Here is a 115,343-nt window from a genome sequence, read left to right as displayed (position 1 = left end):
GGTGGCCGGGGTCCGCGTACCAGGTGAGCACGCGGGTCACCAGGACGTACGCCAGGGCGGCGGCGATCAGCTCGGGCAGCGCGTACAGGTCCCAGGAGCCCGGCTCCCAGGGCTCCTCGACGGTCGGGTGCTCGCCGCAGGTCCACAGCACGAGGGCGGCCGTCGAGATGCCGAGGATCTCGACGGCCCCGTGCAGCGGCGCCTGGCGGCGGTGCGGCCGGCGGACGAGGGCGACGGCGAGGATGACCAGCAGGCTGACGGCGACGGCCGGGACCCAGCCGTAGAGCAGCAGCACGGCGAGGGTGAGCGCGGCGGCCGAGCCGTTGCCGCCGGACCAGCGGTCGCGGCCGGGTGCGACCAGATGGGCGATGAGGACGGCCGTCAGGACGGCCAGGCCCCAGCCCGCCGTGCCGCGCGGGAAGAGCGCGTGGCCCTGCCGCAGCCCGTACAGCACCCCGATGGCGAACACCAGGCCGCCCGCGGCCTGCGCCAGCCACGGCAGGGCGGGCAGCACCAACCGGCGCAGCACCGGCGCCGGTTCCGTGCTCTCCGTCGGTCGCATCCCGTCCCTCTCACCGCCTGGGCGCGCGTCGGCGCGCCCATCCACACTAGGCCGCGAAAGCCGGTCTGGGGCGGCGATCGGCTGCGGTCGCCCGATTGCCCCCGACTCGCCGGGTTTCGGTCAGCACTCGAACAGGCCGCGGCCCGGCGGTTACTCGGCCGGGGGCAGGGCGGCGTCGCGGGCGGCGTCGGGTCCCTGCTCCAAAAGGACGGCGAAGCCCGCGTCGTCGAGGATCGGGAGCTTCAACTGCACGGCCTTGTCGTACTTGGACCCGGGGTTGTCGCCGGAGACGACGAAGTCGGTCTTCTTCGAGACCGAACCCGTCACCTTGGCCCCGCGGGTCTGCAGCGCCTCCTTCGCGCCGTCCCGGGTGTGCGACTGGAGCGTGCCGGTGACGACGACCGTCAGACCCTCCAGCGGACGCGCACCCTCCGACTCCTTCGCCTCCTCCTCCATCCGCACGCCCGCCGCGCGCCAGCGCTCGACGATCTCGCGGTGCCAGTCCTCGGCGAACCACTGCGTCAGCGAGGCCGCGATGGTGGGCCCGACGCCCTCGGCCGCGGCCAGCTCCTCCTCGCTCGCCGCCATGATGCGGTCGAGAGAGCGGAACTCGCGGGCCAGCGCCTCCGCGGCGACGGGGCCGACGTGCCGGATGGACAGCCCGGCAATGACCCGGGCCAGCGGCCGGTCCTTGGCGGCCCGGATGTGACCGAGCATCAGCTCGGTGTTCTTCTTCGGGTTGCCCTCCTTGTTGGCGAAGAAGGTGACGACCTTCTCCGCGCCCGTCTCCGGGTCGCGCTTGGGCAGTCCGGTGTCCTGGTCCAGCACGTACGACTTGATGGGCAGCAGGTCCTCGACCTTCAGGTCGAACAGGCCGCCCTCGTCCCTGAGCGGTGGCTCCGCCGGCTCCAGCGGCTGGGTGAGCGCCGTCGCGGCGACGTACCCGAAGTTCTCGATGTCCAGGCAGCGGCGTCCGGCGAGATAGAACAGCCGCTCGCGGAGCTGGGCCGGGCAGGAGCGGGCGTTGGGGCAGCGCAGGTCGACGTCGCCCTCCTTCATCGGCTTGAGCGCCGTGCCGCACTCGGGGCACTCCGCGGGCATCACGAACTCCCGCTCGCTGCCGTCCCTGAGGTCGGTCAGCGGGCCCATGATCTCGGGGATCACGTCGCCCGCCTTGCGCAGCGTGACCGTGTCGCCGATGAGGACGCCCTTGGCCCTGACCACGTCCTGGTTGTGCAGCGTGGCGAACTCGACCTCGGATCCCGCCACCGTCACCGGCTCGACCACCGCGTACGGCGTGACCCGTCCGGTGCGCCCGACGCCGACCCGGATGTCGACCAGCTCGGTGTTGACCTCCTCCGGCGGGAACTTCCACGCGATGGCCCACCGCGGCGCGCGGGACGTGGAGCCCAGGCGGCCCTGGAGGGCGATCTCGTCGAGCTTGACGACGACGCCGTCGAACTCGTACGCCACGTCGTGCCGGCGGTCGGCGTAGCCCTCGATGTAGGCCCGTACGCCGTCGATGCCGTCGACCACCTTCGTGTACGGCGAGGTGGGCAGACCCCACTCCTTGAGCAGGTCGTACGCCCCGGAGAGGCGGTCGAAGCGGGCGCCTTCGAGCGCGCCGATGCCGTGGACCACCATGTGCAGCGGACGGGAGGCGCTGACCTGGGGATTCTTCTGGCGCAGCGAACCGGCCGCGGAGTTGCGCGGGTTGGCGAAGGGGGGCTTGCCCTCGGCCACCAGGTCCGCGTTGAGCTGCTGGAACTCCGAGAGCGAGAAGAACACCTCGCCGCGGATCTCCACGAGGTCGGGGATGTTCTCCCCCCGCAGGCGGTGGGGGATCTCGCCGATGGTGCGGATGTTCGGTGTGATGTCCTCACCGGAGCGGCCGTCGCCGCGGGTGGCGCCGCGGACCAGCCGGCCGTGCTCGTACGTCAGGTTGACCGCGAGGCCGTCGACCTTCAGCTCGCACAGCAGGTGGTACGGCTGGGGATCCAGCTCCCTGGCCATCCGGTCGGCCCAGGCGTCCAGTTCCTCGTCCGTGAACGCGTTGTCCAGGGAGAGCATCCGCTCGCGGTGCTGGACGGAGGTGAACTCCGTCTCGTACGCCCCGGCGACCTTCTGGGTCGGCGAGTCGGGCGTGCGCAGCTCCGGGTGCTCCTCCTCCAGCTCCTCCAGCTCCCGCAGCAGCTTGTCGAAGTCGGCGTCGCTGATGACGGGCGTCGTCACGTAGTACCTGAAGCGGTGCTCCTCGATCTGCTCGGCCAGCAGCCGATGCCGCTCACGCGCCACGCTGTCCGTACTCACACCGGCCTCCCGTTGTCACTCCGGGTCCCGGGCGAGGGACCCTGCGGCACGGACGCAGTGGGCGAGGGCCCGGCGGGCGTACTCCGGGTCTGCGCCCGCGAGGCCGCACGCCGGAGTGATCACCACGCTGCCGGCGAGCGCCTGCGGCGACAGCCCCAGCCTGCGCCACAACGTCCTGACACCCCCGACGCTACCTGCAGGGTCTGACATCGGACCCGCACCGCCGGGCGCGCCCGCGGACGCTTTCGCCGTCGCCGGCACGACGCCCGCGAAGAGCCCGAGCCCGCCCTCCACGGCCTCCCCGACGGCCTCGTCCTGGCGTTCGGTCAGCAGCGCCGCGTCGTACGACACGGCCGCGGCGCCCGCGCGGTGCAGCAGGGCGAAGGGCACGTCCGGGGCGCAGGAATGGACGACGACCGGGGTGCCGGCCGGGCCGGTGGCGCCGGCCGCGCCGATCACGTCGCGCAGGGTGCCCTCGACGACGGCGCGGTCCACGGCGCGGTAGGTGCGGTAGCCGCTGGCGGTGGCGACCCGGCCGGTGAGCACGGCGGTCACGGACGGCTCGTCGAGCTGCAGCACCACCTCGGCGCCTGGCATCCGGCGGCGTACCTCCGCCAGATGGGCGCGCAGCCCCTCGGCGAGCGAGGCGGCCAGGTCGCGGCAGGCGCCGGGGTCCCGCAGCGCGGCCTCGCCGCCCTTCAGCTCCAGCGCGGCGGCCAGCGTCCAGGGCCCGGTGGCCTGGACCTTCAGCGGTCCCGCGTAGCCCTGGGTGAACTCCTCCAGCGCGTCCAGGTCCTCGCCCAGCCAGGAGCGCGCCCTGCGGGTGTCCATCCCCGGCCGGTCGGCGATGCGCCAGCCGCTGGGCTGCAGGTGCGCGTAGACGTCGACGAGCATCCCCGCGCTGCGGCCGACCATGTCGGCCCCGGGCCCGCGCGCGGGCAGCTCGGGCAGGAAGGGGAAGTCGCCCACCTCGCCGGTCACGGTCCGCGCGGTCTCCCGCGCGTCCTCGCCGGGCATGGATCCCACACCGGTGGCGGCACCTGCACCCCAGGGGCGCGTCGCATTCTCATTGACGTCCTCCCCCTCGTGAGCGAGGGGGATTCTCTCCCTGCCTGCCGCCTGGGCGGCTGGGCTTGAGTCGGGTTCCTGTTTCACTGGGTGATGCCCTCCGTCGAGCGGAGGGTCTTACTTACCCTCCGCAGGCGTTTTGTTTGTCCGCCCGTCCGGCGGCCAAGACGATCCGGGCGGCGTTGATGTCCCGGTCGTGAGTGGTCTGACATCCGTCGCAGGTCCATACACGGACGTTGATGGGCTTCGGCCCGTCGACGGTGAAGCAGACTGAGCAGGTCTGCGAGGACGGCAGCCAGCGGTCGACACGGGCGAAGGTTCGCCCGTAGCGGGCAGCCTTGTACTCCAGCATCGCCACGAACTGGGCCCATCCAGCGTCGTGGACGGACTTCGCCAGCCTGGTGCGAGCGAGACCCTTCACGCACAGATCCTCGACGTAGACCGCTTGGCTCTCGCGAATCAACGTCGTGGACAGCTTGTGGTGGTGATCCCGCCGCGCGTCGGCGACGCGGGCGTGCAGCCGCGCCACGCGGGCGGCGGCCTTCCTGCGGTTGCTGGAGCCCTTGGCCTTCCGGCTGAGGGCCTGCTGCGCCTTGCCGAGCTTGCGTTCGGCAAGGCGCAGGAACGTGGGTGCGGTGATCTTCCGGCCATCCGAGAGGACCGCGAAGTGCGTCAGCCCCAGATCGACACCGACTTCGCCCGTGGTTTCGGGAAGCACCTCGGACGGGGCGGTCTGGACGACGAACGACGCGAAGTACCTTCCGGCCGCGTCCCTGACCACGGTGACCGAGGACGGGGCGGATGGGAGTCGACGGGACCAGCGAACTTTGACGTCGCCGACCTTGGCGAGGTTCAGCTTTCCGTCCGGTCGGATACAGAAGCCGTTGCGGGTGAGTCGGATCGCCTGCCGGTTGTCCTTCCGTGAACGGAACCGGGGCGGGGCGACCTTCGGGCCCTTGCGCTTGCCGGTGACGGAGTTGAAGAAGTTCCGGTAGGCGGTGTGCAGGTCGGCGAGCGCCTGCACCAGCACCACCGATGACACTTCGCCGAGCCATGCCCGCTCGGGCGTCTGCTTCGCCGCAGTGATGACCTGCTTTTGAAGGTCGGTGTCCTTGATGTACGGCAGCCCGGCCGCATGGGCTTCCTGCCGGACGCGGAGCCCGTCGTTGAACACCACCCGTGTGCACCCGAACGCGCGGGCGAGCGCGATGCGCTGACCAGGCGTCGGAGTGAGGCGGAAGTTGTACCGAAGCCGCACGTACACAATGTACATCCTGTGGGCTGAGTACCCTGTGTACATGAGTGACACACGCAGCATCGGATCCCGAGACGCCCGCGCCGAACTCGGCCGGCTGATCGACGAAGCGCACTACACGGGCAAGCACGTCATCCTGACCAAGAGCGACGAGCCCCGCGCCGTACTGGTCCCCTACTCGTGGTGGCAAGAGAGGCAGACTCAGGCCAGATCCGGGCCTACCCCGCCCTGAAGGACGGGGCCCGCGCCCTTTACGCGTGGTCACGAGGGTGAGGGTATGCCGAAAGTGCCGCTGCCCTACGGGCCGGGGCGTACGGAGACGTCGGTGAGCTGGGCGTCGCGCGGCAGGTCCAGGGCCGCCAGCAGGGTGGTCGCCACCGACTCGGGGTCGATCCAGCGCCCCGGCTCGTACTCCCGGCCCTCCTGCCGGTGCACCTTGGCCTGCATCGGCGTGGCGGTGCGGCCCGGGTAGACCGTGGTGACCCGCACGCCGCTGCCGGCCTCCTCCGCGCGCAGCGCGTCGGCCAGCGCCTTCAGCCCGTGCTTGCTCGCGCCGTACGCGCCCCACCCGGGCCCCGCGCTCAGCCCGGCGCCGGAGTTGACGAACACGACGTGCCCCCGCGCCGCCCGCAGCCGCGGCAGCAGCAGCCGGGTCAGCTCGGCGGGTCCCGTCAGGTTGACCGCCAGCGTCTCGTCCCAGACCTTCGGGGTGGTCTCCGCGACCGGACCCAGCTCCACCACGCCCGCGACGTGCACCAGCGAGTCGAGCTGGGCGGGCAGTTCCTGCCCGGCCAGCTCGTCGGCCAGGCCGCCCGGCGCACCGAGGTCGGCCACGACGGTGTGCGCGCCCGGGAAGCGCTCCGCCAGCTCCGCGGCGCGGGCCTCGCTGCGGACGAGGAACCAGAGCCCGGCGGACTCGCGCGCGGCCAGCCGCCGGGCCAGCGCCTCGCCGATGCCGGAGCCGGCGCCCGTGATCAGATGTGTGGTGGCAGGGGTGATCTCACTCATGCGGTCATCCTGTCACCGCGCCCGGAGGGGCCTCCAGGTACGTCATGGCGGACTCGGGGTCGTCGGCGAAGAACATCAGCTCCGTCAGCGGCAGCGGCAGGAACCCCTCCGCCTCCATCCGCCGGAACTGCTCCCGCAGCCCGTCGTAGTACCCCGCGGTGTTGAGCAGCACCACCGGCTTGGCGTGCAGTCCGTGCTTCTTCAACTCCAGGATCTCCGTGGCCTCGTCCAGCGTGCCGGTGCCGCCGACCATGATCACGACGGCGTCGGAGCGGCCGAGCAGTTCCGCCTTGCGCTCCGCGAGGTCGCCGGCGATCACCATCTCGTCGGCGCCCGCGCGCGCCTTGTCGGCCAGGAACGTCACCGACACCCCGACGAGCCGGCCGCCGTGCTCCTGCACCCCGTCGGCGACCACCTTCATCAGTCCCACGTCCGACCCGCCCCACACCAGCGTGTGCCCGCGCTTGCCCAGGAGTTCGGCGAAGTGGCGGGCGGGCGCCGTGTAGCGCTCGTCGAGGTCGGCCGCGGAGAGGAAGACGCAGATGTTCATGCGTCACACCGTACGCGCGGGCACCCGCGCCGCGGACCGGCGCGATTCGGCCGCGCTACGCGGCCCTGGCCGCACTACGCAGCCGGTGCGCCCGCACGGCGGGTGGTGGCGATGGTGGCGGAGCCGACCACGCGCGTGCCGTCGTACAGCACCACGGCCTGTCCCGGCGCCACCCCGCGTACCGGCGCGGCGAAGCTCACCCGCAGCTCGCCGCCGACGACCTCGGCGGTCACCGCCGTCTCGCCGCCGTGCGCGCGCAGTTGGGCGGTGTACGCACCGGGGCCGGCCGGCGGCGTACCGCACCAGCGCGGCGAGATCGCCGTCAGCGCCTCGACGTCCAGGGACGCGGCCGGGCCGACCGTGACGGTGTTGTCCACGGGCGAGATGTCGAGCACGTAGCGCGGCCGGCCGTCGGGGGCCGGGTGGCCCAGGGCCAGGCCCTTGCGCTGGCCCACGGTGAAGCCGTACGCGCCGGAATGGGTGCCGACGCGGGCGCCGGACTCGTCCAGGATGTCGCCCTCGGCGGCGCCGAGGCGGCGGGCGAGGAAGCCCTGGGTGTCGCCGTCCGCGATGAAGCAGATGTCGTGGCTGTCGGGCTTCTTCGCCACGAACAGCCCGCGCTCCGCGGCCTCCGCGCGGATCTCGGCCTTCGTGGTCTCGGTCTCGCCGAGCGGGAACATCGCGTGCGCGAGCTGCCGTTCGTCCAGCACGCCGAGGACGTACGACTGGTCCTTGGCGGCGTCCGCCGCGCGGTGCAGCTCGCGGCTGCCGTCCTCGCGGGTGACGACCTTCGCGTAGTGTCCGGTGCACACCGCGTCGAAGCCGAGGGCCAGCGCCTTGTCGAGCAGCGCCGCGAACTTGATCTTCTCGTTGCAGCGCAGGCAGGGGTTGGGCGTACGGCCCGCGGCGTACTCGCTGACGAAGTCCTCCACGACGTCCTCGCGGAACCGTTCGGCGAGGTCCCAGACGTAGAAGGGGATGCCGATGACGTCGGCGGCGCGGCGGGCGTCGTGCGAGTCCTCGATGGTGCAGCAGCCGCGGGCGCCGGTGCGGAAGGACTGCGGGTTGGCGGAGAGCGCGAGGTGCACCCCGGTGACGTCGTGCCCCGCCGCCGCGGCGCGGGCGGCGGCGACGGCGGAGTCCACGCCGCCGGACATGGCGGCGAGGACCTTCAGACGGGCGGGGCGGGCCGTGTGTGTCGCTCGTGGTGTCATAGCCACTCCAGGGTAACGAGGCCGCGGCGCGGAACCGTCCGGCGGCCGGAGGCGTTGGCCGATCGAGACCGAACGAGAAGGAACGACCGCATGCCGACGACGGACGGCGCAGAACCGGCGCGTGTGGCCGGGGAGCCCGGCGCGGATCCCGGGCCGCCCGCGAGCGGGGAGCCGCGCAAGCGCTCCAGCCGCCGCGCCGTGCTCGCCGCCCTCGGCGTGGGCGCGGTCGGCGCCGGCCTCGGCTGGGCCGGGTACGAGCAGCTCAAGCGCATGTGGTGGCAGATCCCCGGCATCGACAAGCCGCGCAGGCCGGGCGAGCTGGACTACGCCGCCGCCGGCTGGGCCGGCGCCTCGGAGGCCAACTGGCGCCGCGCCGACCGCCCCGCGGACTACGGCATCGACCGCGTCGTCATCCACGTCACCGAGGGCAGCTACGCGGTGGCGCTCAAGGTCTTCGGCGACCCGGGACACGGCGCCGCCACCCACTACGTCATCCGGGCCGAGGACGGGCACGTGGCGCAGACGGTGCGCGAGCTGGACGTGGCGTTCCACGCGGGCAACCGGGAGTGGAACGAGCGCAGCGTCGGCATCGAGCACGAGGGCTTCGTGGCCCGCCCGGAGACGCTGACCGACGTCATGTACCGCTCGTCTGCGGAGCTGACCGCGGATATCTGCCGGCGCTACGGCATACCCGTGGACCGGGAGCACATCGTCGGCCACAACGAGGTCCCGGAGGCCGACCACACCGACCCGGGCCCGCACTGGGACTGGGCGCGGTACATGCGCCTGGTGCGCAGGGCGCACGCCGCCGCGGACCGCAGGGCGAGCGCCCGCCCGGCACGCGATCCCTGACCCCGGCAGCGCGCGCTCTGGGCAGAGGATCCGCTACGGGCCACGCAGCCCCGCGCCGCTCAGGCCGGGTCCGGTCGGGCCGGGTCTGGTCGGGCCGGGTCCGGTCGGGCCGGGTCCGGTCGGGCCGGGTCCGGTCGGGCCGGGTCCGGTCGGGCCGGGTCCGGTCGGGCCGGGTCCGGTCGGGCCGGGTCCGGTCGGGCCGGGTCCGGTCCGCTCAGGCCGGGTCCGGTCGGGCCCGTCGGGTCAGGTCAGTCCCGCCGCCCGCGCCCGCGCCACCGCGGGCCCGATCGCCGCCGCCAGCGCCGCCACATCCGCCTCCGTCGACGTGTGCCCCAGCGAGAACCGCAGCGTGCCCCGCGCCAGGTCCGGGTCCGCCCCCGCGGCGAGCAGCACGTGGCTGGGCTGGGCCACGCCCGCCGTGCACGCGGAGCCGGTGGAGCAGGCGATGCCCTGGGCGTCCAGGAGCAGCAGCAGGGAGTCCCCTTCGCAGCCGGGGAAGGAGAAGTGCGCGTTGGCGGGCAGCCGCCCGGCCGGGTCCGGGTCGCCGTTGAGCACCGCGTCGGGCACCGCGGCCCGTACCGCCGCCACCAGGGCGTCGCGCAGCGCGCCCACCCCGGCGGCGAACTCCGCGCGCCGCTCCTCGGCCAGCTCCGCCGCCGCCGCGAACGCCGCGACCGCCGGCACGTCCAGCGTGCCGGAGCGCACCTCGCGCTCCTGCCCGCCGCCGTGCAGCAGCGGCTCCGGCGCGTACCCGCGGCCGAGGAGCAGCGCCCCGATGCCGTACGGGCCGCCGATCTTGTGCCCGGTGAGCGTCAGCGCGGCCAGCCCGCTGGCGCCGAAGTCGACCTCCGCCTGGCCCGCGGCCTGCACCGCGTCGGAGTGCATCGGCACGCCGTACTCCCGTGCCACGGCGGCGAGTTCGGCGACCGGCAGGACCGTGCCGATCTCGTTGTTGGCCCACATCGCCGTCACCAGCGCCACGTCGCCCGCGCCCCCGGCGGGGCCGCGCTCCAGCGCGGCGCGCAGGGCGTCGGGGTGCACCCGGCCGTAGGCGTCGACGGGCAGCCAGTCGACGGTGGCGCCCTCGTGCTTCTGCAGCCAGTGCACGGCGTCCAGCACGGCGTGGTGCTCGACCGGGCTGGCGAGCACCCGGGTGCGGGTGGGGTCCTCGGCCCGCCGCGACCAGTACAGGCCCTTGACCGCGAGGTTGTCCGCCTCGGTGCCGCCGGAGGTGAAGACCACCTCGCTGGGCCGGGCGCCGAAGGCGGCGGCCAGCCGCTCCCGGGACTCCTCGACGGTGCGCCGGGCCCGCCGGCCCGCGGCGTGCAGCGAGGAGGCGTTGCCGGTGGCGGTGAGGCATTCGGTCATGGCCCGCACCGCCTCGGGGAGCATCGGGGTGGTGGCGGCGTGGTCGAGGTAGACGGCCTGGTCCATGATGGTCCCGATTCTACGGCGCCCGCCCCGCCCGCCGAACGCCGCCTTCCGGCCGTACGGACCCCGGCTCCGGCAGCCGGCCCCGTACCGCACCCGCCGGACGGCAGCGTGCCCCCTGGCCGCCTCTCAGCGCGCCCTCAGCCCTCCCCCGCCGCCCTGCTGCGCCGCTGCCAGGCGCGCGGGGCCCGCCAGCGGAAGCGCAGCGCCAGCAGCCGCAGCACGAACGCCAGCGCCGCCGCGGCCGTCGCCGTGGCGGGCTCGACCTGGTCGAAGCGGATCAGCAGCGCGGTGGCCGCCGCGCCGACCAGCGCAGGCACCGCGTACATCTCCCGGTCCCAGCGCAGCAGCGACGGCACCTCCCCTGCGAGCAGGTCGCGCACCACGCCGCCGCCGGCCGCGCTGGTCAGCCCGAGGACGGCGGCGGAGGTGAGGCCGAGCCCGTACTCGTACGCCTTGAGCGTGCCGGTGACGCAGAACAGCCCAAGACCTGCGGCGTCGAAGACCATGACCGCGCTGGTGATCCGCTCCACCTCGGGGTGCAGGAAGACGACCAGCAGCGCGGCGACGAGCGGCGTGAACAGGTACCCCGGCTCGGTGAACGCGGCCGGCGGCACCGCGCCGATCACCAGGTCCCGCAGCAGCCCGCCGCCGAGCCCGGTGGCCAGCGCGAGCACCGCGATACCGAAGACGTCGAAGTTCTTCCGCACCGCGAGCAGCGCGCCGGAGATCCCGAAGACGAAGATCCCCGCGAGGTCCAGCCAGTGCTGCAGGGAAGGGGTGAACAACTCGTCGGACACCACGCCCCCGTTTTACCGCTGCACGTCCTACTTCTTGTCGTCGGGTGCCTGGTCGGGCGCGTTCTCCGGGTGCCAGCAGGCGGTGCGCCGGCCGGGCTTCAGCTCCAGCAGCGGCGGCTCCTTGGTCTTGCAGACCTGGGTGGCCTTCCAGCAGCGGGTGTGGAAGCGGCAGCCGAGCGGCGGCGAGATCGGCGAGGGCACGTCGCCGTTGAGCAGGATCCGCTCGCGCTGCTGCCGGCGCTTGGTGTCCGGCACCGGCACCGCGGACATCAGCGCCTTGGTGTACGGGTGCAGCGGCTCCTGGTACAGGCTGGTGCGGTCGGCCAGTTCGACGATCTTGCCCAGGTACATGACCGCGATCCGGTCCGAGACGTGCCGGACGACGGACAGGTCGTGGGCGATGATCACGTAGGTGAGGCCGAACTCCTGCTGGAGGTCGTCCAGGAGGTTGACCACCTGCGCCTGGATCGACACGTCCAGCGCCGAGACCGGCTCGTCCGCCACGATCAGCTTGGGCTGCAGGGCGAGCGCGCGGGCGATGCCGATGCGCTGCCGCTGGCCGCCGGAGAACTCGTGCGGGTAGCGGTTGTAGTGCTCGGGGTTGAGCCCGACGCGCTCCAGGATCCCCTGGACCTCCTTCTTCACGCCGCCCTCGGGCCGCACGTTCTGCAGCTTGAAGGGGGCGCCGACGATGGTGCCGACGGTGTGCCGCGGGTTCAGCGAGGAGTACGGGTCCTGGAAGATCATCTGCACGTCGCGGCGCAGCGGGCGCATCTGGCCCGTGCTCAGGTGCGTGATGTCCCGGCCCTGGAACTCGACGGTGCCGCCGGTGGGCTCCAGCAGCCGGGTGATCAGCCGGCCCATGGTGGACTTGCCGCAGCCGGACTCGCCGACGACGCCCAGCGTCTCGCCGGGCAGCACGTCGAAGTCGATGCCGTCCACGGCCTGCACCGCGCCGACCTGGCGCTGCATCAGGCCCTTGCGGATGGGGAAGTGCTTGGTCAGCCCGGAGACCTTCAGCAGCGGCTCGGTGCCGGCGGCGGGCTTCTTGCGCAGCCGCGCGCCCGGAATGGTCGCGGTCGCCTTCGCCCCGCCGGCGTCGGCCGGGCCCGCCGCCGCGGCGCCGGTCTCCTTCCCGTCCCCCGCTGTGGGGGCACCCCCGCCAGTGGGGGCGTAGCCGGCGGGGGAGCTCGCCTTGTCGGCCTTCTTCTCGGGCACAGCCTCGTCCTTCACAGCTTCGGCGCAATCTCTTCGGTGTAGATGCGCTCCCGGTCTTCCTGCCGCAGGTGGCAGGCGGCGAAGTGGCCTCCCCCGCCGGCTACGCCCTCACTGGCGGGGGTACCCCCGCTGCCGACCTCGCGCAGCTCGGGCCGTACGGTGCGGCTGGCGTTGTCCGCGGGCACGTCCGCGTACGGGCAGCGGGGGTGGAACGCGCACCCGCTCGGCACGTTGATGAGGCTCGGCGGGCTGCCCTTGACCGGGATGAGCCGGTCGGTGGCCTCGCGGTCGATGCGCGGCATCGAGCCGAGCAGACCCCAGGTGTACGGGTGCTGCGGCCGGTCGAAGATCTGCTCGGCGGAGCCCCGCTCCACGCACCGGCCGCCGTACATCACCACGATGTCGTCGGCCAGTTCCGCGACCACGCCGAGGTCGTGGGTGATGATGATGACCGCGGAGCCGAACTCCTTCTGCAGATCCCGGATCAGGTCGAGGATCTGCGCCTGCACGGTGACGTCGAGCGCGGTCGTCGGCTCGTCGGCGATGAGCAGTTCGGGGTTGTTCACCAGCGCCATCGCGATCATCGCGCGCTGGCGCATGCCGCCGGAGAACTGGTGCGGGTAGTCGTCGACGCGCTTGTCGGGCTGCGGGATGCCGACCCGGTCGAGCATCTCGATGGCCCGCTTGCGCGCGGTCTTCTTGTCGACGTCGTGGTGGACCCGGTACGCCTCCACGATCTGGTACCCGATCTTGTAGTACGGGTGCAGCGCGGAGAGCGGGTCCTGGAAGATCATCGACATCTCGCGGCCGCGCAGCCGGCGCACCGTGTCGGGCTCCGCGGACAGCAGCTCCTGCCCGTTGAGCCAGATCTCGCCGGAGAGCTGCGCCGTCCGGCGCTTGCCGTACTGCCCGGCGGTGTGCAGGCCCATGACGGCCAGCGAGGTGACGGACTTGCCGGAGCCCGACTCGCCCACGATGCCGAGGGTCTTGCCCTTCTCCAGTTGGAAGGAGAGCCCGTCGACGGACTTCACCACGCCGTCGTCGGTCGGGAAGTGGACCTTGAGGTCCCGGATGTCCAGGAACGCCGACGCCTCGGCGGCGGCCGGTACCGGCTCGCCGACGGCGCCCGTCTTCGTCAGACCGGTCACGAGACCCTCACCCTCGGGTCGATGGCGGCGTACACGAAGTCGACCACCAGATTGCAGATCACGATGAAGAAGGCGGCGAACAACGTGACACCGAGGATCGGTGGCAGGTCGTTCTCGTTGATGGACTGCACCGCCCAGGAGCCGACCCCGTTGAAGGAGAACACCGTCTCGGTGATCACCGCCCCGCCGAGCAGCAGCGCGAAGTCCATGCCGAAGATGGTCACGATGGGCGTCAGCGCGGAGCGCAGTCCGTGCCGGGCGATCACCACCGGCTCCTTCAGGCCCTTCGCGCGGGCGGTGCGGATGTAGTCCTCACCCATGGTCTCCAGCATCCCGGCGCGCGTGAGTCTCGCATAGAGAGCGGAATAGAGGAACGCCAGCGAGAACCAGGGCAGCATCAACCCCTGGAACCAGCGCACCGGATTGTCGGTGAGCGGTGTGTACTCGTTCGGGAAGATCTGCCAGTGGTAGACGAACAGCGCCATCGCGACGGTGCCGGTGAAGAACATCGGCAGCGAGACGCCGGCCAGGGCGATGCCCATCGCCGCGCGGTCGAAGACCGACCCCGGGCGCAGCGCCGAGATCACGCCCGTCGTCACCCCGGAGACCAGCCACAGCACGGCGGCGCCGATGGCCAGCGAGGCGGTGACCGGCAGCCGGTCCATCATCTCCGGCCAGACCTCCACGTGCTTGCGGAAGGAGTAGCCGAGGCAGGGCGCGTTGCACTGCGACGGGTCGGGGCCGAAGTTGAACTCCCGGCCGGCGAAGATGCCGCGGATGAAGTCCCAGTACTGGACGTAGACGGGATCGTCGAGGCCGAGGTTCTTCTTGACCGCTTCGATCGTCTTGGGGTCCGGGCTCTTGCCGATGTACTGCGCGGCGAGCTGGTCGGGGGTGCTGCCGGCGAGCCGCGGCAGGACGAAGAAGATGGCGTAGGTGATGGCGCTCACGACGAACAGCAGCACCACTGCGGCCATCAGCCGCCGGATGAGATACGCGAACACGAGGGCGTGCCTTCCACGGTCCGGGCGGCGCGGGCGGTGCCGGTGAGGGCACCGCCCGCGCAGCCGGTGGAGATGCTACTTCAGGCCGAGGTTCAGGTAGTCGTACTGACCGCTGAACGCCTGCGAGACCACCAGGTTGGTGAGCTGGTCCGAGCGCTGGTGCAGGACCTTGAAGTAGGAGAGGGGCACGATCGCCGCCGTCTCCAGCATCTTCTTGTCCACCTCGGCGTACGCCTTGGCGCGTGCCGCCTCGTCGGGGTCCGCGATCGAGTCGTCCAGGAGCTTGTTGATCTCCGGGTCGTCCAGGTACGAGATGTTCGTGTTACCGGACTCGCCGAGCGCGCCGCCGTTGGCGATCTGCTGGAGGAAGCCGTAGCCGCTGGGCCAGTCGGAGCCCCACTGCATCATGTACAGACCGGCGTTGTTGTCCTCGGTCCACTTGCGGGAGCCCGCGAAGTCGGTGAAGTACTTGCCGCCGGGGAACTTCTGGATCTCGGCGTTGATGCCGACCTTCTTCAGGGCCGCCTGGATCGCGGTGGCGTTGTCGATCTCGTCCTGCCGCTCGGTGCGCGCGGTCAGCACGGTGTCGAACCCGTCGGGCTTGCCGCACTCCTTCAGCGCGGCCTTGGCCTTGTCGACGTCGCCCTTGTTGCCCTCGGTGGCGTACGGGTCGTCGTACGCCTCGTGGCTCGGGACGTCCGGGGGCAGCGCGGTGGTGGCGATGTCACCCTTGGGCTCGCCGCCGAGCGCGCGCATCGAGGAGTCCTTGTCGACGGCGAACTCCACGGCCTTGCGGCAGTTGACGTCGTCGAAGGGCGCGAGCTGCGTGTTCATGGCCAGGTAGGTCAGCCGGCCACCGGTCGGGTTGTCGATCATGTTGGACTTGTCCCGCAGGAGCTGGGACTGGGTCTGACCGGTGACGCCGAGGGCGTCGAACATGACGTGGGTCTTGCCGGCCTCGATGTTCTTGTCGATGGTCTCGGCGTTGACCTTGAACCGGACCTCGATCTTGTCCGGGAGCTGCTTGCGGATCTTGTCCGTCTTGGGGTCCCACTGGTCGTTGCGGACCAGGGTGGCGGACTTGTCCTGCTCGAAGCTCTCGAACTTGTACGAGCCGGAGGAGACGATGTTCTTCTGGTAGTCCGAGCCGTTGTCCTTGTCCCGCGGCACCGGCGCCGTCTGGGTCATGGCCACCAGGTAGTCGAACTCCTGGAACGCCTGGTCGAGCTTGAAGACGATCGTGTGGTCGTCCGGGGTCTGGATGGACGAGATGCCCTCTTCGCTCTTGTCCTTGTACGGACCCTTGTAGTCGTCAGGGTTCTGCAGGTACTGGGCGAAGTAGTTCGGGCCGAGGGAGAGCACGTCGCGGGCGTAGTTGCTCCGCTCGACGGCGTACTTGACGTCACCGGCCGTGATCTCGGTGCCGTCCTCGTACTTGACGCCCTTCTTGATCTTGTACGTCCAGGTCTTGCCGCCGTCGGACGCCTCACCGGGGCCCTCGGCGAGGTCCGGCACCGGCTCCGCGGCCTGCGCGCCCGGGCCTGGGGCGTAGGTCATGAGGGAGCGCGCGTACAGGCGGCTGAAGTTCCACACGTAGCCGTAGTACGTGTTGCCCGGGTCCATCGAGTCCGGCACGTCGGCGGACTCGTAGACGAGGGTCCCGCCCTTCTTGTCGGAGGCGTTGAGGACCTTCTCGATCGCCGCGTTCGCGGCGGCGCCGCCGCCCTCGCCGTCGGAGTCGTCGTCGTTGCCGCCACCGCCGCAGGCGGAGACGGTCAGCGCGACCGAGACGGCAACCGCGAGCATGGCGGCTGATTTCGACCTGAGTTTCATGGTGAGGCGTTGCCCCCTGGTTCGGAGTGATGGGACGAGAGCGGGAACGGCGGATGCCGCGCCCAGTCGGCTTCTTGGCGTCATCGGCGGCCCTTGGGATCGAGTGCGTCCCTGAGCCCGTCGCCCAAGAGGTTGAAGGCCAGCACGGACAGGAAGATCGCCACGCCCGGTACGACCATGAACATCGGATCGACCTGGTAGTAGTCGATCGCGCTGCTCAGCATGCCGCCCCAGGAGGCCTGCGGCGGCTGGATGCCCACGCCGAGGAAGCTGAGCGCCGCCTCGAAGAGGATGTTGGTCGGGATCAGCAGGGTGGAGTAGACGAGGATCGGCCCCACCAGGTTCGGCAGCAGCTCCCGGAAGAGGATGAAGGGGCCGCGCGCGCCCAGGCTCTTCGCCGCCTCCACGAACTCGCGTTCGCGGAGACTGAGCGTCTGTCCGCGGACGATACGGCCGATATACGGCCAACTGAAGAAGCCGATGACGAAGATCAGCACACCGATGTGGAGCTGCAGCCCCTTCAGCCCGAACGCGCCGCCCTGCAGCGCGGCCGAGATGGAGATGGCGAAGAGCAGCACCGGGAAGGCCAGGAACGTGTCCATGGTCCGGCTGATGATCGTGTCCGCCCACTTGCCGTAGTAGCCGGCGATCACGCCGAGGACGGTGCCGATCACGACGGCGACCATGGTGGCGCCGAAGGCGACGAGCAGCGAGACCCAGGAGCCCTCCAGGATCCGGGTGGCGATGTCGCGGCCGAGCCGCGGCTCGATGCCCAGCGGGTGGTCCCAGCTCATGCCGCCGAAGGAGCCGTACGGGGTGGCCAGGGAGGGGTCGACGAGGTCCTGGTTGAGCCTGTTGGGGTCGAGCCCGAAGATCGACTGGATCGGCCGGGAGAGCGCGGCGATCAGGATGAGGAACACCACGACGACGCCGCCGGCCATGGCGACGCGGTCGCGCTTCAGCCGCATCCAGGCGATACGCCCGAGCGAACGGCCCTCGATCCGGCTCTTGTCCACGCCCTCGACGAGAGCTTCCGGCGTCGCCTCGGTGGCGCCGGTGGTCTCGATAGGTGCCGTCATGTTGTGGGGACCCCTCTCGAGCGGCGGCGTCCCGCCGTCGTCTGCCGCGGTAGCGGCTCAATCGCTTCGCTGGTGCAAGTCATGCCGTGGTGCCGTGATCCGTGGTGCCGTCGTGCCTGGTGCCCGTAGTGCCTGATCGTGAAGCCCTGCCGTCGCACAGGGGAACGACAGCTTCCTGCGGGGGGAGTCTTCAATGCGCCTGCGATCACTCGCCAGACCCCAAGGGGAATGGATGCGCAAACGTGATGCGATGCAGTGGATAACCGTTATCCGGACATCCGACCGCCGCTGAGCGGATCTTCACCGGCACGATATCGGGACACGTACGGACATAACGGGGTCAGGCGGGAGGTCGGGCGGGCCGGCGGCTCAATACTGCGGGGCGGGTCCCGGCTGCCAGCCGGACTGCGGGGCGCCGCCCGCGGAGTACGGCGGCGGGTAGCCGTAGCCGGCGGGCGGGGCGGCCGGGCCGCCGCCGTAGGCGCCGCGGTCGAAGAACGGCCGGGAGTTCGCCCGCATCCACATCGCCACCGGGTCGTGGTCGTCGGCCAGCGCCACCGTGGAGACCGCCAGGCCCGGGGGCACGGCGGCCACGGACTCCTGCATCATCGACTGCGCCGCGGCGACGGACTGCGCGCCCGTGTCGTACAGGTCTATGCCGATGGCGAGGTACGGCTCGCCGAGCGCCGGCTGCACCCAGGCGCGGCAGAGCGTGCGCACGGCGGGGGTGCGGTGGGCGGTCTGGCCCAGCAGGGCGTAGAACTGCGCGACGTCCACGACCGGTTCCGCGATCCGCAGCGGGCCCGCGGGCAGCCGGTCCAGGCCCGTGGCCACCCGGCGCAGGTCGAGCCAGGGGACGCCGACGCCGCCGCCCGCGGCGTGCGGGTCGAGCCAGAGGCCCCAGCGGTCGGGGTAGAGCGCGGCGGCGATCTCCGCCCCGGCGACGGGCTCGTGGGCGCCGGCCCAGCCGCTGGCGGCCAGCTCGCGGTCGGAGCTGAAGCAGGGCGCGTAGGCGTGGCCCTCGACCTGCATGCTGCCGTACTGCGCGTCCGGCGAGTCGGGGCGGCCCTGCCAGAGCAGCATCCACACCTGCCCGGCGGCCAGCTCGGCGAGCAGCGCCTCGTACGCGTCGTACCTGCCGGGAGCCACCTGGCGGACCAACTGGTCCACGCCCGCTCCCGGCGCCCGCCCGCTCGCGCCCCCGTTCACCCTGGGCCCCAACCCTTCGTCTCGGCCGCCGCCGCTCCCGGGCACGCGTGTACGCCCGGAAAGGTCATCAAACCAGCTTAGAGCCTGACCGCGTCAGCCGACCCGGATGTAGAACGGCTCGACCTTGGCCCGCATCCAGGTGATCACCGGGTCCACCGCGGCGTCGAGGAAGACCAGTTGGACCTTCCACGGCACCGGCTGCGCGCCGAGCGCGCGGCCCAGCGCCTCCACCGTCGCCTGCCTGCTCTCGTCGTACGTGTCCAGCAGCTCCACCCCGATGTAGAGCTGCTCCGCACCGCCCTCGACGCTCGCGAGCCCCCGGCGCGCGCTGCGTACCACCCCGATCCGCTCGAACTCCTCCCGCGCGACCGCCAGGAAGTCCACCGGGTCGTCCTGCCAGTCCGGCGTGAACAGCCGCACCCGGCCGCCGCGCGCCTCCCCCGGCAGCCGCGGCGCCCCGCGGTCCCTGCACAGCTCCGCGACCGCCGCCGGCGGCAGCGGCACGCCGACCGTGCCGCCGGGGTTGACCGCGATGCCGACCTGCGGCGGCAGCCCGCGGGCGAACTCGCGGGCCGGGGCGACGGTGAACGACATGTGGGAGCCGCTGACCCGCAGGAACTCCTCCTGCGAGGAGAACACCGGCACGTACGGCGCGCCGCCTATCTCGGTCGTCGGCACGGGGAGCGAGGGGCTGTCGGGCCCGCCGCCCCCGGGCAGCGGCACCCACAGGCTGCTGCGGCCCAGCACCTCCAGCAGCCGCGGGGCGGCCTGCGGGTTGCCGAGCGAGGCGGCGAGCACCTCCTCCAGCTCGTTGCCGGGGAAGCCGCCCGTGGCGGGGGGCTGCGGGGAGCGGTAGTCGAAGCTCATCGGGACCAGCCAACTTTCGGGGGATGAACGTCGGCACCCTAACGGCTGCGAGCACTCGCGGGCGAAGCCCGCACCTGCCCACGGTGGAGTCCTCTCACCCTCACGACCTCGCGACAGGGAGCCCGTTTTCCATGCGTACGCACCGAATGGCCGGCCTCGCCGCCACCGTCGTCTCCGCCGTCGCCGGCGGCGCCCTCGTGCTCGGCATGGCCGGGCCCGTCGCCGCCGCCGGGGACGCCGCAGGGGGCGGGCACCCCGACGTCCTGCCCGCGGCTTCCGCCCCGGCCGCCGCCGACGTCGACCCCTCGACGCTGCACCTGCTGGCGCAGCTCGGGCAGCTCACCGCCGCCACGGCCCGGACCGTCGAGCAGGTCCAGCAGGCGGTCGCCGACGGGGGCTTGCAGAACCCGCGCACGCTGCCCGACGTGCGGTCGCACCTGGACGCGGTGGACGCGGCGGCGAGGGCCGAGGGCAAGGTGAAGTCGATGAAGGCGCGGAAGACGACCGCCCTGGCGCAGGCCGTCGGCTCACTGCGGGAGGAACTGACAGGACTGGTACGGGCCGGGCAGGCGGGCGACAGGGCGGCGGTGGCGGCGCGGGCCCCGGTGACCGTGACGGCGCTGGTACGGGTCCTCGCGGCGACGGCGGTCAGCGGGCTGGTGCCCGCGGGGCAGGTGCCGCAGATGCCGCAGAACGCGGCGGTGCCGCCGAGGCTGCCGGCGCGGTCCGGCGCGTAACGGCCCGGCTGCCTGCCCGGTCCGGCGTGCAGCCGCGCCCGCGGGCTCAGCCGAAGCTGATCGAGCGCTGCGCCCCCGTCGCCTCCCCGTCCAGCACCAGCACCGAGTCGCAGCCCTCCGCCGGCTGCCCGGCGTGCGCCCAGTCCAGCAGCCTCCGGTGCGCCCACCGGTGCCGGGCGAAGGCGTACCGCGACACCGCGCGCCCGCGCCGCGCCTGCCGCTCCCGCGCCACGTCCGCCGGCACGTCGAGCACCACGACGTGCACCCCGCGCCCGTACCGCCTGGCCTGCCTGGTCAGCCACCAGCGCACCCACGGCAGCGTGCCGCAGTCGTGCACGACGAGGCTGCCGCCCGCGCGGACCGCGAGACGCAGCCGCGCGTAGTGGTCGACGCGGACCAGCGGCCGGTAGGCGGCATACGGGAGCCGCGTGCCCAGCTTGCGCGCCCAGCGCTCGCGCACGTACTGCGAGTCGATCAGCCGCACCGCGGCCGGCGGCTGCGTGCGGCGCATGAGCGTGCTCTTGCCGCTGCCCGGCAGGCCGGAGATCACGACGATGTCCCCCTCGGGATATCGAAGCCGTTCCCTGGAGGCCGCCTGCTCCACCGTCACGCTGCCTCCCACGCCCCGCACCGTCGCCTCTTGCCGTCCACAAGCCTCGCAACAGCGGCGGGGCTCGACAAGGACGCAACGGAAGGTGGCCTCCCACTTCTTCCCCTGTCCCGCGGTCGAGGGCGCGTGCAATGATGGGCCCCGCCAACTGCATACCGGCCGTTCGAACCCGCGCGGGAGAGTCCCGGTGCCTCGTCGCACCGGGCGCCGAAGGAGCAAGTCCTCCCTTGAATCTCTCAGGCACCGTCACCGCGCGGGCGAGGCAGATCTGAAAAGCGGGCGTGCCCGGCCGTGCGCCGGCGCCGCCCCACCCAAGGTGCAAGCCACGCTCCCGCGGGATCGTGGCGAACCTCTCAGGTTCCGATGACAGATGGGGAGGACACGACCACCCCCTGTCCGGGAGCCTGACGATGACCACTGAGAGCCCTGCACCGCGCCGTACCGCGCTCGACGCCACGCACCGCGCCCTCGGCGCCACCATGACCGACTTCGCCGGGTGGGACATGCCGCTGCGCTACGGCAGCGAGCGCGAGGAGCACGTCGCGGTGCGCACCCGCGCCGGCCTCTTCGACCTCTCCCACATGGGCGAGATCGCCGTCACCGGCCCGCGGGCCGCGGACCTGCTGGACTACGCCCTGGTGGGCCGGCTCTCCGCGGTGCGCCCGGGCCGCGCCCGGTACACGATGATCTGCCGCGAGGACGGCGGCATCCTCGACGACCTGATCGTCTACCGGCTCGCCGACGAGGAGTACATGATCGTCGCGAACGCCGCCAACGCCCAGGTCGTCCTGGACGCCCTCGCCGAGCGGGCGGCCGGCTTCCCGGGCGCCGAGGTGCGGGACGACCGGGACGCGTACGCCCTGATCGCCGTGCAGGGGCCCAAGTCCCAGGACATCCTCGGCCGGGTCACCGACGCGGACCTGGCCGGCCTGAAGTACTACGCGGGGCTGCCCGGCACCGTCGCCGGCGCGGACGCGCTCATCGCCCGTACCGGCTACACCGGCGAAGACGGCTTCGAGCTGTTCGTACGCCCCGCGGATGCGGCCGCCGTCTGGGCGGCGCTGACCGCGGCGGGCGCGGACGACGGCCTGGTGCCGTGCGGGCTCTCCTGCCGCGACACCCTGCGTCTGGAGGCCGGCATGCCGCTGTACGGGCACGAGCTGACCACCGCGCTCACGCCCTTCGACGCCGGGCTCGGCCGGGTCGTCAAGCTCGACAAACCCGGCGACTTCGTCGGGCGCAAGGCGCTCGAACAGGCCGCCGGGCGCGCCGCGGCCGAGCCGCCGCGGGTGCTGGTCGGCCTGGTCGCCGAGGGCCGGCGGGTGCCGCGCGCGGGGTACGCGGTGGTGGCCGGCGGCCGGCGCATCGGCGAGGTCACCTCCGGCGCCCCCTCCCCCACCCTGGGCAAGCCGATCGCCATGGCGTACGTGGACGCCGCGCACGCGGCACCGGGGCCCTCGGCGGCCACCGGCGTGGGCGTCGACATCCGCGGCAGCCACGAGCCGTACGAGGTCGTCGCCCTGCCGTTCTACAAGCGCCGCTGACCGGCTCCGCAAGAGCCCCTCACCCTTTCCGCGGCGGACCCTCGACCGCGCCACCAGCGCCCCTTTACGCCTCTGACGTCCCGATCCTGGAGAATCGCCTTATGAGCAACCCTGAGCACCTGCGCTACAGCAAGGAACACGAGTGGGTCGCGACCGCCGACGGGGTCGCCACCGTCGGCATCACCGCCCACGCCGCGAACGCGCTCGGCGACGTCGTCTTCGTCCAGTTGCCGGACGTGGGCGCCGCGGTCACCGCGGGCGAGCCCTGCGGCGAGCTGGAGTCGACGAAGTCCGTCTCCGACCTCTACGCGCCGGTGACCGGGGAGGTCACCGAGACCAACCAGGACGTCGTGGACGACCCGGCGCTGGTGAACTCCGGCCCGTTCGAGGACGGCTGGCTGTTCCGGGTGCGCGTCTCGGCCGAGGCCGCCGACCTGATGTCCGCCGCCGAGTACACCGCGTTCACCGCGGGCTGAGCTCCGCCGCCGCAGCCCCGCCCGCCCGCGTCCCTCTCTCCCCGGAAGGTCCCATGTCCCTTCTGAACGGCTCGCTCCACGAGGTCGACCCCGAGGTCGCCGCCGCCGTGGACGCCGAACTCAAGCGCCAGCAGTCCACCCTCGAAATGATCGCCTCGGAGAACTTCGCCCCGGTCGCCGTGCTGGAGGCGCAGGGCTCGGTCCTCACCAACAAGTACGCCGAGGGCTACCCCGGCCGCCGCTACTACGGCGGCTGCGAGCACGTCGACGTCGCCGAGGAGCTGGCCCGCGAGCGGGTCAAGGCGCTCTTCGGCGCCGAGGCGGCGAACGTCCAGCCGCACTCGGGCGCGTCGGCGAACGCGGCGGCGATGTTCGCGGTGCTCAAGCCCGGCGACACGATCCTGGGCCTGGACCTGGCCCACGGCGGGCACCTGACCCACGGCATGAAGATCAACTTCTCCGGCAAGCTGTACGACGTCGCCGCCTACCACGTCGACGCCGAGACCGGCCAGGTCGACATGGCCGAGGTCGAGCGGCTGGCCAAGGAGCGGCGGCCGAAGCTGATCATCGCGGGCTGGTCGGCGTACCCGCGGCAGCTCGACTTCGCCGGCTTCCGCCGGATCGCCGACGAGGTCGACGCGCTGCTGATGGTCGACATGGCGCACTTCGCCGGTCTGGTCGCGGCGGGCCTGCACCCCAACCCCGTGCCGTACGCGGACATCGTCACCACCACGACGCACAAGACCCTCGGCGGCCCGCGCGGCGGCGTCATCCTCTCCCGCCAGGCCCTCGCCAAGAAGATCAACTCGGCGGTCTTCCCCGGCCAGCAGGGCGGCCCGCTGGAGCACGTGATCGCGGCCAAGGCGGTGTCGTTCAAGATCGCCGCGTCCGGGGAGTTCCGCGAGCGGCAGCAGCGCACGCTGGACGGCGCCCGCATCCTGGCCGAGCGGCTGCTGCGGGACGACGCCCGCGCGGCAGGCGTCTCCGTGCTCTCCGGCGGTACGGACGTCCACCTGGTCCTGGTCGACCTGCGCGCGTCCGAGCTGGACGGCCAGCAGGCCGAGGACCGGCTCCACGACATCGGCATCACCGTCAACCGCAACGCGGTCCCGAACGACCCCCGCCCGCCCATGGTCACCTCCGGCCTGCGCATCGGCTCGCCCGCACTGGCCACCCGCGGCTTCACCGCCGCGGACTTCGAGGAGGTCGCCGACGTCATCGCCGAAGCCCTCAAGCCCGGCTTCGACGAGGGGAAGACGGCCGCACTCGCCGCCCGGGTCACCGCCCTGGCGCAGAAGCACCCGCTGTACCCCGGCCTGTAGCCCGTACGGCCCGGCGGCCCGGCGCTTGGAGGCGGCGGGCGTCCGGGCCCCGGGGCCGTGCGCAACCCGTCACCACCCGCACCACGCACGCGCACGCCCCACGCAAGGACAAGGGAGTCCCAAGTGGCCATCTCCGTCTTCGACCTCTTCTCGATCGGCATCGGCCCGTCGAGCTCGCACACGGTCGGCCCGATGCGGGCGGCCCGGATGTTCGCGCGCCGGCTGAAGAACGAGGGCCTGCTGGCCCACACCGCCGCCGTACGCGCCGAACTCTTCGGCTCCCTGGGCGCCACCGGCCACGGCCACGGCACCCCCAAGGCCGTACTCCTCGGTCTGGAGGGCCACTCGCCGCGCACCGTCGACATCGAGTGGGCCGGGGGCGAGGTGGAGCGCATCCGCGGCACCGGGCGGCTGCACCTGCTGGGCGCCGAGATAGGGCGCGACCACGAGATCCCCTTCGACGCCTCCGCCGACCTCGTCCTGCACCGCCGCCGCTCGCTGCCGTACCACGCGAACGGCATGACGCTGGCCGCGTACGACGCGGACGGCGGGACGCTGCTGGAGAAGACGTACTACTCGGTGGGCGGCGGCTTCGTCGTCGACGAGGAGGCGGTCGGCGAGGACCGGATCAAGCTCGACGACACCGTGCTGAAGCACCCGTTCCGTACCGCGGACGAGATGCTGCGCCGCACCCGCGAGACGGGCCTGTCGCTCTCCTCGCTGATGCTGGAGAACGAGCGCGCCTGGCGCACGGAGGCGGAGATCCGCGCCGGGCTGCTGGAGATCTGGCGGGTCATGCGCGAGTGCGTCGCCCGCGGCACCAGCCGCGAGGGCATCCTCCCCGGCGGGCTGAAGGTCCGCCGCCGCGCCGCAGGCGAGGCCCGCCAGCTCCGCGCGGCGGGCGACCCGGCGGCGCACGCGATGGAGTGGGTCACCCTCTACGCGATGGCGGTCAACGAGGAGAACGCCGCCGGCGGCCGCGTCGTCACCGCCCCCACCAACGGCGCGGCGGGCATCATCCCCGCGGTGCTCCACTACGCGGCGGACTTCGTCCCCGGCGCGGACGACGACACCGCGGTCCGCTTCCTCCTCGCGGCGGGCGCGATCGGCATGCTCTTCAAGGAGAACGCCTCCATCTCCGGCGCGGAGGTCGGCTGCCAGGGCGAGGTGGGCTCCGCCTGCTCCATGGCCGCCGGCGGCCTCGCCGAGATCCTCGGCGGCACCCCGGAGCAGGTGGAGAACGCCGCGGAGATCGGCATCGAACACAACCTGGGCCTGACCTGCGACCCGATCGGCGGCCTGGTCCAGATCCCGTGCATCGAACGCAACGGCATGGCGGCGGTCAAGGCCATCACGGCGGCCCGCATGGCACTGCGCGGCGACGGCCAGCACTTCGTCTCCCTCGACAAGGCCATCAAGACGATGAAGGAGACGGGCGCGGACATGAAGGTCAAGTACAAGGAGACGGCCCGCGGCGGTCTCGCGGTCAACGTGGTGGAGTGCTGAGGGAGTTGGCGAGGGCTTTCCGCCCGCACACTCCAACTGCTCACCCTCCGCCCGCAATTCAGCGGCGACTCCGAAAGGGTCATTTCCTTTGGCCAGTTGTCGCCCCGCTGCCCCCGCAGGCGAGCCGGGTTCCCGCTACGGATTCGTGAATTCCGGCCGCGCATACGCGGCATCGAACGACCAAGAACAAACGGACTTGTCGGATATTCCCTGACGGGCAATACGCCCTATTTGAAGCATTCGCCCCCGATTGCCCCGCGCTCCTGACCGATTGGCCCGCTCCGTCCGGTGACGCGAATCACGTTCGGCCGCGGGCGGCGTCGGTGGGAATTCACAGTTTCCTTGTTCCGAAAGCGAGTTGCCGCCCTCTCCGCTTTCCGCTGCGGCACTCACCCGGTCCCGGAGCCGCTCTCGTATTGGCCGAACGAGTTCCGCAGCTTGTCCGGACCGGAAAGACATGCTTAAGTCTCCGCCAGCCGGGTGGACGCCGAATCCTGCCGCCATCCGGAAACCGTTCCCTAATGACACACGGCAGGAGCGGGGGACCCATAGGTAAGTCGCCGGTCCGGATTCCGGAACGGCTTGGGGTGAAGTCGCACCGTCGTGCGGCCGGGCATCTCCAGCCCGAACCCGACAGCTCACCTCGTAGGCGCAGGAGGAGAAAGACCCATGCCCGCAAGAGGTAAGCATCGCCGTCCCAAGCTGCGTCTGATCAGCCGCGGCATCACTTTCGCCGGCGTCAGCGGCGTCGCGATCGCCGCCCCGCTGATCGGCGCGTCCTCGGCATCCGCGGCCGGCTCCGTCCCCGCGTCCGCCCCCCAGAGCGGCGTACGCGCCGAGGCCCCCGCCGCGGCGACCACCGGCGCGGCAGCGGCCACGTATGCCGTGGTCGCCGGAGATTCCCTGGCGAAGATTGCCGACAGGGAAGGCGTACGCGGCGGCTGGAAGAAGCTGTACGAAGACAACCGCGAGGCCGTCGGCGACAACCCGCACTTCATCCTCCCCGGCCTTGAACTCGCGCTCGGCGGCAAGGCCGACACGAGCGACTCGAAGGAATCCGAGTCGGGCCTGAAGACCGCCAGCGCGTCCGTCACGAGCTACCCGGACAACCTCGACGGCTGGATCCGGGAGTCGCTCGACATCATGGCCGAGCACGGCATCCCCGGGACCTACGACGGTATCTACCGCAACATCATGCGGGAGTCCGGGGGCGACCCGCAGGCCATCAACAACTGGGATATCAACGCCGTGAACGGCACGCCCTCCAAGGGCCTGCTCCAGGTCATCGCTCCCACCTTCGAGGCCTACCACGTACCCGGCACCTCGACCGACAGCTACGACCCGGTCGCCAACATCACCGCCGCGTGCAACTACGCGGCCGACCGGTACGGGTCGATCGACAACGTCTACGGGCCGTACTGACACAACCGGAGAGCGCCGGTGTCCTCACCGGCGCTCTCCGCGGCCTGCGGCCCGCCCCGCCGAACGAGGACCGGCAGCGGACCCGCCAGGCCGGGGAGCGCCTCGTGCGCCGACCTGGGTTCAGCGGGTCCTGGCCGGGGGGTGGGAGCGCCAGTCGCCCAGTTCGTCGAGCGTGATGACGTAGTCGTCCTCGTACACCTTCCTGAGGAACGGCAGCGGGTTGTGCTCGCCGTCGTCGATGAACTCGCCGCTCCAGGTGGTGAACCAGCTCCAGTCCGCCTCGTAGGTCCGCAGCAGGTCCGGGTCGGGGATGGAGCCCGTCTCGGTCATGGCGACGAGCTTCTTGTCGCCGACGAGGTCGACCAGCTTGTCGTACGTACCGCTGGCCGGTCCGTGGTCGCCGATCGGGGGGTAGGTGTCGGCGCTGATGACGTCGACGACGTCGTCGCCGGGATACCAGGCCGGGTCGACGGAGTTCCACACCCAGATGAGGTTGTGCAGCCCGTGGTGGCCGGTCATGCGCTCGTACATCAGCCGCCACAGCTCCTTGGCCGGCCCGGGGCCCTTGGCGCCCCACCAGAACCAGCCGCCCTCGGCCTCGTGCAGCGGGCGCCACAGCACCGGGACGCCCGCGTCCTGCAGCCGCTTCAGCTCTGCCGCGATGGCGTCGATGTCGCGCAGCAGCAGTGCGTACTCCTCGGACTGCGGGTCGGCGAGCGCCGCGGCCACGTCGAAGGTCGTCGCGTCGGTGTAGAAACCGCGCCACCACTCCTTGCCGGGTTCGTCGATGAGGCCGGCGGGGGCGTTCCAGTGCCAGACGAACGTGGTGATGCCGCCGCGTTCGTCCCAGGCGAGGGCGTTCTCGACCTCGGTGGAGGTGGTGCCGCGCTCGACGCGGCTGGGGGAGTAATCCATCATGTCGTGGCCGGCCACGGCCGGGGCGCGGCCGACGTTCTCCTCCAGCCAGCGGATGGAGGCCGCGTCCTGCTGGCCGCTGAGGATGTGTTCGCCGTAGCCCGCGGTGAGGTAGCTCATCAGCGCCCGGGCCTCCGGGGTGGCCTGCGGGTCGACGGGGACGCCGGAGACCTGGTGCGGCGGGCGGGGCTCGCTCGGGCTGAGGCTGATGGCATCGATCTCGTACCAGCCCCAGTTGTTCACGATCGTGATCGTGTCGGCGCCCTCCTGGAGCAGCACCTTGCCGGCGGCCACGGTGCTGAAGGTGTCGGTGGCGGCGAGGGTGACGTCGCCCGCGCCCTCGCCGTTGAGCTGCAGCGACGCGACCTTCTGGCCGTACGGGGCACGGTAGTGGATCGTGAGGTCGTGGAGCCCGGCCGGGCCGTCGGGGACGGTGACGGTGACGGAGTCCTCGGCCGCGTCGAAGCCGGCGACGTAGCCGGTGCCGGAGTAGCCGGGCGCGGAGGACTCGACGACGGTGCCGTTCAGTCGGCCGTCCTCGGCCTCGTAGACGACGGGTTGGGGGCGGGCACCGGTCTGGTCGGCCGCGGCCTCGGGGACCGTACCGGCCGAGAGCAGGGCCGCGAGAAGCGCGGTCAGGACGAGGAGCGCCAGTGCGGGCGTGCGGCGGAGTAGGCGGATCACCGGGGATCTCCTGCCGGGGTGTGGGGGATGCGGGCGTGGGGGCGCGTTCACGGAGCTTTGGGAGCGCTCCCATCATGCCTCCGTGTAATGGCCACGTCAATGCGCTGCGCCGGAGCGTCCGTCGCCGTCAGCCCGGGACAGGACCGGCGCGGCGCGGAAGCAGTTCCTCGGTGGGAGCCGGCGCGTGACCCTGGCCCCGCGGCCGGGACACGGGTCAGCCGGGGGCCTGGCCGGTGTCCCGGAAGGTGCCCCAGCCGTGCCAGCGCTCGACGTCGATCCAGGCGCTGAACCGCTCGCGTCCACGCTCGGGGTAGGGGCTGCCCGTGTAGTGACGGGCGAGACGGTCGATGTCCGTGAGACCGTCGTCGGGGAGCAGTTCGGCGACCCGCCCGATGAGGCTGACGTGCGAGTACCACCCCTCCTCGGCGAGGACGGTGAGGGTCACGCGCGGGTCGGCGCGCAGGTGTTGCAGGCGTCGGCGGCCCTCGTCCATGTTCACGAGGACGCGGCCGTCCTCCCACAGGTACCAGGTGGCCGTCGACACCGGCGCGCCGTCCGCGCGCAGCGTGGCGATCACACAGGGGTTGGGGCGGCGCAGCATCTCGACGGCGTCGGCGGGCAGCGGGGGCCTGGACACGCGGGGTCTCCTTCGGCAGATCCGGTACTCGGGTGCCGGCAAGGGCGGCGGCGCGCGGCGCGCCCACGCGTCGGGCCGGTACCGGCATGCTACGGGTAGGTCGCCGCGACCACGCCCAGGCAGACGACGGCCGGGACCGGGCGCCCGATCACGACCGCCAGCGCCGCCGCCAGCCGCAGCGTCACCAGGACGGGGACGTTCGGGTACCGCGGCAGCACATCGAAGGACCGGTCCGCGGTGCGGCGCAGCCGGTACGGCCGGCAGGACCGGCCGGCCGGCCAGCCGGCGATCGCGTGGTCGGCCAGCAGCCCGGGGCGGGTGAGGTACTCCCCCGAGGAGATCGCCACGCCCACACCGCCGATCGCCAGCGTGAGGCGCACCGCCAGGTCGGCGTTCACGAGGTCCGCTCCACCAGTCCGGACGGGCTCTCAGTCGACCGTGTGCAGGGAGGAGACGAACGCCACCGCGGGAGCGGCCCCCTCGAAGGCCGAGCTCTTCCGGATGACGAGGGCGAACTGGGTGGCATGCGGTTCCTCGGAACAGGGTTGCGCCGACACGTGGGCCAGGAGCGCCAGACAGGGCGCCGTCAGCTCCATCTCCTCCGGCCGGGGGCTCGCGGGCGCGGAACAGCTCCTTGATCTCCTGCGCGAGCCGCACGTCCGCACCGCCGCCGTCCAGGACGGCCTCCCGGATCCGGTCGAGGATGGGCGCGCACGCCCGGTCCAGGAAGACCATGATCGACCCGGGCGGGGTCAGCAGCCCCTGGGCGGGATCGCTCGGGACGTAGTCGATGATCTCGATGGGGCTGGTACGAAGCTCGCGCTCCTCCAGTTCATCGGCCGCCAGTTGCAACGCCGTTGACCTGTCCATACGCGCAGTCCGTTTCTCCGAGGCACGAGGGTGCCCCAGTGTCGGCTCCCGGGCGCGGCGGCCCCGTCAGGCGCACGACGTACCGGCGGGGAACTCACCCCACCGGCCGCTGCCCCTCCGGGGGGACGTCAGCGTCTCCGCGGCCCTGCCCGGGCCGCCGGGTTATTCGCTGGAGCCGTGCCGCCGGGCGCTTCTAGAGTGGCCGGACCCGACCGCGTCACGGAGCCGGAAAATGCGTGTGCACTATCCCCGTACGCCGCATCTGCCCTGGTCGCCGGGGGCGGCCTCGGACGACGTACGGGCCGGCGACCTGGCCGGGCTGCGGGGGCGCGAGGTCGTGGTCACCGAGAAGCTCGACGGGGAGAACACCACCCTCTACGCCGACGGGCTGCACGCCCGGTCCCTGGACTCGGCGCACCATCCGTCGCGGGCGTGGGTGAAGGGGCTGCAGGGGCGGATCGGCGGGGAGATACCGCCGGGTTGGCGGGTGTGCGGGGAGAACGTCTTCGCGCGGCACTCGATCGCCTACGAGGATCTGGAGAGCTGGTTCTACGGGTTCTCGGTCTGGGACGGCGACCGCTGCCTGGACTGGGACCGGACGGTCCGGTTCTTGCGGCGGCTGGGCGTGCCGGTGCCGCCGGTGCTGTGGCGCGGGGTGTTCGACGAGCGGGTGCTGCGGGCGCTGCGGCTGGACACCGCGCGCCGGGAGGGGTACGTCGTACGGGCCGTCGAGGGCTTCGGGCTCGCGGAGTTCGGGCAGCGGGTCGCCAAGTGGGTGCGCCGGGGGCACGTACAGACCGATACGCACTGGATGCACGCCGCCGTCGTGGAGAACGGGCTGGGGCCGAAGGCCGCGCTGTGGGCGGTGCGCTCGGGCGGGACAGCGAGCGTGGCGGCGCTGTCGGCGGCGGTGGGCGTCGCGCCCGGGGACCCGTCCGCCGCCGGGGCCACCGCCGGGACCGACGCCGAGGCAGCCGTCGCCGACGTGGCCGCGCGGCTGGACGGGCTCGGCCGCTACGGTGACGCGCGGCTGGCCGGGGTGCTGGCGGCGATGCTGCACGGGGTGCGCCGGGCGTCGCTCGCGCCGCTGCTCGCGGGGCCCCTGGGCCTGCCCGCCGCGCGGCGGGTCGCCGATCTGGTGGGGCTGTTCGCCGCTCCGCAGCGCCCCTACCCGGACGGCGACCGCCGGGCCGGTCTCGTACGCCTCGCGCTCGCCGCCGACCTCGGGGTGCTGCACGCGGTCGCGGGGGCGCTCGCGCCGGACGCGGAGGCGCGCGAGCAGGTGGAGTGGTCGGCGCTGCACGCCGAGGACGCCGGGTTGCTCGGCGCGGCGCCGCTGGCGCCGCTGCGGGCCGGGCTGCGGGAGGCGCTCGACGGCCTCGGCTCCGATGCCGCGGACAGGTGCTGGGCCGAGGCGCGGGAGGCGTACGCGGCCGGGCGGATCGCCACCGTCGCGGAGGCGGTGGCGGCGAGTTGGCGGTGGCGCTCCGGATCGTTCCCCCGGCTGGTCCACCTGGTCGGGCCTTCCGGCAGCGGCAAGAGCACGTTCGCGAAGGGCCTCGCCGGGACCGACGCGTACGTCAGCCTGGACGACCTGCGCGAGGCCCGCGGCTCGCGCGCCGACCAGCGGGCCAACGGTGACGTCCTGCGGGCGGGCCTGGAACGGCTCGACGCGGCGCTGGCCGGCGGCGGGACCGCGGTCTGGGACGCCACGTCCCTCAACCGGCACCAGCGGGCCGCCGTGCACCGGGTCGCGGAGCGCCGCGACGCCCTGGTCACCCACGTGGTCGCGCTGGTCGGCGAGGACGAGCTGGCACGGCGCAACGGGGAGCGGAAGCATCCGGTGCCGCCGGACGTACTCGCCGCCCAGATACGCCGGTTCACCCCGCCCTACCCGGGCGAGGCGCACCGCACCTGGTACGTCGGGGCGGACGGAACGGTCGCCGACGTCAGCGGCGCCCTGGCCGGGGCGGCGGACGGAGGCGAGGCGTGATGCGTACGAGCGACGAGATATACCACCGGGTCCGCTGGGACCCGCGGTTCGATCCGGCCAGGTTCGTGCTGGGGATCAACCAGCGCGGCGCGGCCCCCAAGCGGGTCCCGCTGCCCTCCTTCGTCCCCGGCGGCGACATCCCCTGGCACCGGATCGTGTTCGTCGAGGCGGACGGCGAACTGCTCTGGGACCGCGCCACCGGTGTGGACCGCATCGACGTCTCGGACGCCGGCAGGAGGCGCAGTCCGCGGCTGCTGCGCGCGCCCTTCTTCACCGCCAGGACGCCCTTCCGGTGGGAACCGGCGGCCGGTTGGCGCCCCGCCGGCGACCCACCGCCCGCGGCGGCGGGGAGCGCGGCGCGCGTCCGGATCCTCACCTGGAACACGCTGTGGGACCGGTACGACGGCGACCGCATCGAGACCGCCCGGCGCCGCCCGCTGCTGCTCGCGTCCCTGGCGGAGGCCGACGCGGACGTCATCGCGCTCCAGGAAGTCGAGGCGGACCTGCTCACGCTGCTCATGCGGGCCCCCTGGGTCCGCGCCGGCTACACCCTGGGGACCGACCCGGGCGGCGAGGACGTCGCCGACTGCGGGCTGCTGCTGCTCAGCCGGCTGCCCGTACGGGAGGCGGGGTGGCACGGGCTCGGCCCGCACAAGGCCGTCACCGCCCTGACCGTGGACACCGGCGGCGGACCGCTCGTCGTGGCTACGACCCATCTGACCAGCGACCACTCCGACGACGGCCCCGCCCGGCGGCGGGCCCAACTGGGCAGGATCGCCGAGGGACTCGGCGGCGTGTCCTGCGACCTCGTCCTGGCCGGTGACTTCAACGACGGCGGCGACGCGCCCGCAGCCGCGCTCGGGCTGCGGGACGTCTGGACGGAGGTCCACGGCCCCGGCGACCGGACGCCCACGTTCGACCCGGGCGTCAATCCGCTGGCCGCCGTGTCCTCGCTGTCCGGCCGGGCCTCCCGGCTGGATCGCGTCTTCCTGCGCCCGGGGCTGCTGCGCGCGGCGGGGGCCGTACTGCGGGGCGACTCGCCCGCGGCGGACGGGCTGTACGTCTCCGACCACTACGGCGTGCAGGCGGACTTGGAGCCGGCCACCACCGGACCCGCCGGCGAAATCGCTGCTGCCGAAGCCACCGCCGGACCTGCCGCCGTGCCGGACACGGCAAGCGAGGCGGAGGACGCCCGGGCGCGCGCGATCGTGCGGCGCCTCTCCGAGGCACTGGGCGAGGGCGTCGTCCACCTCGCCGGATCGCGGCGCATGGGCTGCGCCCTGGCCGGCGCGGATCTGGACCTGGTCGCGGCGCTGCCCGGTGCCGTCGATCCCGCCGCCGTACGGGCCGGGGTGACCGCCGCGCTGCCGGACGCCACCCGGGTACGGCAGGTGACCGGCGCCCGCGTGCCGGGCCTGCGGCTGCGCACCGATGGCCTGGACGTCGACCTGGTGGTCGTCGCCACCGGAGCCCTCGATCCCGCCGAAGCGGTCGCCCGCCGCACCGAGTCGGGCGAGGCGGCGGCCATCGCCCTGAGCGCGGTGAGCGACGCGGAGGCGGTACGGGCCGCGGTCGCCGGCCGGCACCCCGCCTTCGCCCGGCTTGCCACCGGGGTGAAGGCGTGGGCGAAGGCCCGCGGCCTCGACTCGGCGCCGTTCGGCGGACTGCCGGGCGTGGCCTGGTCGGTGCTGGCGGCCCGTACCGTACGCGAGGCCGCGGAACCGGCCGCGCCGGACGTGGCGGAACACTTCTTCGGCACCTGGGCCGCCTGGGACTGGCGGATGCCGGTCGCCCTCGACGCCGCGGCCACCGCACCGCCTGCGCCGGTGGCGATCCTCACCCCCACAGAGCCGGTCCGCACCTGCACCGGGCAGGTGACCGCCGGCTTCCGCGACCTGCTGGCCGACGAGCTGTACCGCGCCTGGACCCTCCTGGAGCAGGCGGCGGAGACCGGCGCGGACCCCTGGCCCGGACTGCTGGCGCCGCCGCCGCTGCACCGGCGGCACGCGGCGTGGGCGGTCCTGACCGTACGCCGCGGCGGCGCCGGGGAGTTCGAGGAGACCCTGGGGCGCGTACGGGGGCGGCTGCTGGCGCTGCTCGCGGCGCTGGCGGACGCCGGCGCTGCGGACGCGCACGCCTGGCCGCGGCCGTTCGAGACCGGGCCGGGTTTCGCCCGGTACGCGATCGGCCTCGGCCGCACCCCGCCGGACGCCGCCCGGCTCGCGGAGATCGCCGGCGGGTGGTGCAGCGGGCTGCGCGGGGTGGGCGTCGACTGGGCGGCGGGCGGCACCGTACCGGCCCTGCGCTGATCCTCCTGGCCCGAGGCCGGTCCGGGACCGCGGCCGGTCCGCGCCCGCGCCCGGACCGCGGCCCGTTCAGCCCCCGCGGCTACCGCTTGCGGCCGACGCCGCCCCACTGGTCCACGTCCCGCGGACCGGAGAACGGCGTCGGGTCGGGCCGCCAGGCGGGGATGGGGACCACGCCCGGGTCGATCAGCTCCAGCCCCTCGTAGTACGCCTTGATCTGGCCGGGGGTGCGGAGGCGGTACGGGACGCCACCCGCGGCCGCGTAGCGGCGGAGGGCCTCGACGTACTCCGGGCTCGTGTTCGTGCCGTCGTACTGCACCAGGAAGCTGCCCGGCGGCAGGCCCGCGAGGAGGCGGGAGACGAGGCCGCGGGCCGTGGTGTGGTCCTCGACGTGGCCGAGGATGCCCAGCAGCATCAGCGCCACCGGACGGCCGAGGTCGAGGGTGCCCGCGGCCCGGGCGAGGATCGCGCCGGGGTCGTGGACGTCCGCGTCGAGGTACGTCGTGACGCCCTCGGGGGTGCTGGTCAGCAGGGCGCGGGCGTGGGTGAGGACCATGGGGTCGTTGTCGACGTAGACGATGCGCGCCTCGGGGGCCACGCGCTGCGCCACCTCGTGGGTGTTGTTCTCCGTGGGCAGCCCGGTGCCGACGTCGAGGAACTGGCGGATGCCGGCCTCCGCCGCCAGCCAGCGCACCGTGCGGATGAGGAACGCGCGGCAGGCGCGGGCCTTCTCCGCCTGCTGCGGGTAGACCGACAGCACCTCGTCGCCGGCCGCGCGGTCGACCTCGTAGTTGTCCTTGCCGCCGACCCAGTAGTTCCAGACCCGCGCCGAGTGCGGGACGGAGGTGTCGATGGCGCCGGCGAGCCGCGGCGCGTCGTCGTCGCTCATGGCGGTCACGGCTTCCTCGCGATGAGGCCCAGGCACGAGGCCTCGGCGTCGGTGTACAGGGGCGCGGGCGGTTCTTCGGAGGTGTCCGGGGACCAGCGGTTGACGGGCAGGATGCCAGGCGGCAGCAGTTCCAGGCCGAGGGCGTCGACGAGTCCTGCCAGTTCGCGTTCGTCGCGGGCGTGCGCGGGCAGGCCCTGGTTGTGGTAAAGCCGGGCGGCGGCCGCGATCTCCGCGGGGGCGAACTCGGCGGTGATGTGGCTGAGGATGAGGTGGCTGCCGGCGGGCAGCGCGTCCATCAGGGCGCCGACGATGCGCCGCGGGTCATCCTCGGGGGTGATGAAGTGCATGATCGCCACGAGGTTGACGGCCACCGGACGGGAGAGGTCGAGGGCCGGATCCGCGCCGGCCATGCAGGGGTGGCCGAGGATGGTCTCGGGGCGGCGCAGGTCGCCCTGGATGTAGTCGATGCGGCCCGCGGCGGTGGTGTTCATCAGCGCGCGGGCGTGCGCGAGCACCACGGGGTCGTGGTCGGTGTAGAGGATGCGCGCCGCGGGGCGTACGGCCTGGGCTATCTCGTGGACGTTGGGCGAGGTGGGGATGCCGGTGCCGACGTCCAGGAACTGGTCGACGCCGAGGGCGGCAAGACGCTCGACGGCCAGATGCATGAAGTGCCGGTTGGCGCGGGCGAACTTGCCCACGCCGGGCCAGACCCCGACGACCCGCTCGGCGGTCTCCCGGTCCGGCGCGTAGTGGTCCTTGCCGCCCAGGTAGTAGTCGTACATCCGGGCGGTCTGCGGCTTGGTGAAATCGATCTCGGGCGGGGTCCAGGAGGTCCCGGCCACGGTGCTCAGCCAGGCCGTCTCGCCGTTCTCGGTGGTCACATGCACTCCGGAGTACGCCGTCGGATGATCCGCACTCTGTCACACACGGTGCGATTTGTCTCGTACTCCCGTTCCCATGCGGACAGTTGGGAACAACGCGGGACGCGTGGGGAGACGGTGGCCGACGTCCAGTTGACAAGATGTCCTGACAAACCCCTTGCCCTGGCTCCCGGTCTGGCTTAGAAAGGCGGTCGTGAGCCCCATCAAACGGGGCTCATCACGTACGTCAAGGGGAGGCCATCGGTGACGAACTCGACACAGGGGGACAGAACGGAGCCCGTACGGGCACCGGACGCGGAACGGTCGGGGCCGAGCCGGCGGCTCGTCTCGGCCGCGCTGGTGTCCGGCATCGTCGGTACGGCGCTGGGCGCGACCGCCCCGTCCGCGTGGGCGGACGACTGGAGCGTGCCGCGCCCGCGCAAGGCGCCGCCGGGACCTCGGGACCGCGCCCACAACGACGTGCTCTTCGTCGGCGCGCACCCGGACGACGAGTGCGGCAACCTCGCGACCTTCGGGCAGTGGCGGGAGCAGTACGGGCTGAGCACCGGCGTGCTCACCGTCACCCGCGGCGAGGGCGGCGGCAACGCGGTCGGCCCGGAGGAGGGCCCGCCACTCGGGCAGATGCGGGAGGACGAGGAGCGCGAGGCCGTCGGCCTCGCCGGCATCGACAACATCTACTACCTGGACAAGCCCGACTTCTGGTACACCCTGTCCGGCCCGCTGACGGCCGCGATCTGGGACGTGGACGACACGCTGGAGCGCGTCGTCCGGCTGATCCGCGCCACCACGCCCGACACGGTCGTGACGATGGACCCGCGCCCCTTCAACCAGCACGGCGGCCACCAGTTGTCCGCGCGGCTGGCGATCGAGGCGTTCTTCCTCGCCGGCGACCCGCGCGCGTTCCGCTCGCAGATCACCGAGGAGGGCTACCGCCCGCACAGCCCGCGGCTGCTGCTCGCGCAGAACTACGGCTTCGGCAGCCTGCTCGGCCCGGACGCCCCGAAGCAGCGGCGCACGGACCGCGCCAGCGGGCTGCCCGTCTTCGGCGTCTTCACCGGCACGCACAGCGAGGAGTACGGCACGAGCTGGGCGCAGGTGGAGCGGAACGCCGCCCGCAAGTACGTCACGCAGGGCTGGGCCGCGCGGCCGCCGCAGGTGCCGACCGACCCCGAGCAGCTGGGCTCCGACTGGTTCACGGTCCTGGCGGCGGACGGCAAGGCCGTGAAGTCGAAGGTGCGGCCCCAGGGCGAGCTGCGCCCGCTGTACGCGGAGTTCCGCGACTGGACGGAGCGCGTCGGCCTGCCGTGGCTGGCGAACGACACCCAGCCGGCGTACCCCGCCGCCCCGGCCACGACGATCCCCGAGGTCGCCACCGCCCCCGTGCTCGACGGGGTGGAGCGTCCCGGCGAGTACCCGGGCCCGGAGCTGCCGCTGGTGCACTGGGAGGGCGAGAAGGTCGGCGCGGAGGACGTCTCGGCCACGGCGAAGCTGTCGCGGCACGGTGACGACCTCTACGTGTTCGTCAAGGTCACCGACGACCGCAGGGGCACGGCGCTGGAGGAGAGCGACGCCAAGCGCCACTGGCGTACGGACGCGGTCGAGATCACCCTCGACCCGCGCGGCACGGCCGACGACACCTCGACCACCTTCAAGACGGGCATCTTCCCGTACACCGCGAACGGCGGCGGTGCGGCGGCCGAGCGCGACGGCGACAACCGGCAGGGCCCGGCGGCCACCACGGCGCCGGGGATGCGGGTGGTCTCGGCGGTCTCGGACCCGTACCGGGGCTACACGATCGAGGCGAAGATCGCGCTGGCCGACCTGCCGGCCGCGGCGGACCCGGAGAAGTTCGCGCTCAACGTCCTCGTGTACGACTCGGACACCGACGACAAGACGGGCCAGACCCGGCTGGCGTGGTCGCCGTTCGGCAGCGCCCAGGCCGACCCGTACGTCTGGGGCACCGCGACGCTGGAGGGGTACACCCCGCCGGCGGACCGGCCCACGGAGCCGGCCGAGCCGGAGATCCCGAAGGACGCGGCACGCAGCGAGGACTCGCCGGCGTCGGTGGCGCAGTCGCAGCGTACGGGCGTCCCGCTCGCGGTCGGCCCGCGTCCCCGCGGCTGACCCGGCAGGGCACGCCACGGCAGGCTGCGGCCGGCCGAAGCGCCCGGCGGGCGCGCGCCCTTGACGCGCGCCCGCCGGGGCGTACGCCCCGCGCCCCGCCCGCCCCGGCGGGGCGCGGACCGCACTCCCCGGGCGCCCCGTTCAGGGGGCACCCCGCCGGTATCGTGAGCCGCATGGTCACGGACACCAAGGACGCTCAGCGCGGCGAGGAGATACTCGCCGTCTTCGACTCCGCATTCGGCGAGCTGCTCGCCGCCGATCCCGCCGCCTTCCGGCTGAAGTTCCGCAAGATGGCGGCCTCGGCGTTCGCCTTCTACCGCGGGACCGCCGCCCTCTACTACCACGACCTGGAGGCCGGCGAGCGCGGCGACCCGTTCCTGACCGAGCAGACGAGCCGGGTCTGGATCCACGGCGATCTGCACGCCGAGAACTTCGGCACGTACATGGACGCCAACGGCCGGCTCGTCTTCAACGTCAACGACTTCGACGAGGCGTTCGTCGGCCCGTTCACCTGGGACGTCAAGCGGCTGGCCGGCTCGCTGGCGCTCATCGGCTACACCAAGGCGCTCAGCGACGGGCAGATCTCCGGCCTCGTCCGCGCGTACGCCGACGCCTACCGCGAGCGCATCCGCGCCCTCGCCGCCGGCGCCAAGGACGACGAGGTGCCGCCCTTCACCCTCGACACCGCGACCGGGCCGCTCCTCGGCGCGCTGCGCACCGCCCGCGCGCACACCCGCTTCGGGCTGCTGGAGTCGATGACGGAGGTGCGGGACTTCGAGCGCCGCTTCACCTCCGGCGGCGGGGCCATCGAGCTGGACGGGGCCACCCGCGCCCGGGTGCTCGACGCGTTCGAGGGCTATCTGGAGACGCTGCCCTCCGGCGGCCGGGAGCGGCGTCCGGACGCGTACCGGGTGAAGGACGTGGTGGGCCGCCGGGGCATCGGGATCGGCAGCGCGGGGCTGCCGTCGTACAACATCCTCCTCGAAGGGCACAGCGACGCCCTGGAGAACGACATCGTCATCTACATGAAGCGCGGCCAGACCCCGGCGGTCGCGCGGCACGTCACCGACCCGGCGATCCGCCGCTACTTCCACCACGAGGGGCACCGCACGGTCATCTCGCAGCGCGCGCTGCAGGCCGCCTCCGACCCGTGGCTGGGCTGGACCGAGCTGGACGGGGCGGGGCAGTTGGTCGCGGAGGTGTCGCCGTACGCGGTGGACCTGGACTGGTCGGACATCGACGACCCGGAGCAGGCCGCGGCCGTCGTGGGCGACCTGGGCCGGGCCACCGCCACCATGCACGCGGCGGCGGACGTGGCGGAGAGCGGGCACTCGCTGGTGCCCTTCTCGACGGAGCAGGCGATCGACGGGGCGATCTCGGCGGACGCCGACGGGTTCACGGAGATGCTGGTGGACTTCGCGCACGACTACGGGGTACGGGCGCGGGCGGACCACCAGATCTTCGTCGACCTCTTCCGCAACGGGCGGATCTCCGGCCTCTGAGGGAGCCCCCGTCCACAACGGTCTCCTGCGGACGGAACACGGCGGCGGCACAGGGCGCGTACGCGGACGGCGTACGCGCCCTGACGTGCACGCGTCCCCTTGACATCATTATTGGTCTGGACCAACCTGTCCCACGCGCATCCCCCGCCAGGCCCCAACACCCCAAGCCGTGGAGGCAGTTGTGGACCGATTCCCGCGCTTCTCCAGACACCGCTCCCGCCGCAGCGCCCCGCTCGCGGCCCTGCTCGCCGCGCTCGCTCTGCTGGCCGGCGCGCTCTCCGGCACCGCCGCCGGGGCCACCGCGCCCGAGGCCGCCGCCGAGCCCAACCTCGTCCGCAACGGCGGCATCGAGGCCGGACTCGACGGCTGGAGCTGCTCCGCCGGCAGCGGCTCGGCGGTCTCCAGCCCCGTGCGCAGCGGGACGTCCGCCCTCCGGGTGCAGCCGTCGGGCGGCGACCAGGGCCAGTGCACCCAGACCGTGCCCGTACGCCCCAACGCGCAGTACGCGCTGAGCGGCTGGGTGCAGGGCGCGTACGCCTACCTCGGCGCCCGCGGCACCGGCACCACCGACGTCGCGGACTGGACCCCCGCCGCGAGCACCTGGACCGAGCTGAACACGTCCTTCACCACCGGCCCGAACACCACCTCGGTGACGGTCTACACCCACGGCTGGTACGGCCAGCCCGCCTATCACGCCGACGACCTCACGCTCACCGGACCCGGCGGCGACCCGGGCACCGCCCCCGCCGCCCCCACGGGACTCGCGGCCGGCTCCAGCACCGCCACCTCCGTCACGCTGTCCTGGGGCGCGGTGAGCGGCGCGACCGGCTACACCGTCTACCGCGACGGCACCCGCGCCACCTCCGTGACCGGCACCTCCGCCACCGTCACGGGGCTGACGCCCAAGACCTCGTACCGCTTCGAGGTGACCGGCACCAACGCCGCCGGCGAGTCCCCGAGGTCGGCCGCCGTCAGCGCCACCACCGCCGACGGCGGCGGCAACCCCGGCGGCACCCTGCCGCCGCACGCCCTCGTCGGCTATCTGCACACCAGCTTCGCCAACGGCTCGGGCTATACCCGGCTGGCGGACGTCCCGGCGAGCTGGGACGTCATCAACCTCGCCTTCGGCGAGCCCACCTCGTCGGCCTCGGGCGACATCCGCTTCGCGCTCTGCCCGCAGACCGAGTGCCCGAACGTGGAGCCGGTGGCGGACTTCAAAGCGGCGATCAAGGCCAAGCAGGCCGCGGGCAAGAAGGTGCTGCTGTCCATCGGCGGCCAGAACGGGCAGGTCCAGTTGACCAGCACCGCCGCGCGCGACGCCTTCGTCCGGTCGGTCGGCGGCATCATCGACGAGTACGGGCTCGACGGCGTCGACATCGATTTCGAGGGCCACTCGCTCTCGCTCGACAACGGCGACACCGACTTCCGGAACCCCACCACCCCGTCGATCGTCAACCTGATCTCGGCGCTGAAGACGCTCAAGGCGAAGTACGGCGAGCGCTTCGTGCTCACCATGGCGCCGGAGACGTTCTTCGTGCAGATGGGCTACCAGTTCTACGGCACGGGACAGTGGGGCGGCCAGGACCCGCGCTGCGGCGCGTACCTGCCGGTGATCCACGCGCTGCGCGACTCGCTGACGCTGCTGCACGTCCAGGACTACAACTCCGGCCCGATCATGGGCCTGGACAACCAGTACCACACCATGGGCGGCGCCGACTTCCACATCGCGATGACGGACATGCTGCTCACCGGCTTCCCGGTCGCGGGCAACGCCGAACGGTTCTTCCCGGCGCTCCGCCCGGACCAGGTGGCCATCGGGATGCCGGCCAGCACCCAGGCGGGCAACGGGCACGTGTCGACCGGCGAGGTGAACAAGACGCTGGACTGCCTGACGAAGGGCAGCAACTGCGGCTCGTACAAGACCCACGGCACCTGGCCCGGCATGCGCGGGCTGATGACCTGGTCGATCAACTGGGACCGGTACAACGACTGGGAGTTCAGCAAGAACTTCGACGCCTACTGGCCGTAGGAGGGCCGTGGCCGGAGACGTGCGCCGGTCCCGGGCGGCCGGACGCGCGCCGCGCCCGCCCCGCGGGTTCGCGGGGCGGGCGCGGTCGGGCCGCCGGGCACGCGGCCCGCGGGCGGCGGCCCGCCGGTCCCGTGTGGGGCCGGGACCGGGCTCGGCCGGCGGCCGGTTCCGGGCGGGGCCCGGAACCGGGTCCGGCTCAGCCGAAGTTGCGGTCCACGCGGGCGGCTTCGTTCGCGTTCGGGTAGGCGTTCATGCAGGAGGTGCCGGGGCCGCCGCCGGACATCAGTTCGCTGCACGGGCCGCTGTAGTTGTCCGGCAGGCCGAGGATGTGGCCGGTCTCGTGGGCGACGACACGCAGCGAGTAGTACTGCTGGGTCTGGCGCAGGTCCAGGAAGACGTAGCCGTGGCCGCGGCCGTCGGTGACGGCGTGGCTGCCGCGCGGGTCGTTGCCCTGGCGGTAGCTGAAGTCACCGGAGCCGGAGGTCTCGGCGAGCGTGATGTTGGTGGTGGCGTTGTTCCAGATCTGGGTGCTCTGGGCTATGTCGCCCTGGTAGTTGGGCGCATTGGCGTCGTTGTACGTGATGGTGATGGCCTGGTAGCCGGGTTCGGCCGCCTGCTTCTCACGCGCCTTCTCCCGGATCATCTCGAAGAAGGCCCGGTTCTGCTTCTGCTGTTCCTTGTCCTGCCCGACATACGCCGCGGAGGCGGTGGCCTGCGTCGTCTGCCGGTCGTGGTGGTCGGCCGCGGGTGCCGGGGAGGCGGCCAGGCCGGTCAGCGCCAGGCCGAGGCCCAAGGCGGTGGAGACCAGTCTTCCGGAGAGCTTCATGGGGGTTTCTCCTCACGAACGATTGGTCGGTCGGTCGGTGAGGAGTCTGCGGGCGAAGAGGTGGCCGGGGGCAGATCTCATCCGGTGATAGCGGCGTGCGATCCCACCCCCGCCGGCGCCCGCCGCCGGGGCGGAACGGCGCATACGTGTAGTGCCCCTGACAAATAATTGCGGCTATGCTCCCTGCGTGGAGCTGGAGTTGAGGCATCTGCGCGCGCTGTGCGCGATCTCCGACGCCGGAAGTGTGCACGGGGCGGCCAGGTGGCTCGGAGTCTCCCAGCCCGCCCTGACGGCGCAGTTGAACCGCATCGAACGGGCCGTGGGCGGCCGGCTGTTCGTACGCGACCGCTCGGGCTGCCGCCCGACCCCGCTCGGCCGCTCCGTGACCGCTCGCGCCCGGCCGATCATCGCCGAGATGTCCACCCTGGTCAGCGAGGCGCGCGAGGAGGCCCGCGCGCTGGAGAGCGGGCCCCGGCTGCGGCTGGGCAGCACCGCGAACCGGGCGGTGGCCGGCTGGCTGTGCCGGCTGCGCGGGCGGTTCCCGGACACGGACGTCTCCATCCGCGTCGACCCGTCGCCGAACTCGCTGCTGCGGATGGTCGCCGAGGGCCACCTCGACGTCGCGTTCGTGCACGAGGTCACCGGCTGCCCGCTGCGCGTACCCGACGGCGTCGGCCAGCGCACGCTGCTCTGGCGCGAGCCGCAGTTCGTCGCGCTGCCCGCGGCGCACCCCGCGGCCGCGGGCGAGGAGGTGGCGCTCGCCGACCTCTGCGGGCACCCGTGGGTCGTCGACCCGCACGTGGACGGCGAGTGGCACGGCATCCGCCGGATGTTCGCCAGCGCCGGTCTTGAGCTGCGGGTCATCCAGGGCGACTACCTGACGGGCGCCGACCTGGTACGGGCCGGGGTCGCCGTCACCCCGTGCCAGCCCACCTCGACGCCGCGCCCCGGCATGGCGATCAGGCCGCTGCGCGGCGACCCGCTGACCGTACGGCTGCTGCTCGCCGCCCGGGCGGCGTCGACCACCGACGGCGAGTTCCACGCCGTCTACACCGCGCTGGAGGACGCCTACCGCGAGGCGGCCAGGTCCACCGAGACGTATCTGCGCTGGCTGCACCGCAACGACAACCCGCTGCTGCTCACCTGACGCCCGCCTGCCCGCGCCCCCGGGCGCCGCCCTCCGCGCCTGGCCGCGGGCGCGCAAGCCGGTTTACTATCCCTTTACCCTGGTGTCGGAGACACTCGATAAGAGACACTTCCGGCACCCCGCCGACGATTACGAAGGAGCAGCGGTCCCGCAATGGGCGAACCTCCCAGTACCAGCCGTGCCACAGCCCGCCGGAGAACGAGCGACGGGGCGGGGGTGGCACGGTGACCGAGATCCTTCTGCTGCTCGCCGCCCTGGCCCTCACCCTGGCCTGCGCGATCTTCGTGGCGGCCGAGTTCTCCCTGACCACCGTCGAGCGCGGCGACCTGGAGCGGGCCGCCGCCGCGGGTGAGCGGGGCGCCGAGAGCGCCCTGAAGGCCGTCCGCCGGCTCACCTTCCAGCTCTCCGGCGCCCAGCTCGGCATCACCGTGACCTCGCTGGTCATCGGCATGCTGGCCGAGCCCTCGCTGGCCACGCTGCTGCGCGGCCCGCTGGCGGCGACGGGCCTGGGCGGCACGGCCTCGCCGGTGGCGACGCTGCTGGGCGTGGCGCTGTCCACGGTGGTCCTGATGGTGATCGGCGAGCTGGTGCCGAAGAACTGGGCGATCGCCCGGCCGCTGGCCGTGGCGAAGACCGTGGCCGGGCCGCAGCGCGGCTTCACCACCGCCTTCGGCCCGTTCATCCGCCATCTGAACAGCACCGCGAACAGCGTCGTGCGCCGCATCGGGCTGGAGCCCGCCGAGGAGCTGGCCTCGGCCCGTACGCCCGACGAGCTGGTCTCGCTGGCCCGGTACTCCGCCGAGGGCGGCGCGCTGGAGGCGGACTCCGCCGAGCTGTTCGTCCGCACCCTGCACCTGCACGAGCTGACCGCGGAGAACGTCATGACGCCCCGCGTCGACGTCAAGGCGCTGGAGTCCGGCGCCACCGCCCTCGACGCCGCGAACCTCGCCCACGCCACCGGGCTGTCCCGCTTCCCCGTCTACGCCCACAGCCTGGACGAGGTCGTCGGCACGGTGCACATCCGCGACGTGCTCGCCCTGGAGCCCCGCACCCGGGCCACGACGCCGGTCACCGAGCTGGCCACCGAGCCGCTGCTGGTGCCCGAGACGCTGCCCGCCGACCGGCTGCTGGAGCAGTTGCGCGAGCGGCGCACGATGGCCGTGGTCATCGACGAGTACGGCGGCACCGCGGGCGTGGCCACGATGGAGGACATCGTGGAGGAGGTCGTCGGCGAGGTACGCGACGAGCACGACCCGGTCGAGCTGCCCGACCTGCAGCCGGCGGGCGTCGGCGCGGACGGCAGGCCCACCTGGGACGCGGACGGCAGCGTCCGCCTGGACCAGCTCGCGGAGCTGGGCCTGGAGGCCCCCGAGGGCCCGTACGAGACGGTCGCGGGGCTGATCGCCACGCTGCTGGCCCGCATCCCCGCCAAGGGCGACGCGGTGCACCTCGCCGGCTGGCGGCTGGACGTCCTGGCCGTCGAGCACCACCGCGCCGACCGGGTCCGGATCACCGCGCCCGCCGATAACGCGGCCGGTGCCGCGCCGCCGCTCCGGGCCGCCGCGCCCGACCAGCGCCGGCCCGCCGAGGAGGTGCGCCGGTGACCGCGCTGCAACTGTGGATCGGCGCCCTGACGCTGGTCACGAACGCCTTCTTCGTCGGCGCGGAGTTCGCGATGATCTCCGTACGGCGCAGCCAGATCGAGCCGCAGGCCCGCCGCGGGCACAAGCGCGCCCGCATCACGCTCTACGGCCTCGAACACCTCTCGGCGATGATGGCCACGGCCCAGCTCGGCATCACCGTCTCCTCGCTGGTGCTGGGCGCGGTCGCGGAACCGGCCATCGCGCACCTGCTGGAGCCCGGCTTCGAGGCGGCGAACGTGCCGTCGGCCGCGGTGCACCCGATCGCGTTCGTGATCGCGCTGACCGTGGCGACGTACCTGCACATGCTCATCGGCGAGATGATCCCGAAGAACATCGCGCTGGCCGCCCCCGTGCCCACCGTGCTGCTGCTGGGCCCTGCGCTGGTCGCGGTGACCCGGGCGCTGCGACCGGTGGTCTTCGGCATCAACGCCTTCGCGAACGCGCTGCTGAAGCTGCTGCGGGTGGAGCCGAAGGACGAGGTGGCGGCGGTCTTCACCGACGACCAGCTCGCCCGGATGGTCACCGACGCCAGCCAGGCCGGGCTGCTGGAGCCGGCCGACGGCGAGCGGCTGCGGGACGCACTGGAGCTGGGCACCCGGCCGGTCGGCGAGATCCTGGTGCCCGCGGGCACCATGACGACCGTCGAGGACACCGTCACCCCGGCGCGCCTGGAGCGGCTGGCCGCCGAGGCGGGCTTCTCCCGCTTCCCGGTCACCGACCGGGGCGGCGCGCTGCTGGGCTACCTGCACATCAAGGACACCCTCGGGGTGACGGAGCGGGACGCGCCGTTCCCGCGTACGGCGCTGCACCCGATGACGCGGGTGGCCATCGACACCCCGCTGGACGACACACTGACCGCGCTGCGCGCCGCCGGCAGCCATCTGGCGGCCGTCACCGGCGACCAGGGGCGGGTGCTGGGCTTCGTCACCATGGAGGACGTCCTGTCGGAGCTGGTGGGCCCCGCGCCGGCCGCGGCGTGAGCGCCCGCCCGCCGGTCCCGCCCACCGGCTCCCGCCGGGGGTACGGGCCGGCGGGCGGCGGCGCCGCGCGGGAAAACCCCTCGTGCGCGGGGACCGGCCGCGGTACGGTCGCGCTCTCGGCGACGGCGGGAGGCGGCTCATGCACGGTCCGCCCTCCGGCGCGCCCGCGGACGGTCCCGTACCCCCGGCACCCGGTGCCGAGCTGGTCTGCGACGAGTCCGGCTACGAGGGCGAGAACCTCGTCGGCGGCATCACCGACGTCTTCGCCCACGCCGGGGTGGCGATCCCGGTCGCGGACGCGGCCGACTGCATCCGCGAGCTGCGGGACCGCATCCGCTCCCCCGCGACCATGTACAAGGCGAACCACCTCCAGCGCGAGAAGCACCGCGGCACGCTGCTGTGGTTCCTCGGCCCGGACGGGCCCCTTCCGGGCCGCGCCCGCGTCCATCTGACGGAGAAGTCCTTCTTCGCCGTCGCCCGGGTCGTGGACCTGCTGGTGTCCGGGACGGACCCGGCGGACGCGGCGGCGATGCTGCGCGGCGTGCACGCGCGCGGCCCCGCGGGCGAGCTGTACCGCGCGGGCCCGCGCCTCTACGGCGGCGAGCGCTGGCGGGCGTTCCTCGCCGCGTTCAACGAGCTGATGTGGATCAACACCCGCCGGGGCGCGGAGACGTCGGCCGACGGCTTCTTCGGGCTGGCCGACGAGCTGCACCGGGCCGGGGCGCCGGGCGAGGCCGGGCGGATGCTGGGGCTCGTACGGCAGGCGCGGCCGCGGGCCGAGGCGCTGCGTGCGGCGCTCCTCGAAGACCCGCGGACCGTGCCCGCGCTCGACTCGCTGCTGCCGGCGCTGGCCGCGGCGGTCGCGTACTGGGGGCGGGACGGGACGCCGGTGACCATCGTGCACGACCGGCAGACGGCGCTGACCGGGGAGCGCGTCGCCCGGCTGTACGACGTGTGCCGGCCGCCGCGCGCGCACCTGCGCGAACTGCGGTTCATCGACGCGGACTCCGACCCGCGGGTGCAGCTCGCCGACTTCCTCGCGGGGATCGCCCGCAAGCGGGCCTCCGACGCACTGGCCGGCCTCGCCGACCCCGAACTCGACGAGCTGCTGCGCCCGTACGTCGCCCCCGACTCGGCGTGGGGCGACGCGCGGAGCTGGGCGCTGCTCGGCCCAGAACCCGCGCCCCGGGCGGGCCTCACCCCGGCCTGAGGGGCGCCCGGGTCCCGGGCGCCGCGGTGCCCGCTCAGCGCGGGGTGGCCGCTCAGCGCGGGGTGGCCGCCAGCCGTACGGCCAGGCCCGCGAAGACCGTGCCGCTGAAGATGTTGAGCCCGCGCGCCAGCCGGCGGCTGCGGCGCAGCGCCCGCGACAGCCGGCCGGAGAGCAGGCCGACCGAGCCGTCGACGCAGAAGCCGACGACGACGCCGGTGATGCCGAGGAGGAGCAACTGCAGCGGCAGATGGCCGCGGCCGGGGTCCACGAACTGCGGCAGGAACGCGATGTTGAACATGATGACCTTGGGGTTCAGCAGGTTGGTGATCATTCCCTGCCAGAACGCGCGGCGCCGGCGCGGCCCGCTGCGCCTGCCGTCGGCGCCGGCCGCCGCGTCGTCCTCGTCGCCGGGCACGGAGCGGTCCCGGAAGGCGCGGATCGCGAGGTAGAGGAGGTAGGCGGCGCCGAGCCAGCGGAGCACGTGGTAGAGCACCGGCAGCGCGCCGAAGAGCGCGGAGAGCCCGAGGGCGGCGGCGCAGGCGTGCACGAGCATGCCGCAGGCCACGCCGGCCGCGGCCATCACGCCCATGCCGGAGCCGCCGCGACCGCCCATGGCCACGATGAACATCATGTCGGGGCCCGGGGTGATGGAGAGCACGAAGATCGCCACGACGAAGGCGGCGAGGAGGGACAGGTCGACCATGGCGGCGATACTGGCACCGCGCCGCCGCCCCGGGCGACCGAATTCCGGATGCCGGTACGCGGCCGCGGGTGACCTGTCGCCCGGCCCTCGTACGCGGGGGCCGCGTGGCGCCCGTAGCACCGCGGCATATGCCATCCGGGGGTCCGTACGACCGCGGAACGCTCGCTGAACGCCCGCGTCCGCGGGGTAGCTTCGCCCCTCGTGCCGCAGCCGTCTAATGTGGTCTGCCACGACCACCCCGGACCCCGGTGGGCCGTCGCCGGAGCACGAGCGAACCGCCCATCGCTGGGAGCAGATCCCGGTGCGCCCCCACCTTCGACCGGGAACCACTCCCGAGTTCAGCCCACGTACCCGGATGCGGGCAGCGGGTCGCGCGTGAACTCCGGCGGCACGTCCGGCCGCACATCCGGCCGGCACAGCAGCCGTGAAACGAGGTGACGACCCCATGCCCGAGGAGTCGCGAGAGGAAGGTCTGGCCGCCGCGTTCGTGGACCTGGCCGACACCCTCGACAGCGATTTCGACGTCGAGCAGCACGCGCGCAGGCTGGCGCTGCACTGCGCCGAGCTGCTCGACGTCAGCGCCGCGGGCGTCGTCCTCGCCGCCGACGGCGGTGCCGCGCTGACCGCGTCGGCCTCCGACGAGCGCGCGCACGCCCTGGAGAAGGCGGAGGTGGAGTGGGGCGAGGGCCCCGCCGTGGACTGCTACCGCACGGCGAGACCCGTGCCCGCCATCCCGCTCGCGCACGCGCGGGCCCGCGCGGACTGGCCCCGCTTCACAAGCCAGGCGCTGGAGCTGGGCTTCGCCCTCGTCGCCTCCGCGCCGATGCAGGCCCGGGGCACGACGGTCGGCGCACTCACCCTCTTCCGGGACCGGCCCGGCACCCTGCACACCGCACAACTGCGGCTGGGCCAGGCGCTCGCCGGCGTCGCCACCCTCGGCATCCTGCAGCAGCGCGCGCTCGCCGAGCAGACGGCGGTCGCGGCGCAGTTGCAGAACGCGCTCAACTCCCGCATCGTCATCGAGCAGGCCAAGGGCGCGCTCGCCCAGCGCCGGAGGATCGCCGTCGACGAGGCGTTCCGCCTGCTGCGCGGGCACGCCCGCAACAACCGCAGGCCGCTGGCCGACGTGGCCCGCGAGGTGGTCGAGGAAGGATTCGACCTGGCGCCGCAGGACGGCTGAATCCGGCCCGTGGACGGCCGGTTCCGGTCGGTCGGCACGCGCGCCGGGGGCGCGTGGCCGGCGGGCGGAAGGCGGGCGGCCGGTCAGGACAGGGCGAACGTCGGCGGCACGCTGGGCAGTTCCATCGCGGCGTCCAGGAACCGGTCCTCGCGCGGCGGCAGGAACTGCAGCGTGCTCGCGTGCGCCGGTCCTTCCGCCGTCATCGCCCACATGCACAGCATCGCCGCGGGACGCCCCGCGGGACCGGGCGAAGCCTCCAGCGTGGCATAGCGCACCGGCGCCCCCAGCGGCGCCGTCACCAGCACGAAGTGCGCCTCCGGCGGCGCCACCGCGGGCGGCAGCGTGACGAGGACGGAGTCGTGCCGGACGAGCCGGCCCACGGGCCGTTCTTCCGACTGCTCCCGGGCGGGCAGCCCCGCCCCCGCCTGCCGCCACAGCGCCCGCAGCTCGGCGTCGAGCGAGCCGTCGAGCGCGGCGGCGAGCAGGCGCTCCGGCGCGGTCAGGGCGAGGTCGCGGAGCACGGCGTGGGCGAAGGCGCAGTGCTGGCGTCGGGCATCCGTAGCATTCATACATCAGTTCTATCCGAGCCCACTGACAACGCCCCTCCGGCGGGCGGCCGTTCACCCGGGCCCGGGTGAACGGCCGCCCGCCGGCTCAGGGCAGGGTGAGCCCGTACGCCTTGAGTGCGGGGACCACCGGCTGGTAGAACGTCGCGCCGCCGGAGCTGCACGAGCCGCCGGACACGATCAGGCCGAGCGCCGTGCCGCCGGAGTAGGCGGGCCCGGCGCCGTCGCCCGGTTCGACGCAGACGTGTGAGCGGAACAGGCCGAAGACCGTGCCCTCGGGATAGCTGATGGTGTCGTTGACAGAGACGACCGTGCCGCAGTGCACCCCGGTGGTCCGGCCGGCGTGGCACACCTGCTGCCCGACCGAGGGCTGGGCGGCGCCGGTGATCTGGATCGTCCCCGGTCCCGCCGCCAGCTCGCCGGGGTAGGTGAAGGCGGGGTTCGTGTAGCGGATCAGGGCGTAGTCGCCGCCCGGGAAGCTCACGCTCTCGGTCCTGCCGATCTCCACCGTCCTGGCGGCGTCCGCGTACCAGACCGGCCCCGCGGCGTCGACGCAGCGGCCCTGCATCAGGGCGTAACGCTCCCCGCCGCGGCCCGCGTTGAAGCCGACCGGGCAGGATGGTCCGGTGCTGCTGTAGAGCACGTCGCCGCCGCGGACGGCCTGGCCCTGCGCCCCGGCGGCGGGCGGGGCGAGGGCGGTGAGCACGGCGAGGAGCACGGCGGCCAGGACGGCCGCCGCCGGGGTGAGCCTCAGGGGGGCGGGGTGCGGGGTGAGCGGAGCGCGACGTAAGTTCACGGATCCTCCCGTCGTGGGGTCGGCGACCGCATTGTCGCGCAGGGCCGAGTGCCCCGTACAGCAGAGCCGTTCGGCCCTATTCGGGTGCGTATCACCCGCGGCATGCTGGTTCCGCCTCGGCGAGCCGTGGCGTGGGGGGTGAGAGCCGATGCGGCGCGGAAGCCCGCGCCGCATCGGCTCGCCTTCGCCTTCGCCTTCGCCGTCCCTCCCGTACGGCCGCCGCGCGGGCCGGCCGGCTACCGCTCGGAGGGTCCCGCGCTCCCCTGCCGCCAGTGCGGCTCCACCCGCGCCCAGTCGCGCTCCCACTCCTCCGCGCGCCTGCGGTCGAGACGTACGCGCACCACGGTCCTGGTCCCGAACACCAGGCATCCCACCACTCCGGCCGCTCCGCCGGCGGCCACGGCGCTCTGCACGCCGGTGTCGCCCGCGGGCGGCGGCGGGTCCACGGCGTGCCGGCCGGCCGCGTCCGTCCAGATCTCCGCCTCGGCGCCCTTGAGCAGCCCGGCGGACACCCGCGTACGTCCGGTGTGCGCCCGCCCGTCAGTGTCCCGCCAGCGCACCTTGGTGGCCACCTCGCCGCCCGACCACCCGTCGCCCCGCAGCATCGTCAGCGGCGGCGCGTCCTCCAGCAGCACGGCCGTCGTCCGCTGCCGCTCCGCGCTGCGGCTGCTCAACTCCTCGTGGACGGCGGCCGCGGACGCCCAGGCGGCCGCGGTGCCGCCGAGGGCGAACACCGCGACGGCGCCGAACGTCACCCAGCCCTCCAGCACGTCCGTACGCCGTCTGAAGGGGTTGCGCCGGCTCCACACTCTGCGTACCGGGCGGTCCCCCTCGCGCCCCATGCCCGCTCCCGCGGCCATCGGCACCCCCCATCCGCTTCCCTTGCGCCCGGGTAAAGGCTCTCGCACCGACTGTCGCACTTCGGCCCCCGTTCGGCGAGAACCGGGCGGACGCCGACGCGCGGGTCGTAGCATCCGGGTGCCCGCAACGTGCCGGTCATGGGCCCGTTCGGCCCTACCCCCGGGGCCCGGCGGCCAAGGACGATCGAGCCAGCCGAGCAGGAGCTGAAAGGTGTCCGACGTGACAGTGGAAAGGAAATTCTCGGCGGCCCGCCCCATCAGGGTCTTCCTCGTCGACGACCACGAGGTGGTCCGGCGCGGCCTGCGCGACCTGCTGGAGGCCGAGCCCGGCATCGAAGTGACCGGCGAGGCGGGCACGTTCGCGCAGGCGCTCGCCCGCGGACCCGCGCTGCGGCCCGACGTCGCCGTGCTGGACGTCCGGCTGCCGGACGGCGACGGGATCGGGGTCTGCCGCGAGCTGCGCTCGCGGATGCCCGAGCTGGCGTGCCTGATGCTGACGTCCTTCGACGACGACGACGCGCTGCTGGACGCGATCATGGCGGGCGCCTCGGGGTACGTGCTCAAGCAGATCAAGGGCGGCGACCTGGTCTCCGCGGTACGGACCGTGGCCTCCGGGCAGTCCATGCTCGACCCCGCCACCACCGCCCGGCTGATGACGAACCTGCGCCGCGACGACGTCCCCTCCGCGCCGGAGAACGAGGTGCTCGCCGGTCTTTCGCCGCGCGAGCTGGACGTGCTGGAGCTGATCGGCGAGGGCCTGACGAACCGGCAGATCGGCCAGCGGCTCTACCTGTCCGAGAAGACGGTGAAGAACCACATCTCCCGGCTGCTCGCCAAGCTGGGCGTGGAGCGCCGCATACAGGCGGCGGTACTCGCCAGCAAGGCCCACCGCCCGCCGGGCGCGTGACGCCCGCCGTACGCGCCTGCCGCGGCCCGCGCGCCGCGCCGCTCACCCCCGGCCGGGGTCCTGCCCGCTCCCGTCCGTGCCGCCCCCGCCGCCCTCCCGCCCGTCCGCCTGCTCCCCCGGGCCGCCCCGCTCCTGCACCGCCCGGCGGTCCAGCGGCACCCGCCACACCAGGCGCGTACCACCGCCGGCCGGCGGGTCGAGCGTCAGCTCGCCGCCGAGCTGCCTGGCCCGCTCCGCGATGTTCGCGAGCCCGCTGCGCCGCCCGCCGTCCGGCAGGCCGCGCCCGTTGTCCGTCACCGTGAGCGCGACCAGGCCCTGCCCGGCGATCACCGTGATCTCGACCGACGACGCGCCCGCGTGCCGGGCGGCGTTGGACAGCGCCTCCCCGAGCACGGCCACGAGGTGGTCGGCCACCGGCGCCGGCACGTCGGTGTCGAGCAGCCCCTCGGTGCGCAGCACCGGCGTGAACCCGAGCGTGGCGACCGAGTCCTTGGCCTGGCTGAGCACGCGCAGCCGCAGGCCCTGCGCGGTCGGCCCGTGCTCGTGTCTGCGCAGGCCGAAAATCGTGGTTCGGATGATCTTGATGGTCTCGTCCAGGTCGTCCACGGCGCGCAGCAGCCGCTCGGTGCCCTCCTCGTGGGTTACGAAGCGCACCGCGCTCTGCAGCGTCATGCCGGTGGCGAACAGCCGCTGGATGGCCAGGTCGTGCAGGTCCCGGGCGATGCGGTCGCGGTCCTCGAAGAGCGCGAGCTGCTCGGCGTCCCGGCGCCGCTGGGCCAGCTCCATGGCCACCGCCGCCTGCCCGGCGAAGCCCACCAGGGCATCGGTCTCCTCCGGGCCGAAGCGCTCGCCGCCCGCCTCCCGGCCGACGAGCAGCACGCCGCGCAGCCCGTCGCTGGTGCCCAGCGGTACGGCGACCGCCGGGCCGATGCCGTTTTCCGGCAGCCCGCCGTCCCGTACCCGGGGGTCCTTCGTCACGTCGTCGCTGATCGCCAGCTCCACCCGGGTGAAGGCGGCGCCGGACAGCGTCCCCTTCATGGGCAGCGTGCGCCCTTCGAGCACGTCGGCAGCGGTGCCCTGGGCGAGCACGATACGCAGCTCGTCGGCGCCCTCGGCGGGCAGCGCGACGGTGCCGAGGTCGGCCTTGAGGATGCTGCGGGCCCGGTCGAGCATCAGGCCCAGCACCTCTTCCTCCTGGGCGCCGGAGAGCAGGGTGTTGGTCACCTCGCCGCTGGCCTCGATCCAGCGCTGCCGGCGGCGGGCCTCCTCGTACAGCCGGGCGTTCTCGATCGCCACGCCCGCGGCCACGGCGAGCGTCGACAGGACCGCCTCGTCCTCGCCGTCGAACTCCTTGGCGCCGCGCTTCTCGGTGAGGTAGAGGTTGCCGAAGACCTCGTCGCGGACCCGGATGGGCACGCCGAGGAAGGAGTGCATCGGCGGGTGGTTGGGCGGGAGCCCGTACGAGGACGGGTGGTCCTGGAGCTCCTGGATGCGCAGCGCCTCGGGGTGCCGGATCAGCTCGCCGAGCACGCCGTGCCCCTGCGGCAGCGGGCCGATCTCCTCGTACTCCTCGACGGAGATCCCCACGGGGATGAACTGCGCCAGCCGCTCGCCGTGTTCGATGACGCCGAGCGCACCGTACTCGGCGTCCACGAGCACCACCGCGGCCTCCACGATCCGCCGCAGGACCTGGCGCAGGTCCAGCTCCCTGCCGACCGTGAGCACCGCCTCCAGCAGGCTGTGCACCCGGTCGCGGGTGCCGCGCACCTCGTCGATGCGCAGTTGCAGCTCGTCCAGGAGCTGGTCGAGCTGGAGGCGGGGCAGGTGCCCGCCGTGTCCGCTTGTCGCCATCGCATCCCCCCACAGGACCCCGGGTGGTCAGACAGCACCTCCCCGCACCACGGTAGCCACGTCGTCACGCTCCGGGAGCCGTTCCCGGTCACCCGAATGCACGATGCGGCACGGGCCTGCGGAAAGCCTCACTCAGTGTGGACACCGGCGGGGCTTCAGGCCGCGGGGGCGGGTGGCGGGGGGCCCGCTCGGCGGGCGGGCCGCCGGTGTGCGGCCTTACCGTGGGCATATGGCAGAGAACGAGGCCCTGGCCCTGCACGCCGCCGCGCTCGATCAGTTCACCCGGCACGTCCACCAGGTGGGTCCCGACCAGTGGGGTGCGGCCACGCCGTGTACGGAGTGGAGTGTGCGGGATCTCGTCAACCACATGGTCGTCGAGCAGTTGTGGGTGCCGCCCCTGCTCGCCAGGGAAAGGGTCGCGGATGTGGGCGGCGAGTTCGAGGGCGACCAGCTCGGCGACGATCCGGTGGAGGTCTGGGACGGCGCCTCCGCCGAGGCCCGCGCCGCCTTCGCGGAGCCGCTCGCCCTGGCCCGTACGGTGCACCTGAGCTACGGGGACAGCTCCGCTGAGTCGTACTGCCTGGAGATGGCCGTGGACGCGATCGTGCACTCCTGGGACCTGGCCCGGGGCATCGGCGCGGACGACGTACTGCCCGCGGAGCTGGCGGAGTTCGCGCTCGGCCAGGTGGAGCCGCAGGCCCGGGTGCTGGCGGCCAGCGGGCTCTTCGCCGACCCCGTGCCGGTGCCGCCGGACGCGGACGCGCAGACGCGGCTGCTGGGGCTGACCGGGCGCCACGCCTGAGCCTTGGGGCTTCCGGGGGTTACGCGTCCGTGCGCTGCGGGGCCGTGAGGATCGTGCCCTGCGCCACCGCGCACAGCTCGGGACCGCGCTCGCCGTCCGCGGCGGCGCCGCTGTCTGGGGCGTTCGGGGTGTCCGGCCCGACCGCGTAGATGTCGCAGCGGCAGACGGCCTGGCGCCGGCCCGCGTGCACCACGTACGCCTCGGCCCGCAGGGTGCCGTCCCGCGCCGGGCGCAGGTACTGGACGGAGAAGCCGCCGGTGAGGACCGCGGGACCGAGGACCGTGCCGGCGGCGAACGTCAGCGCGTTGTCGGCGGCGTAGGCGAGCAGGCCGCCGTGCGCGTAGCCGAACTGCTGGCGCAGGTCGTCGCGGATGTCCACCTCCAGCGTCGCGGCGCCGTCCGCGAACGCGGTGATCCGGGCGCCGAGCAGCCGGCTGAACGGCTGCTCGTCGAGCACCTTCTGCGCGAAGTCGATCCCGAGGTCCGTCATGTGACCCCACGGTAACGGCTGTTGAGCCGTACCCCTAGCTCCGCTCGGGTTCGCACAGTTCGACCCAGGTGCACTTGCCGCGGGGCAGCAGGTCCACGCCCCAGCGGTCGGCCACCTGGTCGATGAGGAACAGCCCGCGCCCGCTGGTGTCCATGTCGCGTACGGGCATCAGGCACGGCAGCGCGCGCGAGGGGTCGCGCACCTCGATGCGGATCCGGCCGCGCCCCCGCGACATGCGCAGCCCGAACGTGCGCGCCCCGGTGTGCCGTACGGCGTTGCCGACGAGTTCGGAGACCAGCAGCACGGCGTGCTCGGCGAACCCCGGCGACATGCCCCAGTGCCGGACGACGACCGCCTCGGCCAGCCGGCGGGCGGTCCCGGCGGACTCGGGCCGCGACGGCAGCCGCACCTCGCCGACGGCGGGGTTGCCCCAGTGGTCCATCGGGGCGGGGGCTTCGGTGCCCGCGGCACCGTCGGCGGGGGCCGCGGTGGGGAAGCGCCGGTAGGCGGGCGAGGGCAGCGGCCGCAGCAGCTTCCTGCGCGACCGCCGTACGGCGAGGGCCTCCGGATGTGCCGGCTCGTCCCGGTGGAGTTGCTGGATGTCCTCAAGGCCCGCCATGGCCTCATGATGGCGCGGGCGGACGTCTTTGGGAGCATTTCCGCGCCAACAAGTCCTGCGGAAACCTACATTCCGTGAACGTTCCCAGGCATATGCCGGAGCCACCTTGCCTCGGTCCCATCCCGCTGAACTGCGTAAACCCCCCGGTGACCGGCGGCCGCAGGACCCCAAAACGCCCGAATCACCGAAGTCTTGCTTCCGGCGCTCACTACCCCCGGCCGGGGGTAGTGGTCACGGAGCGTCGCCGGGCGCCCGGGGCGGCGGAACCCGCCCGGAGGGCGCCCGCGGACCGGCTCAGCGGAACTCCGCCTTCCCCGGCCCCTTCTCCACGAAGCTGCGCATCCCGGTCTCCCGGTCCTCCGTCGCGAACAGCCCCGCGAACCAGCTCCGCTCCAGCGCGAGCCCCGTCTCCAGGTCCGTCTCCAGACCGTGGTCCACCGACTCCTTCGCCGCCCGCAGCGCCATCGCGGGCCCCTTGGCGAGCCGCGCCGCCCAGGCGTGCGCCTGCTCGTGCACCTCCGCGTCCGGCACCACCCGGTCCACCAGACCGATCGTCAGCGCCTCGGCGGCCTTGACCATCCGGCCCGTGAAGATCAGGTCCTTGGCCCGCGAGGGCCCGACCAGCCGGGCGAGCCGCTGCGTGCCGCCCGCGCCCGGGATCAGTCCGAGCAGGATCTCCGGCTGCCCCAGCTTCGCGCCCTCGCCGGCGATCCGGATGTCGGCGCAGAGCGCCAGCTCGCAGCCGCCGCCCAGGGCATACCCGTTGACCGCGGCGACGACCGGCTTCGGCACCCGCGCCAGCGCCGTGAACGACTCCTGCAGACCGCGGCTCCGCGCGACCATGGCCGCGTGGTCCATCGCCTGCATCTCCTTGATGTCGGCGCCGGCGGCGAAGACCTTCTCGCCGCCCCACACCACCAGGGCGCGCACGTCGTCACGGCCGGCCGCCTCGGCGGCGAGTTCGCGGATACGGTCCTGGACGGCGATGTCCAGGGCGTTCATGGGCGGGCGGTCCAGGCGCAGCGTACCGACGCCCTCGGCGACCTCCAGGTATGCAGTCATGCCACCACACGTTAGCGCTCATTAACGCCGCGGGGCCCGGTGCGCTTGCTCACACACCGGGCCCCGCGTGCCGTCCATCCGGATCATCCGGCGGGGCGGCGACAGTTCTCTTCCGTCACTTCTCTTCGATCACTGCGGTGCGGTCCACTCCTCCCAGGACATGTTCCAGCCGTTCAGGCCGTTGTCCGGGGCGATGACCTCGTCCTTGGCGTTCTTGACCTCGACCACGTCGCCGATGAGGGAGTTGCGGAAGAACCAGGAGCCGGGCGTCGACTTGTCGCCGCCGCCGCGGGCGTCGTACAGGCCGATGCAGCCGTGGCTGGCGTTGGCCGAGCCGAACGTGGCCTGGCCCGACCAGTAGTTGCCGTGGATGAAGGTGCCGGAGGTGGAGAGGCGCTGCGCGTGCGGTACGTCCTTGATGTCGTACTCGCCGCCGAAGCCGACCGTGTCGCCGTCCATCCTGGTGACCTCGAGCTGCTCGGTGATCACCATCTTGCCGTTCCAGGTCGGCGTGGACGGCGCGCCCGTGGTCACCGGGATGGTCTTGATGTTCTTGCCGTTCCGCTCGACCTTCATCTTCTTGCTGTCGGCGTCGACCGTGCTCACCTGGCGGCGGCCGATCTCGAAGCCGACGTCCTTGTGCTGCTCGCCGTAGACGCCGTCCGCGCCCTCGACGCCGTCGAGGCGCAGGCTGAGCGTCACGTTCGTGCCGGGCTCCCAGTACTCCTCGGGGCGGAAGTCCAGCCGCTGGTTGCCGAACCAGTGGCCCTCGATCTCCACGTCGGAGTCGGCGGTGACCTCGATGGCCTCCTCGACCTCCTTCATGTTCGCGATCGGCTGGTTGAAGTTGATCGACACCGGCATGCCGACGCCGACGGTGCTGCCGTCCTCGGGCGTGAAGTGGCCGATGAAGGTGTTCTCCGGCACGACGGTGGTGAAGGTGGTGTCCTTGGCGGACTCCAGTCCCTCGGAGTCCTTCGCGACGGCGTGCACCTTGTACTCGGTCTGGGTACGCAGGTGGCCGGTCGGCTTCCACTCGGCGCCGTTCTCCGAGAACTCACCCTTGACCTCGGTGCCCTTCTCGTCCGCCACCTTCACGGAGACGAGCTTGCCCTTGTCCGCGGTCACCTTCAGCTCGCCCTGGGTGCCGACCGCGTCGGCGCCGTCCTTCGGCGTGATCGCGACGACCGCCTGCGAGACCTTCTGCTCCTCGCCGCCCGAGCCGGAACCCCCGGAACCGCCCTTGCCCCCGTCGCCGTCCCCGCCGTCGGAGCCGCCGCACGCCGTCACCACGACGAGCACGGTGCCGGTCAGCAGCGCCGCCAGGCTGTGCCGGGTACGTCCCCTTCGTATCCGCTCCACCTTCAACGCCGTATTCTCCCCTCGGCCACACCGAGCCAGAAGTCCCCCGCGCGTGGTCCATGCGCGCCCTTGCGTTCAAGGTATCCCCAGCTACGGAGATGTGACGCCGCGCGATTGTCACCGTTCGGTCCCAACTGGTACGCGCTGCGCAGGCACTTGCGGCGCGGTGATCCGGTGGCGCCCCGGGAACCGCCGGGTGACACTGCAACCCGATGACCTCCTCTTCCGCCTCGTCCACGCCCTCGTCCCCCTGCCCGCAGGACCCGGCGCGGCGCGCCCGCCCGCCGGAGATCCCCGCCCCGCCGCACGCCGGCCCGCCGGCGCTGCCGGAGCCGCCGCTGCGGCCCCTGCGCAGCCGCGAGTTCGGCCTCTTCTTCGTCGCCCGCGGCATCGCGAGGCTCGGCGACATGATGGCGCCCGTCGCGCCCGCTGCGCGCCGGGGCGATCGCGGCGCTCGGCTTCGGCGCCCAGCCGGCGGCGGTGGGGCTCGGGCTGCCGGTGCCGGCGATCGCCGGGGCGATGGCGGTGGCCGGGGCGGCGCTCGCCTTCTGGGGCGTGATGTGGGCGACGAGTGTCCAGACACAGGTGCCGCCCGCGGCGCTGAGCCGCGTGAACGCGTACGAGATCGCCGGCTCCGTCGCCATGCTGCCGGTCGGCAACGCGCTCGCCGGGCCGGCCGCGGGGGCGTTCGGCGCCCACGCGGTGCTGGTGTTCAACGGTGCGCTGGCGGTGCTGACGGCGTGCGCGCTGCTCGCCGTACCGGCGATACGCAACCTGCGCAGGGTGGACGGCGTACGCAAAGATCCCGTCAAAGGGGACACCCGGCGGACGGATGCGCGCATGACCGACAGGTCAGGAGAAGGGAAAAGAGGGTGAGCGCTTAGCCTGCCCTTACGTAGGCTCGGGGGCGATGCCTGCAGCCGCCATACACACCGAAGAGCCCGAGCCCGCCGACTCCCCGACCGCCGCCGGTACCGGCCCCGACCTCGGGGGACCACCCGCGGGCGGCGAGGAGGACCGCTCCGCGGTGCGCTCGCTGCTGCGCCTGTGGCCGTACGTCCGCCCGGTGCGGGTGCGGCTGTTCTCGGCGGCGGGGGTGGCGATCGTCGCGTCCTGTATCGGGCTCGTGATCCCGCTGGTGCTCAAGTGGCTCGTGGACGGCCCGGTGGCCGACCGCGACTCGGCGGGCGTGTGGCTGGGCGGCCTGCTGATCCTGGTGCTCGGCATCGCGGAGGCGGCGCTGTTCGGCTTCCGCCGCTGGCTGGTCGCGCGCCCGCTGGCAGGCGTGGAGGCGGCGATGCGGGCGAGCCTGTACCGGCACCTGCAACGGCTGCCGGTGTCCTTCCACGACCGCTGGGCCTCCGGCCAACTCCTCTCCCGCGGCACGACCGACCTCCAGCTCATCCGGATGTTCCTGGCCTTCCCGCTGACGTTCCTGGTCGTCAACGGCACGACGATCGCGGTCGGCTGCGCGGTCCTGCTGGCGCAGGAGTGGACCCTCGGGCTGGTGCTGCTGGCGCCGGTGATCCCGCTGGTGGCGCTCTGCTCGGCGTTCGAGCGGCGCTTCTTCGGCGCCGCCCGCCGGGCGCAGGACCAGGTCGGCGACCTGACGACGGTGGTCGAGGAGGCGGTGCTCGGCATCCGCATCGTCAAGGGCTTCGGCCGGCACCGCAGCCAGGCGCAGACGTTCCGCCGGCTGACCCACGAGCTGCGCGGCACCGAGCTGCACAAGGCGCGGCTGCTGGCCGGGATCTGGGCGCTGATCATGACGCTGCCGGAGCTGGCGATCGGCGCGGCGCTGGTGCTGGGCACGGTGCAGGTCGCGGACGGCGACCTGTCGGCGGGGACGCTGGTGGCGTTCCTGTCGACGGCGATGGCGCTGCGCTGGCCGGTGGAGTCGATCGGGTTCCTGCTGGCGATGTGCAACGAGGCGGCGACCGCGGCGGACCGCTACTTCGAGGTGCTGGACGAGCCGGAGGCCGACGCGGCGGACCGCAAGACCGCCGCGGCACCGGCCGGCCCCTCGGTCCCCGCAGCCCCCGCCGTGCCCGCGCAGCGCACGGGGCCCCCGGCCGAAGCCGCGGACGGCATCCGCTTCACCGGCGTCGTCTTCCGCCACCCCGACGCCGGTCCTGACACCGCGCCCGTACTCGACGGCGTCGACCTGCACCTGCGCTCCGGCGAGACCCTCGCCCTCGTCGGCGCCACCGGCAGCGGCAAGACGACGCTCACGGCGCTCGTCCCGCGGCTGTACGAACCGACCGCCGGCCGCATCAGCCTCGACGGCCGCGACATCACCGCCCTCCCCCGCGACGAGCTGCGCGCACTGGTCGCCGTCGCGTTCGAGGAGCCGACGCTCTTCTCCGCGACCGCCGGCGAGAACGTGCTCATGGGCTCGTACGAGGCAGAAGAGCACGACCTGCTGCGGGCGTTGGACATCGCGCAGGCCGACTTCGTGCACCGGCTGCCGGACGGCCACCGCACGGAGGTCGGCGAGCAGGGGCTCAGCCTCTCCGGCGGCCAGCGGCAGCGCCTCGCGCTGGCGCGGGCGATCGTGGGCCGGCCGCGCTTCCTGGTGCTCGACGACCCGCTGTCGGCGCTCGACGTGCACACCGAGGCGCTGGTCGAGGCCGCGCTGCGGCGGGTGCTGGCGACGACCACGGCGCTGGTGGTCGCGCACCGGCCGTCGACGGTGCTGCTCGCCGACCGGGTGGCGCTGCTGTCCGGCGGCCGGATCGCGGCGGTGGGCACGCACGACGAACTGCTGCACGGCAGCGCGGAGTACCGCGCGCTGATGGCGGGCGTGGCGGAGGAGCGGACGGACGGCGCGGCCGGGCCCGCGCACGGCGACGAGGGGGAGCAGCGATGACGGCGACGGTCACCGAGAGACCCGGCGGCGAGGACCCGGACGACGACCGCCCGCGCTCGCGGACCGACCCGTTCGACCAGGACCTGCTGCCCGCGCCCGACGGCGCGTCCCGCACCCTGCTGGGCTCGCTGCTCGCGCCGCACCGCCGCCGGGTCGCCGCGGCGACCGTGCTGATCCTGCTGCAGCAGGCCGCGGTGCAGGCAGGTCCGCTGCTGGTCGCCTACGCCATCGACCACGCCGTGCCCGCGCTGCGCCGCGACGACCACGGCCCGCTGATCGCCGTCGGCATCGCGTACGCGGTCTGCGCGCTGGCGTCCGGGCTGCTCCAGCACACCTTCGTACGGGCCGCCGCGCGCATCAACCAGGACGTGCTGCTCGACCTGCGCGGCCGCATCTTCCGCCACGCGCAGGCCCTCGACGTCGACTTCCACGACCGCTACACCTCGGGCCGGCTCATCTCCCGCTCCACCAGCGACGTGGAGTCGCTGCGCGAGCTGCTGAGCGAGGGGCTGCAGGAGCTGATCGTCGTGGTGCTCCAGGTCGTGTACATCTCCGCGCTGCTGCTCTGGCTGGACCTGGGTCTCGGCGGGGCGGCGCTGCTGTCGTTCGTGCCGCTGTACTTGCTGATCCGCAACTTCCAGCGGCGTTCGATCAAGATCTACACCAAGCGGTCGACGGCGATCGCTCAGGTGATCGTGAAGTTCGTCGAAACGATGAACGGCATCCGGCCCGTCCAGGCGTTCCGCCGGGAGCGCGCGAACGACGAGGACTTCGACCGGCTCAACGGGCACCACGAGCGGGTCAACGGCGACTCCATCCTGGAGATGGCCCGTTACGTCGTCTCCTCCCGGCTGACCGCGAACTTCTTCGTGGCGGCGATCGTGCTGTGGGGCGCGTACCGGGTGGCGGAGGAGGACCTCGCGCTGGGGGTGCTGGCCGCGGCGGTGCTGTATCTGCGGCGGCTGTACGACCCGATCGACCGGCTCGGGATGTTCCTCAACTCCTACCAGTCGGCGGCGGCGTCGCTGCAGAAGATCGCCGGGCTGCTGGCACAGCGTCCCGGCGTGGCGGAGCCGGCGGAGCCGCGGCCGCTGCCGGCGCGGCAGGAGGGACTGCCGGGCCGGGAGGTGCGCTTCGAGGGGGTCGGCTTCTCGTACCGTACGGGCGGCGAGGTGCTGCCCCGCTTCGACCTGACGGTGCCGGCCGGGCAGACGGTCGCGGTCGTCGGCTCGACGGGGGCGGGGAAGTCGACGCTGGCCAAGCTGCTGGCGCGGTTCTACGACCCGAGCGCGGGCCGGGTGCTGCTGGACGGCGTGGACCTGCGGGAGATCGCGAACGCGGAGCTGCGGCGCGGGGTGGTGATGGTCACGCAGGAGGCGTTCCTCTTCTCGGGCACGGTGGCGGAGAACATCGCGATCGGCCGCCCGGACGCGACCCGCGAGGAGATCGAGGCGGCGGCGAAGGCACTGGGCGCGCACGCGTTCATCACGGCCCTCCCGGACGGCTACGACACGGACGTGCGCAAACGCGGCGGCCGCATCTCGGCGGGCCAGCGCCAGTTGGTCGCCTTCGCCCGCGCGCTGCTGGCGGACCCGGCGGTGGTGATCCTGGACGAGGCCACGTCGTCGCTGGACATCCCGGGCGAACAGGCGGTGCAGGAGGCGATGCAGACGGTCCTGCGCGGCCGCACGGCGGTGGTCATCGCCCACCGCCTGTCGACGGTGGAGATCGCGGACCGGGTCCTGGTGATGTCCCAGGGCCGCATCGTGGAAGACGGCCCCCCGGCCACCCTGATAGCCGACCGCGGCCGCTTCGCGGCCCTGCACCAGGCCTGGCAGGACAGCACGCTCTGACCCCCGGCGGGCCCGGCGGGGGCGTGACTCCTGCGCCCCCGGCCCGGCGGCAGGCCGGCGCGTCGGGCCGATGAGTTTGCCGGTCGGCTGAAGTCTTCCTCGTGACAAGCACGCCCCGAGGAGGCCGCATGAAGACCCTCTTCGTCTCCTACCGCGTCACCGACCCGGACCGCTCGCTCGGTTTCTACACCGCCTTGGGCTACGCCGAACTGGTGGAGTGGCCGCCCGGCCATCCCGACGGCATCACCGCGGCAGACTGCGCCTGAGGCGGCCACGGTCTGCGCCGCAGCCTGCCGAACCGACGTGCGACGGCCTCTAAAGCCCGCGCAGCCAGGCGTCGAGAGCGGCGAAGTCCGCATCGGTGAGCCCCCGCCCGGGATCGACCCGGTGCAGCAGGGCCCGCTCCGGATGGTGAACGCCCACCCAGCGGCGGTCGGCTTCGGAGATCTCGTCGTCGACCCAGGCGAACGGGCGGCCGGCCGCCCAGTCGACGAGGAGCGGGGTCTTCCAGTGCAGGCCGCCGGGTTCTTCCCGGTCGTCGTGCTCGGGGATGTCGACCACGGGCAGGTCCGGCAGGCCGAGAAGGGGCGCGATGCTCTCGTTGGCGTCGGCCTGCCAGGTCGTGGCCCAGACGAGTTCGCACGGCAGCGCCGCCAGCCGCGGCCCGTCCGCCGGTTCGACCCGGGCCAGCAGCGGGTTTCCCGTGTCGGGCGAGCGGCGCGCGGCACCGCCGGGACGGCCGTGCCATCTGGGTCCGAAGGGGATGAGCGGTCCGTCGACGTCGAGGAAGACCAGGGGGCGTACGGAATCGGTCACAGCCGCACGGTAACGGCCGTGGCCGGGGCGGGGATCCGGGGGCCGGGACGGTGGTCGGCGGGGGTGGTGGGGCGGTCGGGGGGCAACGGGTGGGGTGGGGTGTGCGGTTCGTTCGGCGACACTCGGGGGATGACCGTATGGGTGCACAGCGTGTCTAGTCTGGCACGCTCCGTGACCGGAATGCTATTCTTCGTTTCGGCTTTCACACCATGAAAGTTGACGATTTCCGCTCCGGTAACCGCAGCTCAGCGCATGCGTCACTGGACTGGACCATAAAGGGTGGCGGTCCCCCCTTCTCAGGCAGGCGTTCCTATGCGTCACTCTTGTCGTGTACGCATCAGGACACCGGTCTGTTCGTACAAGCAGCACCCAGCACCGCCTCTCCCCACCCCCACAGAGCACACGAGTGCCAGGAGGCCGCGATGCACCTGCACAAATCACTCACCCACCGCCTCTTCTCCGGCCGCGCCGGCCGCACCCGCGCCGGCGCCGCCGTCGTCCTGGGCGCATCCCTCGCCCTGGTCGCGGGGCTCACCGCCCCGTCGGCCGCTTCCTCACCGGCCGCCGACAGCGACGCCACGAAGAAGAACCCCGTCCCGCTGGGCCACGCCTACATGGGTATGGGCGTGACCGCGGAGCAGTCGTCCCCCGACGTCAGCCCGATGGACCACACCACCGGTGTGCAGGGAATCGACGTCTCGCACTGGCAGGGCAGCATCAACTGGTCGTCGGTACGCAGCGCCGGCATCCAGTTCGCCTGGATGAAGGCGACGGAAGGCACGAGCTACAAGGACCCGTCGTTCAACACGAACTACCCGGCGGCCTACCGCGCCGGGGTCATCCGCGGCGCGTACCACTTCGCCCGGCCGAACTCCTCCAGCGGCGCGACCCAGGCCAACTTCTTCGCCTCCAACGGCGGTGCCTGGTCCCGTGACAACCTGACGCTTCCCGGCGTGCTGGACATCGAGTCCAACCCGTCGGGCGCGATGTGCTACGGGCTCTCCCAGACCGCGATGCGCAACTGGATCCTCGACTTCTACAACACGTACAAGTCCAGGACCTCGCGCGACGTCGTCATCTACACCAGCCCGAGCTGGTGGAACACCTGCACCGGCAACTGGAGCGGGATGTCGACGCGCAGCCCGCTGTGGGTCGCCCACTGGACGTCCGCCCACAGCCCGAGCATCCCGAACGGGTTCCCGTTCTGGACGGTGTGGCAGTACACGAGCACCGGCCGGGTGAGCGGCATCTCCGGCAACGTCGACCGCGACAAGTTCAACGGCAGCCGGGAGCGGCTGCTGGCGCTGGCGAACAACACCGCGTAACCCGGGAACATCATGCGACGAAGGGGCCGGCCGGGCTACGGCCGGCCCCTTCCGCATGGGCCCCTGTGCCCAGGGGTCACAAAAGATGAGAGTTGCTCTACTCTTCCGCCATGTCGTGGACGCGTAAGGTCCGAACGGCACTTCTCCCGCTCGTCGCGCTGGGCGCGCTGCTCCTCACCACCGCCCCCGCCGCCGCGCACGAGGAGCGCCCCGTCGAGTTCCCCGACGGCACCGGCAGCGTGCCGACGTACCGCGACGAGGAGCCCGACCTGCTGGTCTGCAAACCCGACCGGGCGGACTTCGAGGCCCGCACCGCCGACTTCCCCGCCGCGCTGCGCGAGCGCAACCTCCGGCTGTACGAGCGCTGCCGCGACCGCGGTTACGAGCATCTGCAGGAGGCCGTCGACGCCGTCGACGCACCCGGTATGACCATCGCCATACTCCCGGGCGTCTATCTGGAGGAGCCCAGCCGGCCGAAGCCCACCGGGTCGTGCGCCCGGCTGAAGGCACCGCGGTCCGACTTCGGGTACCAGATCCTGTCGTACGCGCAGCAGGAGCGCTGCCCGCACAACCAGAACCTCGTCGCCATCATGGGCAAGCGGGACCTGCAGATCGAGGGCACCGGCGCGGACCGCGGCGACGTCGTCATCGACGGCCGGTACCGCAAGCTCAACGTCATCCGCGCGGACTCCGCCGACGGCGTCTACTTCCGCAACTTCACCGCCCAGCGCTCCACCTTCAACTCGCTGTACGTGCTGGCCGCCGACGGCTTCGTCATCGACGACGTGCTCACCCGGTGGAACGACGAGTACGGCTTCCTGACCTTCGCCTCCGACCACGGCCTGTACCGCGACTGCGAGTCGTACGGCAACGGCGACTCCGGCATCTACCCGGGCAGCGCCTCCGACATCAACGACGGCCGCGGCTACGACGTCCCCCGCTACGCCATCGAGATCACCGGCTGCCGCAGCCACCACAACATGGTCGGCTACTCCGGCACCGCGGGCGACTCAGTCTGGGTGCACGACAACGAGTTCGACCACAACATGGGCGGCGCCTCCATGGACAGCGCCTTCCCCGGCCACCCCGGACTGCCGCAGAACCACGCGAAGTTCGAGCGGAACCTCATCCACGACAACAACCAGAACTACTACCCGTACGTCGCCGACGGCACCTGCGCCAAACCGCCCGCGGAGCGCGGCTACGAGCAGGGCGTCGTCTGCCCGCAGATATCCATGCCGCCCGGGACCGGCATCATCACCGCGGGCGGCAACTGGAACATCTATCAGGACAACTGGATCTACGGGCACCAGCGGGCGGCGTTCTACCCGCCGCCACAGCCGCCCTGTCGGCCTTCCTCGCCGCCCACGCCGCCGTCCAGCTCACCGGCGCGGCGGTCTACGGCGACCGGTGGTTCGCGCAGTGCGACCCCTTCGAGGCGTACAGCGCGCTGCTCGCCCGGCTCGCCCCCGTCGGCCGCCGCCCCGCCGACGGCGTGCTCGTCCTGCGCTCCCCCCTCGCCGGACTCGACGCCACCCCCGCGCTCCCGGGGCTGACCGCCGTCCTGTGCGTGCTCCTCGGCTCCACCGCCTACGACGGGTTCTCCGCCGCCCCTTCCTGGATCGACACCCTGCAGACCTCCTCCCTCGGCCGCACCGCCACCGCGACGCTGGGCCTGCTCGCCGCCGTCGCCCTCGTCGCCGTCCTGTACGCCGGCTGCGCGGCGGCCGTCCGCCTGGTCTCCGGCCGTCTCGCCCACCCGCTGTCCGCCTTCGCCCACTCCCTCCTGCCGATCGCGCTCGGCTACCTCGTCGCCCACTACTTCACGCTCTTCGTCACCGAAGGACCACGTACCGTCACGATCGCATCCGGCACTGACAATCCGGCCCCGACGGACCCCCCGCTCTCCCCCGGCGGCCTCGCCGCGCTCCAGGTCACCGCCGTCGTCACCGGCCACGTCCTGGGCGTCGTCGCCGCCCACGACCGCGCCGTCCGCCTCTTCCCGCCCGCCCGCGCGGTCGCGGGCCAACTGCCGCTGCTCGCACTGATGGTCTGCTACACGGTCGGCGGCCTGACCCTGCTGCTGGCCGCGTGACCGTGCGGCCCGGCGGCGCGGCGGCGGAGCGGTCCGGCACCATGGACGGCGTGAGCACCCCCTCCCTCCGCCGCACCCCCGTCCAGCAGCGCAGCGCCGAGCGGCTGGCCCGGATCCTCGACGCCTGCGCGGAACTCCTCGACGAGACCGGCTACGAGGAGCTGACGACCAGCGCCGTCGCCGACCGCGCGGGCGTGCCCATCGGCTCGGTGTACCGCTTCTTCCCCAACAAGCGCGCCCTCGCCGACGCGCTCGCCGCCCGCAACCTCGACGACTTCACCGGCCGCGTCACCCGCCGGCTGGCCGCCGAGCCCGCGCAGGCCGGCTGGCGGCGCATCCTGGACTCGATGCTCGCCGAGTACGTCGCGATGATGCGGACGGTCCCGGGCTTCGCGCAGGTGGACTTCGAGGCCAACGACCCGGTCGCGGCCCGGCTCTGCGACATCCTCGCGGAGCGGCTGTCCCTGCCGGTGACGCCGTCGCTCCAGCGGTCGTGCCTGGTGGCGGTCGAGGCGGCCGACGCGCTGCTCCAACTCGCGTTCCGCGCCGACCCGGAGGGCGACGCGGCGCTGCTTGCGGAGACCCGGACACTGCTGCACGCGTACCTGTCGCGCACGCTGGACTGAGGGGGCGGGGTCAGCCTCCCAGGGCCGCCTCCGCCTCCTTCCGGCGGCGCGGTGCCCCGTGGCTCTCCACGTACCACTCGTACTCCCCGCTCACCAGCTCCCGCGCCAGCGCCAGGTCCGGGCCCGCCCCTTCGTCCCGCAGGTGGTACGGGGGCGGGTAGGAGCAGTCGCCGACGAACAGCACGCCCTCCGACGGCACCCCGACCACCGTCGAGTCCGCCGCGTGCCCCCCGCCGACGTGCCGCAGCTCGGCCGTCACGCCCCCGAGGCTGATCACGTGCCGGTCGGTGAACGTCCCGTCGGGCGGCACGATGCGCAACGAGTCCCAGCCGTCCTCCGCCATGGCGCGCAGGCGCGCCGCGTAGCTCGGCACCAGTCGCGGATCACGGGCCATCCCGGCCCGTACGTACGCCTCCGACCACGGCTTCTCCGCCTCCGCGCGCAGCGCTTCCGCCGTCAGCTCGTGCGCGGTCACCGGCACGGCCCATTCCTGCGCGCCCCAGACGTGGTCCCAGTGGTGGTGGGTGTAGACGAGGGAACGGGCCTTCGGCAGGCCCGCACCGCCGAGGGCGTTGCGGATCCGGCGGGCCAGCGCGGGGCTGTGGCCGGCGTCGACGAGCAGGCAGCCGTCGTCGCCGGCGATCACCCCGACGCCCGCCTGCACCCGGTCCGGGTCCGGGTGGTGCGGCCACCACCACACCCGGTCCGTGATCCGCACCAGTCCCGGCACCGCTTCCGCCACGTGCCCGCCTCCCTCTCGCCGCCCCGGCGCCAACAGGCCCGGGACCCGGACTATATGCCGGGCCGCCGCGCCCCCGGGGCCCGGCGCTACGGCGCCTCCGCCGCCGCCAGCAGCGCCCCCGTCACCGCCGCGAACGCCGCACCCACCGGAAGCGACGGCTCCGCGGCGGCGGGGTCCGCGGGCCCCGTAGCCCCGGCAGACCCCGCGGGGTCCCCGGCAGCCGGCTCCGGCACCAGCGTGTCCAGGTCCCCCACCACCCGGACCCCCGACTTCCTGATCCCCGCGACCATCTCCGCGCTGACCTCCGCCGCCGCCCGCCGCGCCCACGCGGGCGTGGCGATCCGCTCCGCGGGGTCCTGCGGCACATGCGCTCCGCGCAGGCAGCGCACCAGGGCCTCGCGCACCAGCTTGCGTTCCGGCGCCGGGCGTTCGGCCCTGGCCAGCTCCTTGTTCACCAGGCGCAGCACCTCCACCTCCCCGGCGGTCAGCGAGCGGTTGGTGAACCCGTCCTGCTCCGGCTCCAGCACCCCGTCCGGCAGGCCGAGCAGCCCCTCGAACGCGCGCAGGTGCGCCAGCGGTTCCGCCTGGTCGACGACGACCACCGTGAGCCGGTCCGCGCCGACGGCGTCCGCCCAGCGCGTCACCAGTTCGTCGTGCCGGTGCCGCCGCCAGAACGACGGCGTCGGCTTCCGGTACGGCGGTCTGCGCAGCATGCCGTCGAGCCACTTGTCGTACGTGTGCTGGTGGCCGGACTTGATGTACTCCTGCCACTGCGACGGCAGGATCTTCACCAGCGGCCGCAGCGTGACGACGACGTGCACCCGCTCCCCGCCGAGCCCGTCGACCACCGCGCGCGCCGCACCGGCGTCCGCGTTGGCGAAGCGCTCGCTGCTGACGACGACCCGGCGCCGCCGCCCCGCGCCGGCGACCTCCGCGCACAGCTTCTCCCAGTGCGCCATGCTCGGCGCCTCCAGGCTGTGCACGGGGGTCCCGCCGGCGATCGCGGCGGCGGCGTGCGCGGGCTGCCGGGAGGCGCCGGCGTACCGGACGCCGTGCGCGGCCAGCGCGCGCCGGCTGCGGTGGAACGCCCCCTGCAGCGTCGTGGTGCCGGTCTTGTGCGGCCCGATGTGCACCAGCCGGGTACCCGGCGGGAGCGCGCCCTGCCGCTGCGCCATCAGCCTCGCCCGCCCCGGCCCTTGAAGACCCCGCCGAGCCTCGCCATCGGCCGCTTGTCCATGGCGGCGACGCGCCGCTCGATACCGGCGAGCCGCTTCTCCAGCCGCTCGACCTCGCCGGCCAGCTCCTCGTTGCGCTCCTTCAGCTCCGTGGCGCGGCGCACCGCGCCGTCCAGCCGCTTGCGGGCGATGTCCGCCCGCTCGTGCAGCCACGCGAAGCGGTAGGCGTACGCGCCGTCGTCGGAGCCGTCCCACATCCGGATCGAGGGCGGCAGGTCGAGATCGGCCATGCGCTTCTCGAAGGCGGCGCCGCCGTCGCCGTGGGAGTAGGTGTTCTTCAGGTCGTTGCGGTCGAGGAAGCGGACGAAGCGGTCCCAGCGCTCCCGGTGGCCGGTGTGCAGACCGGAGAAGTCGGCCTTCTCGTACACCTTGGCCGGGTCCATGTCGGCGGGCTGGTCGGCCAGCATCTCGTGCGGGATGCCGAAGTAGCGGCAGAGTTCCAGGGTGCGCGAGTCGTGGACGAGCACGACGGCGGGGGTGCCGGCGAGCAGCGCGGCGATGTTGCCGTGGATGCGGGTGCCGAAGGCGAAGTCGCGCTCGCGCAGCTCGGCCATCCAGCCGTACGGGTCGGTGGGTACCCGCGTCTTGTCGTCGCGCAGCAGGCCGTGCGCGCCGGCGGTCGGCAGCTCGGGGGTCAGCCCCTTCTCCACCGACGTGTCGCCCCAGAGCAGCAGTTCGGCGTCGGTGAGGTTCTGCGCGTAGTACACGAGGTCGTCGAAGCGCTCGTACGCGCGCTGCGCGATCTCCGCGATGGGGCCGACGCGGGCGGCGTCCGGCGAGACGTTGATCGCGATCCGGGAGGCGTCGGTGATGCCGGCGTCGGTCGTGCGGATCTCGGGGAAGGTGTCGCCGTAGAGGAACATCGACGGGCAGCCGATGATGTCGACGTCCTTGAAGCCGAGTTCGTTCAGGTAGCCGGCGGTCAGCTCGCCGCGTACGCCCACCGACGCGGACCGCTTGAGGACCGCCTTCATGAACCTCTTCACCGACGGCTCGATGGCCTTGAGCCGCTCGGTGTCGTAGTCCGCGGCGACCTGGGCGCCGACGCCGATGACGACGACGGGGATGGTCAGTTGCTCGATGAGCCTGGTGAGCCGGTTGAGCGAGGCTTCGAACGACGGCCGGAAGGCGTTGGCGAGCGGGACGACGAAGGCGTCGTACTCCTCGTTGATCTGGGCGGCGCGCTCCTTGGAGTAGTCCGTCTTGATGCCGTTGGACGTGACGTCGGTGTCCGGGGTCAGGAGCAGTTTGTGGACGGCGTCGCTGAAGAGCAGGTTCCCGGAGTTGGTGCCGATGAGGTCCTGCTGGATGACCTCCGTCGTCGTCGGGACGTGGAAGGGGCTCTTACCTGAGCGGATGAGAAGGTGCTTCATGGCGGGGGCGGTTCCGTTCGTGTGGGGGTGCTGCGGAGTGGTACGGGAGTAGGTTCAGAGCGCGGGACGGCCGATGGCGCGGAAGGTCCAGCCCGCGGCGCGCCAGGGCGCCGGGTCCAGGGTGTTGCGGCCGTCGATGAGGTGCGCGGTGGCTGCGGCGCGGGCGAGCCGGCGCGGGTCGAGGTTGCGGAACTCGCTCCATTCGGTGAGGTGCAGCACGACATCGGCGCTGCTGACCGCGGACTCGGCGGAGTCCGCGTAGCGCAGCGTGGGGAACTCCCGGCGGGCGTTGTCCATGCCCTTCGGGTCGTAGACGGTGACCTGGCCGCCCTGGAGGTGGATCTGCCCGGCGACGTTGAGCGCGGGGGAATCGCGCACGTCGTCGGAGTCGGGCTTGAACGCGGCGCCCAGGACGGCGATCCGGCGGCCCAGGAAGGTGCCGCCGCAGGCTTCGCGGGCGAGTTCGACCATGTGGGCGCGGCGGCGCATGTTGATCGAGTCGACCTCGCGCAGGAACGTCAGCGCCTGGTCGACGCCGAGTTCGCCGGCGCGGGCCATGAACGCCCGGATGTCCTTGGGCAGGCAGCCGCCGCCGAAGCCGATCCCGGCGCGCAGGAACTTCTTGCCGATCCGGTCGTCGTAGCCGATCGCCTCGGCCAGCTTGACGACGTCGCCGCCCGCCGCCTCGCATATCTCCGCCATGGCGTTGATGAACGAGATCTTCGTGGCGAGGAAGGAGTTGGCGGCCGTCTTCACCAGCTCGGCGGTGGGGTAGTCGGCGACCACGAACGGCGTGCCGTCGCCGACCGGACCCGCGTACACCTCGCGCAGCAGCTCCTCGGCGCGCTCACTCGCCACCCCGACGACGACGCGGTCGGGGCGCAGGGTGTCCTCGACGGCGAAGCCCTCGCGCAGGAACTCCGGGTTCCACGCCAGCTCGGCCTGCTCGCCCGCCGGGGCCAGCTCGGCCAGCCGGCGCGCCAGCCGGGCCGCGGAGCCCACCGGCACCGTCGACTTCCCGACCACCAGACAGGGGCGGCCGAGCCGCGGCGCCAGGGTGTCGATCGCGGCGTCGACGTAGCTCATGTCGCAGCCGTACTCGCCCTGCTTCTGCGGCGTGTTGACACACACGAAGTGCACGTCGCCGAAGGCGGCCACCTCGTCCCAGTCCGTGGTGAAGCGCAGCCGCCCCGTCGCGCCCTCGACCCCCGCGACGTGCTTGCGCAGCAGCTCTTCGAGGCCCGGCTCGTACATCGGCACCCTGCCCGCCGACAGCAGCTCGACCTTCTCCTTGACGACGTCCAGGCCGAGCACCTCGAAGCCCAGCTCCGCCATCGCGGCGGCGTGCGTGGCACCGAGGTAGCCGGTGCCGATCACAGTGATTCTCAACGACATCCGTGCAGGTCCTTCTGGTTATCGGCGGATACGGCGAAGGCCGCGCCTGGCGGCGCTCCGCAGCGGGTTGGTGGCGCCGCCCCGGCCTCCGGCGGAGGCGTCGGCGGGCGCCGGCTCGGGCGTGGGGGTGGCAGCCGTCCCGGCGGCGGAGGACGCGCCGGACCCGGAGGAGTTCGGCCCGGTGGCGTCCTTCGCCGCCGCGGCGGCCTTGCTATCGTGCGCGGCCGCTTCGGCGGCGGCCCTGGTGTCGAGCGAGGACTGGGCGAGCAGCGCGCCGATGACGGCCTGCGCCGCCGCGGCCGCGGGGATCGTCGCCTGGGCCGGCGGCGCGGCCGGTGCGCTCGGCCGCTTCGCCAGCGACGCCAGGTCGCCGACGATGTTCACGCCGAGCGCGGCGATGGCGGCGGTCATCTCCTCGGCCAGCTCCGTGGCCTCGGCCACCGCCCACTCGGGGGTGGTGACGCGCGCCTCGTCGCGGCCGGGCTGGTACTTGTCGCGCATCCGGCGCAGCGCCCCGGCGCGTACGACCTTGCCGTGCCGCTCCACCGACCAGCCGCGGCGGTGCGACTCCTCGTTGAGCAGCCGGACCAGCTCGGCCTCGCCGTGGGTCATCGACCGGTTGTCGCGCTCGTCGTAGACGAGGAACCCGGCGGGCAGCCCGGCGAACTCCTCGAAGACGCGGAGCTGCATCTGCTGGTCGGACTCGTCCTGTACGAGGACGGTCAGGTTCTCCGGGCCCGCGGCCGCCGCCCAGCGGGCGATCAGCTCGTCGTGCCGGTGCCGGCGCCAGAAGCTGGGCGTCGGCTCGATACAGGGCTCCCGGTGGAACATGGCCTCCAGCCAGTCCTCGTACGACGAGCGCAGCCCGTTGCGCACGTACTGCTGCCACTGCGACGGCAGGATCTTCAGCAGCGGCCGCAGCGTGACGACCACGTGCACCCGCCCCCCGCCGCCGAGTTCCGCGACGACCTCGCGGGCGGCGTCGTCGCCGGCGTTGGAGAAGTACTCGGTGCTGATGACCGTGCGCCGGTCGCCGGCCTGCTCGCACTGCTGCACCAGCCGCCGCCAGCGCTCCATGCCGGGACGGTCGCGCTGCAGGAACACGTCGAGCTCTTCGCGTACGGGCGTGCCGGCGGGCCCCGGGAACTCCACCCCGATCTTGGCGAGCGCCGCCGCGACCGGCTGCCGCTTGCTGCCGGCGTAGACCACGTCGTACGCGGGCAGCCGGTCGCGGGCGCTGTGGAACGCGCCCTGCAGCGCGGTGGTGCCGGTCTTGTGCGGACCTATGTGGAGGAGGCGCCCGCCGCGCGGCACCGTGGGCACCAGCGACGGCGGCATTGGCTGCGTCGGCATCAGAAGTCCTTCTCTCATCCGACGCTCTCCGGCAACTGGTCGTCCAGCCAGCCCGTGAGCGTCTGCATGTACGTCTCGGTGATGTGCTCACCGGCCCGGTAGACGATCACGTTGCCGATGACGGCCGGGCAGGTACCGTCCGGGCAGAGCTCGGGCGCGAGGTCGATGACGTCGACCCCGGTCCGCTTCGCCGCCTCCGTGGTGACCTGCTCGTATCCCAGCCCTTCGCGCAGCGGGAACGCGCAGTCGGTGAGTTGGTCGGTGGCTCCCGACACGCACGAGGGTATGTCCTGCGGCGGGTACGGGATGTCGGCGAACGCTGTGACGTCCGCCCCGTTCTCCTTCAGCTCGCGCAGCGTGGCGGCCATCCCTTCGCGCAGGGCGGCGGTGTTGTCGTCGCCGTCGAGCTTGTCGCCGGCGCGCATGGCCGCCTGGTCGTCGCGGTTGCCGACCAGGACGAGGTCGGCCTTCTCCGCCGCGATGCGCTCGACGGCGGAGGCGCGCCAGTCGTCGCACTCGGTGTAGTCGCGCTCGTACTGCCGGTTGTAGATGGTGACCTTGGCGGGCGTGCAGGCGGACTTGGTGAGGATCACCAGCCGCCAGCCGCGCTCCTCGGCGATGGTGATCAGCGCCGGGGAGAACTGCGCGGCGTGCGAGTCGCCGAAGAGCGCGACCGTGGTGTCCGACTTCTTGTCGCCGTAGACGCAGCCCTCGGCCTCGGTGTCGCGCTGCCCGGCGTGGCAGCCGTTGCCGTACACCGCGCCCTCGTCGGCGTCGGCGTCCTCGGGCAGCGGGCTGAGCACGGAGGCGGACTCCTGGACCTTCGTGGAGTCCTGCAGCGCGGCGGCGCCGACGGCCTGCGAGGGGTCGGCGAGCTTCATGGTCGGCACGGTGGCCCAGGTCAGCCAGCCAAGCAGGGCGCCGGCGGCGGTGCAGGCGAGGCCGAGGACGAGTCCGCGGCCCACCGGCGCCAGGGCGCGCGAGACCCGTACCGGGTTCTCCACCAGCTTGTGGGTGAGCGCGGCGGGCACCCAGCTCGCCGCGACGACGACCGAGAGCTGGGCGGTGGTGATGCCGGGCCACTTGACGGTCGCGAAGGCGACGGCCGGCCAGTGCCACAGGTACCAGGAGTACGAGATGCGCCCCACGTACCGCATCGGCGCGGTGCCCAGCAGCTTCGCGCCCACCGTGTCCTGCGCCGCGGCGCCGGCCGCGATGATCGCGGCGGCGCCCAGCACGGGCAGCGCGGCGGCGGAGCCGGGGAAGGGGGTCTCGTCGGAGAAGCCGAGGGCGGCCACCGCGATGGCCGCGAGCCCGGCGAGGGCCAGCCCGCCGGCGAGCCGGCCCGGCAGCCGCCGCCAGGCGTCCGCGGGCACCAGCGCGACCAGCCCGCCGACGGCCAGCTCCCAGCCGCGGGTGAAGGTGGAGAAGTACGCGGCGCCGGCCTCCTCCTGCGTGAGGTAGACCGAGTACGCGAACGAGGCCACCGCGATGGCGCCGAGCGCGACGGCCAGCCGCGGGCGCACCGCCTTGCCGCCGCGGCGCGTGCACCACCAGCCGATGGCGATGATCAGCAGCGGCCAGACCAGGTAGAACTGCTCCTCGACCGCCAGCGACCAGAAGTGCTGTACGGGGCTGGCGTCGGCGCCGAGCGCGGAGTAGTCGACGGCGAGCGACGCCTGCTGCCAGTTGACGACGTACAGCGCGGCCGCGGCCAGGTCCTTGGCGACCGTCTTGCGTTCCACCGGCGACATCAGCAGCCACGCCAGCAGCGCGACCGCCGCCAGCACGACGGCGGTCGACGGCAGCAGCCGGCGGGCGCGGCGCGCGTAGAAACCGGTGAGGGAGATCCGTCCGCTGCGCTCCAGCTCGCGCACCAGCAGCCCGGTGATCAGGAAGCCGGAGATGACGAAGAAGACGTCCACGCCGACGTAGCCGCCGGAGATGAGCGGGACGCCGGCGTGGTAGAGCAGCACCACCCCGACGGCGACGGCCCGCAGGCCCTCGACATCGGGGCGGAACCCCCGGCCGGGGCCGGCCGCGCGCTGGGCGTCCGGCTGGGACCGGCGCTCGGTCGGATCGTGCGCTTCGAGCGCCGGGGCCTGCTGGCCGTGCATCAACCCTCCGGGTAACGGTGCTGGTGGTGTGGGGTACGCCTGCCGTGCCTCGACGTCACTTGCGCGCGGCGAGCCGGCGCAGCACCGTGACGACGTTCCGGCCGGCCGGCGGTCCGGCGTCGGCCGGGGCGGGCTCGGCGGGGCTGACGGGCACGGTCCAGGCGAGGCTCCCGGCGCGTACGGTGACCTGCGGCGTGAAGGCGTCGCGCCGCTTGCGGGCCTCGCGCGGCAGCCGCAGCCGGGCGCGGTACTTCCGGGTGGCGCCGGCGGCCTTGCCCGGCTGGGCGACGGCGGAGGCGACGACGCCTGTGGGGCCCTCGACGTCGAGCCGCACCGCGTCCGCGGGCAGCCCGGAGACGGTGGCGCGCACGTCGACGACGAGTTCGTCGCGGCGCGTCACGGCCTGGGCGGCGACGTCGAACCGCTTGGCCGCGTGGTGCTTGATCTCGCCCAGCTCCAGGGTGAGGTGGCCGGTGGAGCGGATCGCGTAGAGGGTGACGACCTGGCCGGAGCCGGCGTGCTTGGGGGCCGCGTGCATCGCCGGCTGCTTGGCGAGGCCCCGGTTGTTCTCGTCGCCGAACCGGGTGACGTTGGCGTCGCCGGAGGCCAGCGAGAGGTCCCAGAGCGCCTCGGCGAGCGGCTCGCCGCCGCCCGCGGTCGCCGGATCGATGTCCAGCCGGAAGTCCTGGTAGCCGGCGTCGTCCCGGGACTCGGCCACGGTCAGCGGCAGCCGGTGCTGGACGATGCCGCCGCGCTGCTTGAGCAGCATCTCCGGCGGGGCGCTCCAGCCGTCGGGCGCGGGCGCCTTGATCTTCCCGGCGAAGTGGACGACGCCGGTGGCGGGGTCCAGCTCCGCCGTGCCGACCCGGAACGGGATGGGCAGTTCGTCCGTGATGTCGTAGAACTCGTCCGGGATGTTCCTGGCAGGGTCGCGGAAGAACGGGTACCGGGCGTAGACCCGGCCGTTCTCCGTCAGATGCTCCGCCTCGCGGTCGCCCAGCTTCTTGTGGTACTTCGACGCCGTGAGCAGGTCGTCGAGGTCGCCGCGGCGCACCAGTTCCATCAGCAGCCGCTCCACCGCGGACAGCCGGGCCGCCATGCCCTCGCTGTAGTACTCGTCGAACAGCCGCCGCATGTCGTGGAACGCCTCGCGCTGGTCCGAGGCGTGCTTCTCGCGGCGCAACTGCCGGATGGTGTGCGGCAGGTCGATGGTGTAGTGCCGGGCCAGCAGGTGGTGGCGCCGCGGGCCCTCCGGCACGTACTCGCCGACCAGCTCGAACATCGCGCGCAGGAAGCGGATCCGCGGCGCGGTGCCCTTGGTGACGGAGGTGTTGTTGCCGCCGTCGTCGCGCTTGACCCAGTACACGCAGTCGTAGTCGGCGATCACGCTGATGCCGTCGGCGTTCAGGTACGCGGCACTGGTGAACGGCTGGTCCTGGCCGACCCGCAGCTCGGGCCGGAAGCGCAGCCGGTGCTTCTCGACCAGCTCGCGCCGGAAGAGCTTCATCGGGTTCAGCGTCCAGTACACGCGGGAGCTGAACACGTCGGTACGGGCCAGGTTCTGGTGGTACATGGACGTCGGGGCGTTGCGGCCGTTGACGCCGATCATCTTGCCGACGACCACGTCGGTCCCGTGGGTGTCGGCCAGGTGGACCATCCGCTCCAGCGTCTCGCGGCCGATGTAGTCGTCGGCGTCGAGGAAGAACACGTAGCGGCCGGTGGCCCGCTCCAGACCCACGTTCCGCGGACCGGCCGGGCCGCCGGAGTTCTCCTGGTGGATGACGGTCAGCCCCGGGTTCTCCGCGGCGAGCCGGTCCAGTTCTGCGCCGGTGCCGTCGGTGGACCCGTCGTTGATGACGAGGATCTGGAGCCGGTCGGTGCCGATGGTCTGCTCCAGCACCGAGGTGACGCTGCGGGTGATGTAGGGCATCGAGTTGTACGCGCCCGTGATCACCGTCACGTCGGGTATGGGTCCGGCCGCGGCCGTGTCCGCAGGGGTGGTCATCGTGCGGGTCTCCTTCAGACGGCGCGCTCTAGATTGCGGCGCTCGGACTTCTCCGCCAGCGCGCGCACCGCCTCGCCGAAGCGGACGACGGAGGCGGGCTCGTCGGGTCCGAGCAGATATTCCTTCAGCTCCTCGCGCGCACCGCGCAGCGGGTCGGCCGCGGGGTCGGGGACGGCGGCGAGCAGCTCGTCGATCCTGACGGCGTCGGGGGCGAGGATGACCGCCGCCCGTACCGCGGTGTTCTGGCGCTTGAACTCCTGCTCCCCCAGGCCCGCCGAGTCGGTCACCGCGTACGGCTTGCCGCTGGCGATGAAGTCGGACACGACGCTGGAGATGTCCGAGACCATGCCGTGCGAGGCGTTGAAGCAGTCGTACAGCCGCGGCCGGTCGCCGGTGACGACGCGGTGCTCCCACCAGCCGAAGGAGCGCCAGTAGGCGTCGTTCCACTCCTCCTTCAGCCGGGCCGCCTCCGCCTCGCGGGCGGGGTCGACCACGGCGTCGCGGGAGGTCTGCGCCTCGTCCGCGCCGTCGTCGGTGAGCCGGCCGAGGCGCTCCAACTGCGCCTCGATACGGGTCAGCTCGGCCCGCGCCGCCTCCCGCTCGCCCTGCTCGGCCGCGGCGGCGCGCACCCAGCGGGGGTCGGCGGCGCGCTGCGTACGGGCCTGCTCGACCATGGCGACGATGCGCTCGTGGGCGGCCTTGGCGAGCGGGCTGACCATGCCGGTGAACGGGTGCGGCTTGTACAGCACGCGCACCGGCGGGTCGGCGGCGAGCAGCCGGCGGACGATGTTCTCGCCGGCCAGCATGAGCGAGGTGTTGCCCGGGTCGTCGGTCCAGCCCTCCCACGTCGGCGCGTAGAGGATGGTGGGGATGCGGTCCGCGGCGGGCGCCCCGGCGGGGCGGATCGGCGCCAGTTGCGGGCGGCCGACCTCCACGATGGCGTCGTCGCGGACGCCGACGTCGGCCAGCGCGTAGCGGTCGCGCCCGGCCCGGCCCGCGGTCCACACCTCGTCGTAGACCTTGGCGTACGGGTTGATGCTGGCGACCTTGTCACTGTCGCCGTGGCCGATGAAGACGTGCTTCATCGTGGGCACCCGCAGCAGGTGGATGTTCTTGCCGACGTTCGCCGGGTACAGCGCGACCCGTACCGACGCCAGGTCCATGTTCATCAGGTGCACCGCGGACGGCACGCACGCCACCGGCACGGTGGTGGAGGCCAGCCCCGGCAGCGTGTGCTGCTCGCGCACGATGAGCAGCGGCCGCTCGTCCAGCTCCTCCAGCGTCTCCAGCCACATGTTGATCTGGTACGTGGACTCCTTGGTGCCGGAGAAGTAGAGCACCAGGGTCGGCCGGTAGGCGCGCAGCCACTCGTCGAACCACTCCAGCACTGCGTCCCTCTTCGGCGGCAGCGCGCCGGGCCGCAGGTGGTACGCCACCACGAGGATGTACAGCAGCGTCAGGCCCAGCGTCACGCCCATGCCGGCGTAGCCGTACGCGCCCCGCCCGGTCTCGGCGGCGACGAGCACGCCCGTGACGGCGAACAGGTCGAGGTGCTGGACCTTCTCGGCGGCCCGGTGGGTGAGCACCCGGGGCGCGGCGTCGGAGATGCCGAGCGGCGCCAGGTCGATGTTGCGGGTGACGACGGGCAGCTTGCGGCGGTTGCGCAGCAGCGTGAGCAGACCGCTGTGCGGCGCCTGCAGGGTGGCGATGAGGGCGAAGCAGGCGATGGCCTCGTATCCGAGGGTGTCGCCCGTGACGCCCATCCGGGCCAGCAGCAGCACGAGCAGCAGTTGCCGCAGCATGAAGCGGAGCGTCAGGCCCGCGCGCGCCCGGGAGAGCCGGGTGAGCAGGTAGACGTTGCGGCGGTGCAGGAAGTGGTCGGAGACGTAGCTCACGACCGCCACTCCGGCGAACATGCCGAGGCTCGGGATCAGCGCGGCCACGAGCATCAGCGGGTACGAGACCAGCATCAGGGCGGCGGCGGCGAACTCCGCGGGGCTGCCGACCCGGACCAGGCGAAGGAGTGCCCCCGTCACCGCACACCTGCCTCGGCGCCGCCCTCACTGCGGTCGAGCACGGCGGCCAGCGCGCGGTCCACGCGCGAGCCGCGGGTCGGATCCTGCTGTCGTACGTCGATGACGTGGCCGGTCATCTCCGAGAGCAGCACGTCGAGGGAGGTGCGGGCGACGGCCTCGGAGGCCAGCAGCGAGCCGGCGGGCTCCTCGCCGAACGCCTTGGTGCGCATCGGGGTGGCGGTGCGCTCGGGGTTGATGCAGTTGACGCGGACGCCGTCGCCGGCCCACTCGTCGGCGAGCGCCTGGGTGAGGTTGACGACGGCGGCCTTGGTGGAGGAGTAGAGGCTGTACTCGGCGCGGCCGCGGGTGTAGCTGCTGGAGGTGTAGAGCAGCAGTTGGCCGCGGGTCTCGGCCAGGTACTTGTGGGCGATCCTGGCTATCTGCACCGGGGCGAGGTAGTTGACGCGCAGGGCCTCTTCGAGGGCGGCGTCGTCGGTCTCGGCGAGCCGGCCGATGCGCAGCACGCCGGCGGTGTTGACGACGTAGTCGACGCGGCCGGTCTCGTCGTAGGCGCGGCGCAGGGCCGCCTCGATGTCGGCGGGGTTCTCCACGTGGGTGCCGGTGGTGGAGCGGCCGAGCGGGTAGACGTGGGCGCCGTAGCCGCGGGCCAGCTCGCAGATGTCGCCGCCGATGCCGTACGAGCCGCCGAAGACGACGAGCGTGCGGCCCTCCAGCAGGCGGCGGTGGGCCTCCTCGTCGCTGTGCTCGGGGGCGGAGGTGGAGGCGAGCTGGAAGAGCTTGTCGGCTATGAAGACGTCGACGGGGTGGGTGACCTTCATGTTGTACTCGTCGCCCGCGACCACGTGGATCGGCACGTCCGGCAGGTACTTGAGCACCACCGAGCAGTCGTCGGTGGCCTGGAAGTTCGGGTCGCCCGCGGCCACCTCGTACGCCCGCCGGATGGTGGAGAGCTTGAACGCCTGCGGGGTCTGCCCGCGGCGCAGCCGGGAACGGTCCGGGACGTCGGTGATGAACTCGCCGTCCTCGCCGTGCCGCCGGGTGACGATGATCGTGTCGGCGGAGGGGATGGCGACGTCCACGGCCTGGTAGCGCTCCAGGGCGGTGACGCAGTCGGCGATGACGCGGGCCGACAACAGGGGGCGTACGGCGTCGTGGAAGAGGACGTTCGCGTCCTCGCCCTCGGCGAGGTCCGCGCCGATCTCGGCGATGGCGCGCTCGGTGGTCTCGTTGCGGGTGCCGCCGCCCTCCAGCACGCGGCGCACCTTCGTCAGCCCGGCCTTGGCGACGATCCGCTCGACGTCCTCGACGTAGCCGGGGGCCATGAGGACCAGGATCTCGTCGACGCCGTCGGCCTGCTCGAAGACCGTGAGCGTGTGCTCGATCACGGTCTTCCCGGCGATCTTCAGGAGTTGCTTGGGTATGGAGAGCCCCACGCGTTGCCCCGTGCCGCCCGCCAGTACCACGGCGGTGGTTCGGATGGCCTGGCCGGACGTACTCTCTGTCGGCTCCGTGGGGGCGCCTGTCGACACTGCTGCTCCTGGTGGTGATCGTGAGCGTCAGCCGAATTCGGGGTGAATTCGGCTCGACTGAAAGACGTCCGAATGATGCGCAAAGTTGTACCCGGTTACGAGTTGAGCACGAGATCGTCACCTCCCCGTGATCAGGAAGCCGGGCGGACCGCCCCCCGGTTGCCCCGGCCGAGCCACGCGAGCAGCGCCCGCGCGGGGTTCGCGCTCTCCACCCGTACGGCCTGCAAAGGCAGCTCCGACCTGCCGTTTCCCGCGATCCGCAGGGCGAGGTGCCAGGTGCCGGGCTGGGGCAGCCGGATACGGGCCGAGAACGTCCGCTTGCCGCTCGCGCCGGGGTCGGATGTGGCGGTGTTCACATGCTCGTCGGCGGGTGCCGGGACGGCGACCGTGACCGTACGCCCGTCGCTCTCACGGGTCGCCGTCAGCTCCAGCGCCACCGCGGGCAGCCGGACGCGGCGCCGGCCGCGGACCGATAACACCCGGGAGTCCCGGCGGTCCTGGGCGACGGTGACGGACCCGGGCCGGATGAAGGAGCGGGCGCCGACCTGGCGGGTGACGTCGAACACGGCGTCGGGCAGGCCGAGACGGGAGTCGCGGAAGTACGGGTAGTGGGCGAAGACCCGGCCGCCCTCGACGGTGAAGTCGGCGGGCGCCAGCCAGCGCACCGGCTTGGCGCCGCCCGCGCGGTCCAGCGCGTCGCGGCGCTTGCCGATGTACCGGACGACCGCCACCGCCTCGTCGTACAGCCCGCGGCGCACCAGTTCGCCCTGGAGCCGGACGATCGCCGGGAGCTTCGCGATCGCCGTCTCGCTGTACCAGCGGGCGACGGGCTCGTGCAGCGCGGCGAACATCCGGCGGGAGCGGTCGGGGTCGCTCTCGCGCTGCACGCCGCGCAGGGCACGCTGGAGGTTGACCCCGAAGAGCCGGGTGAGAAGGTGGTCGCGGCGCGGGCCCGCGGGGGTGTTCTCGCCGACGAGGGCGAACATCGCGGCGAGCGTGCCGGAGCCGCCGGGGCTGGTGCGGGGGGCCTTGCGGACGGTGGTGGTGAGGTTGCCGCCGTCGTCGCGGAGCACGTAGTACACGCAGTCGTACGAGGCGAGGACGGAGATCTTCGCCGCGTGCAGGTACGCCTTCGTCACGAAGATCTGGTCCTCGCCGGTGCGCAGTTCCTCGGGGAAGCGCAGCCCGTGCCGCTCGATCAGCTCGCGGCGGAACAGCTTCATGGGGTTGAGCACCCAGAAGACCCTTGAGCTGTAGAGGTCGGCGTCGGGCTGGTCGCGCTTGAACATCGACGTCGGCGGCTTCCGCCCGCCGACGCCGACGAGCTTGCCGACGACGACGTCCGAGCCGTTCTCGTCGGCCATCGCGGACATCCGCTGGAGCGCCTCGGGGCCCAGGTAGTCGTCGGCGTCGAGGAAGAACACGTACCGCCCGCGGGCCAGCGGGATGCCGGCGTTGCGGGGGGCCGCGGGGCCGCCGGAGTTCGCCTGGTGCACGACGCGGACCCGCCCCGGGTGCAGCCGGGCGAAGCGGTCCAGCTCCTCGCCGGTGCCGTCGGTCGAGCCGTCGTCGACGGCGACGATCTCGACGGCCTCCGGCGGCAGGCTCTGCTCAAGCACCGATTCGACGCACCTCGTCAGGTACGGCATGGCGTTGTACGCGGCGATGACCACGCTGACGTGCGGCTGCTCCACTGGCCCCCCAGCCCGTTCTCGATGTTGTCCAAGGAGACCGGCCCGGGGGGCGAATGGTTGTCCTGTGTTTCCGTATTCGTAACGGGTTATTCAGACCTTGACGGGCTGCGACCCCGGCTCCAGCCGCGTGTCCGCCGGGGCCTCCGGCTGCTCCGCAGGCGAGGGCGCGTGGTCGTCCACCAGGGTCGCCTCGTCGAACGGCACCCGGCCGGCGAGGACCTGCTCGACGCGGTCCTTGTCGATCTCCTTGGTCCAGGTGCCGATGAGGACCGTGGCCACGGCGTTGCCCGCGAAGTTGGTCAGCGCCCGGGCCTCGCTCATGAACCGGTCGATGCCGACGATCAGGCCGACGCCGTCGACCAGTTCCGGCCGGTGCGACTGGAGCCCGCCGGCCAGGGTGGCCAGGCCGGCGCCGGTGACGCCGGCGGCGCCCTTGGAGGCGACGATCATGAAGACGAGCAGCGAGATCTGCTGGCCGATGGTGAGCGGGTCGCCCATCGCCTCGGCGATGAACAGCGAGGCCATGGTGAGGTAGATGGCGGTGCCGTCGAGGTTGAAGGAGTAGCCGGTCGGCACCGTGATGCCGACGACGGGCTTGGAGACCCCGAGGTGCTCCATCTTCGCGATCAGCCGCGGCAGCGCCGACTCCGAGGAGGAGGTGGAGACGATCAGCAGGAACTCCCGGGCCAGGTACTTCAGCAGCCGGAAGATGTTGATGCCGGTGAAGAACTTCAGCACCAGGCCGAGCACCACGAAGACGAACAGCGCGCAGGTGACGTAGAAGCCGATCATGATCATGGCCAGCGACTTCAGCGCGTCCACGCCGGTCTCGCCGACGACCGCGGCGATGGCGCCGAACGCGCCCACCGGGGCCACCCACATGATCATCGCGAGCACCCGGAAGACCAGCCGCTGGATGTGCCCGATGCCGATCAGCACCGGCTCGCCGACGCGGCCCATGGCCTGCAGCGCGAAGCCGACGAGCAGCGCCACGAAGAGCGTCTGCAGCACCTCGCCCTCGGTGAAGGCGGAGACCATGGTGTGCGGGATGATCCCGAGCAGGAACTCGGTGGTCGACTCCGCGTCGCCTGCGGCGGCCTGGTCGGCGCCCACGCTGCGGGTCTCGTCGGTGATGTGCAGGCCGTCGCCGGGCTGCACGATGTTGCCGACGACCAGGCCGATGGCCAGCGCGGCGGTGGACATCACCAGGAAGTAGCCCAGCGCCAGCCCGCCGACCGCGCCGACCTTGGCGGCTTTGCGGACCGAGCCGATGCCCAGCACGATCGTGCAGAAGATGATCGGCGAGATCATCATCTTGATCAGATTGACGAAGCCCTCGCCTATCGGCTTGAGCTCCACGGCCGCGTCCGGCGCGGCGAAGCCGACGAGGACGCCGGCCAGCACGGCGACGATGACGGCGAGGTAGAGATAATGGGTGCGGTCCCGCTTGGCGCGGGCCGCCACGGGGGTGGGTGCAGCCACGTCGCTGCCTCCTCACGGCTCGGTTTCCCTGTGGTTCCGGTGAATATGTCTGCCGCCGCGGACGGCGTCACCGTTGCGTTCATTTCGTTCACGTGACCGGTCCGGCGACACTGGAGCCATGCGCCTCCCCCGTCCCCGCAGCCTGGCCGGCCAGCTCTTCGCGATGCAGGTCGTGCTGGTCACGCTCATGGTGGCCGGGGCGGCGGTCTTCATGTACGTCACGGCGCACGACCGCGCGGAGGAGGCGGCGGCCCGGCAGGCGGAGTCCACGGCGCGGTCCGTGGCGGCGGCGCCGGGGGTCGCCGAGGCGATCACCGGCGGCGGGAACCCGTCCGACGTCCTGCAGCCGTACACCGAGCGCGCCCGGCGGGACACGTCGGTGACGTTCATCACGATCATGGCCCCGGACGGCACCCGCTACACCCACCCCAACCCGGACGTGATCGGCGAGGCGTTCCTCGGCCACACCGCCCGCGCACTGCGCGGCGAGACCTTCACCGAGACGTACACCGGCACGCTCGGCCCGTCGCTCCGCGTGGTCACGCCGGTACGGGCGGACGACGGGCGGATCGTCGGGCTGGTGAGCGCGGGGATCACCGTCAAGACGATCAGCGACGAGGTGCGGCGGCAGCTCATGCCCGTGCTGTACGTCGCGGCGGGCGCGCTGGCGCTGGCGGGGCTCGCCACATACCTGATCAACGCGCGGCTGCGGCGGCACACGCACGGCATGAACGCCGGTGAGCTGAGCCGGCTGCACGACTACCACCAGGCGACGCTGCACGCGGTCCGCGAGGGCCTGCTGATGCTCGACGGCGCGGGGCGGATCGCGCTGGTCAACGACGGCGCGCGGGAGCTGCTGGGCATGGGTTCCGGCGGCGAGGTCGTGGGCCGCCCGGTCGCGGACCTCGGGCTGCCGGCACCGCTGACGGAGGCGCTGCTGTCGCCGGGGCCGCGGGTGGACGAGGTGCACCTGACCCGGGACCGCACGGTGGTCGTCAACACCTCGCCGGTCACGGGCGGCGAGCACCGCGGCACGGTCGTCACGCTGCGGGACGTCACGGAGCTGCAGACGCTGACGGGCGAGCTGGACTCGGCCCGGGGCTTCGCGGAGGCGCTGCGCTCGCAGGCGCACGAGTCGGCGAACCGGCTGCACGCGGTGGTCTCGCTGATCGAGCTGGGGCGGACGGCGCAGGCGGTGGAGTTCGCCACGGCGGAGCTGGAGCTGGCGCAGACGCTGACGGACCGGGTGACGGGCACGGTGACGGAACCGGTGCTCGCGGCGCTGCTGCTGGGGAAGGCCGCGCAGGCGAACGAGCAGGGGGTGGAGCTGGTGCTGAGCCCGGACAGCCGCATCGACGACGGCGTGCTCCCGCCGACGCTGCCGCCGCGGGACCTGGTGACGGTGCTGGGCAACCTGATCGACAACGCGGTGGACGCGGCGGCGGAGGGCGCGAGGACCCGGACGGCGTCCGGGGTACGGGACACGGCGCAGCCGCAGGTACGGGTCACGGCACTGGCGGCGGACGGTGAGCTGCTGCTGCGGGTGGCGGACGACGGCCCGGGGGTGGACCCGAGCCGCGCAGAGGAGGTCTTCGCCCGCGGCTGGACCACGAAGCGCGCGGGCCCCGCCGGCCGCGGCCTGGGCCTGGCCCTGGTCCGCCAGGCCGCCCGCCGCCACGGCGGCGAGGCGACGCTGACCGGCGCGGAGGGCGGCGGCGCGGAGTTCACGGTCCGCCTGCCGCTGGGCCGCGGCCCAGAGCCGGCCCGGCCCGCCGAACCCGCGGACCGGTCAGGGCGTTCGGTGCCCCGCGCCCGCGCCGCCGAGCCGCCCACCGACCCCGCTCCGCCCCCGTACCGGCCCACCGGTCCCGCGGACTCGCCCACCGCACCCCTTGGTTCGGCCCCCCGTACGCCCGCCGCGCAGCCGGACACCGCCGACGCGCGCCCCCGCCGGGGGGACCGGTGACCGTGGCCGGGCGCTCCGCGCCCATCCGGGTGCTCGTCGTCGAGGACGATCCCGTCGCCGCCGATGCGCACCGGCTCTATGTCGAGCGTGTGCCCGGCTTCACCGTCGCCGGGGCCGCGCGGTCGCGTGCCGAGGCGGCGAGGGTCCTCGACCAGGTGCCCGTCGACCTGATCCTGCTCGACCTCTACCTCCCCGACGGCCACGGCCTCGCCCTGCTCCGCTCGTTGCGTACCGCAGGGCACGCCGCCGACGTCATCGCCGTCACCTCCGCCCGCGACCTCGCCGTGGTCCGGGAGGGTGTGTCCCTCGGCGTCGTGCAGTACGTGCTGAAGCCGTTCGCCTTCGCCACCCTGCGCGACCGCCTCGTCCGCTACGCCGAGTTCCACGCCGCCGTCGGCGAGGCCGGCGGCCAGGACGAGGTGGACCGCGCGCTCGCCGCTCTCCGCGCCCCGGCGCAGGCCGCGTTGCCGAAGGGACTGTCGGGCCCCACCCTCGCCGCCGTCACCGACGCCCTGCGCCGGGCGGGCGACGACGGCCTCACGGCCACCGCCGCCGGCGAGGCCACCGGCACGTCGCGCATCACCGCCCGCCGCTACCTGGAGCACCTGGCGGAGACCGGCCACGCCGTCCGCGCCCCGCAGTACGGCCAAGTGGGCCGCCCCGAGCTCCGCTACCGCTGGTCCGGCTCCCGCCCCTGACGGCCCGTCACGCGGCTCCGCGCGAAAGCTTCCGGCCCGCCGGCGGCTGAAATCAGTCGGCACAGCACTGGAAACCGTCGGTACAACAACGTTGTCACCGATACGGGACAGCCCTTGTCAGAAGGATTGACCGGACATCCGGACAGCCGTACTTTCTCCGCATCCTCGCCCGAGCCGCAGGGAGGTCCCGCCGTGCACCGCCCCGTTTCCCCCATGCTCGCCACCGCGCTCACCGCCGTCCTCGCCGCCACCGCGCTCTCCGCCTGCGGAGACTCCGGCAGCGATCCGGACACGGTCAAAATCCAGTTCAAGAAGTCCACCGACGCCAAGAACAAGATCTTCGACCGCGAGATCGAGGCGGTGAAGAAGGAGTTCGAGGAGAAGTTCCCCGGCAAGAAGGTCGAACTGATCCCCGTTCAAGTGCCGGACGAGCAGTACTACACCAAGGTCCAGCAGATGCTGCGGTCCCCCAAGACCGCCCCCGACCTGGTCTACGAGGACACCTTCCTGATCAACTCCGATATCGCCGCGGGGCTTCTGACCCCCCTCGACGACTACCTCAAGGACTGGAAGGACTGGGGCCAGTACATCGACACGGCGAAGACCGCCGCGCAGGGCCAGGACGGCAAGACGTACGGCGTCCCGGACGGCACCGACACCCGCGGGCTCTGGTACAACAAGGAGCTGTTCGCCGAGGCCGGGCTCCCCACCGACTGGCAGCCGAAGACCTGGGACGACGTCCTGGACGCCGCCCGCACCATCAAGCGCGAGCTGCCCGACGTCATCCCGCTGAACGTCTACACCGGCAAGCCCGCCGGCGAGGCCGCGTCCATGCAGGGCTTCGAGATGCTGCTGTACGGCACGGGCGCGGACCCGCTGTACGACCCGCAGTCGAAGAAGTGGGTCGCCGGCAGCCGGGGCTTCACCGACGCCCTCGACTTCGTGCACACCGTCTACAACGACGGCCTCGGCCCCGACCCGCAGGACGCCCTCGACCCCAACATCGGCACCAAGGTCGGCACCGAGTGGCTGCCCGAGGGCAAGCTCGCCATCGACCTCGACGGCTCCTGGATGTCGAACAACTGGCTGGAGACCGGCCCCAAGCCGTGGCCGGAGTGGACCGAGGTGCTCGGCCAGGCCGCCATGCCCACCCAGAACGGCGAGGCGCCGGGACGGGTCAGCATGTCCGGCGGCTGGGCCTGGTCCATCCCCGCCAAGGCCAACAACCCCGATCTGGCCTTCGAGTTCATGAAGGTCGCCCAGTCGCGGAAGAACAACACCCGGCTGACCATCGCCAACGGCCAGATCGCCGTCCGCGAGGATGTCGCCGCCGACCCGGAGTACCAGGCGTACGTCCCGGGCGTCGAGTTCTTCACCGGCCTGGTCGAGGACACCCACTACCGCCCGGCGCTCCCGGTCTACCCGCAGGTCTCCACCGCCATCCAGGAGGCCATGGAGCAGGTGACCACCGGCGACGCCTCCGCCGAGGAGGCCGCCAAGGGCTATGACGAACAGCTCGATTCGATCACCGACGGCGAGGTGGTCGAGAAGTAGCCGCCCGAGCAGCCCGAGAGGCCATGGTGAGCAAGCACACCCCCGCCCCCGCCGGGCCCCGGGACGCCGCCGCCGGAGCGGTGCGCGTCCCCGGCCAGGCGGGCGGCGGCCGCCGCCGCACCGGACCGCAGAAGCACCCGCAGCCGCCCCGCTCCGTGCTGCGCGCGCTGCTGCGGGCGCTGCCCGTGGGTCCTTCCGTCGTCCTGATGCTGCTGTTCCTGGCGGGCCCGATCGCGTACTGCGTGTGGATCGCCTTCACCGACCTGCAGTTGTCGGGCCAGGCCGAGTCGTCGTTCGTCGGCCTGGAGAACTTCCGTACCGCCTTCGACGACGAGGGCTTCGTCAACGCCGTCTGGCTGACGCTGGTGTTCACGATCCTGTCGTCGATCGTCGGCCAGAACACGCTCGGGCTCGCGCTCGCGTCGCTGATGCAGCGGGCCTCGAAGACGGTACGCACCGTCACCGGGGCCATCGTCATCACCGCCTGGGTGGTGCCCGAGGTCGTCGCGGGCTTCCTGCTCTACGCCTTCTTCCGCCGCGAGGGCACGCTCAACTCCGTGCTGGACTGGCTCCATCTGCCCAGCCAGAACTGGCTGTACACGCTGCCGATCCTGGCCGTGTCGTTCGCCAACATCTGGCGCGGCACGGCCTTCTCGATGCTCGTCTACTCCGCCGCGCTCTCCGAGATCCCGAAGGAGATCACGGAGGCGGCGGAGGTCGACGGCGCGGGCGGCTGGCGGAAGCTGTGGCACGTCACGCTGCCGATGATCCGGCGCTCGATCGCCACCAACCTGATGCTCAACACCCTGCAGACCCTCTCGGTCTTCGGGCTGATCTGGGCGATGACCCGCGGCGGTCCCGGCGACCGCAGCCAGACGCTGCCGCTGTTCATGTACGAGCAGGCGTTCAAGAACAACCTGCTCGGCTACGGCACGGCGGTGGCCCTGCTCCTGCTGCTGGTGGGCGCCCTGTTCTCGCTGGTGTACATGCGGATGCTGCGTACGGAGGTATGAGCGATGCCCACGTCCACGCTCACCCGCGACACCCAGCCCCCCGGCCCCTCCGCACCCCGCAGGCGCGGCCCGCGCCGAGGGCTCGGCGCGCGCCGGAACAGCCGGCGGCTGGCGGCCGACCTGTGCCTCCTGCTGGCGGCGCTGGCGTTCGTGCTGCCGCTGGCCTGGCTGCTCTTCTCGTCCGTCGACGCGGACTCGGGCCTGACCGCCCGGCCGCCCACGGACGTCACCTGGGACAACTTCGACGCGGTGATGACCACGGACATCACCTTCCGCCCGCTGCTCAACAGCCTGATCCTGTGCGGCTCGGCGACGGCCATCACGGTCGTCGCGGCGGCGCTGGCGGCGTACCCGCTGTCGCGCTACAGCTCGCGGCTGAACCGCCCGTTCATGCTGACGATCCTCTTCACCACCAGCCTGCCGATCACCGCCATCATGGTGCCGGTCTACGGCCTCTTCGTGCAGATCAACCTCATCGACACGATGTCCGGCACGGCGTTCTTCCTGGCCAGCTCGCAACTGCCGTTCGCGATCTGGCTGATGAAGAACTTCATGGACGGGGTGCCGAAGGTGCTGGAGGAGGCGGCCTGGACGGACGGCGCGTCGTCGATGCAGGCGCTGGTGCGGGTCATCCTGCCGCTGATGGGCCCGGGCGTCGTGGTGGTGACGGTCTTCTCGTTCATCATGATGTGGGGGAACTTCTTCGTCCCCTTCATGCTGCTGCTCAGCCCGGACCAGATGCCGGCTTCCGTCTCGATCTTCGAGCTCTTCGGCAACATGGGCTCTGTGGTCTACGGGGAGCTGGCCGCCTTCTCGATCGTCTACTCGGCGCCGGCGGTGCTGCTGTACGTGCTCATCGCCCGCCGCCTCGGCGGCGGCTTCGCGCTGGGCGGCGCGGTGAAGGGCTGACGGTGCGGCAGCGGGGTGCGGTGAAGGGCGGACCGGGGCCTGGCCCGCCCTCCACCGCCGCCCGCGGCGGCCGCGCGACGCGCCCGGCGGGAAGCCCCGCCGGGCGCGTCCCGTACGGCCACGGGGACGGACCTGCCCGGCGGGCGTCAGCCGCCGATGTTGACGTCGATGCAGGCGTAGAAGGCGTTCCCGGTGTCGGCGACGTTCCACACGGCGAGCACCTTCTGCTTGCCGGTGATCCCGCCGAAGTCGACGGAGTGGCTGAACTCGGCCGGCGGCTGGGCGCCGCCGTCGTCGAACTCCGCGACCTTCTGGCCGCCGACGAAGTACTGCCAGGTGCTGGTGCTGTGCCGGGCAGTGATCTTCCAGTTGAACGTCGTGGTGCTGCCGACGTCCGTGACCTTCCAGCCCTTGCCGTCGTCGTCCAGCTCGGCGAAGCCCTGGTTGCCGCCGCTGCAGCTCGTCAGGCCCTTCGGCCCCTCGACGCTCTGCGGCTCGTACTTGATGGCGCCGCACTCGACGACGCCCTGCGCGCACTGCTGCTGACGGCTCGGCGGGTTGGTGATCCAGCCGTGGGCGCTCGCCTGCTGGGTGGGCAGGGCGAGGAGCAGCAGCGGGGCTACGCCGGCGCCGACGACGGCGGCACGGGTGGCGCTGCTGCCGCGTTTGCGGGCAGGCTTGGTGCTGCGGTGCATACAACACTCCTTGCGTGGGGGGTAATTGGTCTAGACTTTAGTCATTGGCCGTCCACCGTCAACCCCCGCGGCCCCACGCGCGTCCCGGCGTCGCTTTCGGCGGAACGCACGGTTGATAACGGGGTGCACCACTACCTACGGTGACGGTGTGACGACACAGGTGCCCGGCCCCGGCGCCGGCCCGCCGGAACATCAGCCGCCCTTCGACCCCGCGGCGGCCCGTCGATTACGCCGCGCCCTGGGCCTGGGCCACGACCACGTCGCGTACGGCATGCGCGCCGCGTACGGCCTGGCCGTACCCGCCGCCGCGGTCGCCGACTGGGAGAAGGGCCACGCCCGCCCCACCCGCGTCGAACTCGACGCCCTGGCAGGCGCCCTGTGGTGCACACCGGCCGACCTGATGGGCTCCCCCACCTCGCTCCACGCCCACCGCCGCGCCCACGGACTGCCCCTGGACGACGTGGCCCGCCACATCGGCATGGACCCCGCCACGTACCTCAGCGCGGAGCGCACCGGCCGCTGGCCCGGCACCGAGTCCCAGGCCACCCGGCTCGCCTACCTCCTCCGCCTCCCGCTGCCCGACCTGCTGGACCTCACCGGCCGCAGCGAACCCCTGGCCCGCCACCTCCGCGACGCCGCCACCACCCGCTGGCAGCCCCAGGTCCGCCCGGTGGCCCGCCTCACCCGCCTCCCCCGCCGCCCCCTGGAACGCGCCCTGAGCACCCTCCACGAGGAGTACCAGACCCGCAGCGCCGCGGCCCGCAACTGGGGCGAAGAACCCCCGCCGGAATCCGCGGCGGGAGTGGCGACGTACCTGCAGCAGGTGCTCCCCCGCTTCTGGGAACTCCTCCGCAACTGACGCCCGGACGGCCTTCACCGACCGGTTCGATCGCCGCTGCTCCGGTGACGTGGAGTAGCCTCACCCCCGGGGACCCTGCCGGCTTTCGCCGCGGGGCCGGACCGGACGTCCTTTGTCCTCCTTCCGCATCCCACACCCCGGGAGTTCCGACGGACGCCGAACTGACCGCCGTCGCCGCCGAGACCATCAGGACCGCGCGGCTCGACCTGCTGCCGCTGCGCGTCGAGCACGCCGACGAGATGGCCGGCGTGCTCTCCGACCCCGCGCTGTACGCGTTCACCGGCGGCTCGCCGCCCGCGCTCGGCGAACTGCGGGCGCGCTACGCGCGGTTGGCCGCCGGGGCGCCCGGGGGCGGGACCGTGTGGGGGAACTGGGTGCTGTGGGTACGGGCGGACGGCGGGCTCTGCGGGTACGTACAGGTGACGATCCGGGAGGAGGTCGCCGAGGTCGCCTGGGTGGTGGGGACGCCGTGGCAGGGCTGCGGCTACGCCGGTGAGGCCGCCCGGGGGCTCGTCGCGCGGCTGCGGAGGCTGCCGCTGCGGGCCGTCGTCGCGCACGTCCACCCCGGCCACCGCGCCTCCGCCGCCGTCGCGGCGTCGGCGGGCCTGGTGCGTACGGACCTCGTCCAGGACGACGAGGCCGTCTGGCGGCTCGACCTCACCTCGCCGCCGCCCGCCGCTCGCTAGCGGCCGATCACGTCCAGCTCCGCCATGTCGGCCTCGGAGAGCGCGAGTCCCGCCCCCGCGGTGTTCTCGCGCAGGTGGGCCACCGACGACGTACCGGGAATGAGCAGGATGTTCGGCGACCGCCGCAGCAGCCACGCCAGCGCGACCGCCATCGGCGTCGCCTCCAGCCGCGCGGCCACGGCGGACAGCGCCGTGGACTGCAGCGGGGTGAAGCCGCCGAGCGGGAAGAAGGGCACGTAGGCGATGCCCTGGGCGGCGAGTTCGCCGATCAGGTCGTCGTCCTGGCGGTGGGCGAGGTTGTACATGTTCTGTACGCACACCACCGGCGCGATCGACCGGGCCTCGGCGACCTGCTCGGGCGTCGCGTTGCTCACCCCGAGGTGCCGGATCAGGCCCTGCCGGCGCAGTTCCGCCAGGGTCTCGAACGCCTCGGCGAGCGAGCCGGGGCTGGGGCCCTGCGCGTCGCCGAGGCGGAGGTTGACCACGTCGAGGGCGTCGAGGCCGAGGTCGTCCAGGTTCTCGCGGACGGAGGCGCGCAGCTCCTCGGGGCGCCGGGCCGGCGGCCAGCCGCCCTGCGCGTCACGGATCCCGCCGACCTTGGTCACGATGTGCAGGGACGCGGGGTAGGGGTGCAGGGCCTCGTGGATGAGCCGGTTGGTGACGCGCGGTCCGTACGCGCCGGCGGTGTCGATGTGGGTGATCCCGAGGGCCACCGCCTCCCGCAGGACGGCGAGCGCGCCGTCGCGGTCGGCGGGCGGGCCCATGACCCCGGGTCCCGCGAGCTGCATGGCGCCGTAGCCGACGCGGGTGACGGTCAGATCGCCGAGGGTCCAGGTGCCGCCGGGAGGCGGGGCGGAGGGGGTGTGCATGGCTGTGCCTTCGCTGTCGGGGCGGTGGCGGGCCGTCCGGCCCGTGCCGTCGATGCTCGCGCGCTTGCGAGCGGCGCGGCCAATACCGACACGGCCGCCCCTCATACCCGGCGGGTATCACCGACGTAGCCTGGAGGCGTGGACACCCTGGAGACCCGCGAGCTGCGCTACTTCGTCGCCGTAGCCGAGGAACTGCACTTCGGCCGCGCCGCCGAACGCCTCGGCATCGCCCAGCCGCCGCTGTCCCGGGCGATCCAGCGGCTCGAACGGCGCCTCGGCGTCCGCCTGCTGGAACGCGACCGCCGCGGCGTCGCCCTGACCGCCGCCGGGGAGACGCTCCTGTACGAGGGCCGCGCCGCCCTCGCCGCGACCACCGCCGCCGCCCGCCGCACCCGCCGCGCGGGCGGCGCCGACGGCCCGGGCGCCTCGCGTGACCGGCTGGTGCTCGCGGTGAAGGCCGCCGCCTCCCACGAACTGCTGCACAAGCTCCTCGACGCCTACGCCGCGGAACCCGGCGCCGCCGACGTCGAGGTGCTGCCCAGCGGCACCTGCGAACAGGGGGAGATGCTGCGCGACGGCCGCGCCGACGTGGCGCTCATGCACGCGCCGTTCAACTCCCTCGCCGGCTTCGACAGCGAGGAGCTGACGAGCGAGGGCCAGATCGCCATCCTGCCCGCCGCCCACCCGCTGGCCTCGCGTACGGCCCTGACCCTGGCCGACATCGCCGATGTCCCCGGCCTCCCGCTCGCCCGCTGGTCCGGCGACGCACCGGGACCGGGCCCCGTGATCCACGACCAGACGCAACTGGCCCAGTTGATCGCCCTCGGCCGCACCGCCGCCGTCTTCCCCGACTCCGCCCGCGCCTGGCTCTGGGCCGAACACACCGCCGTCCCGCTGACCGACGCACCGCCGGTCGTCACGCACATCGCGTGGCCCGCGCACAGCCGCTCGCTCGCCCTCGCGCGGCTGGTCCGTACCGCCACCCGGCTGTGACGCGCCGGCGCCGCGCTACTCCTCCACCTGCGCGCGCTGCCAGGCCAGATAGTCCGCCACCAGCTCCGGCGGGTTCGCCTTCGCCGTGAGCGGGATCTGCTCCTCCGGATCGTCCATGTCGAACAGCACCACCGGCACCGGCCGCCCCAGCACCTCCTCGACGCGCCCGGTCTCGTGCAGGTGCCGCGCCACGTCCACGCAGTCCTCGGCGAAGTCCGCGCACAGCAGGTCGTACGCCGCGGACCACCGGTCCGAGAACCGCTCCCCGTCCTCGAACCACAGCCCCTTCGCCGTCGCCTCCGCGCGGTGCAGCACGGTGCCCACGGGATCCTCCGGCACGTGCCCGATCCGCTCGAACGCGATGTCCCCGCACTGGCCGGGCTGATGGGACGGCGGTCTCCGACCGGCTTCCCGGCCCGCAGGCGCGGCACCCAGCACCCAGGTCACGTTCCGCAGCCCAGCCAGGCAAGAACTCCACACCGATCAAGGCACCTGCTGAGGACACCGCGTCAGAAGACGACCTCCGCCTCGTCCATCCGGTGCGCCGGCACCCGCTTCAGCTCCCGCGTCGCCTCCGCCAGCGGCGCCATCACGATGTCCGTCCCCCGCAGCGCCGTCATCTGCCCGAAGTCGCCGCGGTGCACCGCCTCCACCGCGTGCCACCCGAAGCGCGTCGCCAGCACGCGGTCGTACGCCGTCGGCGTGCCGCCGCGCTGGACGTGGCCGAGGATGACCGGCTTGGCCTCCTTGCCCAGGCGCCGCTCCAGTTCGCCGGCCAGGCGGTTGCCGATGCCGGTGAAGCGCTCGTGGCCGTACTGGTCGATCTCGCCCTTCTTGTACTCCATCGTGCCCTCCGCCGGGTGCGCGCCCTCGGCGACGCAGATGACGGCGAACTTCTTGTGCCGGTCGAAGCGCTCCTCGACCATCTTGCACAGGTTGGCGATCTCGAAGGGACGCTCCGGCAGGCAGATCCCGTGCGCGCCGCCCGCCATTCCCGACTCCAGCGCGATCCAGCCCGCGTGCCGGCCCATGACCTCGACGACCATGACCCGCTGGTGGGACTCGGCGGTGGTCTTCAGCCGGTCCATCGCCTCGGTGGCCACGCCGACGGCCGTGTCGAAGCCGAAGGTGCGGTCGGTGGCGGAGATGTCGTTGTCGATGGTCTTCGGTACGCCGACGACCGGCATCCCCGCGTCGGCAAGCATCGCCGACGCCGTGAGGGTGCCCTCGCCGCCGATCGGGATGAGCGCGTCGAGGGCCAGCTCGCGGCTCAGCTCCTCGGTGTTCTCGCAGGCTTCGCGGAGCCGGTCGCGCTCCAGCCGGGAGGAGCCGAGGACGGTGCCGCCGCGGGCGAGGATGCCGCTGACCGCGTTGAGGTCGAGCTTGCTGTACCGCCCTTCGAGCAGTCCCTTGAAGCCGTCCTCGAACCCGATCACCTCGTCGCCGTGACCGGCCACGGCCCGGTGGACCACCGACCTGATCACCGCGTTCAGGCCGGGGCAGTCTCCGCCCGCCGTGAGTACTCCGATGCGCATGTCTCTCCTGCTCGGTGCCGTCGCATGCATGCTCGATGCCGATTCTCCCATGCTCCGGGGGTCACTCGTCCGAACAGCCGGTTAACCCTCTGTCACACCCGGCGGTCACCTCGCCGTCACCCCACCTCGCCGTCACCCGCATCCGCAGCACCGCGCCCGCGCACCCGCCGCCCTTCGCGCGCCCCGCCCCCGCCCGACGGTATGGTCGAACAGGACCGCGACGGACGGGACGGATGGAGTGCAGGAGTGACCCGCAGCGTCTACGTCGCCGGCATCGGCCGCGGTGACGGCCGTCAGGTCGTCGAGCTGGGCATGATGGAGCTGCTCTCCCGCCAGGTCGACCGGGTGGGGATCTTCCGCCCGCTGGCGCATGCCGACGCCGATGCCCGCGACCCCGTCTTCGACCTGCTCCGCGCCCGCTACCGGCTGAGCCAGCCGCGCGCCGGGGTGCTCGGCATGACGTACGAGCAGGCGTCCGCGCTGCAGGCCGAGGAGGGGACGGACGCGCTGGTGGCCCGGCTCGTCGGGCGGTTCCACGAGGTCGCCGCCGACTACGAGGCCGTGCTCATCTTCGGCAGCGACTTCGCCGATACCAACATCCCGGCCGAGCTGGCGCTCAACGCCCGCCTCGCCAACGAGTGCGGCGCCGCCGTGCTGCCCGTCGTCGGCGGCGCGGAGCAGTCCGCGGAGTCGGTGGTCGCCGAGGTGCGCAACGCGCACGACGCGTACGCCTCCCTCGGCTGCGACGTCCTGGCGATGATCGCCAACCGGGTCGGCCCCGACGCCGCCCCCCGGGCCCGCGCCGCCGCCGCGGACATCGGCGCCCATCTGCCCGTGCCGGTGTACGTCATCCCCGAGGACGCCGGCCTCGCCGCCCCCACCGTCGCGCAGATACGTGACGCGCTCGGCGCCGGGCTGCTGGCCGGCGACGCCGGCGGGCTGGCCCGTGACGTACGCGACTTCGTCTTCGGCGGCGCGATGCTCCCGGCGTTCCTGCCGGCCCTCAGCGAGGGCTGCATGGTGATCACCCCGGGCGACCGCGCCGACCTCGTCGTCGGCGCGCTGGCCGCGCACTCCGCGGGCTCCCCCGCCATCGCCGGGGTGCTGCTGACGCTGGACGAGCGTCCCGGCCCGGACATCATGGCGCTGGCCGAGCGGCTGGCGCCGGGGACGCCGCTGCTCACGGTGGCCGAGGGCTCGTTCCCCACCGCCGCCGCGCTGGTCGGGCTGCGCGGCGAACTGAACGCCGCGACGCCGCGCAAGGCGGACATCGCCCTCGGCCTCTTCGAGTTGCACGTCGACTCCGCGCAGCTCACCGGGCGGCTGGCGGGGGCGGCGAGCGGGCGCGTGACGCCGATGATGTTCGAGCACATGCTGATCGAGCGGGCGCAGGCCGACCGCAGGCACGTGGTGCTGCCGGAGGGCACCGAGGAGCGGGTGCTGCTGGCGGCGGAGGTGCTGGTACGGCGCGGGGTGTGCGATCTCACCCTCCTCGGCGAGGAGCAGACGATCCGCAAGCGCGCCGCGGAGCTGGGGCTGAGCCTGTCGCTGCTGAGCGCCGACGCCCCGGCGGCGCGGCCGGAAGGACCGGCCACGGCCCGGATCACCGACCCCCGCGTCTCGCCGCTGCGGGAGAGCTTCGCCGAGCTGTACGCGCAGTACCGCTCGCACCGCGGCGTCATCGTGGAGCTGGCGTACGACGTCCTGGGCAACGTCAACTACTTCGGCACCCTGATGGTCCAGCAGGGCCTGGCCGACGCGATGGTCTCCGGCGCCGCGCACTCCACGGCCGCCACCGTGCGCCCGGCGTTCGAGGTCATCAAGACCGCGCCGGGCGCCGCGATCGTCTCGTCCGTCTTCTTCATGTGTCTCGCGGACCGGGTGCTGGTGTACGGGGACTGCGCGGTCAACCCCGATCCGAACGCCGAGCAGCTCGCGGACATCGCCATCCAGTCGGCGGCGACGGCCGCGCAGTTCGGCGTCGAGCCGCGGGTGGCGATGCTGTCGTACTCCACCGGCACCTCCGGCTCCGGCTCGGGCGTCGACAAGGTGCGGCGCGCGACCGAGCTGGTCCGGGCCCGCCGGCCGGACCTGGAGGTGGAGGGCCCGATCCAGTACGACGCGGCGGTGGACGCCACCGTCGCCGCCGCCAAGATGCCGGACTCGCGGGTCGCGGGACAGGCCACGGTGCTGGTCTTCCCCGACCTCAACACCGGCAACAACACGTACAAGGCGGTGCAGCGCACGGCCGGCGCGATCGCCGTGGGGCCCGTGCTCCAGGGGCTCAACAAGCCGGTGAACGACCTGTCCCGGGGCGCGCTCGTCCAGGACATCATCAACACGGTCGCCATCACCGCCGTACAGGCGCAGGGCACCGCCGCACCCGCGAAGGGCGGCCGCCCGTGACCGACCCCACCCGGATCCTGGTGCTCAACTCCGGCTCCTCGTCGCTGAAGTACCAGCTCATCGACATGGCGGGGCCGACGCCCGGCGCCGACCGCCCGGCCCGCGGCATCGTCGAGCGGATCGGCGAGCCGCAGGACCGCGGCGGCGTGCCGGACCACGCGGCGGCGCTGCGCGCCGTCGGCGACGAGCTGGCCGCCGCGGGGCACGGTCTCGACGCGCCCGGTCTGCTGGCCATCGGCCACCGCGCCGTCCACGGCGGCACCCGCTTCACCGAGCCGGTCCTCGTCGACGACGGCGTTCTGGACGAGATGGAAAAGCTCGTCCCGCTCGCGCCGCTGCACAACCCGGCGAACATCGCCGGCATCCGCGTCGCCCGCGAGCTGCGCCCCGACCTCCCGCAAGTCGCCGTCTTCGACACCGCCTTCCACGCCACCCTCCCCGAGCACGCCTGGCGCTACGCCCTGGACACGGCCACCGCCGACGCCCACGCCATCCGCCGCTACGGCTTCCACGGCACCTCGCACGCCTACGTCTCCCGCGCCACCGCGCTGTTGCTCGGCCGCGACCCGGCGGACCCCGGCGACTTCAACGTCATCGTGCTGCACCTCGGCAACGGCGCCAGCGTCTCCGCGGTGGCCGGCGGCCGGTGCGTGGAGACGTCGATGGGGATGACCCCGCTGGAGGGCCTGGTGATGGGCACCCGCAGCGGGGACCTCGACCCGGCGGTGATCTTCCATCTCGCCCGCGAGGCGGGCATGGACACGGACGCGATCGACACGCTGCTGAACAAGCGGAGCGGTCTCGTCGGCCTCTGCGGCGACAACGACATGCGGGAGATCGGCCGCCGGATCGCCGAGGGCGACGAGCGCGCGCGGCTGGCCTTCGACGTGTACGTCCACCGGATCCGCAAGTACGTCGGCGCGTACACGGCCGTGCTGGGCCGGGTGGACGCCGTCGCGTTCACCGCCGGCGTCGGCGAGAACTCCGCCGCCGTACGGGAGGCGTCGCTGCGGGGCCTCGAAGGTCTCGGCATCGAGGTGGACTCCGTACGCAACGCGGTACGCGGCTCCGCACCCCGCGTGATCTCCGCGCCCGGCTCCCGGGTGACCGTCGCCGTGGTGCCCACCGACGAGGAGCTGGAGATCGCCGCCCAGACCCGCGACCTGGTCCGCGGCGGCGGCCGGGCGCTCCCCCCACCGGAATAATTCCGGTCGAGAACAAACCGATAGGATGCCGCCATGCGCCGAGCGAAAATCGTCTGCACCCTGGGTCCCGCCGTCGACTCCTTCGAGCAGCTCAAAGCGCTGATCGAGGCCGGCATGTCCGTGGCCCGCTTCAACATGAGCCACGGCACCCAGGCCGAGCACCAGGAGCGCTACGACCGGCTGCGCAAGGCCGCCGAGGAGACCGGGCGGCCCATCGGCGTGCTGGCCGACCTCCAGGGCCCGAAGATCCGGCTGGAGACCTTCGCCCAGGGCCCGGTGGAGCTGGCGCGCGGCGACGAGTTCACCATCACCACCGACGACGTGCCCGGCGACCGGTCCATCTGCGGCACCACGTACAAGGGCCTGCCCGGCGACGTCTCCCCCGGCGAGCGCATCCTCGTCAACGACGGCGCGGTGGCCCTGGAGGTGCTGGAGGTGCGCGGCCCCGAGGTGCGCACCATGGTCATCGAGGGCGGCGTGGTCTCCGACCACAAGGGCATCAACCTGCCCGGCGTGGCGGTGAACGTCCCGGCGCTCTCCGAGAAGGACGTGGACGACCTGCGCTTCGCCCTGCGCATGGGCTGCGACATGGTCGCGCTCTCCTTCGTCCGCGACGCCGGCGACATCGGCGACGTGCACCGGGTGATGGACGAGGTCGGGCGGCGGGTGCCGGTCATCGCCAAGGTCGAGAAGCCGCAGGCGATCGACCACATGGAGGAGATCGTCCTCGCCTTCGACGGCGTGATGGTGGCCCGCGGCGACCTGGCGGTGGAGTATCCGCTGGAGAAGGTGCCGATGGTGCAGAAGCGGCTGATCGAGATGTGCCGCCGCAACGCCAAGCCGGTGATCGTGGCGACCCAGATGATGGAGTCGATGATCCACTCCTCGCGGCCGACGCGCGCCGAGGCGTCCGACGTCGCGAACGCGATCCTGGACGGTACGGACGCGGTGATGCTGTCCGCCGAGTCGTCGGTCGGCAAGTACCCGATCGAGACGGTCAAGACGATGGCGCGGATCGTCGTGGCGGCGGAGGACGAGCTGCTGTCGCGCGGGCTGCAGCCGCTGGTGCCGGGCAAGAAGCCGCGTACGCAGGGCGGTTCCGTGGCCCGGGCGGCGTGCGAGATCGCGGACTTCCTGGACGCCCAGACGCTGGCGGCGTTCACGCAGTCCGGGGACACCGCGCGGCGGCTCTCGCGCTACCGCGCGTGCCAGCCGATCCTGGCCTTCACCACCGACGAGCACACGCGCAACCAGCTCACGCTGAGCTGGGGCGTGGAGCCGGTGCTGGTGCCGCACGTGGACAACACCGACGCGATGGTGGACCTGGTGGACGCGGAGCTGCGGAAGCTCAGCCGCTTCCGCGAGGGCGACACGATGGTCATGACCGCCGGGTCGCCGCCCGGGGTGCCCGGCACCACGAACATGGTCCGCGTGCACCACCTGGGCGGCGAGCGCTGAGCTGAGCGGCGCGGCCCTGCGCTACTCGATGGTGTTCTTCAGGCCCGGCACGGTGAGCGTGCCGCCGAACTGACCGGCCTGGACGACCTGGACGTCGGTGAAGAACGCGAACGGGAGGTCCACCGGCGGCGGGCTCTCGGGGCTGAAGGTCATCGGGATCAGCCCGAAGAGATTGCCCTTCAGCTCCTCGGTGTACATGGTCACGGTGCCGTCGCGGATCGTGGACGTGCTGCCTTCCTCGGCGCGTACGTGCGTCGTGTTCCTGCCGGGTCCGATGACGGTCTGGTGCAGGTCGCGGATGTCGACCCCGTCGTCCGCGGTGTACTTCAGCACCTTCTTGACCTGGCCGCTGTAGGTCTTCACCTCGACGATGCCGTGGTACTTGAGCCCCTTGAGGGTGAGCTTGGTGCTCTCCAGCCGCCAGGGGTCGTCGGGCAGCAGCGGCAGCCCGGGTTCGAGCGCGGCGTCCGCCAGGGCCTCGGGGTCGGGGGTGGGGCAGGGGAACGGCTCCTTGCCGTCGGCGTCCGCGGCGGCGCCGTCCCCGGCGTCCGGCTTCTCGTCCGCGGGGTCCTCGGCGGTGTCCCGCACCTTGTCGTCCAGCTCTTCCACGCTGGCGCCCGCGTCCTCGGCGGCGTCGCGGACGGCCTTCTCCTTCTCGCGCCGCTCCTCGTCCGACGCGGCGCCGGAGCCGGACTCCTCACCGCTGTCCGAGCCCGAGCCAGAACCGGCGGAGCCGGCACCGGAGTCGGCGCCGCCCGAGCCGCCGGACGGCTCGGCTCCGGGCTCTGGCTCCGCGCCGGGATCGTCCGGGCCGAGCAGGCCGTCCAGCGTGTCGCCGACGCCCAGCGGGTCGTACCAGGGGCGGGACTCCGAGGGCGAAGGACTCGGCTCCGCCTTGTCCGACTCCCCGGCTCCGCCTCCGTCCGACCCGCCGCCGGAGGCACCGCCCGACCCCGAGCCCGAGCCCGAGTCGTCGTCGCCCGGCCGCTCCGCCGCGGATCCGTCGTCCGTCGCCGACGGACTCGGCGAAGGACCGCCGCCCGGCTCCGCCGACTCCCCGGCGCCCGGCGTCTCTTCGCCCTCCCGGGCCTCCGGCGCGTCCCCGGCGTCCGCCGGCTCCTCGTCCTTCGGCTCGTCCGACTGCTCCGCGCACGGCCCCGGCCGCCAGCGGTCCGCCGGGTCGTCCTCGGCGATCGCGGGCCGCGGCGTGAGCCCCAGTCCCAGGAAGACCGCGGTGGGCATGGCCGCCAGGGCTATCGCCTTGCCCGCCGGCACCCGGCCGAGCAGCGATCTGCGCGGCGCCGCGTGCCGCGGCCCCCTGCGCACCGCCCTCGCGTGGTCATCCGGCCGCACGGTGCCTCCCGCCGTCGATGTCCTCCAGCACGTCCACGCCCAGCTCGCCGACGTCGGCTCTCTTCTCCTCCGCCGCGCCGTCCCCGGTGCCGTCCGCCGGGTCGGCGGCACCGGACTCACCGGAATCACCGGCAGCCCCGTCAGCCTCCGGCACACCCGGCACCCACGACACGGCCAGCGCCCCGCCGATCATCGACAGCAGGAAACCCACCAGCAGCCCGCCGAAGTTGGACACCGGAATCGACACCAGCGCCAGCACGATGGAGGCGACGCCCGCGAACACCCGGACGACGGCGTGGAACCACATGGTCAGCCCGAGTGTCACCAGCAGCACGCCGATGATCAGGCCGCCGGCCCCCGCCTGCGTCGCCATCTGCAGGCTGAGGTTGCCGAGCTTGATGTTGTAGTACGGCAGCGCGCCGATCGGCACGCCGCCCGCGATGGTCAGCAGACCCGCCCAGAACGGACGGGAGCCGCGCCAGCCACGGAATCCCAGCCGCCAGGTGTTCAGACGGTGCAGCAGGTCCGGCAACTCGGCGCTCATGAATGCAGCTCCCCGGTACGGCGGTGCGGTTCGGTCAGTGGGGGGTCCGGCGGGGAGCGGTACGCGCCTCCCCGCCGGCCGGGTGCGTGGTCAGAAGCACTCCTTGACGCCCTTGTGCAGCTTCATGCTGAGCCCGCTCAGCTTGAAGGTGCCGGCGCTGGTGGCCCAGGCGGTCTGTTTCACGTCCGTGAGGACGGCCCTGTCGGCCTCCTGCGCGAACCCGTTCGGGTTCGCCTTGTCGCCCTTGCCGATGCCCGGTCCCTTGGTGCTGGACCCGGCGGCCACACCGATGTTGATGTTCTCGAACGTCGCGTCGGCGTCGAGCTGCGCGATGTCGATGTAGAGGTTCTTCGCCTCCACCGGCTTCTCGTCACCGGCCGTCAGCACCAGGCTGACCGAGCCGATGAGCGGGACGTCGGGCGTGACGACCGACTGGCACATGCCGTTGATCTCCGCTTCCTTGAACGCGGAGATCGCGACCGGCCGGGTCGCCTCGTTGCCCTCCAGGTCGTGACCGCTGTCGACGCCGCTGTACTGGACGAAGCCGACGCCCTCCAGCCGGTCCGCCGTGACCTTGAACTCCTGGCCCGACACGCTGAACGACGCCGCCAGCGCGCCCTGGCTCAGCGCCACGCCGATCGCGGCGGTCGCCGCCAGGCTCGGCACCATGACCACGGCGAACCGCTTCCACCTGGTCCCACCACGTGCCTGGGACTCCATGCCTCTCCTCCTTCTCGGACGTACGTCCTGGGCCCGTGGGCCGGTCCTCGGGAGCGAGGAGGATCCGCACGCGCTCGCGGGCGCGGCTCTGCGGGTCCGGGTACGGGCGCGGACGCGCTACGTCGAAGGGGGCGTTACCCCCGAGCGACTCGTTGTCCGGACAGGCTCCGGTCCGCGGGAACGGTCCGCGGAAACGGGGAACCCCCCTGTCCGGATGGCGATCGTGGTCCATCGGAAGGGGGACGCACAAGGGGTTCGTTACCAACGGGTAACGCGAGGGGTGAGGCAGATCCGGCCTCGGCGGCCGGATCCTGCACCCTGGGTCGCCGCCGACCGCGGACGTACCCGATGACAAGGCATGACAAAGGCGGTCATCTGACAGCGCGTCAGTTACTCCGAGTAACAGCCCTGCCCTCAGTCAATTTTTGGCAAAGCAGCACGGCTGTCACCCTACGTCAACCTCTGCTCAGAACAGCACGCGTGCCAGCGCCTGCCGCCCCGCCACCACCCGCGGATCGTCGCCGCCGACGACCTCGAACAGTTCCAGCAGCCGCACCCGCGCGGCCTGCCGGTCCTCGCCGGCGGTCCGCGCCACCGTGTCGACCAGCCGCCCGAACGCGTCCTCGACGTGCCCGCCGACCAGGTCCAGGTCCGCGACCCGGATCTGCGCCGCCACGTCGGCCGGGTTGTCCGCCGCCTCCTTGCGCACGGCCGCGGGGTCGAGCCCCTCCACCCGCCGCAGCAACTCCGCCTGCGCGAGCCCCAGCGTGGCCTCCACGTTGCCCGGGTCGTCGGACAGCACGTTCTGGTACGCCTGGATCGCACCGCCGAGGTCGCCCCGGTCCAGCGCGTCACCGGCCGCCGCCAGCGCGCTGTCGTACGGGCCCGCCGGCTCCTCCGGCGCCTCCCGCTCGCCGGTGTCCTCGCCGGTGTCCTCGCCGGCCGCGGTGTCCTCGCCGGCGACCGCCTGCCCGACGATGCCGAACTGCTGCTCGGCGACCTTGATCAGCTCGTCCAGCACCCCGCGGATCTGCGCCTCCGGGGCGGCGCCCTGGAACAGCGGGATGGCCTGCCCGCCGACGACCGCGAAGACGGCAGGGATGGACTGGACGCCGAACTGCTGGAACAGCATCTGGTTCGCGTCCACGTCGATCTTGGCCAGCACGAACCGCCCGGCGTACTCCTGTGCCAGCCGCTCCAGCAGCGGGCTGAGCTGCTTGCACGGCTGGCACCACTCGGCCCAGAAGTCGACGACGACCGGGACCTCGGTGGAGCGCTGCAGGACGTCCTGCTGGAAGCCGGCCTCGTCGACATCGATGACCAGCGCACCGGCGCCGGGCGCGGGCACCCCGTCCCGGGCGGCCTGGGCGCGGGCCGCCTCCGCCTTCTCCTTGGCCTCCGCGGCCGCCTTCACCGCGGCCAGGTCGACCGCTCCGCTCATAGACATGTTGCGTGGCTGCATACGCCCTATCCTCCCCCCTTCGCACGGTGCATTGAACGGACGGGCCGCGGATGACTCGGCGAACCCGCCCGGAAGGGTTCGTCCCGGGCGGGTTTCCAGGTGCAGCAGAAGACACCGGTCGCTCGGAGGTGACTTACGCTACGGCCCGTAGCGTAACCCACCTACGGCGCCGGGGAGAAGGGATAAGGTCCAGCTCATGAGCCACGAGACCCCCGCCGCACGGCGCGCGGGCCGGCCGCGCAGCGCGACGGCGGACCGGGCCATCCTGGACGCCGCCCGGGCCGCGATCGCCGAGACGGGCTGGGCAGGGGTGACGCTCGGCGGCGTCGCGGCCCGCGCGGGAGTGGCGAAGACCACGCTCTACCGGCGCTGGCCGGGCAAGAACGAACTCGTCCTGGACGCGCTCGCCGACCTCTTCGACTCGCTGCGGCTGCCGGACCACGGCAGTCTGGCGCGGGACGTGGAGGGCGTGGTGCTGCAGTTCGCCGAGTTGCTGCGGGAGCCGCGCACGCGCGGCGCGCTGATGGCGGTGCTGGCCGAGGCGACGCAGGACGCGGCGCTGCGCGAGCGGATCCGCGACGCGATCGTCGACCGGCAGCGGCATCTGGTGCTGCTGGGCCGCGCACGGGCGCAGGCGCGCGGGGAGTTGCCGGCGGAGCCGGACGCGGCGGCGGCGGACCGCACCGCCGACATGATCTTCGACGTGATCGCCGGCTCCGTGCTGCACCGGCTGCTGGTCAGCGCGGAGCCGGTGACGGCCGCGTGGGCGACGGCGTTCGCCACCCTGCTGACCGGGGGCCTGGCCGCCCTGACGGACCCGGCACCCGATCCGGCGCCGGACCCGGCCGCGGGCAGCCGGGACCCGTCCGCGCAATAGGTCCTTCGGGCCTGTCCCGGCCGCGCCGGGAGCGGGATGCTGGCAGCCCACCTCGAAGGAGGGGCCCATGAAGGCGATCGTCCAGGACCGCTACGGCCCGGCGGGGGTGCTGCGGCAGGCCGAGGTCGCACGGCCGGAACCGGGTGCGGGCGAGATCGTCGTACGGGTACGCGCCGCGGGACTCGACCCCAGCGTGTGGCACCTGATGACCGGACTGCCGTACATGATGCGGCTGATGGGCTTCGGCCTGCGCCGCCCGAAGGACCGGGTGCGCGGCTGGGACGCCGCGGGGACCGTCGCGGCGGTCGGCGCGGGCGTCACCCGCTTCGCGCCCGGCGACGACGTGTTCGGCGTCGGCAGCGGCGGGACCTTCGCGGAGTACTGCCGGGGCGCCGCGGAGATGTTCGCGACGAAGCCCGCGGGCGTGGACTTCGACGCCGCCGCGGCCGTGCCCACCTCGGCGATCACCGCGCTGCGCGCCCTGCGCGACGCGGGCGGGCTGCGGACGGGCGGGCGCGTCCTGGTGCTCGGCGCCGGCGGCGGCGTGGGCACGTTGGCCGTCCAGCTCGCCAAGGCGCGGCAGGCCGAGGTCACCGGCGTCTGCGGCACGGACAAGACGGAACTGGTCCGCTCGCTCGGCGCGGACCACGTCGTCGACTACACCGAGCGGGACGTCACCGCCGGGCCCGGCCGCTACGACCTCGTAATCGACACCGCGGGCAACCGCCCGCTCGCCGCGCTGCGCCGCATCCTCGCCCCGCGCGGCACGATCGTCCTCGTCGGCGGCGAGGGCGGCGGCAGGTGGGTCGGCGACCTGCGGCGCTCGCTCGGCGGCTCCGTACGCTCCCTGTTCTCCGCCCGGAAGGTGAAGGCGCCCTACGTGCGCCCCCGTCCTGAGGACGTCGAGGAGGTGCGCGGCCTGCTGGAGTCCGGCACGATCACACCCGTCGTCGGCCGGACGTACCCGCTCGCCGAGGCCGCCGCGGCGGTCCGGGACTGGGAGAAGGGCCACACGCGCGGCAAGTCCGTCCTCGTCGTGTGACCCTGCTCCCCCGCGCATACGGACCGGCCGCGCGCGGTGCGGATCAGCCCGCGCGCGTACGGGTCAGAAGGCGGCCGGCTCGGTGTAGACGCCCCACTCGTCGCGCAGCGCGTCGCAGATCTCGCCGAGCGTGGCCTCGGCCCGTACCGCCGCGAGCATCGGCTCGATCATGTTGCCGCCGTCCCGGGCGGCCGTGAGCATGTCCGCCAGCGCGGCGCGCACCCGCGCATCGTCGCGGGCGCCCTTGCGGACGGCCAGCGTGCGCACCTGCTCGCGCTCCACCTCGTGGCTGACCCGCAGGATCTCCAGGTCGCCGGTGACGGAGCCGGTGTGGCAGTTGACGCCGACGATCTTCTTGTCGCCCTTCTCCACCGACCGCTGGTAGCGGAAGGCCGACTCGGCGATCTCGCCGGTGAACCAGCCGTCCTCGATGCCGCGCAGGATCCCGGACGTGATCGGCCCGATGGGGTGCCGCCCGTCGGGGTGGGCGCGCCGGCCGCGCTCGCGGATCTGCTCGAAGATCTTCTCCGCGTCGGCCTCGATCCGGTCGGTGAGCTGCTCGACGTACCAGGACCCGCCGAGGGGGTCGGCGACGTTCGCGACGCCGGTCTCCTCCATCAGCACCTGCTGGGTGCGCAGCGCGATCTCCGCGGCCCGCTCGCTGGGCAGCGCCAGGGTCTCGTCCAGGGCGTTGGTGTGCAGCGAGTTGGTGCCGCCGAGGACCGCGGCCAGCGCCTCGACGGCGGTGCGCACCACGTTGTTGTACGGCTGCTGGGCGGTCAGCGAGACGCCCGCGGTCTGGGTGTGGAAGCGCAGCCACTGCGCCTTCTCGCTGCGCGCCCCGTACACGTCGCGCAGCCAGCGGGCCCAGATGCGGCGCGCGGCGCGGAACTTGGCGATCTCCTCGAAGAAGTCGACGTGGGCGTCGAAGAAGAAGGACAGCCCGGGGGCGAAGGCGTTGACGTCGAGCCCGCGGGACAGGCCCAGCTCCACGTAGCCGAAGCCGTCGGCGAGGGTGTACGCCAGCTCCTGCGCGGCCGTCGAGCCGGCCTCGCGGATGTGGTAGCCGGAGACGGACAGCGGCTTGTACGCGGGGATGCGCTCGGCGCAGTACTCCATCAGGTCGCCGATGAGGCGCAGGTGCGGCTCGGGCCGGAAGAGCCACTCCTTCTGCGCGATGTACTCCTTGAAGATGTCGGTCTGCAGTGTGCCGTTGAGCACGCCGGGGTCGACGCCCTGGCGCTCGGCGGCGACCAGGTACATACAGAAGACGGGGACCGCGGGGCCGCTGATCGTCATCGAGGTGGTGATGTCGCCCAGCGGGATGTCGCGGAAGAGCACCTCCATGTCGGCGGCGGAGTCGATGGCCACGCCGCAGTGCCCGACCTCGCCCAGGGCGTGCGGGTCGTCGGAGTCGCGGCCCATGAGGGTGGGCATGTCGAACGCGACGGACAGGCCGCCGCCGCCGGCGCCGAGGATGAGCTTGTAGCGCTCGTTGGTCTGTTCGGCGTTGCCGAAGCCGGCGAACTGGCGGATCGTCCACGTCCGGCCGCGGTAGCCGGTGGCGTACAGGCCGCGGGTATACGGGAACTCGCCGGGCCAGCCGATGCGCTCGAAGCCCTCGTAGACGTCCCCGGGGCGCGGGCCGTAGACCGGCTCGACCTCGTCGCCGGAGAGCGTGGTGAAGTCCGCCTCGCGCTTGCGGGCCGCGTCGTAACGCGCCTGCCAGCGGCGCCGGCCTTCTTCCATGGCCGCAGCATCCATGCCCGTACCGCCTCTCTCTGCGCGCGGATCGCGCGGCGCATTTAATAGGACGTCCTATTAAGTGTTGCATGCCCCGGGCCCGCGCGCGGCATACGCGGCCGGGGAGTGGGGGTGGTCACTGCGGGTTTCCGGCGGGGTTTAGGCTCGACGGCATGAAGAAGAGCGTCCTCACCCGCTACCGCACGATGGCGTACGTGACCGGCGTGCTCCTCGTCCTGCTGACCCTGGGCATGATCGGCAAGTACGCCCTGGACCTCTCCGGCGCGGACGGCTTCACGAAGGTCGTGAGCATCGCCCACGGCTGGCTGTACATCCTCTACCTGGTCTTCGCCTTCGACCTCGGCTCCAAGGCGAAGCTCCCGGTCGGCAGGCTGATCTGGGTGCTGCTCGCGGGGACGGTGCCGACGGCGGCGTTCTTCGTGGAGCGGAAGCTCACCCGGCAGGTCGAGCCGCTGGTCGTCCGCGAGGGCGAGCCGGCGGCGGCGAAGGCGTAGGCAGGCGCGGGAAGGCGCAGGCGCAGGAAGGCTGAGCAGGCGCCGGCGCGCGGCCTGGCGGACTACTGCTCGAAGTCGCCCGCGGCTATCCGCAGCGGGCGGAGCATGGCGAAGATCTCCGCGCACTGCTCCTCGTCGTACGCGCTGAGCCCGAAGTCCATCGCCATCAGATCGCGGGTCGCCTGCTCGACGACCTCGCGGCCCCGGTCGGTGATCGACGCAAGCGTGCCGCGGCCGTCGTTGGGGTTGGGCCGCTTGGCCACGTAGCCGGACCTGACCAGCCGGTCGACGGTGTTGGTCACCGACGTCGGGTGCACCATCAGACGCTCGCCGATCTTCGACATCGCCAGCTCGCCGGCCTTGGAGAAGGTGAGCAGCACCAAAGCCTCGTAGCGCGCGAAGGTCAGCCCGTACGGCTTGACGACGGCGTCGACCTGCGCCAGCAGGATCTGGTGGGCGCGCATCACCGAAGTGATGGCCCCCATCGCGGGCACGGCTCCCCAGCGCTGGCGCCAGAGTTCATCGGCGCGCGCGATGGGGTCGAACGACAGGCTCAGCGGCTTCGGCACGTCGCCGACCCTACCGCCCGGTCACGTCGCGGTCAGCCCGGTCTCACCCTTCGGTCTGGTCCTGCGCACTTCCAGACAGACCAGCAGCGAGCACACCGTGCCCGTCACGCCGACCGCGGCGACGGCCAGGTGCACCGGGGCGAACTCCGCGACCGCACCCGCGCCCGCCATGCCCACCCCCTGCAGCGTCATCAGCCCGGCGGTCTGGAGCGTCATCGCCCGGCCGCGCATCTCCTCGGGCACGGCGGCGACGAACCACTGGTCGAGGCCGAGCGAGTACGAGATGCCGAAGCCGGTGAGCACCAGCAGCGGCAGCGCCCAGCCGAAGGACGGGTGCGTCACGAAGCCGATCGCGGGCACCGTCGCGAGCACCGCCACCGGGAAGACGATGCGTTCCCGGCCGCGCGGCCCGAGCAGCGACCCGGCCAGGATCTCGCTGGTGACCGCGCCGATCGGCATGCCGGTCATGAGCAGGCCGAGCCCGAGGGCGCCGATGCCGAGGTCGTCCGCGTACGCGGCGGCCAGCGCCTCGGGGGCGACGACGAAGGTCGGCGGGATCCAGGTGAGCAGCAGCAGTGCCCGGATGCGGCGGTCGCGCAGGAAGGTGCCGGCGGCGGCGAGCGAGGCGCCGACGGTGCTCGTGCGGCCGGGTGCCCCCGCGGTGCCCCCGGCGGCGATACGGGCCGGGCGGGCGCGGGTGCCGAAGCGCAGCACCAGCGCCGAGCCGAGCAATCCCAGCGCCGTCAGCGTCAGCGTCGCGCGCGGGGAGAACGCCGCCAGCAGCCCGCCGAGGGCGAAGCCGACGAGCTGCGCCGCCTGCGCGGTGAGCCGGATGACGGAGCGGCCGAGGACGAACCGGTCGCCGGTGCCGAGGATGTCGGCCAGCGTGGCGATCCGGGTGCCGGTGAAGACCGGCGAGATGACACCAGCGACGCAGCGCAGCGCCAGCAGCACGGCGACGGGCATGCCGGGCAGCACCATCGCGGCGAAGCAGGCGGCGGCGAGCAGGTCGCAGGTCACCAGCACCCGGCGGGCCGGGAGGCGGTCGGCGATCGAGGACAGCAGGGTCCCGCCGACGAGGTACGGCAGCAGGCCGACGCCCAGGGTGAGCGCGCTCAGCAGCGGGGATCCGGTGCGGTCGTAGACGAGGACGGTCAGCGCGATGGCCGCGACGACCTCGCCGAGGATCGACATGACGTGCGCGACGAAGACGAAGCGGAACTCGCGGACGCGGAAGACGTCGGCGTAGCGGGCGCGCGGGGCGGCGGCGCCGGCGGAGGCGGGGGCGTCGCCCGGGCCGGACGGCAGGGCCGCGGGCACGGGCGCGGCCGTGCCGTCCGGGGCTGTGGTGTCGCTCATCACCGGAGCCTCGCCCGCTGCCGGGGCGGGGCCGTAGTCTTTCGGCGCCAGCCGAATCAGTCAGCCAGGAGGGCCACCGTGCCGGTGTACATGCGCTTCGGCCCCGACGACCTGCTGCGCTGCCGCTTCGCGATCTCCCCGGTCTTCGAGACCCACGAGGCGATACGGACGCTGCGCCGCACCGAACGCCACGCCTACCACCGGCCGTGGCTGAACCGGCTCGGCGAGGCCGCCGCCCGGCTCGACCTCGAACCACTGTGGATCTTCATGCCGCACGCCCGCCCCGGTTACACGCCGGACTTCCTCGGCGGACCGCCGCAGGCGGCGTACACCTCGGTCGCCGACGGTCTCGCCCAGTTGCGCGCCACCGACCCGGCGCTGGCGCACGCGGAGATGACCCTGTCGTTCAGCACCATCCCCGGCGCCGCCGAGTCCCCGCTCGGCCGCAAGCTGCTCGACGACCCGGCCGCCGCGATCGACCTGATGGCGGACGTCACGGAGCGCGCCTGGCACGCACTGGTCGAGCCGTTCTGGCCGCGGCTGCACGACCTGCTGGAGGCGGACATCGACTTCCGCGCCCGGCAACTGGCCTCCGCGGGCCTGGGCGAGTTGTTCGCGCTGCTGCACAACCGGCTGTCGTACGAGGACGGCCTGCTGACCGTACGGACCAAGCACCACTACCGCTACGAGCGCGACCTCGCCGGCGACGGCCTGCTGCTGATGCCCAGCGCCTTCGTCTGGCCGGACGTGGTGACCGGCTTCCAGCCGCCCTGGCAGCCCACCGTCATCTACCCCGCCCGCGGCGTCGGCACCCTGTGGGCGGAGCCGGGCCCGGAGGCGGCGCAGGCGCTGGCGCGGCTGCTCGGCGCCGGCCGGGCCGCGGTCCTCGCCGCGCTCGACGAGCCGGCCTCCACCTCCGCGCTGGCCCGCCGCCTCGGCCTGGCCCCCTCCTCGGTCTCCGCGCACCTGACCGTGCTGAAGGCGGCGGGACTGCTGACGTCCCACCGCGAGCGCCACCGCGTGCTCTACGAGCGCACGCCGGTCGGCGGCGCGCTGGCCGCGGGCGGCTGACGCCCATCCGGACGCCCCGGGACCGCGGCACCGACCGCACGGGCGCGGCTTCCGTGGCGAAAGATCCGCTCATGTCACGATCGACGGGTTCTGTTCGGTCGCCTCCCGCGGGAGAAGTGCATGTCGGCGCGGATCCGTACGCTCATCAGCCTCCTGCTCCTCGGGGTCCTGCTCGGCTGCACGCCCGATGGCGGCGACGGGGAGGGGGCCGGGCCACGGGACGGCGAGGAGGCGCGGCCGGCCTCGGCGGCGAAGACGCCGTTCTGGGTGGATCCCGGCTCCCCGGCGGCCCGCCAGGTGCAGGCGTGGAAGCAGCAGGGGCGGGCGGAGGACGCCGCGCTGCTGGAGCGGATCGCGAGCCGGCCGGTCGCCGAGTGGCCCGCGGGGCACGACCCCGTCGGCGACGTGCGCAACGCGGTACGCGGCGCGGAGGCGGACGGCCGCACCGCGGTGCTCGTGGCGTACAACATCCCGCACCGCGACTGCGGCCAGCATTCCGCGGGCGGCGCCGCGGACGCCGCCGCGTACGAGCAGTGGATCGGCTCCTTCGCCGACGGCATCGGCGACGCGAAGGCGCTGGTGATCCTCGAACCCGACGCCATCCCGCACGTCGTGGACGGCTGCACCCCGCCGGAGCTGCACGAGGAGCGCTACCGGCTGATCTCCGGGGCCATCGCCCGGCTCAAGCAGCACCCGGGCGTCAAGGTCTACCTCGACGCCGGCAACTCCTCCTGGATCGCCGACCCGGGCAAGCTCGCCCACGCGCTGCGGCAGGCCGGCATCGGCGCGGCCGACGGCTTCGCGCTCAACGTCTCCAACTTCCAGCGCACCGGAGAGCAGCTCGCCTACGGCCGCCGGCTCTCCGAGCAGTTGGACGGCGCCCACTTCGTCGTCGACACCAGCCGCAACGGCAACGGCCCGCTCTCCGGCGCCCCGGACGAGGTGTGGTGCAACCCGCCGGGCCGGGCGCTCGGCGAGCCGCCGACGACGCGGACCGGCGACGAGCGGGCCGACGCGTTCCTCTGGGTCAAGCGCCCCGGGGAGTCGGACGGACCGTGCCGCGGGGGCCCCAGGGCCGGCACGTGGTGGCCGGACTACGCCCTGGGCCTGGCCCGCCGCGCGGGCTGAGCGCCCCGGCGCGTACGGGCGGCACGACCCGCCGCACGAGCGGCAGACGCCCCGTACGAGCGGGAGGACGCTCCCCGTACGAGCGGTAGGCGCCCCCGGACCACCGGAAGGCGCCTGGCCGCGGGCTGGTACGCCGGCGGGGCCGAGGGGCAGCGGCCCCGCCGACGGGCTTGTCAGGGCACGTGCACCCACTTCGCCTCGGACGGCACGCCCTTGCCGTCGGCGACGAAGAGCATGTACCAGCCGGGCGGCACCAGGCTCGGGTCCGCCGGCACCGTCACCGTCACCTTCCCGGGGCTCTTCTTCACGGCCAACTGGATCGAGCGCTGCTCGACGTCCGTGACGTGGGTGACGGAACCCGGCCGGATCAGCCGCGCCTTCGCCACCCGCCCGGCCCCCCCGACCTCGTACGTCGCCTCCTGCCCGCGCCCCGGCCGCTCGGGGCCCGCGCCGATCGACAGCCGCTTGCCGTCCTCGGCCTGGTGCAGATACGGCGGGGTGAAGATCTCGATGCGCTTCTCGAAGGTGCCGGGCATGGTGTTGGCCTTGTCGCCGAAGAGGGAGTCGGAGCCGAAGGTGGCCACCCGGCCGTCGGGCAGCAGCACGGCCTCGGAGTGGTAGTTGCGGCCGACCTTCGGATCGGCGGCGCGGGTGAAGGAGTTGGTGCCCGGGTCGTAGAACTGGGCCTTGTGGATGTCGCTGTCGCCGCG

General features: G+C 73.1%; 97 protein-coding genes, 4 pseudogenes and 3 riboswitches (2 of these 104 cut by a window edge). Of the genes and pseudogenes, 44 read left to right on the top strand and 57 right to left on the bottom strand.

The features are described 5' to 3' along the window. From OG946_RS27735 to OG946_RS27720, 4 genes are all read right to left on the bottom strand, one after another. Positions 1-562: the start of a putative bifunctional diguanylate cyclase/phosphodiesterase gene (locus OG946_RS27735; RefSeq protein ID WP_326798714.1), read on the bottom strand. The gene continues 1,586 nt to the left of window position 1, outside the view; only the first 562 of its 2,148 coding nucleotides appear in the window; its start codon is at positions 560-562; the stop codon falls past the left edge of the window. Positions 563-712: 150 nt separating this feature from the next. After that, positions 713-2,872, bottom strand: a complete 2,160-nt coding sequence (gene ligA / locus OG946_RS27730) for an NAD-dependent DNA ligase LigA (RefSeq protein ID WP_326798713.1) — start codon at positions 2,870-2,872, stop codon at positions 713-715. Between the two features lie 15 nt (positions 2,873-2,887). Continuing rightward, complete coding sequence (locus OG946_RS27725) at positions 2,888-3,898, bottom strand: methionine synthase (protein ID WP_326798712.1); 1,011 nt, start codon at positions 3,896-3,898, stop codon at positions 2,888-2,890. A 163-nt stretch (positions 3,899-4,061) separates the two neighbouring features. After that, positions 4,062-5,198 (bottom strand): RNA-guided endonuclease InsQ/TnpB family protein, encoded by a 1,137-nt coding sequence (locus OG946_RS27720; RefSeq protein ID WP_326798711.1) that lies wholly within the window; start codon positions 5,196-5,198, stop codon positions 4,062-4,064. A 40-nt stretch (positions 5,199-5,238) separates the two neighbouring features. Between OG946_RS27720 and OG946_RS27715 the strand changes: the two genes are divergently transcribed. Next, the gene (locus OG946_RS27715) at positions 5,239-5,427 is read left to right on the top strand and encodes a type II toxin-antitoxin system Phd/YefM family antitoxin (protein ID WP_326798710.1); all 189 of its coding nucleotides are present in this window, start codon (positions 5,239-5,241) and stop codon (positions 5,425-5,427) included. Positions 5,428-5,492: 65 nt separating this feature from the next. Here the strand turns inward: OG946_RS27715 and OG946_RS27710 are convergent, their stop codons facing one another. The 3 genes from OG946_RS27710 to mnmA form a co-directional block, all read right to left on the bottom strand. Beyond that, complete coding sequence (locus OG946_RS27710) at positions 5,493-6,203, bottom strand: SDR family oxidoreductase (RefSeq protein ID WP_326798709.1); 711 nt, start codon at positions 6,201-6,203, stop codon at positions 5,493-5,495. 4 nt (positions 6,204-6,207) lie between these two features. Then, positions 6,208-6,753, bottom strand: coding sequence for a TIGR00730 family Rossman fold protein (locus OG946_RS27705; RefSeq protein ID WP_326798708.1), 546 nt, complete (start codon positions 6,751-6,753; stop codon positions 6,208-6,210). 74 nt (positions 6,754-6,827) lie between these two features. Beyond that, on the bottom strand, positions 6,828-7,967 hold the full coding sequence (gene mnmA, locus OG946_RS27700) for a tRNA 2-thiouridine(34) synthase MnmA (RefSeq protein ID WP_326798707.1): 1,140 nt from the start codon (positions 7,965-7,967) through the stop codon (positions 6,828-6,830). Between the two features lie 90 nt (positions 7,968-8,057). Between mnmA and OG946_RS27695 the strand changes: the two genes are divergently transcribed. Further along, positions 8,058-8,819, top strand: a complete 762-nt coding sequence (locus OG946_RS27695; protein ID WP_326798706.1) for an N-acetylmuramoyl-L-alanine amidase — start codon at positions 8,058-8,060, stop codon at positions 8,817-8,819. A gap of 243 nt (positions 8,820-9,062) precedes the next feature. Here OG946_RS27695 and OG946_RS27690 read toward each other — a convergent pair whose 3' ends face one another. The 9 genes from OG946_RS27690 to OG946_RS27650 form a co-directional block, all read right to left on the bottom strand. Continuing rightward, positions 9,063-10,253 carry a cysteine desulfurase family protein gene (locus OG946_RS27690; RefSeq protein WP_326798705.1) on the bottom strand — a complete coding sequence of 397 codons (1,191 nt, stop codon included), beginning with the start codon at positions 10,251-10,253 and terminating at the stop codon, positions 9,063-9,065. Positions 10,254-10,390: 137 nt separating this feature from the next. After that, positions 10,391-11,050 carry a trimeric intracellular cation channel family protein gene (locus tag OG946_RS27685; RefSeq protein ID WP_442814646.1) on the bottom strand — a complete coding sequence of 220 codons (660 nt, stop codon included), beginning with the start codon at positions 11,048-11,050 and terminating at the stop codon, positions 10,391-10,393. 27 nt (positions 11,051-11,077) lie between these two features. Beyond that, the gene (locus tag OG946_RS27680; protein WP_326798703.1) at positions 11,078-12,283 is read right to left on the bottom strand and encodes an ABC transporter ATP-binding protein; all 1,206 of its coding nucleotides are present in this window, start codon (positions 12,281-12,283) and stop codon (positions 11,078-11,080) included. Beyond that, a complete protein-coding gene (locus OG946_RS27675) occupies positions 12,280-13,416 on the bottom strand; it encodes an ABC transporter ATP-binding protein (RefSeq protein WP_326798702.1) in 1,137 nt (378 codons plus the stop codon). The genes OG946_RS27680 and OG946_RS27675 overlap by 4 nt, the downstream gene beginning before the upstream one ends. Further along, the gene (locus OG946_RS27670; RefSeq protein ID WP_326798701.1) at positions 13,413-14,420 is read right to left on the bottom strand and encodes an ABC transporter permease; all 1,008 of its coding nucleotides are present in this window, start codon (positions 14,418-14,420) and stop codon (positions 13,413-13,415) included. The genes OG946_RS27675 and OG946_RS27670 overlap by 4 nt, the downstream gene beginning before the upstream one ends. A gap of 75 nt (positions 14,421-14,495) precedes the next feature. Next, positions 14,496-16,226, bottom strand: coding sequence for an ABC transporter substrate-binding protein (locus OG946_RS27665; protein WP_326798700.1), 1,731 nt, complete (start codon positions 16,224-16,226; stop codon positions 14,496-14,498). A 107-nt stretch (positions 16,227-16,333) separates the two neighbouring features. Beyond that, entirely contained in the window at positions 16,334-17,332 is a 999-nt protein-coding gene (locus OG946_RS27660) for an ABC transporter permease (protein WP_326798699.1), read from the bottom strand. 369 nt (positions 17,333-17,701) lie between these two features. Further along, complete coding sequence (locus tag OG946_RS27655) at positions 17,702-18,502, bottom strand: enhanced serine sensitivity protein SseB C-terminal domain-containing protein (protein WP_326798698.1); 801 nt, start codon at positions 18,500-18,502, stop codon at positions 17,702-17,704. A gap of 132 nt (positions 18,503-18,634) precedes the next feature. Beyond that, the gene (locus OG946_RS27650) at positions 18,635-19,408 is read right to left on the bottom strand and encodes an enhanced serine sensitivity protein SseB (protein ID WP_326798697.1); all 774 of its coding nucleotides are present in this window, start codon (positions 19,406-19,408) and stop codon (positions 18,635-18,637) included. A 131-nt stretch (positions 19,409-19,539) separates the two neighbouring features. Here OG946_RS27650 and OG946_RS27645 point away from each other — a divergent pair, with 131 nt between their 5' ends. Further along, on the top strand, positions 19,540-20,145 hold the full coding sequence (locus OG946_RS27645; RefSeq protein ID WP_326798696.1) for a hypothetical protein: 606 nt from the start codon (positions 19,540-19,542) through the stop codon (positions 20,143-20,145). A 46-nt stretch (positions 20,146-20,191) separates the two neighbouring features. Here the strand turns inward: OG946_RS27645 and OG946_RS27640 are convergent, their stop codons facing one another. Then, a complete protein-coding gene (locus OG946_RS27640; protein ID WP_326798695.1) occupies positions 20,192-20,767 on the bottom strand; it encodes an AAA family ATPase in 576 nt (191 codons plus the stop codon). Positions 20,768-20,919: 152 nt separating this feature from the next. Continuing rightward, positions 20,920-21,017: riboswitch (glycine riboswitch) on the top strand. After that, positions 21,018-21,135, top strand: a riboswitch (glycine riboswitch). A 30-nt stretch (positions 21,136-21,165) separates the two neighbouring features. Between OG946_RS27640 and gcvT the strand changes: the two genes are divergently transcribed. The 5 genes from gcvT to OG946_RS27615 all read left to right on the top strand — a co-directional run bounded on the left by gcvT (position 21,166) and on the right by OG946_RS27615 (position 27,025). Further along, positions 21,166-22,299, top strand: a complete 1,134-nt coding sequence (gene gcvT / locus OG946_RS27635) for a glycine cleavage system aminomethyltransferase GcvT (protein ID WP_326798694.1) — start codon at positions 21,166-21,168, stop codon at positions 22,297-22,299. Positions 22,300-22,400: 101 nt separating this feature from the next. Then, positions 22,401-22,775 (top strand): glycine cleavage system protein GcvH, encoded by a 375-nt coding sequence (gcvH, locus tag OG946_RS27630; RefSeq protein WP_326798693.1) that lies wholly within the window; start codon positions 22,401-22,403, stop codon positions 22,773-22,775. A gap of 53 nt (positions 22,776-22,828) precedes the next feature. Beyond that, positions 22,829-24,097 carry a serine hydroxymethyltransferase gene (gene glyA / locus OG946_RS27625; protein ID WP_326798692.1) on the top strand — a complete coding sequence of 423 codons (1,269 nt, stop codon included), beginning with the start codon at positions 22,829-22,831 and terminating at the stop codon, positions 24,095-24,097. Between the two features lie 123 nt (positions 24,098-24,220). Continuing rightward, on the top strand, positions 24,221-25,603 hold the full coding sequence (locus tag OG946_RS27620; RefSeq protein ID WP_326798691.1) for an L-serine ammonia-lyase: 1,383 nt from the start codon (positions 24,221-24,223) through the stop codon (positions 25,601-25,603). Positions 25,604-26,108: 505 nt separating this feature from the next. Then, positions 26,109-26,269: riboswitch (cyclic di-AMP (ydaO/yuaA leader) on the top strand. A 3-nt stretch (positions 26,270-26,272) separates the two neighbouring features. Continuing rightward, on the top strand, positions 26,273-27,025 hold the full coding sequence (locus OG946_RS27615; protein WP_326798690.1) for a transglycosylase SLT domain-containing protein: 753 nt from the start codon (positions 26,273-26,275) through the stop codon (positions 27,023-27,025). A gap of 120 nt (positions 27,026-27,145) precedes the next feature. On the opposite strand, the gene OG946_RS27610 is transcribed toward OG946_RS27615, so the two are convergent. The 4 genes from OG946_RS27610 to OG946_RS27595 all read right to left on the bottom strand — a co-directional run bounded on the left by OG946_RS27610 (position 27,146) and on the right by OG946_RS27595 (position 29,857). Next, the gene (locus tag OG946_RS27610; RefSeq protein WP_326798689.1) at positions 27,146-28,624 is read right to left on the bottom strand and encodes a glycosyl hydrolase; all 1,479 of its coding nucleotides are present in this window, start codon (positions 28,622-28,624) and stop codon (positions 27,146-27,148) included. A gap of 214 nt (positions 28,625-28,838) precedes the next feature. Further along, positions 28,839-29,261 (bottom strand): PPOX class F420-dependent oxidoreductase, encoded by a 423-nt coding sequence (locus OG946_RS27605; RefSeq protein WP_326798688.1) that lies wholly within the window; start codon positions 29,259-29,261, stop codon positions 28,839-28,841. Positions 29,262-29,350: 89 nt separating this feature from the next. Then, a complete protein-coding gene (locus OG946_RS27600; protein ID WP_326798687.1) occupies positions 29,351-29,659 on the bottom strand; it encodes a hypothetical protein in 309 nt (102 codons plus the stop codon). 30 nt (positions 29,660-29,689) lie between these two features. Beyond that, positions 29,690-29,857, bottom strand: coding sequence for a hypothetical protein (locus tag OG946_RS27595; RefSeq protein ID WP_326798686.1), 168 nt, complete (start codon positions 29,855-29,857; stop codon positions 29,690-29,692). A 506-nt stretch (positions 29,858-30,363) separates the two neighbouring features. On the opposite strand from OG946_RS27595, the gene OG946_RS27590 reads away from it, so the two are divergent. Then, positions 30,364-32,124, top strand: a complete 1,761-nt coding sequence (locus OG946_RS27590) for an RNA ligase family protein (RefSeq protein ID WP_326798685.1) — start codon at positions 30,364-30,366, stop codon at positions 32,122-32,124. Next, positions 32,124-34,433 carry a poly(A) polymerase gene (locus OG946_RS27585; RefSeq protein WP_326798684.1) on the top strand — a complete coding sequence of 770 codons (2,310 nt, stop codon included), beginning with the start codon at positions 32,124-32,126 and terminating at the stop codon, positions 34,431-34,433. Before OG946_RS27590 ends, OG946_RS27585 begins: the two co-directional genes overlap by 1 nt. Before the next feature lie 79 nt (positions 34,434-34,512). Here the strand turns inward: OG946_RS27585 and OG946_RS27580 are convergent, their stop codons facing one another. Next, positions 34,513-35,319: an SAM-dependent methyltransferase gene (locus OG946_RS27580; RefSeq protein WP_326798683.1), complete on the bottom strand. Its 807-nt coding sequence runs from the start codon at positions 35,317-35,319 to the stop codon at positions 34,513-34,515. Between the two features lie 5 nt (positions 35,320-35,324). Further along, positions 35,325-36,200, bottom strand: a complete 876-nt coding sequence (locus OG946_RS27575; RefSeq protein WP_326798682.1) for an SAM-dependent methyltransferase — start codon at positions 36,198-36,200, stop codon at positions 35,325-35,327. 243 nt (positions 36,201-36,443) lie between these two features. On the opposite strand from OG946_RS27575, the gene OG946_RS27570 reads away from it, so the two are divergent. From OG946_RS27570 to OG946_RS27560, 3 genes are all read left to right on the top strand, one after another. Beyond that, positions 36,444-38,324, top strand: coding sequence for a sugar-binding protein (locus OG946_RS27570; RefSeq protein ID WP_326798681.1), 1,881 nt, complete (start codon positions 36,444-36,446; stop codon positions 38,322-38,324). Between the two features lie 173 nt (positions 38,325-38,497). After that, positions 38,498-39,826 carry a DUF2252 domain-containing protein gene (locus OG946_RS27565; protein WP_326798680.1) on the top strand — a complete coding sequence of 443 codons (1,329 nt, stop codon included), beginning with the start codon at positions 38,498-38,500 and terminating at the stop codon, positions 39,824-39,826. A 181-nt stretch (positions 39,827-40,007) separates the two neighbouring features. Beyond that, positions 40,008-41,855: a chitinase gene (locus OG946_RS27560; RefSeq protein WP_326798679.1), complete on the top strand. Its 1,848-nt coding sequence runs from the start codon at positions 40,008-40,010 to the stop codon at positions 41,853-41,855. A 196-nt stretch (positions 41,856-42,051) separates the two neighbouring features. Here the strand turns inward: OG946_RS27560 and OG946_RS27555 are convergent, their stop codons facing one another. Continuing rightward, positions 42,052-42,681 carry a snapalysin family zinc-dependent metalloprotease gene (locus OG946_RS27555; protein ID WP_326798678.1) on the bottom strand — a complete coding sequence of 210 codons (630 nt, stop codon included), beginning with the start codon at positions 42,679-42,681 and terminating at the stop codon, positions 42,052-42,054. 199 nt (positions 42,682-42,880) lie between these two features. On the opposite strand from OG946_RS27555, the gene OG946_RS27550 reads away from it, so the two are divergent. From OG946_RS27550 to OG946_RS27535, 4 genes are all read left to right on the top strand, one after another. Next, positions 42,881-43,828, top strand: coding sequence for a LysR family transcriptional regulator (locus tag OG946_RS27550; RefSeq protein WP_326800383.1), 948 nt, complete (start codon positions 42,881-42,883; stop codon positions 43,826-43,828). Positions 43,829-44,052: 224 nt separating this feature from the next. Then, positions 44,053-45,432: a hemolysin family protein gene (locus OG946_RS27545; RefSeq protein ID WP_326798677.1), complete on the top strand. Its 1,380-nt coding sequence runs from the start codon at positions 44,053-44,055 to the stop codon at positions 45,430-45,432. Beyond that, positions 45,429-46,451 (top strand): hemolysin family protein, encoded by a 1,023-nt coding sequence (locus tag OG946_RS27540; RefSeq protein WP_326798676.1) that lies wholly within the window; start codon positions 45,429-45,431, stop codon positions 46,449-46,451. The genes OG946_RS27545 and OG946_RS27540 overlap by 4 nt, the downstream gene beginning before the upstream one ends. Positions 46,452-46,590: 139 nt before the next feature. Continuing rightward, positions 46,591-47,661, top strand: coding sequence for a hypothetical protein (locus OG946_RS27535; RefSeq protein ID WP_326798675.1), 1,071 nt, complete (start codon positions 46,591-46,593; stop codon positions 47,659-47,661). Positions 47,662-47,713: 52 nt separating this feature from the next. On the opposite strand, the gene OG946_RS27530 is transcribed toward OG946_RS27535, so the two are convergent. Further along, on the bottom strand, positions 47,714-48,364 hold the full coding sequence (locus OG946_RS27530; RefSeq protein ID WP_326798674.1) for a LysE family translocator: 651 nt from the start codon (positions 48,362-48,364) through the stop codon (positions 47,714-47,716). Between the two features lie 445 nt (positions 48,365-48,809). On the opposite strand from OG946_RS27530, the gene OG946_RS27525 reads away from it, so the two are divergent. Then, positions 48,810-49,544, top strand: a complete 735-nt coding sequence (locus tag OG946_RS27525; RefSeq protein ID WP_326798673.1) for a GAF and ANTAR domain-containing protein — start codon at positions 48,810-48,812, stop codon at positions 49,542-49,544. Positions 49,545-49,627: 83 nt separating this feature from the next. On the opposite strand, the gene OG946_RS27520 is transcribed toward OG946_RS27525, so the two are convergent. The 3 genes from OG946_RS27520 to OG946_RS27510 all read right to left on the bottom strand — a co-directional run bounded on the left by OG946_RS27520 (position 49,628) and on the right by OG946_RS27510 (position 51,748). Continuing rightward, positions 49,628-50,113 (bottom strand): hypothetical protein, encoded by a 486-nt coding sequence (locus OG946_RS27520; RefSeq protein WP_326798672.1) that lies wholly within the window; start codon positions 50,111-50,113, stop codon positions 49,628-49,630. Between the two features lie 85 nt (positions 50,114-50,198). After that, positions 50,199-50,906: a S1 family peptidase gene (locus OG946_RS27515; RefSeq protein WP_326798671.1), complete on the bottom strand. Its 708-nt coding sequence runs from the start codon at positions 50,904-50,906 to the stop codon at positions 50,199-50,201. 236 nt (positions 50,907-51,142) lie between these two features. After that, on the bottom strand, positions 51,143-51,748 hold the full coding sequence (locus OG946_RS27510; RefSeq protein WP_326798670.1) for an Rv1733c family protein: 606 nt from the start codon (positions 51,746-51,748) through the stop codon (positions 51,143-51,145). A 229-nt stretch (positions 51,749-51,977) separates the two neighbouring features. On the opposite strand from OG946_RS27510, the gene OG946_RS27505 reads away from it, so the two are divergent. Continuing rightward, a complete protein-coding gene (locus OG946_RS27505; protein ID WP_326798669.1) occupies positions 51,978-52,673 on the top strand; it encodes a response regulator transcription factor in 696 nt (231 codons plus the stop codon). A gap of 42 nt (positions 52,674-52,715) precedes the next feature. On the opposite strand, the gene OG946_RS27500 is transcribed toward OG946_RS27505, so the two are convergent. After that, entirely contained in the window at positions 52,716-54,524 is a 1,809-nt protein-coding gene (locus OG946_RS27500) for a sensor histidine kinase (protein ID WP_326798668.1), read from the bottom strand. Between the two features lie 229 nt (positions 54,525-54,753). Here OG946_RS27500 and OG946_RS27495 point away from each other — a divergent pair, with 229 nt between their 5' ends. Beyond that, positions 54,754-55,326 (top strand): TIGR03086 family metal-binding protein, encoded by a 573-nt coding sequence (locus OG946_RS27495; protein WP_326798667.1) that lies wholly within the window; start codon positions 54,754-54,756, stop codon positions 55,324-55,326. Between the two features lie 19 nt (positions 55,327-55,345). On the opposite strand, the gene OG946_RS27490 is transcribed toward OG946_RS27495, so the two are convergent. The 4 genes from OG946_RS27490 to OG946_RS27475 form a co-directional block, all read right to left on the bottom strand. Beyond that, positions 55,346-55,816, bottom strand: a complete 471-nt coding sequence (locus OG946_RS27490) for a PaaI family thioesterase (RefSeq protein ID WP_326798666.1) — start codon at positions 55,814-55,816, stop codon at positions 55,346-55,348. A 34-nt stretch (positions 55,817-55,850) separates the two neighbouring features. Further along, a complete protein-coding gene (locus tag OG946_RS27485; protein ID WP_326798665.1) occupies positions 55,851-56,435 on the bottom strand; it encodes an ATP-binding protein in 585 nt (194 codons plus the stop codon). 294 nt (positions 56,436-56,729) lie between these two features. Continuing rightward, entirely contained in the window at positions 56,730-57,497 is a 768-nt protein-coding gene (locus OG946_RS27480) for an enoyl-CoA hydratase/isomerase family protein (protein WP_326798664.1), read from the bottom strand. Positions 57,498-57,626: 129 nt separating this feature from the next. Continuing rightward, positions 57,627-58,865: a L,D-transpeptidase gene (locus OG946_RS27475; RefSeq protein WP_326798663.1), complete on the bottom strand. Its 1,239-nt coding sequence runs from the start codon at positions 58,863-58,865 to the stop codon at positions 57,627-57,629. Positions 58,866-59,273: 408 nt separating this feature from the next. Between OG946_RS27475 and OG946_RS27470 the strand changes: the two are divergent. The 4 genes and pseudogenes from OG946_RS27470 to OG946_RS36210 all read left to right on the top strand — a co-directional run. After that, positions 59,274-59,735 (top strand): annotated as a pseudogene (locus OG946_RS27470) (MFS transporter); the annotation flags it as partial. A 34-nt stretch (positions 59,736-59,769) separates the two neighbouring features. Next, on the top strand, positions 59,770-61,728 hold the full coding sequence (locus OG946_RS27465; protein WP_326798662.1) for an ABC transporter ATP-binding protein: 1,959 nt from the start codon (positions 59,770-59,772) through the stop codon (positions 61,726-61,728). Next, positions 61,725-63,581, top strand: a complete 1,857-nt coding sequence (locus OG946_RS27460; protein WP_326798661.1) for an ABC transporter ATP-binding protein — start codon at positions 61,725-61,727, stop codon at positions 63,579-63,581. The genes OG946_RS27465 and OG946_RS27460 overlap by 4 nt, the downstream gene beginning before the upstream one ends. Positions 63,582-63,709: 128 nt before the next feature. Then, positions 63,710-63,793 (top strand): annotated as a pseudogene (locus OG946_RS36210) (VOC family protein); the annotation flags it as partial. 103 nt (positions 63,794-63,896) lie between these two features. Here the strand turns inward: OG946_RS36210 and OG946_RS27450 are convergent. Continuing rightward, positions 63,897-64,397 (bottom strand): HAD domain-containing protein, encoded by a 501-nt coding sequence (locus OG946_RS27450; protein ID WP_326798659.1) that lies wholly within the window; start codon positions 64,395-64,397, stop codon positions 63,897-63,899. 422 nt (positions 64,398-64,819) lie between these two features. Here OG946_RS27450 and OG946_RS27445 point away from each other — a divergent pair, with 422 nt between their 5' ends. From OG946_RS27445 to OG946_RS27430, 4 genes and pseudogenes are all read left to right on the top strand, one after another. Continuing rightward, complete coding sequence (locus OG946_RS27445) at positions 64,820-65,722, top strand: lysozyme (RefSeq protein ID WP_326798658.1); 903 nt, start codon at positions 64,820-64,822, stop codon at positions 65,720-65,722. Between the two features lie 110 nt (positions 65,723-65,832). Continuing rightward, positions 65,833-67,050: pseudogene (locus tag OG946_RS27440) on the top strand (right-handed parallel beta-helix repeat-containing protein); the annotation flags it as partial. Next, a pseudogene (locus OG946_RS27435) lies at positions 67,017-67,817 on the top strand (hypothetical protein); the annotation flags it as partial. The pseudogenes OG946_RS27440 and OG946_RS27435, both read left to right, overlap by 34 nt. Positions 67,818-67,858: 41 nt before the next feature. After that, complete coding sequence (locus tag OG946_RS27430; RefSeq protein ID WP_047020405.1) at positions 67,859-68,443, top strand: TetR/AcrR family transcriptional regulator; 585 nt, start codon at positions 67,859-67,861, stop codon at positions 68,441-68,443. A 10-nt stretch (positions 68,444-68,453) separates the two neighbouring features. Here the strand turns inward: OG946_RS27430 and OG946_RS27425 are convergent, their stop codons facing one another. From OG946_RS27425 to OG946_RS27375, 11 genes are all read right to left on the bottom strand, one after another. Beyond that, positions 68,454-69,185 carry an MBL fold metallo-hydrolase gene (locus tag OG946_RS27425; RefSeq protein ID WP_326798657.1) on the bottom strand — a complete coding sequence of 244 codons (732 nt, stop codon included), beginning with the start codon at positions 69,183-69,185 and terminating at the stop codon, positions 68,454-68,456. Between the two features lie 86 nt (positions 69,186-69,271). Beyond that, positions 69,272-70,360: a hypothetical protein gene (locus tag OG946_RS27420; RefSeq protein WP_326798656.1), complete on the bottom strand. Its 1,089-nt coding sequence runs from the start codon at positions 70,358-70,360 to the stop codon at positions 69,272-69,274. Next, the gene (locus OG946_RS27415) at positions 70,360-71,793 is read right to left on the bottom strand and encodes a polysaccharide pyruvyl transferase family protein (RefSeq protein ID WP_326798655.1); all 1,434 of its coding nucleotides are present in this window, start codon (positions 71,791-71,793) and stop codon (positions 70,360-70,362) included. The genes OG946_RS27420 and OG946_RS27415 overlap by 1 nt, the downstream gene beginning before the upstream one ends. 54 nt (positions 71,794-71,847) lie before the next feature. Then, a complete protein-coding gene (locus OG946_RS27410) occupies positions 71,848-73,188 on the bottom strand; it encodes a UDP-glucose dehydrogenase family protein (protein WP_326798654.1) in 1,341 nt (446 codons plus the stop codon). An 18-nt stretch (positions 73,189-73,206) separates the two neighbouring features. Then, positions 73,207-74,541 carry a hypothetical protein gene (locus tag OG946_RS27405; RefSeq protein ID WP_326798653.1) on the bottom strand — a complete coding sequence of 445 codons (1,335 nt, stop codon included), beginning with the start codon at positions 74,539-74,541 and terminating at the stop codon, positions 73,207-73,209. 14 nt (positions 74,542-74,555) lie between these two features. Next, positions 74,556-76,658 carry an acyltransferase family protein gene (locus OG946_RS27400; RefSeq protein WP_326798652.1) on the bottom strand — a complete coding sequence of 701 codons (2,103 nt, stop codon included), beginning with the start codon at positions 76,656-76,658 and terminating at the stop codon, positions 74,556-74,558. Positions 76,659-76,713: 55 nt separating this feature from the next. Beyond that, positions 76,714-78,663 (bottom strand): glycosyltransferase family 2 protein, encoded by a 1,950-nt coding sequence (locus tag OG946_RS27395; RefSeq protein ID WP_326798651.1) that lies wholly within the window; start codon positions 78,661-78,663, stop codon positions 76,714-76,716. Positions 78,664-78,677: 14 nt separating this feature from the next. Then, complete coding sequence (locus OG946_RS27390) at positions 78,678-80,699, bottom strand: hypothetical protein (RefSeq protein WP_326798650.1); 2,022 nt, start codon at positions 80,697-80,699, stop codon at positions 78,678-78,680. Further along, positions 80,696-82,177 (bottom strand): bifunctional cytidylyltransferase/SDR family oxidoreductase, encoded by a 1,482-nt coding sequence (locus OG946_RS27385; RefSeq protein ID WP_326800382.1) that lies wholly within the window; start codon positions 82,175-82,177, stop codon positions 80,696-80,698. Before OG946_RS27385 ends, OG946_RS27390 begins: the two co-directional genes overlap by 4 nt. Positions 82,178-82,359: 182 nt before the next feature. Next, positions 82,360-83,922 (bottom strand): glycosyltransferase family 2 protein, encoded by a 1,563-nt coding sequence (locus tag OG946_RS27380; RefSeq protein ID WP_326798649.1) that lies wholly within the window; start codon positions 83,920-83,922, stop codon positions 82,360-82,362. 90 nt (positions 83,923-84,012) lie between these two features. Further along, on the bottom strand, positions 84,013-85,386 hold the full coding sequence (locus OG946_RS27375; protein WP_326800381.1) for a cation:dicarboxylate symporter family transporter: 1,374 nt from the start codon (positions 85,384-85,386) through the stop codon (positions 84,013-84,015). 136 nt (positions 85,387-85,522) lie between these two features. Here OG946_RS27375 and OG946_RS27370 point away from each other — a divergent pair, with 136 nt between their 5' ends. The 5 genes from OG946_RS27370 (at position 85,523) to OG946_RS27350 (ending at position 91,544) form a co-directional block, all read left to right on the top strand. Beyond that, entirely contained in the window at positions 85,523-87,370 is a 1,848-nt protein-coding gene (locus tag OG946_RS27370) for a sensor histidine kinase (protein WP_326798648.1), read from the top strand. After that, positions 87,367-88,068, top strand: coding sequence for a response regulator (locus tag OG946_RS27365; RefSeq protein ID WP_326798647.1), 702 nt, complete (start codon positions 87,367-87,369; stop codon positions 88,066-88,068). The genes OG946_RS27370 and OG946_RS27365 overlap by 4 nt, the downstream gene beginning before the upstream one ends. Before the next feature lie 213 nt (positions 88,069-88,281). Continuing rightward, the gene (locus OG946_RS27360) at positions 88,282-89,622 is read left to right on the top strand and encodes an ABC transporter substrate-binding protein (protein WP_326800380.1); all 1,341 of its coding nucleotides are present in this window, start codon (positions 88,282-88,284) and stop codon (positions 89,620-89,622) included. 23 nt (positions 89,623-89,645) lie between these two features. Further along, a complete protein-coding gene (locus OG946_RS27355; RefSeq protein WP_442814496.1) occupies positions 89,646-90,635 on the top strand; it encodes a carbohydrate ABC transporter permease in 990 nt (329 codons plus the stop codon). 3 nt (positions 90,636-90,638) lie between these two features. Further along, entirely contained in the window at positions 90,639-91,544 is a 906-nt protein-coding gene (locus OG946_RS27350; RefSeq protein ID WP_326798646.1) for a carbohydrate ABC transporter permease, read from the top strand. 146 nt (positions 91,545-91,690) lie between these two features. On the opposite strand, the gene OG946_RS27345 is transcribed toward OG946_RS27350, so the two are convergent. Then, entirely contained in the window at positions 91,691-92,239 is a 549-nt protein-coding gene (locus OG946_RS27345) for a lytic polysaccharide monooxygenase auxiliary activity family 9 protein (protein WP_326798645.1), read from the bottom strand. Positions 92,240-92,387: 148 nt separating this feature from the next. On the opposite strand from OG946_RS27345, the gene OG946_RS27340 reads away from it, so the two are divergent. Both OG946_RS27340 and OG946_RS27335 read left to right on the top strand, forming a co-directional pair. Then, positions 92,388-93,098 (top strand): helix-turn-helix domain-containing protein, encoded by a 711-nt coding sequence (locus OG946_RS27340; protein WP_326798644.1) that lies wholly within the window; start codon positions 92,388-92,390, stop codon positions 93,096-93,098. Positions 93,099-93,259: 161 nt separating this feature from the next. After that, a complete protein-coding gene (locus OG946_RS27335; RefSeq protein ID WP_326800379.1) occupies positions 93,260-93,784 on the top strand; it encodes a GNAT family N-acetyltransferase in 525 nt (174 codons plus the stop codon). Here the strand turns inward: OG946_RS27335 and OG946_RS27330 are convergent. Further along, positions 93,781-94,653, bottom strand: coding sequence for an oxidoreductase (locus OG946_RS27330; protein WP_326798643.1), 873 nt, complete (start codon positions 94,651-94,653; stop codon positions 93,781-93,783). The two genes, OG946_RS27335 and OG946_RS27330, sit on opposite strands and share 4 nt — an antisense overlap. A gap of 138 nt (positions 94,654-94,791) precedes the next feature. Between OG946_RS27330 and OG946_RS27325 the strand changes: the two genes are divergently transcribed. Then, the gene (locus OG946_RS27325) at positions 94,792-95,646 is read left to right on the top strand and encodes a LysR family transcriptional regulator (protein ID WP_326798642.1); all 855 of its coding nucleotides are present in this window, start codon (positions 94,792-94,794) and stop codon (positions 95,644-95,646) included. 15 nt (positions 95,647-95,661) lie between these two features. On the opposite strand, the gene OG946_RS27320 is transcribed toward OG946_RS27325, so the two are convergent. Together OG946_RS27320 and OG946_RS27315 are read right to left on the bottom strand one after the other, a co-directional pair. Next, a complete protein-coding gene (locus OG946_RS27320; protein WP_326798641.1) occupies positions 95,662-95,985 on the bottom strand; it encodes a hypothetical protein in 324 nt (107 codons plus the stop codon). Positions 95,986-96,155: 170 nt separating this feature from the next. After that, a complete protein-coding gene (locus OG946_RS27315; RefSeq protein WP_326798640.1) occupies positions 96,156-97,181 on the bottom strand; it encodes a 6-phosphofructokinase in 1,026 nt (341 codons plus the stop codon). A 246-nt stretch (positions 97,182-97,427) separates the two neighbouring features. On the opposite strand from OG946_RS27315, the gene pta reads away from it, so the two are divergent. From pta to pyk, 3 genes are read left to right on the top strand one after another with little or no spacing between them, the layout of a single operon-like run. After that, a complete protein-coding gene (gene pta, locus OG946_RS27310) occupies positions 97,428-99,587 on the top strand; it encodes a phosphate acetyltransferase (RefSeq protein WP_326798639.1) in 2,160 nt (719 codons plus the stop codon). Beyond that, on the top strand, positions 99,584-100,792 hold the full coding sequence (locus OG946_RS27305; protein WP_326798638.1) for an acetate kinase: 1,209 nt from the start codon (positions 99,584-99,586) through the stop codon (positions 100,790-100,792). Before pta ends, OG946_RS27305 begins: the two co-directional genes overlap by 4 nt. Before the next feature lie 33 nt (positions 100,793-100,825). Then, a complete protein-coding gene (gene pyk / locus OG946_RS27300) occupies positions 100,826-102,250 on the top strand; it encodes a pyruvate kinase (protein ID WP_326798637.1) in 1,425 nt (474 codons plus the stop codon). A 21-nt stretch (positions 102,251-102,271) separates the two neighbouring features. On the opposite strand, the gene OG946_RS27295 is transcribed toward pyk, so the two are convergent. The 4 genes from OG946_RS27295 to OG946_RS27280 form a co-directional block, all read right to left on the bottom strand. Beyond that, positions 102,272-103,603, bottom strand: coding sequence for a hypothetical protein (locus OG946_RS27295; protein ID WP_326798636.1), 1,332 nt, complete (start codon positions 103,601-103,603; stop codon positions 102,272-102,274). Further along, positions 103,590-104,147: a DUF6114 domain-containing protein gene (locus tag OG946_RS27290; protein ID WP_326798635.1), complete on the bottom strand. Its 558-nt coding sequence runs from the start codon at positions 104,145-104,147 to the stop codon at positions 103,590-103,592. Before OG946_RS27290 ends, OG946_RS27295 begins: the two co-directional genes overlap by 14 nt. 90 nt (positions 104,148-104,237) lie before the next feature. Then, positions 104,238-104,867 (bottom strand): DUF6230 family protein, encoded by a 630-nt coding sequence (locus tag OG946_RS27285; protein ID WP_326798634.1) that lies wholly within the window; start codon positions 104,865-104,867, stop codon positions 104,238-104,240. A gap of 466 nt (positions 104,868-105,333) precedes the next feature. Continuing rightward, on the bottom strand, positions 105,334-106,329 hold the full coding sequence (locus OG946_RS27280) for a tetratricopeptide repeat protein (RefSeq protein ID WP_326798633.1): 996 nt from the start codon (positions 106,327-106,329) through the stop codon (positions 105,334-105,336). Positions 106,330-106,525: 196 nt separating this feature from the next. On the opposite strand from OG946_RS27280, the gene OG946_RS27275 reads away from it, so the two are divergent. Both OG946_RS27275 and OG946_RS27270 read left to right on the top strand, forming a co-directional pair. Further along, positions 106,526-107,206: a TetR/AcrR family transcriptional regulator gene (locus OG946_RS27275; protein WP_326798632.1), complete on the top strand. Its 681-nt coding sequence runs from the start codon at positions 106,526-106,528 to the stop codon at positions 107,204-107,206. 67 nt (positions 107,207-107,273) lie between these two features. Continuing rightward, positions 107,274-108,248, top strand: coding sequence for an NAD(P)-dependent alcohol dehydrogenase (locus OG946_RS27270; RefSeq protein WP_326798631.1), 975 nt, complete (start codon positions 107,274-107,276; stop codon positions 108,246-108,248). 63 nt (positions 108,249-108,311) lie between these two features. Here OG946_RS27270 and OG946_RS27265 read toward each other — a convergent pair whose 3' ends face one another. Further along, positions 108,312-110,012 carry an acyl-CoA mutase large subunit family protein gene (locus OG946_RS27265; RefSeq protein ID WP_326798630.1) on the bottom strand — a complete coding sequence of 567 codons (1,701 nt, stop codon included), beginning with the start codon at positions 110,010-110,012 and terminating at the stop codon, positions 108,312-108,314. 152 nt (positions 110,013-110,164) lie between these two features. Here OG946_RS27265 and OG946_RS27260 point away from each other — a divergent pair, with 152 nt between their 5' ends. Next, positions 110,165-110,506 (top strand): DUF3817 domain-containing protein, encoded by a 342-nt coding sequence (locus OG946_RS27260; RefSeq protein ID WP_047018186.1) that lies wholly within the window; start codon positions 110,165-110,167, stop codon positions 110,504-110,506. Positions 110,507-110,568: 62 nt separating this feature from the next. Here the strand turns inward: OG946_RS27260 and OG946_RS27255 are convergent, their stop codons facing one another. After that, positions 110,569-111,075 (bottom strand): MarR family winged helix-turn-helix transcriptional regulator, encoded by a 507-nt coding sequence (locus tag OG946_RS27255; RefSeq protein ID WP_326798629.1) that lies wholly within the window; start codon positions 111,073-111,075, stop codon positions 110,569-110,571. Between the two features lie 21 nt (positions 111,076-111,096). After that, positions 111,097-112,434: an MFS transporter gene (locus OG946_RS27250; protein ID WP_326798628.1), complete on the bottom strand. Its 1,338-nt coding sequence runs from the start codon at positions 112,432-112,434 to the stop codon at positions 111,097-111,099. Positions 112,435-112,512: 78 nt separating this feature from the next. Here OG946_RS27250 and OG946_RS27245 point away from each other — a divergent pair, with 78 nt between their 5' ends. Both OG946_RS27245 and OG946_RS27240 read left to right on the top strand, forming a co-directional pair. Continuing rightward, positions 112,513-113,505, top strand: coding sequence for an ArsR/SmtB family transcription factor (locus tag OG946_RS27245; protein WP_326798627.1), 993 nt, complete (start codon positions 112,513-112,515; stop codon positions 113,503-113,505). A gap of 120 nt (positions 113,506-113,625) precedes the next feature. Next, entirely contained in the window at positions 113,626-114,633 is a 1,008-nt protein-coding gene (locus OG946_RS27240; RefSeq protein WP_326798626.1) for a glycoside hydrolase family 6 protein, read from the top strand. Positions 114,634-114,806: 173 nt separating this feature from the next. On the opposite strand, the gene OG946_RS27235 is transcribed toward OG946_RS27240, so the two are convergent. Next, positions 114,807-115,343 carry the 3' portion of a kelch motif-containing protein gene (locus OG946_RS27235; RefSeq protein WP_326798625.1) on the bottom strand. It continues 1,398 nt past the right edge of the window, so only the last 537 of its 1,935 coding nucleotides appear in the window; its start codon lies beyond the right edge, outside the window; its stop codon occupies positions 114,807-114,809.

Origin of the sequence: Streptomyces sp. NBC_01808 (assembly GCF_035917395.1) — a bacterium.
Classification (GTDB): Bacteria; Actinomycetota; Actinomycetes; order Streptomycetales; family Streptomycetaceae; genus Streptomyces.
The sequence above is the reverse complement of the archived record's forward strand: the minus strand, read 5'-3'. Positions and strand labels throughout refer to the sequence as shown.

What these genes read in the sequence shown, in the direction of transcription:
- OG946_RS27715 (WP_326798710.1), top strand. Translation starts at nt 5,239, where the DNA reads ATGAGTGACACACGCAGCATCGGATCCCGAGACGCCCGCGCCGAACTC.
- OG946_RS27710 (WP_326798709.1), bottom strand. Translation starts at nt 6,203, where the DNA reads ATGAGTGAGATCACCCCTGCCACCACACATCTGATCACGGGCGCCGGC.
- OG946_RS27705 (WP_326798708.1), bottom strand. Translation starts at nt 6,753, where the DNA reads ATGAACATCTGCGTCTTCCTCTCCGCGGCCGACCTCGACGAGCGCTAC.
- mnmA (WP_326798707.1), bottom strand. Translation starts at nt 7,967, where the DNA reads ATGACACCACGAGCGACACACACGGCCCGCCCCGCCCGTCTGAAGGTC.
- OG946_RS27695 (WP_326798706.1), top strand. Translation starts at nt 8,058, where the DNA reads ATGCCGACGACGGACGGCGCAGAACCGGCGCGTGTGGCCGGGGAGCCC.
- OG946_RS27690 (WP_326798705.1), bottom strand. Translation starts at nt 10,253, where the DNA reads ATGGACCAGGCCGTCTACCTCGACCACGCCGCCACCACCCCGATGCTC.
- OG946_RS27665 (WP_326798700.1), bottom strand. Translation starts at nt 16,226, where the DNA reads ATGCTCGCGGTTGCCGTCTCGGTCGCGCTGACCGTCTCCGCCTGCGGC.
- OG946_RS27660 (WP_326798699.1), bottom strand. Translation starts at nt 17,332, where the DNA reads ATGACGGCACCTATCGAGACCACCGGCGCCACCGAGGCGACGCCGGAA.
- OG946_RS27650 (WP_326798697.1), bottom strand. Translation starts at nt 19,408, where the DNA reads ATGAGCTTCGACTACCGCTCCCCGCAGCCCCCCGCCACGGGCGGCTTC.
- OG946_RS27645 (WP_326798696.1), top strand. Translation starts at nt 19,540, where the DNA reads ATGCGTACGCACCGAATGGCCGGCCTCGCCGCCACCGTCGTCTCCGCC.
- gcvT (WP_326798694.1), top strand. Translation starts at nt 21,166, where the DNA reads ATGACCACTGAGAGCCCTGCACCGCGCCGTACCGCGCTCGACGCCACG.
- gcvH (WP_326798693.1), top strand. Translation starts at nt 22,401, where the DNA reads ATGAGCAACCCTGAGCACCTGCGCTACAGCAAGGAACACGAGTGGGTC.
- glyA (WP_326798692.1), top strand. Translation starts at nt 22,829, where the DNA reads ATGTCCCTTCTGAACGGCTCGCTCCACGAGGTCGACCCCGAGGTCGCC.
- OG946_RS27615 (WP_326798690.1), top strand. Translation starts at nt 26,273, where the DNA reads ATGCCCGCAAGAGGTAAGCATCGCCGTCCCAAGCTGCGTCTGATCAGC.
- OG946_RS27595 (WP_326798686.1), bottom strand. Translation starts at nt 29,857, where the DNA reads ATGGAGCTGACGGCGCCCTGTCTGGCGCTCCTGGCCCACGTGTCGGCG.
- OG946_RS27590 (WP_326798685.1), top strand. Translation starts at nt 30,364, where the DNA reads ATGCGTGTGCACTATCCCCGTACGCCGCATCTGCCCTGGTCGCCGGGG.
- OG946_RS27585 (WP_326798684.1), top strand. Translation starts at nt 32,124, where the DNA reads ATGCGTACGAGCGACGAGATATACCACCGGGTCCGCTGGGACCCGCGG.
- OG946_RS27580 (WP_326798683.1), bottom strand. Translation starts at nt 35,319, where the DNA reads ATGAGCGACGACGACGCGCCGCGGCTCGCCGGCGCCATCGACACCTCC.
- OG946_RS27565 (WP_326798680.1), top strand. Translation starts at nt 38,498, where the DNA reads ATGGTCACGGACACCAAGGACGCTCAGCGCGGCGAGGAGATACTCGCC.
- OG946_RS27555 (WP_326798678.1), bottom strand. Translation starts at nt 42,681, where the DNA reads ATGAAGCTCTCCGGAAGACTGGTCTCCACCGCCTTGGGCCTCGGCCTG.
- OG946_RS27535 (WP_326798675.1), top strand. Translation starts at nt 46,591, where the DNA reads ATGCACGGTCCGCCCTCCGGCGCGCCCGCGGACGGTCCCGTACCCCCG.
- OG946_RS27530 (WP_326798674.1), bottom strand. Translation starts at nt 48,364, where the DNA reads ATGGTCGACCTGTCCCTCCTCGCCGCCTTCGTCGTGGCGATCTTCGTG.
- OG946_RS27525 (WP_326798673.1), top strand. Translation starts at nt 48,810, where the DNA reads ATGCCCGAGGAGTCGCGAGAGGAAGGTCTGGCCGCCGCGTTCGTGGAC.
- OG946_RS27520 (WP_326798672.1), bottom strand. Translation starts at nt 50,113, where the DNA reads ATGAATGCTACGGATGCCCGACGCCAGCACTGCGCCTTCGCCCACGCC.
- OG946_RS27510 (WP_326798670.1), bottom strand. Translation starts at nt 51,748, where the DNA reads ATGGGGCGCGAGGGGGACCGCCCGGTACGCAGAGTGTGGAGCCGGCGC.
- OG946_RS27500 (WP_326798668.1), bottom strand. Translation starts at nt 54,524, where the DNA reads ATGGCGACAAGCGGACACGGCGGGCACCTGCCCCGCCTCCAGCTCGAC.
- OG946_RS27495 (WP_326798667.1), top strand. Translation starts at nt 54,754, where the DNA reads ATGGCAGAGAACGAGGCCCTGGCCCTGCACGCCGCCGCGCTCGATCAG.
- OG946_RS27490 (WP_326798666.1), bottom strand. Translation starts at nt 55,816, where the DNA reads ATGACGGACCTCGGGATCGACTTCGCGCAGAAGGTGCTCGACGAGCAG.
- OG946_RS27485 (WP_326798665.1), bottom strand. Translation starts at nt 56,435, where the DNA reads ATGGCGGGCCTTGAGGACATCCAGCAACTCCACCGGGACGAGCCGGCA.
- OG946_RS27480 (WP_326798664.1), bottom strand. Translation starts at nt 57,497, where the DNA reads ATGACTGCATACCTGGAGGTCGCCGAGGGCGTCGGTACGCTGCGCCTG.
- OG946_RS27465 (WP_326798662.1), top strand. Translation starts at nt 59,770, where the DNA reads ATGCCTGCAGCCGCCATACACACCGAAGAGCCCGAGCCCGCCGACTCC.
- OG946_RS27460 (WP_326798661.1), top strand. Translation starts at nt 61,725, where the DNA reads ATGACGGCGACGGTCACCGAGAGACCCGGCGGCGAGGACCCGGACGAC.
- OG946_RS27445 (WP_326798658.1), top strand. Translation starts at nt 64,820, where the DNA reads ATGCACCTGCACAAATCACTCACCCACCGCCTCTTCTCCGGCCGCGCC.
- OG946_RS27430 (WP_047020405.1), top strand. Translation starts at nt 67,859, where the DNA reads ATGGACGGCGTGAGCACCCCCTCCCTCCGCCGCACCCCCGTCCAGCAG.
- OG946_RS27420 (WP_326798656.1), bottom strand. Translation starts at nt 70,360, where the DNA reads ATGGCGCAGCGGCAGGGCGCGCTCCCGCCGGGTACCCGGCTGGTGCAC.
- OG946_RS27415 (WP_326798655.1), bottom strand. Translation starts at nt 71,793, where the DNA reads ATGAAGCACCTTCTCATCCGCTCAGGTAAGAGCCCCTTCCACGTCCCG.
- OG946_RS27410 (WP_326798654.1), bottom strand. Translation starts at nt 73,188, where the DNA reads ATGTCGTTGAGAATCACTGTGATCGGCACCGGCTACCTCGGTGCCACG.
- OG946_RS27405 (WP_326798653.1), bottom strand. Translation starts at nt 74,541, where the DNA reads ATGCCGACGCAGCCAATGCCGCCGTCGCTGGTGCCCACGGTGCCGCGC.
- OG946_RS27400 (WP_326798652.1), bottom strand. Translation starts at nt 76,658, where the DNA reads ATGCACGGCCAGCAGGCCCCGGCGCTCGAAGCGCACGATCCGACCGAG.
- OG946_RS27395 (WP_326798651.1), bottom strand. Translation starts at nt 78,663, where the DNA reads ATGACCACCCCTGCGGACACGGCCGCGGCCGGACCCATACCCGACGTG.
- OG946_RS27370 (WP_326798648.1), top strand. Translation starts at nt 85,523, where the DNA reads ATGCGCCTCCCCCGTCCCCGCAGCCTGGCCGGCCAGCTCTTCGCGATG.
- OG946_RS27360 (WP_326800380.1), top strand. Translation starts at nt 88,282, where the DNA reads ATGCTCGCCACCGCGCTCACCGCCGTCCTCGCCGCCACCGCGCTCTCC.
- OG946_RS27355 (WP_442814496.1), top strand. Translation starts at nt 89,646, where the DNA reads ATGGTGAGCAAGCACACCCCCGCCCCCGCCGGGCCCCGGGACGCCGCC.
- OG946_RS27350 (WP_326798646.1), top strand. Translation starts at nt 90,639, where the DNA reads ATGCCCACGTCCACGCTCACCCGCGACACCCAGCCCCCCGGCCCCTCC.
- OG946_RS27345 (WP_326798645.1), bottom strand. Translation starts at nt 92,239, where the DNA reads ATGCACCGCAGCACCAAGCCTGCCCGCAAACGCGGCAGCAGCGCCACC.
- OG946_RS27330 (WP_326798643.1), bottom strand. Translation starts at nt 94,653, where the DNA reads ATGCACACCCCCTCCGCCCCGCCTCCCGGCGGCACCTGGACCCTCGGC.
- OG946_RS27315 (WP_326798640.1), bottom strand. Translation starts at nt 97,181, where the DNA reads ATGCGCATCGGAGTACTCACGGCGGGCGGAGACTGCCCCGGCCTGAAC.
- pyk (WP_326798637.1), top strand. Translation starts at nt 100,826, where the DNA reads ATGCGCCGAGCGAAAATCGTCTGCACCCTGGGTCCCGCCGTCGACTCC.
- OG946_RS27290 (WP_326798635.1), bottom strand. Translation starts at nt 104,147, where the DNA reads ATGAGCGCCGAGTTGCCGGACCTGCTGCACCGTCTGAACACCTGGCGG.
- OG946_RS27285 (WP_326798634.1), bottom strand. Translation starts at nt 104,867, where the DNA reads ATGGAGTCCCAGGCACGTGGTGGGACCAGGTGGAAGCGGTTCGCCGTG.
- OG946_RS27280 (WP_326798633.1), bottom strand. Translation starts at nt 106,329, where the DNA reads ATGCAGCCACGCAACATGTCTATGAGCGGAGCGGTCGACCTGGCCGCG.
- OG946_RS27275 (WP_326798632.1), top strand. Translation starts at nt 106,526, where the DNA reads ATGAGCCACGAGACCCCCGCCGCACGGCGCGCGGGCCGGCCGCGCAGC.
- OG946_RS27270 (WP_326798631.1), top strand. Translation starts at nt 107,274, where the DNA reads ATGAAGGCGATCGTCCAGGACCGCTACGGCCCGGCGGGGGTGCTGCGG.
- OG946_RS27265 (WP_326798630.1), bottom strand. Translation starts at nt 110,012, where the DNA reads ATGGATGCTGCGGCCATGGAAGAAGGCCGGCGCCGCTGGCAGGCGCGT.
- OG946_RS27260 (WP_047018186.1), top strand. Translation starts at nt 110,165, where the DNA reads ATGAAGAAGAGCGTCCTCACCCGCTACCGCACGATGGCGTACGTGACC.
- OG946_RS27250 (WP_326798628.1), bottom strand. Translation starts at nt 112,434, where the DNA reads ATGAGCGACACCACAGCCCCGGACGGCACGGCCGCGCCCGTGCCCGCG.
- OG946_RS27240 (WP_326798626.1), top strand. Translation starts at nt 113,626, where the DNA reads ATGTCGGCGCGGATCCGTACGCTCATCAGCCTCCTGCTCCTCGGGGTC.